This window comes from Sphingobium sp. CFD-1, assembly GCF_024611115.1.
Classification (GTDB): Bacteria; Pseudomonadota; Alphaproteobacteria; order Sphingomonadales; family Sphingomonadaceae; genus Sphingobium; species Sphingobium baderi_A.
This window is the reverse complement of sequence record NZ_CP084398.1, coordinates 1897335-2010279: the sequence shown is the minus strand read 5'-3', so window position 1 is coordinate 2010279 and position 112945 is coordinate 1897335. Positions and strand designations below refer to the sequence as shown.

111 protein-coding genes and 2 tRNA genes (2 of these 113 only partly in view) are annotated in these 112945 nt (G+C 63.3%); 60 read left to right on the top strand and 53 right to left on the bottom strand.

Going from position 1 to position 112945, the window contains the following annotated elements:
- The 4 genes in view from LDB26_RS10240 to LDB26_RS10225 are tightly spaced (each overlapping or abutting the next) and all read left to right on the top strand, a layout consistent with a single transcriptional unit that may run on beyond the window.
- Positions 1-962: the 3' portion of a hypothetical protein gene (locus LDB26_RS10240; RefSeq protein ID WP_257542064.1), read on the top strand. The gene continues 331 nt to the left of window position 1, outside the view; the window shows 962 of its 1293 coding nt (coding positions 332-1293); its start codon lies beyond the left edge, outside the window; its stop codon occupies positions 960-962.
- Positions 959-2104, top strand: a complete 1146-nt coding sequence (locus LDB26_RS10235) for a glycosyltransferase family 4 protein (RefSeq protein ID WP_257538312.1) — start codon at positions 959-961, stop codon at positions 2102-2104. Before LDB26_RS10240 ends, LDB26_RS10235 begins: the two co-directional genes overlap by 4 nt.
- Positions 2101-2853: an FkbM family methyltransferase gene (locus LDB26_RS10230; protein WP_062066210.1), complete on the top strand. Its 753-nt coding sequence runs from the start codon at positions 2101-2103 to the stop codon at positions 2851-2853. The genes LDB26_RS10235 and LDB26_RS10230 overlap by 4 nt, the downstream gene beginning before the upstream one ends.
- The gene (locus LDB26_RS10225) at positions 2853-4613 is read left to right on the top strand and encodes an MFS transporter (protein ID WP_257538310.1); all 1761 of its coding nucleotides are present in this window, start codon (positions 2853-2855) and stop codon (positions 4611-4613) included. Before LDB26_RS10230 ends, LDB26_RS10225 begins: the two co-directional genes overlap by 1 nt.
- An 18-nt stretch (positions 4614-4631) precedes the next feature.
- On the opposite strand, the gene LDB26_RS10220 is transcribed toward LDB26_RS10225, so the two are convergent.
- Complete coding sequence (locus tag LDB26_RS10220) at positions 4632-6329, bottom strand: amidohydrolase (RefSeq protein ID WP_257538308.1); 1698 nt, start codon at positions 6327-6329, stop codon at positions 4632-4634.
- Positions 6326-7195, bottom strand: a complete 870-nt coding sequence (locus tag LDB26_RS10215; RefSeq protein ID WP_062066204.1) for an NAD(P)-dependent oxidoreductase — start codon at positions 7193-7195, stop codon at positions 6326-6328. The genes LDB26_RS10220 and LDB26_RS10215 overlap by 4 nt, the downstream gene beginning before the upstream one ends.
- Before the next feature lie 96 nt (positions 7196-7291).
- On the opposite strand from LDB26_RS10215, the gene LDB26_RS10210 reads away from it, so the two are divergent.
- Both LDB26_RS10210 and LDB26_RS10205 read left to right on the top strand, forming a co-directional pair.
- The gene (locus LDB26_RS10210; RefSeq protein WP_062066202.1) at positions 7292-8539 is read left to right on the top strand and encodes a threonine ammonia-lyase; all 1248 of its coding nucleotides are present in this window, start codon (positions 7292-7294) and stop codon (positions 8537-8539) included.
- 113 nt (positions 8540-8652) lie between these two features.
- On the top strand, positions 8653-9471 hold the full coding sequence (locus LDB26_RS10205; protein ID WP_257538307.1) for an arginyltransferase: 819 nt from the start codon (positions 8653-8655) through the stop codon (positions 9469-9471).
- A 144-nt stretch (positions 9472-9615) separates the two neighbouring features.
- On the opposite strand, the gene mtgA is transcribed toward LDB26_RS10205, so the two are convergent.
- A complete protein-coding gene (gene mtgA / locus LDB26_RS10200; RefSeq protein ID WP_257538306.1) occupies positions 9616-10311 on the bottom strand; it encodes a monofunctional biosynthetic peptidoglycan transglycosylase in 696 nt (231 codons plus the stop codon).
- A gap of 32 nt (positions 10312-10343) precedes the next feature.
- The gene (locus LDB26_RS10195; RefSeq protein WP_257538305.1) at positions 10344-11636 is read right to left on the bottom strand and encodes an MFS transporter; all 1293 of its coding nucleotides are present in this window, start codon (positions 11634-11636) and stop codon (positions 10344-10346) included.
- Between the two features lie 84 nt (positions 11637-11720).
- Here LDB26_RS10195 and LDB26_RS10190 point away from each other — a divergent pair, with 84 nt between their 5' ends.
- On the top strand, positions 11721-12284 hold the full coding sequence (locus LDB26_RS10190; protein ID WP_062066192.1) for a TetR/AcrR family transcriptional regulator: 564 nt from the start codon (positions 11721-11723) through the stop codon (positions 12282-12284).
- Positions 12281-12781: a GNAT family N-acetyltransferase gene (locus LDB26_RS10185; RefSeq protein WP_257538304.1), complete on the top strand. Its 501-nt coding sequence runs from the start codon at positions 12281-12283 to the stop codon at positions 12779-12781. The genes LDB26_RS10190 and LDB26_RS10185 overlap by 4 nt, the downstream gene beginning before the upstream one ends.
- A gap of 82 nt (positions 12782-12863) precedes the next feature.
- On the opposite strand, the gene rpoH is transcribed toward LDB26_RS10185, so the two are convergent.
- Together rpoH and LDB26_RS10175 are read right to left on the bottom strand one after the other, a co-directional pair.
- The gene (gene rpoH, locus LDB26_RS10180) at positions 12864-13778 is read right to left on the bottom strand and encodes an RNA polymerase sigma factor RpoH (protein ID WP_062066187.1); all 915 of its coding nucleotides are present in this window, start codon (positions 13776-13778) and stop codon (positions 12864-12866) included.
- Between the two features lie 78 nt (positions 13779-13856).
- Entirely contained in the window at positions 13857-14807 is a 951-nt protein-coding gene (locus tag LDB26_RS10175) for an RluA family pseudouridine synthase (protein WP_257538303.1), read from the bottom strand.
- Positions 14808-14823: 16 nt separating this feature from the next.
- On the opposite strand from LDB26_RS10175, the gene LDB26_RS10170 reads away from it, so the two are divergent.
- Positions 14824-15225, top strand: coding sequence for a Mov34/MPN/PAD-1 family protein (locus LDB26_RS10170; RefSeq protein ID WP_062066181.1), 402 nt, complete (start codon positions 14824-14826; stop codon positions 15223-15225).
- 97 nt (positions 15226-15322) lie between these two features.
- Positions 15323-15970, top strand: a complete 648-nt coding sequence (locus tag LDB26_RS10165; RefSeq protein ID WP_062066178.1) for a histidine phosphotransferase family protein — start codon at positions 15323-15325, stop codon at positions 15968-15970.
- Positions 15971-16362: 392 nt separating this feature from the next.
- On the opposite strand, the gene glnA is transcribed toward LDB26_RS10165, so the two are convergent.
- The 3 genes from glnA to map all read right to left on the bottom strand — a co-directional run bounded on the left by glnA (position 16363) and on the right by map (position 19258).
- On the bottom strand, positions 16363-17775 hold the full coding sequence (gene glnA, locus LDB26_RS10160) for a type I glutamate--ammonia ligase (protein WP_062066175.1): 1413 nt from the start codon (positions 17773-17775) through the stop codon (positions 16363-16365).
- Between the two features lie 98 nt (positions 17776-17873).
- On the bottom strand, positions 17874-18212 hold the full coding sequence (locus tag LDB26_RS10155; RefSeq protein WP_062068871.1) for a P-II family nitrogen regulator: 339 nt from the start codon (positions 18210-18212) through the stop codon (positions 17874-17876).
- Between the two features lie 218 nt (positions 18213-18430).
- On the bottom strand, positions 18431-19258 hold the full coding sequence (gene map / locus LDB26_RS10150) for a type I methionyl aminopeptidase (protein ID WP_062066172.1): 828 nt from the start codon (positions 19256-19258) through the stop codon (positions 18431-18433).
- 96 nt (positions 19259-19354) lie between these two features.
- Between map and LDB26_RS10145 the strand changes: the two genes are divergently transcribed.
- Positions 19355-20116 carry a molybdopterin-binding protein gene (locus tag LDB26_RS10145; protein WP_062066170.1) on the top strand — a complete coding sequence of 254 codons (762 nt, stop codon included), beginning with the start codon at positions 19355-19357 and terminating at the stop codon, positions 20114-20116.
- A gap of 274 nt (positions 20117-20390) precedes the next feature.
- Positions 20391-21734, top strand: a complete 1344-nt coding sequence (locus LDB26_RS10140; protein ID WP_257538302.1) for a UDP-glucose/GDP-mannose dehydrogenase family protein — start codon at positions 20391-20393, stop codon at positions 21732-21734.
- Between the two features lie 3 nt (positions 21735-21737).
- Here LDB26_RS10140 and LDB26_RS10135 read toward each other — a convergent pair whose 3' ends face one another.
- The 18 genes from LDB26_RS10135 to LDB26_RS10050 form a co-directional block, all read right to left on the bottom strand.
- The gene (locus tag LDB26_RS10135) at positions 21738-22667 is read right to left on the bottom strand and encodes a glycosyltransferase family 2 protein (RefSeq protein WP_257538301.1); all 930 of its coding nucleotides are present in this window, start codon (positions 22665-22667) and stop codon (positions 21738-21740) included.
- The gene (locus tag LDB26_RS10130; protein WP_257538299.1) at positions 22664-23752 is read right to left on the bottom strand and encodes an acyltransferase; all 1089 of its coding nucleotides are present in this window, start codon (positions 23750-23752) and stop codon (positions 22664-22666) included. Before LDB26_RS10130 ends, LDB26_RS10135 begins: the two co-directional genes overlap by 4 nt.
- Positions 23749-24873 carry an endo-1,4-beta-xylanase gene (locus LDB26_RS10125; RefSeq protein WP_257538297.1) on the bottom strand — a complete coding sequence of 375 codons (1125 nt, stop codon included), beginning with the start codon at positions 24871-24873 and terminating at the stop codon, positions 23749-23751. The genes LDB26_RS10130 and LDB26_RS10125 overlap by 4 nt, the downstream gene beginning before the upstream one ends.
- Entirely contained in the window at positions 24870-25835 is a 966-nt protein-coding gene (locus LDB26_RS10120; RefSeq protein ID WP_257542061.1) for a glycosyltransferase family 2 protein, read from the bottom strand. Before LDB26_RS10120 ends, LDB26_RS10125 begins: the two co-directional genes overlap by 4 nt.
- Positions 25835-26773 (bottom strand): glycosyltransferase family 2 protein, encoded by a 939-nt coding sequence (locus LDB26_RS10115; RefSeq protein ID WP_257538295.1) that lies wholly within the window; start codon positions 26771-26773, stop codon positions 25835-25837. Before LDB26_RS10115 ends, LDB26_RS10120 begins: the two co-directional genes overlap by 1 nt.
- Positions 26770-27699: a glycosyltransferase family 2 protein gene (locus tag LDB26_RS10110; RefSeq protein ID WP_257538294.1), complete on the bottom strand. Its 930-nt coding sequence runs from the start codon at positions 27697-27699 to the stop codon at positions 26770-26772. Before LDB26_RS10110 ends, LDB26_RS10115 begins: the two co-directional genes overlap by 4 nt.
- Positions 27692-29065 (bottom strand): O-antigen ligase, encoded by a 1374-nt coding sequence (locus LDB26_RS10105; protein ID WP_062066149.1) that lies wholly within the window; start codon positions 29063-29065, stop codon positions 27692-27694. The genes LDB26_RS10110 and LDB26_RS10105 overlap by 8 nt, the downstream gene beginning before the upstream one ends.
- Positions 29066-29069: 4 nt before the next feature.
- Positions 29070-30362 (bottom strand): polysaccharide biosynthesis protein, encoded by a 1293-nt coding sequence (locus LDB26_RS10100; protein ID WP_257538293.1) that lies wholly within the window; start codon positions 30360-30362, stop codon positions 29070-29072.
- Positions 30355-31173: a WecB/TagA/CpsF family glycosyltransferase gene (locus LDB26_RS10095; protein WP_062066145.1), complete on the bottom strand. Its 819-nt coding sequence runs from the start codon at positions 31171-31173 to the stop codon at positions 30355-30357. The genes LDB26_RS10100 and LDB26_RS10095 overlap by 8 nt, the downstream gene beginning before the upstream one ends.
- Entirely contained in the window at positions 31170-32078 is a 909-nt protein-coding gene (locus LDB26_RS10090; RefSeq protein WP_062066143.1) for a hypothetical protein, read from the bottom strand. Before LDB26_RS10090 ends, LDB26_RS10095 begins: the two co-directional genes overlap by 4 nt.
- Entirely contained in the window at positions 32075-33433 is a 1359-nt protein-coding gene (locus LDB26_RS10085) for a GumC family protein (RefSeq protein ID WP_257538292.1), read from the bottom strand. The genes LDB26_RS10090 and LDB26_RS10085 overlap by 4 nt, the downstream gene beginning before the upstream one ends.
- Positions 33430-34872: an ATP-binding protein gene (locus LDB26_RS10080; RefSeq protein WP_257538291.1), complete on the bottom strand. Its 1443-nt coding sequence runs from the start codon at positions 34870-34872 to the stop codon at positions 33430-33432. The genes LDB26_RS10085 and LDB26_RS10080 overlap by 4 nt, the downstream gene beginning before the upstream one ends.
- Positions 34869-35687: a polysaccharide biosynthesis/export family protein gene (locus tag LDB26_RS10075; protein ID WP_257538290.1), complete on the bottom strand. Its 819-nt coding sequence runs from the start codon at positions 35685-35687 to the stop codon at positions 34869-34871. The genes LDB26_RS10080 and LDB26_RS10075 overlap by 4 nt, the downstream gene beginning before the upstream one ends.
- Positions 35688-35710: 23 nt before the next feature.
- Entirely contained in the window at positions 35711-36961 is a 1251-nt protein-coding gene (locus LDB26_RS10070) for a hypothetical protein (RefSeq protein ID WP_373886100.1), read from the bottom strand.
- Positions 36962-37136: 175 nt separating this feature from the next.
- Positions 37137-37340: a hypothetical protein gene (locus LDB26_RS10065; RefSeq protein ID WP_062066136.1), complete on the bottom strand. Its 204-nt coding sequence runs from the start codon at positions 37338-37340 to the stop codon at positions 37137-37139.
- Between the two features lie 121 nt (positions 37341-37461).
- Entirely contained in the window at positions 37462-38853 is a 1392-nt protein-coding gene (locus LDB26_RS10060; protein WP_257538289.1) for a sugar transferase, read from the bottom strand.
- 281 nt (positions 38854-39134) lie between these two features.
- On the bottom strand, positions 39135-39359 hold the full coding sequence (locus LDB26_RS10055) for a hypothetical protein (protein ID WP_062066131.1): 225 nt from the start codon (positions 39357-39359) through the stop codon (positions 39135-39137).
- A gap of 115 nt (positions 39360-39474) precedes the next feature.
- Complete coding sequence (locus tag LDB26_RS10050) at positions 39475-40344, bottom strand: LysR family transcriptional regulator (RefSeq protein WP_257538288.1); 870 nt, start codon at positions 40342-40344, stop codon at positions 39475-39477.
- Between the two features lie 109 nt (positions 40345-40453).
- Between LDB26_RS10050 and LDB26_RS10045 the strand changes: the two genes are divergently transcribed.
- The 4 genes from LDB26_RS10045 to LDB26_RS10030 are packed head-to-tail and all read left to right on the top strand — an operon-like array spanning position 40454 to position 45502.
- Positions 40454-41599, top strand: a complete 1146-nt coding sequence (locus LDB26_RS10045; RefSeq protein WP_062066127.1) for an isovaleryl-CoA dehydrogenase — start codon at positions 40454-40456, stop codon at positions 41597-41599.
- On the top strand, positions 41596-43197 hold the full coding sequence (locus LDB26_RS10040; RefSeq protein WP_257538287.1) for a carboxyl transferase domain-containing protein: 1602 nt from the start codon (positions 41596-41598) through the stop codon (positions 43195-43197). The genes LDB26_RS10045 and LDB26_RS10040 overlap by 4 nt, the downstream gene beginning before the upstream one ends.
- A gap of 5 nt (positions 43198-43202) precedes the next feature.
- A complete protein-coding gene (locus LDB26_RS10035; protein ID WP_257538286.1) occupies positions 43203-45050 on the top strand; it encodes an acetyl/propionyl/methylcrotonyl-CoA carboxylase subunit alpha in 1848 nt (615 codons plus the stop codon).
- Complete coding sequence (locus LDB26_RS10030) at positions 45050-45502, top strand: MaoC family dehydratase (protein WP_257538284.1); 453 nt, start codon at positions 45050-45052, stop codon at positions 45500-45502. The genes LDB26_RS10035 and LDB26_RS10030 overlap by 1 nt, the downstream gene beginning before the upstream one ends.
- A gap of 46 nt (positions 45503-45548) precedes the next feature.
- Here the strand turns inward: LDB26_RS10030 and LDB26_RS10025 are convergent, their stop codons facing one another.
- Complete coding sequence (locus LDB26_RS10025) at positions 45549-47699, bottom strand: TonB-dependent receptor (protein ID WP_257538282.1); 2151 nt, start codon at positions 47697-47699, stop codon at positions 45549-45551.
- A gap of 118 nt (positions 47700-47817) precedes the next feature.
- Here LDB26_RS10025 and LDB26_RS10020 point away from each other — a divergent pair, with 118 nt between their 5' ends.
- A complete protein-coding gene (locus LDB26_RS10020; protein WP_257538281.1) occupies positions 47818-48303 on the top strand; it encodes a hypothetical protein in 486 nt (161 codons plus the stop codon).
- Between the two features lie 110 nt (positions 48304-48413).
- On the top strand, positions 48414-49280 hold the full coding sequence (locus LDB26_RS10015) for a cytochrome-c peroxidase (protein ID WP_257538280.1): 867 nt from the start codon (positions 48414-48416) through the stop codon (positions 49278-49280).
- On the opposite strand, the gene LDB26_RS10010 is transcribed toward LDB26_RS10015, so the two are convergent.
- Positions 49275-49664, bottom strand: a complete 390-nt coding sequence (locus LDB26_RS10010; RefSeq protein ID WP_257538279.1) for a winged helix-turn-helix domain-containing protein — start codon at positions 49662-49664, stop codon at positions 49275-49277. The genes LDB26_RS10015 and LDB26_RS10010 overlap by 6 nt on opposite strands.
- A gap of 314 nt (positions 49665-49978) precedes the next feature.
- On the opposite strand from LDB26_RS10010, the gene LDB26_RS10005 reads away from it, so the two are divergent.
- The 3 genes from LDB26_RS10005 to LDB26_RS09995 are packed head-to-tail and all read left to right on the top strand — an operon-like array spanning position 49979 to position 51515.
- Positions 49979-50188, top strand: a complete 210-nt coding sequence (locus LDB26_RS10005) for a hypothetical protein (RefSeq protein ID WP_062066115.1) — start codon at positions 49979-49981, stop codon at positions 50186-50188.
- A gap of 29 nt (positions 50189-50217) precedes the next feature.
- Positions 50218-50973, top strand: coding sequence for a formate dehydrogenase accessory sulfurtransferase FdhD (fdhD, locus tag LDB26_RS10000; RefSeq protein ID WP_156415362.1), 756 nt, complete (start codon positions 50218-50220; stop codon positions 50971-50973).
- Positions 50970-51515 carry a molybdenum cofactor guanylyltransferase gene (locus LDB26_RS09995; protein ID WP_062066111.1) on the top strand — a complete coding sequence of 182 codons (546 nt, stop codon included), beginning with the start codon at positions 50970-50972 and terminating at the stop codon, positions 51513-51515. Before fdhD ends, LDB26_RS09995 begins: the two co-directional genes overlap by 4 nt.
- 193 nt (positions 51516-51708) lie before the next feature.
- Here the strand turns inward: LDB26_RS09995 and LDB26_RS09990 are convergent.
- From LDB26_RS09990 to LDB26_RS09980, 3 genes are all read right to left on the bottom strand, one after another.
- Positions 51709-51783: transfer RNA gene (locus LDB26_RS09990), tRNA-Glu, on the bottom strand.
- Between the two features lie 291 nt (positions 51784-52074).
- Positions 52075-52860, bottom strand: coding sequence for a SapC family protein (locus tag LDB26_RS09985; protein WP_062066020.1), 786 nt, complete (start codon positions 52858-52860; stop codon positions 52075-52077).
- A gap of 119 nt (positions 52861-52979) precedes the next feature.
- Positions 52980-54419 carry an FAD-binding oxidoreductase gene (locus LDB26_RS09980; RefSeq protein WP_257538278.1) on the bottom strand — a complete coding sequence of 480 codons (1440 nt, stop codon included), beginning with the start codon at positions 54417-54419 and terminating at the stop codon, positions 52980-52982.
- Positions 54420-54498: 79 nt separating this feature from the next.
- Here LDB26_RS09980 and LDB26_RS09975 point away from each other — a divergent pair, with 79 nt between their 5' ends.
- Positions 54499-54933: a hypothetical protein gene (locus LDB26_RS09975; RefSeq protein ID WP_062066014.1), complete on the top strand. Its 435-nt coding sequence runs from the start codon at positions 54499-54501 to the stop codon at positions 54931-54933.
- Between the two features lie 136 nt (positions 54934-55069).
- Positions 55070-56392, top strand: coding sequence for a DEAD/DEAH box helicase (locus tag LDB26_RS09970; protein ID WP_062066010.1), 1323 nt, complete (start codon positions 55070-55072; stop codon positions 56390-56392).
- A gap of 36 nt (positions 56393-56428) precedes the next feature.
- Here LDB26_RS09970 and radC read toward each other — a convergent pair whose 3' ends face one another.
- Positions 56429-57124, bottom strand: a complete 696-nt coding sequence (gene radC / locus LDB26_RS09965) for a DNA repair protein RadC (RefSeq protein ID WP_257538277.1) — start codon at positions 57122-57124, stop codon at positions 56429-56431.
- Positions 57125-57256: 132 nt separating this feature from the next.
- On the opposite strand from radC, the gene LDB26_RS09960 reads away from it, so the two are divergent.
- The 9 genes from LDB26_RS09960 to uvrC all read left to right on the top strand — a co-directional run bounded on the left by LDB26_RS09960 (position 57257) and on the right by uvrC (position 65900).
- Positions 57257-60478 carry a YdbH domain-containing protein gene (locus LDB26_RS09960; protein ID WP_257538276.1) on the top strand — a complete coding sequence of 1074 codons (3222 nt, stop codon included), beginning with the start codon at positions 57257-57259 and terminating at the stop codon, positions 60476-60478.
- Positions 60475-60663, top strand: coding sequence for a YnbE family lipoprotein (locus LDB26_RS09955; protein ID WP_062066004.1), 189 nt, complete (start codon positions 60475-60477; stop codon positions 60661-60663). The genes LDB26_RS09960 and LDB26_RS09955 overlap by 4 nt, the downstream gene beginning before the upstream one ends.
- A complete protein-coding gene (locus LDB26_RS09950) occupies positions 60660-61061 on the top strand; it encodes a YdbL family protein (RefSeq protein WP_062066001.1) in 402 nt (133 codons plus the stop codon). Before LDB26_RS09955 ends, LDB26_RS09950 begins: the two co-directional genes overlap by 4 nt.
- 171 nt (positions 61062-61232) lie before the next feature.
- Positions 61233-61556, top strand: coding sequence for an AtpZ/AtpI family protein (locus tag LDB26_RS09945; protein ID WP_062065998.1), 324 nt, complete (start codon positions 61233-61235; stop codon positions 61554-61556).
- A 47-nt stretch (positions 61557-61603) separates the two neighbouring features.
- A complete protein-coding gene (locus tag LDB26_RS09940) occupies positions 61604-62389 on the top strand; it encodes a F0F1 ATP synthase subunit A (protein WP_062065997.1) in 786 nt (261 codons plus the stop codon).
- A gap of 52 nt (positions 62390-62441) precedes the next feature.
- Positions 62442-62669 (top strand): F0F1 ATP synthase subunit C, encoded by a 228-nt coding sequence (locus tag LDB26_RS09935; protein WP_021240110.1) that lies wholly within the window; start codon positions 62442-62444, stop codon positions 62667-62669.
- 87 nt (positions 62670-62756) lie between these two features.
- Positions 62757-63251, top strand: coding sequence for an ATPase (locus LDB26_RS09930; RefSeq protein WP_062065994.1), 495 nt, complete (start codon positions 62757-62759; stop codon positions 63249-63251).
- Complete coding sequence (locus LDB26_RS09925) at positions 63244-63855, top strand: F0F1 ATP synthase subunit B (RefSeq protein WP_373886099.1); 612 nt, start codon at positions 63244-63246, stop codon at positions 63853-63855. Before LDB26_RS09930 ends, LDB26_RS09925 begins: the two co-directional genes overlap by 8 nt.
- 128 nt (positions 63856-63983) lie before the next feature.
- Positions 63984-65900, top strand: coding sequence for an excinuclease ABC subunit UvrC (gene uvrC, locus LDB26_RS09920; protein WP_257538275.1), 1917 nt, complete (start codon positions 63984-63986; stop codon positions 65898-65900).
- Positions 65901-65970: 70 nt separating this feature from the next.
- Here uvrC and LDB26_RS09915 read toward each other — a convergent pair whose 3' ends face one another.
- Positions 65971-66852, bottom strand: coding sequence for a LysR family transcriptional regulator (locus tag LDB26_RS09915; protein ID WP_257538274.1), 882 nt, complete (start codon positions 66850-66852; stop codon positions 65971-65973).
- Between the two features lie 110 nt (positions 66853-66962).
- On the opposite strand from LDB26_RS09915, the gene LDB26_RS09910 reads away from it, so the two are divergent.
- From LDB26_RS09910 to LDB26_RS09880, 7 genes are read left to right on the top strand one after another with little or no spacing between them, the layout of a single operon-like run.
- A complete protein-coding gene (locus LDB26_RS09910; RefSeq protein WP_257538273.1) occupies positions 66963-68477 on the top strand; it encodes an acetyl-CoA hydrolase/transferase family protein in 1515 nt (504 codons plus the stop codon).
- 9 nt (positions 68478-68486) lie between these two features.
- Positions 68487-69221 (top strand): DNA repair protein RecO, encoded by a 735-nt coding sequence (gene recO, locus LDB26_RS09905; RefSeq protein ID WP_062065983.1) that lies wholly within the window; start codon positions 68487-68489, stop codon positions 69219-69221.
- A gap of 52 nt (positions 69222-69273) precedes the next feature.
- Entirely contained in the window at positions 69274-70320 is a 1047-nt protein-coding gene (leuB, locus tag LDB26_RS09900) for a 3-isopropylmalate dehydrogenase (protein WP_257538272.1), read from the top strand.
- A 10-nt stretch (positions 70321-70330) separates the two neighbouring features.
- Positions 70331-71539, top strand: a complete 1209-nt coding sequence (locus LDB26_RS09895; protein WP_257538271.1) for a PLP-dependent aspartate aminotransferase family protein — start codon at positions 70331-70333, stop codon at positions 71537-71539.
- 33 nt (positions 71540-71572) lie between these two features.
- The gene (gene apaG, locus LDB26_RS09890; RefSeq protein WP_021246777.1) at positions 71573-71971 is read left to right on the top strand and encodes a Co2+/Mg2+ efflux protein ApaG; all 399 of its coding nucleotides are present in this window, start codon (positions 71573-71575) and stop codon (positions 71969-71971) included.
- On the top strand, positions 71968-72759 hold the full coding sequence (locus tag LDB26_RS09885) for a LysR family transcriptional regulator (RefSeq protein WP_257538270.1): 792 nt from the start codon (positions 71968-71970) through the stop codon (positions 72757-72759). Before apaG ends, LDB26_RS09885 begins: the two co-directional genes overlap by 4 nt.
- Before the next feature lie 6 nt (positions 72760-72765).
- Positions 72766-73179, top strand: a complete 414-nt coding sequence (locus LDB26_RS09880; protein WP_062065973.1) for an SgcJ/EcaC family oxidoreductase — start codon at positions 72766-72768, stop codon at positions 73177-73179.
- Between the two features lie 6 nt (positions 73180-73185).
- Here LDB26_RS09880 and LDB26_RS09875 read toward each other — a convergent pair whose 3' ends face one another.
- The 3 genes from LDB26_RS09875 to LDB26_RS09865 all read right to left on the bottom strand — a co-directional run bounded on the left by LDB26_RS09875 (position 73186) and on the right by LDB26_RS09865 (position 77410).
- Positions 73186-74463, bottom strand: coding sequence for a class A beta-lactamase-related serine hydrolase (locus LDB26_RS09875; protein ID WP_257538269.1), 1278 nt, complete (start codon positions 74461-74463; stop codon positions 73186-73188).
- Between the two features lie 56 nt (positions 74464-74519).
- Complete coding sequence (gene parE, locus LDB26_RS09870) at positions 74520-76493, bottom strand: DNA topoisomerase IV subunit B (protein ID WP_062065967.1); 1974 nt, start codon at positions 76491-76493, stop codon at positions 74520-74522.
- 233 nt (positions 76494-76726) lie between these two features.
- On the bottom strand, positions 76727-77410 hold the full coding sequence (locus tag LDB26_RS09865) for a GcrA family cell cycle regulator (RefSeq protein WP_257538268.1): 684 nt from the start codon (positions 77408-77410) through the stop codon (positions 76727-76729).
- A 115-nt stretch (positions 77411-77525) separates the two neighbouring features.
- Between LDB26_RS09865 and LDB26_RS09860 the strand changes: the two genes are divergently transcribed.
- The 5 genes from LDB26_RS09860 to LDB26_RS09840 all read left to right on the top strand — a co-directional run bounded on the left by LDB26_RS09860 (position 77526) and on the right by LDB26_RS09840 (position 84050).
- Positions 77526-78374, top strand: coding sequence for an ABC transporter permease (locus LDB26_RS09860; protein WP_257538267.1), 849 nt, complete (start codon positions 77526-77528; stop codon positions 78372-78374).
- Between the two features lie 54 nt (positions 78375-78428).
- Positions 78429-79541 (top strand): non-hydrolyzing UDP-N-acetylglucosamine 2-epimerase, encoded by a 1113-nt coding sequence (gene wecB / locus LDB26_RS09855; RefSeq protein ID WP_306812065.1) that lies wholly within the window; start codon positions 78429-78431, stop codon positions 79539-79541.
- 238 nt (positions 79542-79779) lie between these two features.
- Positions 79780-81075, top strand: coding sequence for a UDP-N-acetyl-D-mannosamine dehydrogenase (wecC, locus tag LDB26_RS09850; protein ID WP_062065958.1), 1296 nt, complete (start codon positions 79780-79782; stop codon positions 81073-81075).
- Positions 81076-81213: 138 nt separating this feature from the next.
- Positions 81214-81927 (top strand): polysaccharide biosynthesis/export family protein, encoded by a 714-nt coding sequence (locus tag LDB26_RS09845; RefSeq protein WP_373886098.1) that lies wholly within the window; start codon positions 81214-81216, stop codon positions 81925-81927.
- 14 nt (positions 81928-81941) lie between these two features.
- Entirely contained in the window at positions 81942-84050 is a 2109-nt protein-coding gene (locus LDB26_RS09840; RefSeq protein ID WP_257538265.1) for a polysaccharide biosynthesis tyrosine autokinase, read from the top strand.
- 220 nt (positions 84051-84270) lie between these two features.
- Here the strand turns inward: LDB26_RS09840 and purQ are convergent, their stop codons facing one another.
- Together purQ and purS are read right to left on the bottom strand one after the other, a co-directional pair.
- On the bottom strand, positions 84271-84945 hold the full coding sequence (gene purQ / locus LDB26_RS09835; RefSeq protein WP_062065952.1) for a phosphoribosylformylglycinamidine synthase subunit PurQ: 675 nt from the start codon (positions 84943-84945) through the stop codon (positions 84271-84273).
- Positions 84946-84948: 3 nt separating this feature from the next.
- On the bottom strand, positions 84949-85182 hold the full coding sequence (purS, locus tag LDB26_RS09830; protein ID WP_062065951.1) for a phosphoribosylformylglycinamidine synthase subunit PurS: 234 nt from the start codon (positions 85180-85182) through the stop codon (positions 84949-84951).
- Between the two features lie 141 nt (positions 85183-85323).
- On the opposite strand from purS, the gene LDB26_RS09825 reads away from it, so the two are divergent.
- Positions 85324-86076 carry a sulfite exporter TauE/SafE family protein gene (locus tag LDB26_RS09825; protein ID WP_257538264.1) on the top strand — a complete coding sequence of 251 codons (753 nt, stop codon included), beginning with the start codon at positions 85324-85326 and terminating at the stop codon, positions 86074-86076.
- Between the two features lie 23 nt (positions 86077-86099).
- On the opposite strand, the gene purC is transcribed toward LDB26_RS09825, so the two are convergent.
- The 5 genes from purC to otsB all read right to left on the bottom strand — a co-directional run bounded on the left by purC (position 86100) and on the right by otsB (position 91186).
- A complete protein-coding gene (purC, locus tag LDB26_RS09820) occupies positions 86100-86882 on the bottom strand; it encodes a phosphoribosylaminoimidazolesuccinocarboxamide synthase (protein ID WP_062065946.1) in 783 nt (260 codons plus the stop codon).
- Between the two features lie 133 nt (positions 86883-87015).
- Complete coding sequence (locus tag LDB26_RS09815) at positions 87016-87138, bottom strand: hypothetical protein (RefSeq protein ID WP_257541942.1); 123 nt, start codon at positions 87136-87138, stop codon at positions 87016-87018.
- The gene (gene otsA, locus LDB26_RS09810; protein WP_062065943.1) at positions 87139-88542 is read right to left on the bottom strand and encodes an alpha,alpha-trehalose-phosphate synthase (UDP-forming); all 1404 of its coding nucleotides are present in this window, start codon (positions 88540-88542) and stop codon (positions 87139-87141) included.
- Between the two features lie 10 nt (positions 88543-88552).
- Entirely contained in the window at positions 88553-90331 is a 1779-nt protein-coding gene (locus LDB26_RS09805) for a glycoside hydrolase family 15 protein (RefSeq protein WP_257542053.1), read from the bottom strand.
- Positions 90332-90430: 99 nt separating this feature from the next.
- On the bottom strand, positions 90431-91186 hold the full coding sequence (gene otsB / locus LDB26_RS09800) for a trehalose-phosphatase (protein ID WP_257542051.1): 756 nt from the start codon (positions 91184-91186) through the stop codon (positions 90431-90433).
- A gap of 140 nt (positions 91187-91326) precedes the next feature.
- Here otsB and parC point away from each other — a divergent pair, with 140 nt between their 5' ends.
- Together parC and LDB26_RS09790 are read left to right on the top strand one after the other, a co-directional pair.
- Positions 91327-93615 carry a DNA topoisomerase IV subunit A gene (parC, locus tag LDB26_RS09795; RefSeq protein WP_257541940.1) on the top strand — a complete coding sequence of 763 codons (2289 nt, stop codon included), beginning with the start codon at positions 91327-91329 and terminating at the stop codon, positions 93613-93615.
- Positions 93616-93672: 57 nt separating this feature from the next.
- Positions 93673-95418: a bifunctional diguanylate cyclase/phosphodiesterase gene (locus tag LDB26_RS09790; protein ID WP_062065937.1), complete on the top strand. Its 1746-nt coding sequence runs from the start codon at positions 93673-93675 to the stop codon at positions 95416-95418.
- Here LDB26_RS09790 and LDB26_RS09785 read toward each other — a convergent pair.
- Genes LDB26_RS09785 through LDB26_RS09770 form a run of 4 tightly spaced genes read right to left on the bottom strand, consistent with a single transcriptional unit; the run spans position 95382 to position 98301 of the window.
- Positions 95382-96593: a CCA tRNA nucleotidyltransferase gene (locus LDB26_RS09785; protein WP_257541938.1), complete on the bottom strand. Its 1212-nt coding sequence runs from the start codon at positions 96591-96593 to the stop codon at positions 95382-95384. The two genes, LDB26_RS09790 and LDB26_RS09785, sit on opposite strands and share 37 nt — an antisense overlap.
- Entirely contained in the window at positions 96574-97185 is a 612-nt protein-coding gene (locus tag LDB26_RS09780) for a CoA pyrophosphatase (protein ID WP_257541936.1), read from the bottom strand. The genes LDB26_RS09785 and LDB26_RS09780 overlap by 20 nt, the downstream gene beginning before the upstream one ends.
- On the bottom strand, positions 97182-97748 hold the full coding sequence (locus LDB26_RS09775; protein WP_257541934.1) for a DUF1285 domain-containing protein: 567 nt from the start codon (positions 97746-97748) through the stop codon (positions 97182-97184). The genes LDB26_RS09780 and LDB26_RS09775 overlap by 4 nt, the downstream gene beginning before the upstream one ends.
- Before the next feature lie 43 nt (positions 97749-97791).
- Positions 97792-98301 carry a GNAT family N-acetyltransferase gene (locus LDB26_RS09770; protein WP_373886198.1) on the bottom strand — a complete coding sequence of 170 codons (510 nt, stop codon included), beginning with the start codon at positions 98299-98301 and terminating at the stop codon, positions 97792-97794.
- Between the two features lie 139 nt (positions 98302-98440).
- Between LDB26_RS09770 and LDB26_RS09765 the strand changes: the two genes are divergently transcribed.
- Positions 98441-98824: a dihydroneopterin aldolase gene (locus tag LDB26_RS09765; protein WP_062065928.1), complete on the top strand. Its 384-nt coding sequence runs from the start codon at positions 98441-98443 to the stop codon at positions 98822-98824.
- Between the two features lie 8 nt (positions 98825-98832).
- Here LDB26_RS09765 and LDB26_RS09760 read toward each other — a convergent pair whose 3' ends face one another.
- Positions 98833-99777 (bottom strand): isopenicillin N synthase family oxygenase, encoded by a 945-nt coding sequence (locus LDB26_RS09760; RefSeq protein WP_257541932.1) that lies wholly within the window; start codon positions 99775-99777, stop codon positions 98833-98835.
- 70 nt (positions 99778-99847) lie between these two features.
- Between LDB26_RS09760 and LDB26_RS09755 the strand changes: the two genes are divergently transcribed.
- Together LDB26_RS09755 and LDB26_RS09750 are read left to right on the top strand one after the other, a co-directional pair.
- Positions 99848-100255, top strand: a complete 408-nt coding sequence (locus LDB26_RS09755; RefSeq protein ID WP_257541930.1) for an EVE domain-containing protein — start codon at positions 99848-99850, stop codon at positions 100253-100255.
- 150 nt (positions 100256-100405) lie between these two features.
- Positions 100406-100684 carry a hypothetical protein gene (locus tag LDB26_RS09750; RefSeq protein ID WP_062068841.1) on the top strand — a complete coding sequence of 93 codons (279 nt, stop codon included), beginning with the start codon at positions 100406-100408 and terminating at the stop codon, positions 100682-100684.
- An 82-nt stretch (positions 100685-100766) separates the two neighbouring features.
- Here LDB26_RS09750 and LDB26_RS09745 read toward each other — a convergent pair whose 3' ends face one another.
- Complete coding sequence (locus LDB26_RS09745; RefSeq protein ID WP_062065919.1) at positions 100767-101069, bottom strand: glycine zipper 2TM domain-containing protein; 303 nt, start codon at positions 101067-101069, stop codon at positions 100767-100769.
- Between the two features lie 426 nt (positions 101070-101495).
- On the opposite strand from LDB26_RS09745, the gene LDB26_RS09740 reads away from it, so the two are divergent.
- Positions 101496-101708, top strand: coding sequence for a hypothetical protein (locus tag LDB26_RS09740; RefSeq protein ID WP_156415288.1), 213 nt, complete (start codon positions 101496-101498; stop codon positions 101706-101708).
- Positions 101709-101910: 202 nt separating this feature from the next.
- On the opposite strand, the gene LDB26_RS09735 is transcribed toward LDB26_RS09740, so the two are convergent.
- Together LDB26_RS09735 and LDB26_RS09730 are read right to left on the bottom strand one after the other, a co-directional pair.
- Positions 101911-102567, bottom strand: coding sequence for an MOSC domain-containing protein (locus LDB26_RS09735; protein ID WP_257541928.1), 657 nt, complete (start codon positions 102565-102567; stop codon positions 101911-101913).
- Positions 102568-102625: 58 nt separating this feature from the next.
- A complete protein-coding gene (locus LDB26_RS09730) occupies positions 102626-102844 on the bottom strand; it encodes a DUF2945 domain-containing protein (protein ID WP_257541925.1) in 219 nt (72 codons plus the stop codon).
- A gap of 109 nt (positions 102845-102953) precedes the next feature.
- Here LDB26_RS09730 and LDB26_RS09725 point away from each other — a divergent pair, with 109 nt between their 5' ends.
- The 5 genes from LDB26_RS09725 to rnr all read left to right on the top strand — a co-directional run bounded on the left by LDB26_RS09725 (position 102954) and on the right by rnr (position 108833).
- Positions 102954-104132: a glycosyltransferase family 1 protein gene (locus LDB26_RS09725; RefSeq protein ID WP_062065911.1), complete on the top strand. Its 1179-nt coding sequence runs from the start codon at positions 102954-102956 to the stop codon at positions 104130-104132.
- Between the two features lie 28 nt (positions 104133-104160).
- Positions 104161-105471, top strand: coding sequence for a replication-associated recombination protein A (locus LDB26_RS09720; RefSeq protein WP_257541923.1), 1311 nt, complete (start codon positions 104161-104163; stop codon positions 105469-105471).
- Positions 105468-106325 carry a hypothetical protein gene (locus LDB26_RS09715; RefSeq protein ID WP_257541921.1) on the top strand — a complete coding sequence of 286 codons (858 nt, stop codon included), beginning with the start codon at positions 105468-105470 and terminating at the stop codon, positions 106323-106325. The genes LDB26_RS09720 and LDB26_RS09715 overlap by 4 nt, the downstream gene beginning before the upstream one ends.
- Positions 106326-106351: 26 nt before the next feature.
- Positions 106352-106426 (top strand) — tRNA-Thr (locus tag LDB26_RS09710).
- A gap of 79 nt (positions 106427-106505) precedes the next feature.
- Positions 106506-108833, top strand: a complete 2328-nt coding sequence (gene rnr / locus LDB26_RS09705) for a ribonuclease R (protein WP_257541919.1) — start codon at positions 106506-106508, stop codon at positions 108831-108833.
- 3 nt (positions 108834-108836) lie between these two features.
- On the opposite strand, the gene LDB26_RS09700 is transcribed toward rnr, so the two are convergent.
- Positions 108837-109292 (bottom strand): universal stress protein, encoded by a 456-nt coding sequence (locus LDB26_RS09700; protein ID WP_257541916.1) that lies wholly within the window; start codon positions 109290-109292, stop codon positions 108837-108839.
- A 190-nt stretch (positions 109293-109482) separates the two neighbouring features.
- Here LDB26_RS09700 and LDB26_RS09695 point away from each other — a divergent pair, with 190 nt between their 5' ends.
- The 4 genes in view from LDB26_RS09695 to LDB26_RS09680 are tightly spaced (at most 32 nt apart) and all read left to right on the top strand, a layout consistent with a single transcriptional unit that may run on beyond the window.
- The gene (locus LDB26_RS09695; RefSeq protein ID WP_257541914.1) at positions 109483-110790 is read left to right on the top strand and encodes a pyruvate dehydrogenase complex dihydrolipoamide acetyltransferase; all 1308 of its coding nucleotides are present in this window, start codon (positions 109483-109485) and stop codon (positions 110788-110790) included.
- Positions 110790-111191: an acyl-CoA thioesterase gene (locus tag LDB26_RS09690; protein ID WP_257541912.1), complete on the top strand. Its 402-nt coding sequence runs from the start codon at positions 110790-110792 to the stop codon at positions 111189-111191. The genes LDB26_RS09695 and LDB26_RS09690 overlap by 1 nt, the downstream gene beginning before the upstream one ends.
- Before the next feature lie 32 nt (positions 111192-111223).
- Complete coding sequence (gene lpdA / locus LDB26_RS09685; protein ID WP_257541910.1) at positions 111224-112639, top strand: dihydrolipoyl dehydrogenase; 1416 nt, start codon at positions 111224-111226, stop codon at positions 112637-112639.
- Positions 112617-112945: the 5' portion of a phosphatase PAP2 family protein gene (locus LDB26_RS09680; protein WP_257541908.1), read on the top strand. Its footprint extends 325 nt past the window's final position; the window shows 329 of its 654 coding nt (coding positions 1-329); it begins with the start codon at positions 112617-112619; its stop codon lies beyond the right edge, outside the window. Before lpdA ends, LDB26_RS09680 begins: the two co-directional genes overlap by 23 nt.

The window sequence follows — 112945 nt, the reverse complement described above, 5'->3', positions numbered from 1 at the left end:
CGGCGGGCGGGCTGAAGACGGCCATGCCGCTGCTCTTCCTCCTTTTCTTCCTGTCCGCCTGCCTCAACCTGCCGGCCTTGCTGGCCAAGCGGGCATTGGCGGCGGTGGATGGCAATTTCATCTGGGAAGCGCTCGATTGCCTGCGGCGGGTCATGACGATCGCGCTGCTGCTCGCGATTCTCGGCGGGCTGGACCCGCGGCTGTCGGTCGCGCTGCAACTGGGCGTCAGCATCGCCGTCATCGGCTATGCCATCGCCCTGGTCCACAATCGGTTGAAGATGCGGCGCGCGCACTGGTTCGCTTTCCGTGTCGGCGGCGGCCATGTGCGGCGGCATTATCTGCGCGACATCGGCGCGTCGGCGGCGTTCACCATGTCGGACATAATCGCCTATAACGCGCCCTATTTCACCATCGCCGCCGCCACCAGCGATGCGCGTCCGATGCTGTTGTTCGATTTCTTCTTCAAGATGTCGCGGGCGCTCTCCATGCTGGTGCGGGCTGCTGTGGAGGCGGCGCTTCCCCGCATCACCCGCGCTTTCCATGCCGGGGACGGCCCGCGCCTGCGACAGTTGATGGGGCGGGCGCTGGCGGTGGCCCTGTTCTTTGCGGTGGGGGCATCGGCCGCGCTTCTGCTGGTCGGCCGCTGGCTGTTCGACCGGCTGTTCGACGGTCGGGCGGCCATCGGCTTGACCGAACTGCTGCTGATCGACCTTGCCCTGCTGGCGCTCGCCGTCATTTGCGTGTCCGTCTATGTGCAGGCGGCGCTCGGGCGTTTCTCGCTTCTGTTGCGGCGGTCGTTGCCCTTTCTGGCGGGGTCGCTGCTGAGCGTGCCGCTGGCGCGCTCCTTGTGGCCGCAGTATTTCGATTCCGCCTTCCTGTTCCTTTATGCCGCGACGCTGGCGGTGGTGGCGTCGCTGCATGCCCTGTCGCTCCGCCGTCTCATGCGAGAGGTGCGTTCTTGAAGATCGCCATGGTCGATCCCTCGCTCTTTACAGGGCGCTATGATGACAGCCTCTGCGCGGCCATGGGCGCGGCGGGAGAGGACGTGGCGCTTCTGGGTCGCCCCGTGCGCCCGACGGACGCCTTCATTCCGCAGCATTACCGCTACGTTCCCCGCTTCTTCCGCCGCAGCGAAGCTGTGCGGGGCCGGCTGGGAGAAGGGCGCGTCTTTCGTCTTCTAAAAGCCGCCGAATATGGATGGACCAGCGCGCTCGGCAAGACCGAGGATCTGGCCCGCGCCGATGTGCTTCATTTTCAGTGGCTTCCACTCGCGCCCGCCGACAGGCTGCTGCTGCGCCGTCTGCGCCGCAGAGTGGCGCTCGTCCACACCGTCCATAATGTCGATGCCTATCATGCCGATGCAGGGTTTCAGGGACGGGGCTATCGCGCGCTGCTCGATCTGTTCGATGCGCTGATCGTCCATGGCGACACCACGCGGGAGGCGCTGGTCGCGCAAGGGGTTTCCGTCGACCGCATCCATGTGACGGCCCATCCACCCATGCGGCTCGCGCCGGCCATGCCCGACGATTTGGCAAGCGTTCCCGATCCCATGCGCCCGCGTGTGCTGTTCTTCGGCACGATCCGTCCTTATAAGGGCGTCGACCTGTTGATCGAAGCATGCCTTTCCCTGTGGCAGGGCGGACATGATTTTGAGCTGGTGCTGGCCGGAAAGCCCTTCATGGACATCGCCCCGCTGATGGAGGGCGTGCGCCGGGCGGGCTTTGGTGACAGGCTGATCTGCGACTTGGGCTTCCTGCGCGAACAGCGGCTGGACGCGCATATGGCGAAGGCGGACATCATCGTCTTTCCCTATCGCCATATCGATTCAAGCGGCGCGTTTCTGTCCGCGCTTCATCATGGCAAGGCGATGGTGACGTCCGATGCGGGCATGTTCGCCACGTTGCCGGAGGCCGTGGCGATCCGCTTTCCGGCGGGAAATGCGCCCGCCCTCGCACAAGCCCTCTTGCCGCTCCTGCAAAGCCCCGCCATCAGGCAGGCGAGGGGTGGGCAGGCGCACGCCTATGGAGAAGATATGGGCGACTGGAAGGACATGGCCTTGGCGACGATCGACATCTACCGCAAAGCCATGGCTGCCCGGACATGAGCCGCTACGCTCGCGAACTGTCCGACCGGTGGCGGGCGATGCGTCTCGCCATGGGTGGGCGCGTTCATCAATATCCCGAAATCCAGGCGCTACGGCGCTTTCTGAGCGCGTTCAACGTGGACTGCGTTTTCGATGTGGGCGCCAATCGCGGGCAATATGCGACCATGCTCCGCAAGGATGCGGCCTTTACCGGCACGATCCTGTCCTTCGAACCCAATCCCGATATTTTCGCGGAGCTTTCCCGCCATGCTGCTGCGGACAGGCGCTGGCATGTCTTCAACATGGCCCTGTCCGACTTCGATGGCACGGCCAGCTTCAACATCATGGCGGCCGACCAGTTCAGCTCGCTGAAAAAGCCCGCCGCCGGTCAGGACGCCATTTTCGCGGACCGCAACAAGGTCACGCGCACCGTCGATATGGCCTGTCGCCGCCTCGAAAGCCTGTTGCCGGAATTGCAGGCGGCGCATGGCTTTACATGCCCCTTCCTTAAGATGGATACGCAAGGCCACGACCTCGCCGTGTGCGAAGGGGCGGCATCGGCGCTGGGCGTCATGACGGGCGTTCAGACGGAATTGGGTGTGCGGCCTATTTATGAGGGCGGGACGGGCTATCGCGCCATGATCGACTGGCTGGCGGAACATGGCTTCGTCCCTTCGGCCTTTTTCGCCAATAATAAAGGGCATTTCCCCTTGCTGGTCGAGATGGACGGCATTTTCGTCAATCAGGCATTGCTGGCGGCGGCGGATTGATGGGGGGACGTGATCAAGGAACAGGCGGCCCTTCCCGGATAGGCGCGTTCACGCTGTTCCAGGTGGGCGGGCTGGGCCTTGCCTTCTGGCTGATCGCGACATTCCTGTGGCACATCACGTTCGGGCAGGGGGCCAGCCTGCCGGTGATCCTGTTCCTGGATCAGGATTTCCCCGCGTTGCTGATCGCTCTGTTGCTGCTCGCGCTGGCAATGCCTTTCGCGGAAGGGAAGGGGTTCGGACTGCCCGCTCCCCGGTCGCGCATCATCATTCCGCTGGTGGTGGTGTTCGGGCTGGTGGCGTGGGCCGGGCATTATCTGTTGTTTCAAAACTATGCCATCTCGCGCGATGAGGAGGTTGCCCGCTTTGCGGCCGCCTATATCCGCGAAGGATTGTTCGCCCGCCCCATCCCGGCCGAATGGGAAGGCTATCGCCGCGCCATCATGCCGGAATTCTTCTCGCCCTTCGGCGCTGCGGACTATTGGACGGCGGCCTATCTGCCGGTGAACAGCGCAATCCAGGCCTTGTTCTGGAAGCTGGGCGATCCCAATGTGGCCGGGCCGGCGCTGCTGGTCGCGGGACTGATCGCGCTGTGGCGGGTGGCGCTCCATCTCTTTCCCGACCGGCCCGATGCGGTATGGGTGACGATGCTGCTGGGGCTGTCTTCGACGCAGCTCTGGATCACGGCGATGACGCCCTATGCCATGACGGGGCATTTCGCGCTCAACATGGTCTGGCTGGCGCTGGTGCTGCGGGGCGGCTGGCTGTCCCATCTGGTTGCGGGTCTGGTCGCGCTTGTCGCGGCCGGGCTGCATCAGTGGCATTTCCCGCCGATCTTCATCGCGCCCTTCATCCTCTGGATGCTGCTGGGGCGCCGATGGGCGGTCGCGGCCTTCCATATTCTGATCCTGATCCTGATCGTCATCGTCTGGGCAACGCTGTGGCCCGGTTTCCTGACGCATGTGCTGGGGCCGCCTATGGACGTGCGCCCGGCGGCAGGCGTGGCTGACAAGGTCGGCAGCCTGTTCGAGCGGTTAGGCGACCGCTGGCAGCCGCTAGTCAACCTGACCCGCTTCATCGCGTGGAACAATATATTGATGGTGCCGCTGGCGGTGCTGGGCGTGGCGGCGATGCGCTGGCGCAGGGCATTGAAAGGGCAGGAAATCGCCTTGCCGCTTGCTCTGGGTTGTCTGGCGGGCTGTGGGCTGGCATTGGCCCAGGGCTATGGCTGGGGGTATCGCTATGCCCATGGCTTCATCGGCCCCTTCTGCCTTCTTGCGGGGCTGGGCTGGGCGCGTTTCCGTCCGGCGGGGATGATGCGGCCGATCTTCATTGCCTTGGCCATCACTCTGGTTACGGCTGGTTTTCTTGCTTGGCGGACCCATCTCTTCGTCGCGCCCTATGCCGCGAGCCATCGCATGATCGACGCGTCGAAGGCCGATGTCGTGCTGGTCGATCCGCGCGGAGGTCTGTTCGTCACGGATCTGGTGCGTGGGCGCAATGGCGTGCCGGGGCGGCCCATGGTCATGAACCTTAGCATGTTGACGTTGGATCAGGTCGACAAGCTCTGCGCCGACTATGTGGTGGAATTGTTCGACCGTGCGGAGTTCCGCCCGCTCGGCGTTCCGCTTGCGCGCTGGAAGCTGGGCCGGATGGATGCGCTGCGGGCGCATATGAAGGTGGTGGGTTGCGACAAGCCCGTGCAGCCGCCGCTTCCCGCGACGCTGGAGGATGCCTTCAAGGCGGCGGGCGACGTTCTTTGATGCCGCAGGGAAGGGGCGTCATTGCCCCTTCACATAGACCCGCTTGCCGCCGATCCAGGTTTCCAGCACCTGCGTTGCGCGAATATCGGCCGGGCGCGCCATGGAAATATCCCGGTCGATCAGCAGGAAGTCCGCCCGTTGTCCGGGGATCAGGCTGCCGAACCGCTTCTCCGCGAAACCGGCATAGGCCGCCTGCCGCGTGAAGCCGTCCAGCGCCGCTTCAAAGCTTACGCGCTGTTCCGGCATCCACCCGCCAGCCGGTTCGCCCTTCGCGTCCTCGCGGCTCATGGCGACGGCAATGCCGGGGAAAGGGTTGGGATTTTCGACCGGCACGTCCGATCCGAAGGCCAGCGGCACGCGATTGTCCAGCATCGCCTTCCACGCATAGGCGCCTTTCAGCCGCGCCTCGCCCAGCCGCGCTGTGGCCATGCGCCAGTCCGACGCTTCATGCATCGGTTGCATCGATGCGACGATCCCGAACTGCCCGAAGCGCGGCAAATCGCCGGGCGAAACGATCTGGGCGTGTTCGACGCGCCAGCGCCGGTCGCCCTTGTAGGTTTCCGCCAGTTCAGTGATCGCGTCCAGCACTTCGCTGTTAGCCGCATCGCCTATGGCATGGACGGCGATCTGGAAATTGTCCATCGACGCCCGGCTCATGATGTTGCGAAGCTGGGTCGAAGGGATCATCGCCAGTCCCCGCTGCCCCGGCGCATCGGCATAATCCGCTTTCAGCCATGCTCCTCGCGATCCCAAAGCGCCGTCCAGCACCAGCTTGACCCCGCCCATCCGCAGATGGTCGTCATAGAGCCACGGCGTCGGCTCCGGCCCGGCGATCAGCACCATATTGTCCAGCCCCATCGCATAGGACATGATCCGCACCCGCAGCGCCCCCCGGTCGGCGGAGCGGCGAAACGCCTGCCAATCCTCTATGCGCGTGCCCATGTCGGCGATGGCGGTGATGCCCGCCGCCAGCAGTGTCTGTTGCGCCTTTTCGAGCGCGATGTCGCGATCCTTGGGTGCGGGCGGCGGCACGACGCGGGCCATCAGGTCCATCGCCTTGTCCACCAGCACGCCCGAAGGCTTGCCCGCATCCATCTCAATCCGCCCACCTGGTGGAGCCTTGCTCGCGGCCGTGATTCCGGCGGCCTTCAGCGCCAGATTGTTGGCCCAGCCCGCATGGCCGTCCACCCGTTCCAGCCAGACCGGAATGTCGGAAACGGCGGCATCCAGTTCGGCAGCGGTCGGGAAACGCCCCAGACCCCATTGCTCCTGATTCCAGCCCGTACCGATGATCCATTTCCGCCCTGGGCTGGCCTGTGCATAGGCCCGGATCTTCGCCTGCGCCTCCGCCAGCGATCGCGTCTCCGAAAGATCGAGCGTGACGAGCGACAGGCCCAGTCCCATCACATGCCCATGCGCGTCGATCAGGCCGGGGATCAGTGTCTTGCCACCGCCATCCAGCTTGAAGTCCAGCCGCTTGGGCGCGGGCGTATCGTCGCCCTTGCGCTTCTTGCGCTTGGGCGGGGGCGGTTCCTGATAGCGGCCCTGGATCAGTTTTTCGACCTTGCCTTCATCGTCGATCAGCAGGGCGTTGAAGTGCACGACCCGCCCCTGCGCGTCGAGCGCGATGCCGTTCACATTGTCGATCACGCCCGAAGCCAGCGCAGGCATGGGCAGGGCGATCGCGGCCAATGCCGCCAGCAGTCCAGCCTTCATGCCCGCGTGATCCGCCGCACCAGTGCGCTGATGTCCTGCCGATGCCCGTCCATCGCCTGCACATCGGCATAGAATTGATCGACCAGTGCCGTCATCGGCAAAGTCGCGCCATTGGCCCGCGCTTCGTCCAGCGCCAGTTCCAGGTCTTTACGCATCCAGTCGACCGACAAGCCGAAATCGAAACTGTCCTGTGCCATCGTCTTCCATTGATTGTCCATTACCCAGCTTTGCGCCGCGCCGCCGGAAATGGCCTCATATATTTTCTCCACATCCAGATTGGCGGCCTGCGCGAAGCGCAACGCTTCGGCTACGCCTTGCAGCGTGCCCGCAAGACAGATCTGGTTGACCATCTTCGTCGTCTGTCCCGCGCCGGCCCCGCCGACATGGACGATCCGCGCGGCATAGGCCTGCATGACGATCTGCGCCGCCGCGACAGCGGGCTTCGCGCCGCCGCACATGATGGACAGCCTGCCGTTTTCCGCGCCGATCTGCCCGCCGGTCAGGGGCGCGTCGACGCAATGCAGCCCCAGACTCTGCCCTTCGACATAAAGCTGCCGGGCGATCCGCGCCGATACCGTTGTATGATCTATGAAAAGACTGCCCGCTTTCATGGCCCGGAAAACGCCATCGCGCCCCAGCGTGATCTGTGACAGGTCGTCGTCGGTTCCAACGCAACTGATGACGATTTCCGCATCCTCCGCCGCCTTTGACGGGCTGATGGCGACTTCCCCGCCATAGGCTTCCGTCCAGCTTTTCGCCTTGCCGATGGAGCGGTTGTAGACGGTCACCTGATGCCCCGCCTTGGCCAGATGCCCCGCAATCGGGCCGCCCATGACGCCCAGGCCGATAAACGCGATGTTAGCCATAAATCCCGTACTTTATGTGCGTGCCCCATAGCCATAGGGCCAGTTTGGGGACGGTGCCAGTTTCTTCCGTCCTAATTTTCGTATAGGGGGCAGGCCATGAACACTCTGACCAAGATCGAAGGCGCCCTGCCGCTGCCCGTTTCCGTCGACGACATCCTTGCGGCGCGCGTTCGCATTTCCGGTTCGATCGTTCAGACGCCCACGCTGATCAGCCAGACGCTGTCCGACATGCTGGGCTGCAAGGTGTTCCTGAAGTTCGAAAATCTCCAGTTCACCGCCGCTTATAAGGAGCGCGGGGCGCTAAACCGCCTGTTGCAACTGGATGATGAAGCGAAGCGCAAAGGGGTGATCGCCGCTTCGGCAGGCAACCATGCCCAGGGCCTTGCCTATCATGGCAAGCGGCTGGGCGTGCCTGTCACCATCGTCATGCCCACCACCACGCCGACGGTGAAGGTGACGCAGACGCAGGGCCATGGCGCGCGCGTCGTGCAGTTCGGCGAGAAGTTCGACGACGCCTATGCCCACGCCCGCAAGCTGGAAGCGGAAGAAGGGCTGACCTTCGTCCATCCCTTTGATGAGCCGGACATCATCGCCGGGCAGGGCACCATCGCGCTCGAAATGCTGGAGCAGGCGCCGGAGATCGATACGCTGGTCATCCCCATCGGCGGTGGCGGCCTGTTTTCCGGCATGGGCACGGCGGCCAAGGCGATGAAGCCCGACATCAGCCTGGTTGCGGTGCAAGCGGAACTTTATCCGTCCATGTATGACTATATCAAGGGCGAGAATCTCGTCTGCGATGGCGACACGCTGGCCGAGGGGATTGCCGTCAAGCATCCCGGTGAACTGACCCGCCGCTTTGTCGAGCGGCTGGCCGACGATGTGCTGCTGGTCAATGAGCGCTGTCTGGAGGAGGCGGTCAGCCTGCTGCTCCAGATCGAAAAGACGGTGGTCGAAGGGGCAGGGGCGGCGGGCCTTGCCGCGTTGCTTACCCATCGCGAGATGTTCGCGGGCCGCAATGTCGGGCTGGTGCTGACTGGTGGCAATATCGACACGCGCCTGCTCGCCAATGTGCTGCTGCGCGATCTGGCGCGCTCGGGACGGCTCGCGCGGTTGCGGATACGGTTGCAGGATCGTCCGGGCGCGCTCTTCCATGTCGCCCGCATCTTCGATCAGGAAGCGGTCAACATTCTCGAACTGTCGCACCAGCGCATCTTCACCAACCTGCCGGCCAAGGGTCTCAGCCTCGACGTCGAGTGCGAGACGCGGGACCGCACGCATCTCCAGCGCCTGATCGCCGCCCTGCGCGAAGCGGGATATGAGGTCGCCCCGATCGAGGTTGCCTGACTTGCGGCGGTCCATCGTGTTTTCATGGTAAATGATCTTTTCATGGATGGATTGGGGCGGCATAGTCCTTCCATGAATCGTTCGTCCAATAGCGGTCTGGGGGAGAGGGGAGCATGAGCGCGCCATTCCGTTTTCCGCGCTTTTTTGTGACCAATCCGTCGCCATGCCCTTATTTGCCGGGCAGGAGCGAGCGGAAGGTGTTCACGGAACTGTCGGGCGAAAACGCCTCGGAACTCAATGACGCGCTTGGGCGAATCGGTTTTCGCCGCAGCCAGAACGTCGCTTATCGCCCCAGCTGCGCCGATTGTTCGGCCTGCGTGTCGGTGCGCGTGGTGGCGGAGGAATTCCAGCCGAACGCGACCCAGCGCAAATTGCTGCGGAGGAATGAGGATCTGGTCGTCACCCCCTGCAAGCCATGGTCGACAGAGGAGCAGTTCGCCTTGCTGCGGCGCTATCTCTCCGCGCGCCATCCCGGCGGGGGCATGACCGAAATGGACGAGATGGACTTTGCCGACATGGTCGAGCAGACCCCCGTCGACAGTCATGTGATGGAATATCGCGAACCGGGTGAGGATGGCCGTCCGGGCAGGCTGGTGGGCGCGTGCCTGACCGACCGGCAAGGCGACGGCCTGTCGATGATCTACAGCTTCTTCGACACGGATATGGAACATCGCAAGGGGCTCGGCAACTTCATCATCATGGATCATATCCTGAGCGCGGCGCGCGCGGGCCTTCCCTATGTCTATCTGGGCTATTGGGTCGAAGGGTCGCAGCGGATGCAATATAAGATCCGCTATCGTCCTCTGGAAAAACTGACGCGGGCAGGCTGGACGCGCTTCGATCCGACAGAACAGAGCGACGCCATCCGCAGCGGCCTTCCCCGCGAACAGCCGCTCATTCCGATGGAACTGGCGCGGGTGTTCCGTAAATAGCGCAGGGCATCAGGCTCGCGGGACGACAAAGCTAAACCGGCTGGAGGTTACGATAGAGGCCATGAACGGTCGCTGGCGATCGCGTGGCCCAAACTCCGAATGGCCCAAAGGCGTCGAGGTTGCGGGCCATCGTCTCTTTCCTTCTCACCGCAGGCACCCATCCAGTCCATCCCGCTGAACTACGCCGATCCGCGCGGCGATGCTGTTGCCGTAGCGGCGGGTAAAGCCGCTCGGCGCGACGGCTGCCCGTTTCTTGGGGAGCGGCAGGATGGCGGCGATCCGCGCTGCTTCGGCTCGCGTCAGGCGGCTCGCGTCATGGTGAAAATAGCGCATCGCTCCCGCGTTGGCGCCATAGGTTCCGATCCCGGTCTCCGCGACGTTCAGGTAAACCTCCATGATCCGCCGCTTGCCCCATATCGCTTCGATCAGCACGGTGAACCACGCCTCGAACCCCTTGCGGACAAAGCCGCCGCCCTGGATCAGGAACACATTCTTCGCCGTCTGCTGGCTGATCGTCGATCCGCCCCTGATCCTTCCTCCGCTGGCATTGTGCCGCATGGCCTGGGCGATCGCGTCGACATCGAAGCCATGGTGCGAACAGAAACGGCTGTCCTCCGCCGCGATGGCGGCGCGCGCCATGTTCGGCGCCATCTCATCCAGGCTCATCCAGTCTTTGGTGAAGCCGTGGGGATCGAACAGCATCGTCCACGTCACGGGCGGTGGCACGAAACGATACAGGCCGACCATCAGGAGCGACAGAATCACGAAGCCGCCCACGATCTTGAACGGAATGGTGATCCAGCGGGAACGGCGGCGCGATGAAGGGGGCTTTTCGGTCATGACGATCTCGTAACGCGCCCTGCCACCCATGTTCAAGCGGCGGCGAGCGTTCTTTCGGGGCGTCCGCGATGGATGAGCAATATCATCGCCGCCGCAATCAGGCACAACAGGCCCGCTGCCACGAACGCAGGCATATAGCTTTGCCAGACCGTTCGTGACAGGCCTCCGCCAAGGGCTGCGCTGGCCGCGCCGAGCTGATGCCCGGCAAATATCCATCCAAAAACGATATTCGTCTTTTCCGGTCCAAAATGGCGGGCCGTCAGCTTTAAGGTCGGCGGCACGGTCGCCACCCAATCCAGCCCATAGAAGATCGCGAAGATCGACAGGCTGTAGAGCGAAAAGTCGCTGAACGGCAGATACAGCAGCGAAAGCCCTCGCAGGCCATAATAGCAGAACAGCAGCCATCGATTGTCGAACCGGTCGGACAGCCAGCCCGACGCCAATGTCCCGCCGAAATCGAACAGCCCCATCATCGCCAGCATGGACGCGGCGCCGACGGCGGCTAATCCATAATCCCCGCACATGGCGATGAAATGGGTCTGGACCAGCCCGTTGGTGCTGGCGCCGCAGACAAAGAAGGAGAAGAACAGAACCCAGAAAACGGGCGCCCCGGCCGCTTCGCGCAGAACCGCGATCGGCGTCACCAACAGCGCGCCCAATGTGGCGGGCTGCACCGGAGCGGGTTCTACGGCGCCCGCGCCATAGGGGGCAAGGCCAAGGTCGGAAGGCCGATCCTGCATGATGAGGAAAACGACCACGGCTGCGATCAGGATGGCGCCGCAGATCATCAGCAGCGCCATGCGCCAGCCATGGCTCTCCGTCAGCCCTGCCAGCAGCGGCAGGAAGGCAAGCTGGCCGGTCGCCGTGCTGGCGGAAAGCAGGCCCATCACCAGCCCGCGCCGTTCGGAAAACCAGCGCGTCGCGACCGTCGCGCCCAGAACCATGGCCGTCAGTCCCGTGCCAAGTCCGATCACCACGCCCCACAGCAGGAAGAGCTGCCATATCCGGTCCATGGCCAATGAAAGCAGCATTCCGCAGGCCACAATGCCCAGTGAAATCAGCATCATGCGACGGATACCGAAACGATTCATGAAGGCCGCCGCGAACGGTCCCATGCCCCCGAACAGCAGGAAGCGAATGGCCAGCGCGCCGGAAATATCAGCGGCGCTCCAGCCGAATTCCTTTTGCAGGGGAACGATGAATACGCCCGGCGCGCCCACGGCCCCGGCAACGACCAGCATGGTGAGGAAGGTCGCGCCCGCCACCGCCCAGCCATAATGCACATTGCGCGCGGAAAATCGCCGCGCGAGACGGGCGGAGAGCATGAAGTTTCCTCCGGGAAGTCACGGATTGCGGTTAAATGATATATGTCATATATATGATCAAGGGCCAATTGACGAAAGGCGGCCATGAAAGTCAGTCGGGAACAGGCCACGCGCAATCGTGAAAAGGTGGTGGACGCTGCTTCACGCCTGTTTCGCGCGCGTGGTGTAGACGGCGTCGCCATTGGCGAAGTCATGCGCGAATGTGGCCTGACCCATGGCGGCTTCTATAACCAGTTCGCGTCGAAGGATGGGCTGGCCGTTGAAGCCTGCGCCCGGTCCCTGATGCGAAGCGCCGAACGCTGGCGCGGCATAGTGGCTGAAACGAGCGAGGGAAATGCATTGCACGCCATTGCGGCCGACTATCTGAGCGGGCGGAACCGGGACGCGCCTGAAACAGGCTGCGCCCTCATCGCGCTTGGCCCTGACGCGGCCCGTAAGGGAGGCGATCTGGCCGACGCTTTTCGCCATGGTTTCGAAGCCTTGGCTGCCATTCTTGAGGAAGCTGATCAGGAAGGCGGCCAGGAAGCGGCTCTGGCGCGCATGTCTCAATGGGTCGGAGCCTTGTCGCTCGCGCGCGCTGTCGGCGACCCGGCCCTTTCCGACCAGCTATTGAGCGCGGCGCGCAAAGCGGCTGGGCTGGCGGCATGAGCGCGTCCCCCAACTGGAGGCCGATGAAGGCCGGTGACATTGCTGCCGTGACGGCTATTTCGGATCAGGTGCACGGCGCTTTCACGGAAGGCGCGGATGTCTATGCTGAAAGGCTGACGCTCTATCCCGCCGGATGTTTCGTGCTGGAACGGGACGGCCATGTCCGAGGCTATCTTATCACCCATCCATGGATGGCGGCCGATCCGCCTGTATTGAACAGGCTGCTGGGAGCCATGCCGGCAAAGGCGGATTGCTATTATCTGCACGACCTCGCGATCCTGCCCAATATGCAGGGGGGAGGCGCCGGATCGGCCGCGATGCGCCATGTCGTCGATGCGGCCCGTGAAGCAGGCCAAAACCGCATTCTGCTCATGGCCGTCAACGGCGCCGATAGCTTCTGGCAGCGGCAGGGCTTTGCGGACATGTCCGACCGGATTGCCCCCGCCAAGCGCGCGTCCTATGGCCCGGACAGCTTTTTCATGGGTCTTGAGATTTGAAACGCGGCCATGCCGCCGACCCGCAGCGCCAAAGAAAAAGCCCCAGAGAATTTCCGGGGCTTTCCTTCATCGTTCGACAGGATCAGGCCGCTGCGAACCGGGCCATCTTGCCGAGTCTGTCCCCGGCGATCCGCATCATCGCTTTTTGCAGCTTTTCGAAAGCCCGAACCTCGATCTGGCGCACACGCTCACGGCTTACGCCATAGACCTGCGACAGTTCCTCCAGCGTCTTGGGCTCTTCGGCCAGTCGCCGTTCGGCCAGGATATGTTTTTCCCGGTCGTTGAGGTCGTCCATCGCTTCCACGAGCATGTCGTGGCGCAACTCGCGCTCCTGTTCGTTGGCGACGCGTTCGTCCTGCAGCGGATCGGTGTCTGCCAGCCAATCCTGCCACTGGCCTTCGCCATCCTCGCGCATCGGTACGTTGAGCGACGTGTCGCCGCCCATCGCCATGCGCCGGTTCATGGAGACCACATCTTCTTCCGAAACGCCCAGATCGGTCGCGATCTTCTTGACGTCATCGGGATGCAGGTCGCCATCCTCGAACGCTTCGATATTGTTCTTCATCCGGCGCAGGTTGAAGAACAGCTTCTTCTGCGCGGCGGTGGTGCCCATCTTCACGAGGCTCCAGGACCGCAGGATGAATTCCTGGATCGAGGCGCGAATCCACCACATCGCATAGGTCGCCAGACGGAAACCGCGATCGGCTTCGAACTTCTTCACGCCCTGCATCAGGCCGATATTGCCCTCGGAGATCAGCTCGCTGACCGGCAGGCCATAGCCGCGATACCCCATCGCGATCTTCGCCACCAGGCGCAGATGCGACGTCACGAGCTGCGCCGCCGCTTCAGGATCCTGATGTTCCTGATACCGCTTGGCGAGCATATACTCCTGCTCCGGAGTCAAAAGCGGAAACTTGCGGATTTCCGACAGATAACGGTTCAGGCTGGCTTCACCGCCCAGCGCCGGCACCGTTGGGACATTGCTTTTGTCAGCCATGTCGCTTCACCTTTCCCTTTCATGCGCGGCGGGACCCAGAAGAGGCGTCACAGGCGCCGTCGCAAACTTTCCAAACCTCTATACGTGGAGCTGACTTAACAGTTCCTGCATATCGGCTGGCAAAACACTCTCAAAACGCAGGCTTTCGCCTGTTAAGGGGTGTATGAACCCCAGCGCCTTTGCGTGCAATGCCTGCCTTTTGAAACCCATCGTTTCCAGTATTGATTTGAAACCTTTCCTGTCTCTACCGTAAACCTGATCCCCGATCAAGGGGTGTCCGATATGGGCCATGTGAACGCGCACCTGATGGGTCCGCCCGGTTTCCAGCCGGCATTCCACCAGAGCCGCGCCCGCGAGCCGCTCCATCGTGCGGTAATGGGTGACGGCATGTTTGCCGCGCCCTTCCCGATGAACGGCCATCTTCTTTCGATCAGCGTCGGATCGGCCGATCCATGTATCCACCGTTCCTTTGCCCGGAGCCGGAACCCCATAGACGATGGCGGCATAAAGCCGGTCGATGCTATGATCCTTGAACTGGCGGGCGAGTCCCTCATGGGCCTTGTCCGTCTTGGCAACGACCAACAGGCCCGAAGTATCCTTGTCGATGCGATGAACGATGCCGGGCCGTGCAACACCTCCGATGCCTGACAATTGGCCCCGGCAATGGTGGAGCAGCGCATTGACCAGCGTGCCGTCCAGATTGCCCGCCGCCGGGTGGACGACGAGGCCGGCGGGCTTGTCCACGACGATCAGCTCGGCATCTTCATAGGCGATGCTGAGCGCAATGTCCTGCGCCACGGCTTCCGCCTCGACGGGCGGGGGCAGGGCGATGGTGAAGGACTGTCCGGCGGCCACCTTCATGGATGGGTTGGGCGACCGGCCATCGGTTATGACCTGGCCTTCCAGGATCAGCGCCTTCAGCCGCTCGCGCGAAAGATCGGGCAGCAGGTCGGCCAGAGCGCGGTCGAGCCGCAGCCCGGCCTGCGCCTCTCCGATCGTCGTTTCGATGATGGAAACCCCCGCGCCCATTGCTAAGGATGTAAGAATGAAAGTCTCCATTTCAAGGGAATGTCTGGAACAGATCCTGCACCTGGCCGCTGCCGGAAAGGATGAGATATGCGGCCTCCTGCTGGGCGCGGAAGGGCGGATCGAGGCGATCCGGCCCGGCGCCAATATCGCCGCCGACCCGTCCCGCCATTTTGAGCTGGACCCCGCAGCCCTCCTCGCCGCGCACAAAGCCGCACGGGCTGGCGGACCAAGGATCGTCGGCCATTATCACTCGCATCCGGGCGGGGTCGCGGTGCCTTCCGCTACCGACGCCGCCTGTGCGGCCCCCGATGGCAGCCTGTGGCTGATCGTGGCGGACGGCGTGGCACGGCTTTGGATCGCGGGGCCGGGCGAGGGGGGGAATGTGCATTTTGCCGAAGCGGCGCTCGATATCATGTGAGGGAAAGGGGGTGAGCCGGGCTTGCATCCTCCGGTTGGGCGGCGCATTAGCGTGATATTCCCCAGATGTTCAACCAATTGAGCGGCAGCCATCCTTCATGACCCATCCGACCGACAGCATCGAATTTGCCAGCCTGCTTTGTTCGCGCCTGTGCCATGACCTGCTCAGCCCGGTCGGCGCACTGAACAACGGGCTGGAACTGATGGCGGATGAAACGGACCCGGATATGCGCCAGCGCTGCCTGGACCTGTTGTCGGACAGTGCGAAGACGTCGGCGAACAAGCTCAAATTCTTCCGTCTGGCCTTCGGATCGGCGGGCGGTTTCGGCGATGCCGTGCCGACGCATGAAGCGCGCGTCGCGATTGAAGGGATGTTCGCCACGGCCGGCCGCGTCAAGGTCGGCTGGCTGGTCGAGGACGATATGCTGGGCAAGCTGCCGGTCAAGATCCTGCTCAACCTCGCGCTGATTGCGGGCGATGCGCTGGTGCGCGGCGGGCAGCTAGACATCGGGGCGGAGCAGCGGACCGGCGTGACGGAGATCGTCGTGCGGGCGGAGGGGCCCAAGCTGGTGCTGGACCCGGACCTGCGTTCGGCGCTGGCGGGCACCCTGCCGCCGGAAGGACTGGCATCGCGCACCGCCGCCGCCTGGATGGTGAGGGAACTGGTGACGAAGGCAGGCGGCGATGTCGCGCTGTCGCCACCGGGTGAGCCGGTGTTGCTGTTCGGCGTTTCCATTCCCGGCTGATTCGGCGTCCCGGCGGAGTGGAACATCCGGTCGACGGAACAGGGCCGAAGCGATCATGGTTATGCCGTGCTCATGTAGGACGACACGGGATGCGTGGTCTGTCCGCTGTCCCTCCCCGTTCATCCTGAATAGCCACTGAGCGCAGTCGAAGTGGCGTATCGAAGGACTGATGTCGCGCAAGACCGTTCGATACGGATATTCAACGGGCCTGTCTGAACCTGTCGAAGGGCTCAGTCTCTACTTAGGCGAACGGACGCTTATGTTTCGGCAAAGCCCGCAAAACGGCCGCTTCCCACAATCGCACATTTCGAAAGAAGCACCCCAAGCCACCCCTCCAACAAAAAACCCGGCCGCTTTCGCAGCCGGGTTTCCTGTTTGCTCTGTAACAGCGATCAGGCGCTGTAATACATATCGAATTCGACCGGCGAAGGCGCCATTTCCCAGCGATACACTTCCGGCCACTTCAGTTCGAGATAGGCGTCGATCTGGTCCTTGGTGAACACGTCGCCCTTCAGTAGGAAGTCGTAGTCGGCTGCCAGCGAGTCGAGCGCCTCGCGCAGCGAAGCGCAAACGGTCGGCACCTGGCTCAGCTCTTCGGGCGGCAGGTCATAGAGGTTCTTGTCCATCGCGGAACCCGGATGGATCTTGTTTTCGATGCCGTCGAGGCCCGCCATCAGCAGCGCGGCGTAGCAGAGATAAGGGTTCGCCATCGCGTCGGGGAAGCGGAATTCCACGCGCTTCGCCTTGGCGCCCGCGCCATAGGGAATACGGCAGGAAGCCGAACGGTTGCGCGCCGAATAGGCCAGCAGAACGGGCGCTTCAAAGCCCGGCACCAGGCGCTTGTAGCTGTTGGTGGTCGGGTTTGTGAAGGCGTTCAGCGCCTTGGCGTGCTTGATGACGCCGCCGATGAAGTAGAGGCACATGTCGGACAGACCGGCATAGCCCTCGCCCGCGAACAGCGGCTTGCCGCCGTCCCAGATCGACATGTGGGTGTGCATCCCCGAACCATTGTCCTGTGCGATCGGCTTGGGCATGAAGGTCGCGGTCTTACCATAGGCCTGGGCGACCATGTGGACCACATATTTGTAGATCTGCATCCGGTCGGCAGTCTGGACCAGCGTGCCGAAGGTCAGGCCCAGTTCGTGCTGCGCGGCGGCGACTTCATGGTGATGCTTGTCGCAGGGCAGGCCCATTTCAAGCATGGTGGTGACCATTTCGGCGCGGATGTCGGTGGCCGGATCGACCGGCGCGACGGGGAAATAACCGCCCTTGGCGCGCGGACGGTGGGCCAGGTTCCCGCCTTCATATTCGCGGCCGGTGTTGGTCGGCAGCTCGATATCGTCGATCTTGTAGAAGGACTCATTATAGTCCGAGTTGAAGCGGACATCGTCGAACATGAAGAATTCGGCTTCCGGACCCACATAGACCGTGTCGCCGAAACCGGCCGACTTGACGAAGGCTTCGGCGCGCTTCGCGGTCGAGCGGGGATCACGGGCATAAAGCTCGCCGGTGTCCGGCTCCACAATGTCGCAGAACAGGATCATCATCGGGGTCGCGCTGAACGGATCGACATAGACAGCGTCCAGGTCGGGCTTCAGGATCATGTCCGACTCGTTGATCGCCTTCCAGCCTTCGATCGACGAACCGTCGAACATCAGGCCTTCATTCAGTTCATCTTCGCCCAGCACGGTCGACACCATGGTCAGGTGCTGCCACTTGCCCTTGGGATCGGTGAAACGCAGATCGACCCATTCGATCTCCTTTTCCTCGATCATCTTGAGGATGTCTTTAGGCGTGTTGGCCATGTGAACTTGCCCTTCTTTCATGATTACCCCCCCGAAGGGGTCGGTTGATGCTTATGTCCGCCGGTCCCCTGAGCAGCCGGCGTGGACGTTTTTCAAAATCAGATGGCGTCGCTGTCGCGTTCGCCGGTGCGGATGCGGACCGCGCCCTCGATCGTGGAGATGAAGATCTTGCCGTCGCCGATCCGCCCGGTCTGCGCGGCTGCGGAGATTGCTTCCACCACGCGGTCGGCCAGCGTGTCGTCCACCACAACCTCCAGCTTCACCTTGGGGAGGAAGTCGACGACATATTCAGCGCCGCGATAAAGTTCGGTGTGGCCCTTCTGGCGGCCAAAGCCCTTCGCCTCGGTCACGGTGATGCCGGACACCCCCACTTCGTGCAGCGCTTCCTTCACTTCGTCCAGCTTGAACGGCTTGATGATCGCTTCGATCTTTTTCATCTCAAAAAAATCCCACAGCAGACGCATTCAGCAGAGGAAACGCCCCTCCGCCCACATTCAAGGTAACGATCATCATGCCCCCCTCGGGCAAGCGCCGCCCCTCTCGACAATCAATTCCCGTGCCAAATGGCGAATCGCCGGATATGCTTTCGGCGATGCAGCAATCTTTGTCCATATTGCCCGGATTCCGGGCAATCCTTTACCCAAATGCCTAATTTTTAGGCATAGGGTGGTGAGTCGAGTCCAGCGGGACTTTTCGTGAAGATTTCGCAGCCCGTCTCGGTGATGCCGATGCTATGTTCGAACTGGGCGGAAAGGGTGCGATCGCGCGTCACCGCGGTCCAGCCGTCATCCAGCATCTTCACGCCGGGCTTGCCGATGTTGATCATCGGTTCGATGGTGAAGAACATGCCGGGCCGCAGTTCGGGGCCAGTGCCGGGGCGGCCGATGTGCACGACCTCCGGGCTGTCGTGGAACACGCGGCCCAGTCCATGCCCGCAGAAATCGCGCACCACGCCATAGCGATGCTTTTCCGCGTGCCGCTGGATAGCATGGCCGATGTCGCCCAGATGATTGCCGGGTTTCGCCTGCTCGATGCCCAGCATCAGGCATTCATAGGTGATTTCGACCAGCCGCCGCGCCTTGATGGGCGCTTCTCCGGCAATATACATGCGGCTGGTGTCGCCGTGCCAACCGTCAACCAGCGGCGTCACGTCGATATTGAGGATGTCGCCGTCGCGCAGCTTCTGATCGCCGGGGATGCCGTGGCAGATCACATTGTTGAGCGAGATGCAGCAGCTATGCGTATAGCCGCGATAGCCCAGCGTCGCGGGCACGCCGCCGCCCTCCAGCGTCATCCGGCGGACGATGTCGTCCAGTTCCCCCGTAGTCACGCCGGGCACGACATGGGGCGCCAGCGCGTCGAGAATCTCCGCCGCCAGCCGTCCGGCCTTCCTCATGCCTTCGAAACCCGCCGCGTCATGGAGCTTGATCGCGGCAGAGCGGGAAATCGGCGCGTCCGCCGTCATGGTCATATATTCGGTCATGCCGCGATTATAGGGCGTTGCGCGGAATAATGCGAGGGGGGTGGGCGGCTATCGGGCTCTATGCAGCGCGCGCGACGCAGGCTATGGGCGTGTGTCATGGCCGATCCCCAACGCATCTGGACCGCAGCTCTGATCGTCATCGGCGACGAAATCCTCTCTGGCCGCACGCAGGACAGGAATGTCGCGCAGATCGCCACCTGGCTGAACGTGCAGGGAATCCGCCTCACGGAAGTGCGGATCATCGCGGATGACAGCGGCGCCATTGCGGAGGCGGTGAATATGCTGCGCGCCCGCAACGACTATCTGTTCACGACTGGCGGCATCGGGCCGACCCACGATGACATTACTGTCGACGCAATCGCGGGGGCGCTGGGCGTGGAAGTGGAAATCCATGCCCAGGCGCGGGCGATGCTGGAAAGCTATTATGAGACTCGCGGTGGGCTCACCGAAGCGCGGCTCCGCATGGCGCGGGTGCCGGCCGGGTCGTGCCTTATCGAAAACCGCATGTCGGGCGCGCCGGGCATCCGCCATGGCAATATCTTCATCATGGCGGGCGTGCCCTATATAACGGCCGGGATGTTGGAAAGCCTGACGGGCAAGTTGGAGGGTGGATTGCCACTGCTGTCCGCCACGGTGGGCTGCTGGGTCGCGGAAAGCGAAATCGCGGACCTGCTGGCCGAAGCCGAACGCGGCCATGAAGGGTGCCAGATCGGCAGTTACCCCTTCTTCCGCGATGGGCGCACGGGCGCCAACTTCGTGGTTCGATCGACCGATCAGGCCGTGCTGGACCGCTGCGTCGCGGACCTTGGCCTGGCGCTGGAAGCCGGCGGCTGGCCCGTCATCGCGGGCGGTATCTGATCCATAACATCGGTTAGGGCGATGAAATGCCGTCAGGGCGCGTCGATATGTGGCGCGGCAGCGGCGGGCTGCGTTGCGCGTAGGCATCGGCTGACGCTATGTTGCGTTGCATCAACGGCTGTTCCCATCTCATCGCGTGAGCGGGTCGGCGAGCGGACTGTCTCGAAAGAATAGGGTGAGGGGTTATCCCGATGCTTTTCAGGAGTGGCTTTGTGCGTCCTGTGAAAATGCGAATGGATAGGCCAGGAATAAACATGTTGAAGGAGAAACTGTCATGCGGATCGTGATGACCGGGTCTGGCTATGTGGGTTTGGTGTCGGGGGCATGTCTTGCGGATTTCGGTCACGAAATCATTTGCGTGGACAAGGACGAGCGCAAGATCGCGATGCTGCTTGAGGGCGGCGTCCCGATCTATGAGCCAGGGCTCAAGGAACTGATCGCGCGCAATGTCGATGCGGGCCGTCTGACCTTCACCACCGACCTGGCGGCTTCTGTCGCGCAGGCCGATGTGGTGTTCATCGCGGTAGGCACGCCCGCGCGTCGGGGCGATGGCCATGCGGACCTCACCTATGTCTATGACGCATCGCGGGAGATCGCGGCGTCGCTCAAGGGCTTTACCGTCATCGTCACCAAATCGACCGTTCCCGTGGGCACCGGCGACGAGGTGGAGCGCATCATCCGCGAAACCAATCCGCAGGCGGAGTTCGCCGTAGCCTCCAACCCGGAATTCCTGCGCGAGGGCGCGGCCATTCAGGACTTCAAGCGCCCCGACCGCATCGTCGTCGGCATCGAGCACGAACGCGCCCGCCCGGTGATGGAGGAAGTCTACCGCCCGCTCTACCTCAACCAGTCGCCGATGATATTCACCGGCCGCCGGACCAGCGAACTGATCAAATATGCCGCCAACGCCTTCCTGGCGATGAAGATCACCTACATCAACGAGATCGCCGAGCTGTGCGAGCAGGTGGGCGCGGACGTGCAGCAGGTGGCGCGCGGCATCGGCCTCGACAACCGGATCGGGGGCAAGTTCCTCCACGCCGGGCCGGGCTATGGCGGCTCCTGCTTCCCCAAGGACACGCTGGCGCTGGTCAAGACGGCGGAGGATGCGGGCGCGCCCGTCCGCCTCATCGAAACCACCGTCGCCATCAACGAAAGCCGCAAGCGGGCGATGGCGCGCAAGGTGATCGCGATATGCAACGGCTCTGTGCGGGGCAAGACGGTCGCGGTGCTGGGCCTGACCTTCAAGCCCAATACCGACGACATGCGCGATGCGCCCTCGCTTTCGATCATTCAGGCCTTGCAGGACGCGGGCGCGCAGATCCGCGCCTACGACCCCGAAGGCATGGAAGCGGCCAGCGCCATGATGAAGGATGTCGAGTTCGCGGCCAATCCCTATGTCGCGGCGGAAGGCGCCGCCGCCGTGGTGCTCGTGACGGAATGGGACGCCCTGCGCGCGCTCGATCTCAAGCGGCTGCGCGGCGTGATGGCGGGCGATGGTCTTATCGACCTGCGGAACATCTATCGCCCGGACGATGCGGAAGCGGCAGGCTTCGTCTATGCCAGCGTGGGCCGCGGCGCGCCACCGCTCGCCGAACCGCTGGTGGAAGCGGCGGAATAAGGCTCAGTCTGCGCCATAAAGTGTCTGGGAACCGCCCGCCAAGGCGTGCAGGCGGCCCCAGCACTTCACCCACTGGCCCACTATATCGACCCGCCGCGCGCCGGGCATCAGCATCCCCGCCAACCCCGCCGTCCGCAGCCCCAGCAACGCGAGCGACCGCGCGAACAGCGAAAGTCCGCCTGTCAGCCCCGGCCTTTGCTTGCGCCTTGCCAGCGTTTCCGTGCAGCCGATGCGCCACATCCGCCGCAGCACCCATGACAGGCGGGTGCGCTCAGCCGGCACCCATTCGCTGACCCGCGCATGCGGCGCCCAGCCGAACGTCCCGCCCGCCGCGCGCAACCGCATCAGAAAATCCAGATCTTCCCCCCCGCTACGGTTGAAGCGCATGTCGAACCAGGGCGGCGCGACCCGCTCCAGCGCCCTGCGCGTAAGAAGCAGGTTGTTACTCGCCCACAGCATGTCCGTGACGCCCTTGGGCCGTTCCTCCGCCCGGAAAACCAGCGTCTCGCTCACCCAGCGGGGCGGCGGCGCGCTGAACTGCGGATCGACCGGCCCGCCCACGACCTCCGCGCCCGTTTCCGCCTGACAGGCGATCAGCGCGTCGAGCCAGCCGGGCTGCGGCCATTCATCATCGTCGATCATCGCCAGCAGCCGCATCGCCGGATCCGCCATCGCCGTTTCCGTAATGGCGTTCCGTACCGCGCAAAGTCCCGGCTGCTCCACGATCAGGACATGCAGGGTCAGGGGATAGCCCGCCGCCTCCAGCGCCCGCGCCACCGCTGCGCCCTCTTGCCCGCGCGCATCATTCTCCGCGACCAGCACCACCACATCGCCCCGCCGCACCACATCGCCCATGCGCTCAAGCAGGTGGCGAAGCCGGTCCGGGCGGCGGAAGGTGGGGACAGCGATCCAGATCGGCGCGCTCGGGTTCACCAGGCGGCGGCTCCGATGGCCTTGGCGCGGGCGCGACGGCCGTCATAGAGCCATTTGATCGCCCGATGCCCGCGCACCTCGATCAGATGATAGCTCGCCCAGCAAAGCAGCCATGTCGCCGCGACGGTGCCGATCAGGAACAGCGCGTCCACGCCCGTCACGCCATGCCGCTGGGCCACCGTCAACGCCCGCGCCCCGATGTCGCGCACGAGCGGATGCCACAAATAAATGGAATAGCTGATAAGGCCGAGGTGAAAACTCAACCGATTGGCCAGCAGCGCCCGCGCCGCCGCGCCGTCATAATAGCAGCACAGCACCAACGCGGGCATCAGGCAGACCACCAGCAGGTCTTGCTTCCCCGGCAGCGACAACGCCACGGCAATCGCCGCGCAGACCAGCGCAAACGCTCCCGGCCTGTCGAACGCCGCCCGCGCCCAGCGCATCCGCGCGCAGCGATAGGCGATCACCCCCAGAGCAAAGCCGCCAAGGCAGCGCAGCAGCGTCAACACGCTGTCCGACGCCAGCACGTCCATGGGACCGCTCGCGCCCAGCCCGGAGCGCGACACCAGCCACAGCAGCGCCACCGCCGCCAGCCCCTGCACCCACACCCATCGCGAAAAGGCCACCGCCGCGATCAGCGGGTAGAGCAGATAGGCCGCAACCTCCGTGCTCACCGACCAGCTATTCCCGGCAATCGGCTCCGTCCCCCAACCCCAGCTTTGCACCATCAGCAGGTTGCTGAGGATATTGACGGGAGTAAGGGGAATGCTCTGGCTACCCGAAATGTTGATCAGGATGCGGGCGATGCACACCACAGTCACCACCAGATGCAGCGGCCACACCCGCGCCGCCCGGTTGACGAGGAAGTCGCCATAGGCGGGCAGGCTCCAATGCCGCCCTACCTTCTCATAATAGCCGACCGATATGACGAAGCCAGACAGGATGAAGAACAGGTCCACCGCCAGATAGGCGCGCGAAAAGAGCGGCATCGCAAAGCCCGCGAACGCCGCTTGCTGCGGAATATGATAAAGCAGCACCGCGACAGCCGCCAACCCGCGCAGGCCGGTCAGGGAAGCGACCCTCATGCGCTGCGCTCCCGCATCTGCGGCGCAGCCCTGAACGCATCGGCGATGGCGCTCCACAACGGCTTGCGCTCGCCCGCCGCGTCCAGAGGCAGGCCGCGCGACAATTGTCCGTCCGGCCACTTATAGTCGGGATAGTTGGAGAGCCAGGAATAGCGGTCCGAAAGCCCCCAGCATACCACGCCCCGCGTCGCCGGATTGTCCAGCGTCACGTCGAGGAAAGCCTTGGCAACCGCGGCCAGCTCCCGGTCGCGCTTGTCGGGATCGGGCGGCCCGCCCCGGTCGGCCAGGTCGAACTCGGTGACGGATATGTCGAGGCCATAGCCGGTGATCTTGTCGAGGAAATCGGCAAAGACCTTCTGGCTGAACCCTTCCTTATAGGGTTTGAGGTGCCCCTGTATGCCCACCGCGTCCACCGGCACGCCCCGCGCCATCAGCCGGTCGAGCAGTTTGAGGAAAGCCGTGCGCCGCCGTTCGCAGCGGGTCGAATCATGCTCCAGCCCGAAATCGGTCAGGAACAGCGACGCCTTGGGATCAACCTCCCGCGCCGTGTGGAATGCCGTGTCGATATAGCCTTCGCCCATGGTGCGAAGCCACATGCTGTCCGCCCGCATCCCGTCCGGCCGGCCGTCATTGGGCTCTATCGCTTCATTCACCACGTCCCATTCGGTGATCCAACCGGCATAGCGGCGCATCGCGGTGCGGATATAATCCGTCATCAACTTTTCGCGTGGCCCCGGTTTCGCCGCGTGCAGCGCAGGTTCCAGCCAGTCGGGATTGGCCGCATACCAGACCAGCGGATGCCCGCGCCCGGCAATGTCATGCTTGCGGGCAAAGGCCATGATCGCATCCGTGCCACTGAAATCATAGCGGCCCTGCTTGCGCTCGGTCGTGCCGCGCTTCAGCTCATATTCCTGCACCACGATGTCGCATTCGCGGGCGACGGCGGCGGTGAAGTCCGGGTCTTCGCGGAGTTGGCGGGATTTGACCGCGCAGCCGAAATAGCGCCCCGTCCGACGCGCCAGCGCGGCAAGGCCGGGGGAGGGCGGGATCGCTGCGCGCGCGGGGGCGGAAGGCAAGGCCCCCAGCGCCAGCGCGCCCATGACGAAATCCCGCCGTCTCATATCTTGGGCCTTCCCACGACCATGTGGGACAGGTCGATCCAGCGGTCCGTCAACCTGCGATAGACCGGATCGGGCAGCACGATCTGCATGAATACCGTGGCGGCGAGGCGCGGGCCGAAAGCGCCCCGGCACACCGCTTCCAGATAATAGCGCATCGCCCGCGCCCGGCTGGTCGGCCATATGCTTTTCGCGGCGTGCCAGCCCATATAGGCGGCAAAGGCGCGGGGCGAGATATGGGGACGCAGGTCACGCAGCCATGTCAGGCTGCCCACATTGCCGCGCACATGGGACAGGCGCTGGTCCGTCTTGCTGTCGGCCCAGATCGTGCCGGGCCGCTCCGTCATCACGAAACGCGCGCCCGCCAGCGACAGCCGCACCGCGAAATCGGTGTCGTCGCCAAAGCGCACATCCTCGCGATAGCGCACCTTTTCGGCGAGTGGGCGGCTCAGCGCCATGCTGCTCGTCTGGATGAAGCCCCGATCGCACATCAGATAGCCGTCGATCGTCTCTCCATCGGCGATGGCGCGCGGCGGCTTCAGGAAATTGCGCCCGCCGCCCCGGTCGGCCAGCACCTGACCATAGGCCACGACATTGTCGTCCTGCTGCACCAGCGGTAGCAGATCGGCCAGATGATAGGGCAGGAAGCGGTCGTCGCAGTCGAGAAAGGCGATATAGCGGCCCCGTGCCTCGTCTATCCCCCGGTTGCGCGCCGCCGCCGCGCCCTGATTGTCCTGCACGATGACGCGCAGGCGCGGATCGCTCACGGCGGCCAGCGCCGCCTGCGTATCGTCGGTCGATCCGTCCACTACGACGATGACCTCGATCATCATGACGGTCTGTTCCAGCGCCGACATGACCGCGCCGACAATCGCATCGGCCCGCTGATAGGTCGGGATCACGACCGAAAAGATCGGACGCGCGGCAGCTTCCTTCAATGCCGCGGGGGAATGCCATGTGCTCATCACGACTTGGCGCCATGGCTGAGCGGTTCGGCCTTGCCGAAGCGCAGGACGAAGCCGTTGACGAGCGACCGGTACAGCGGCTTGGGCAGGTAGGACCGCAATATCTGCCGCGCGATGATCTTCGGCGGCACGCCCCCCGCGACGAAGCCTACGATCAGGTCGCGGATCGCCATCACGGGGCGGATCGGGGCCATGTGATAGGCCAGCACCGTCGCGCGATAGCCGCGCCGCGCCCGCCCGGTCAGCATATGGCCGCACCGCTCCAGCCAGTCGAGCGACGTTTCATAGCCCTTCACATAGGATGTCCGCCCCGCCTCCGTGGCGTCGAGCCAGATGGTGAGCGGCTGCTCGATCATGTGGAACCGCGCGCCCGCGCCTTGCAACCGGACGCAAAAATCCAGGTCCTGTCCTTTCTTGAGCGCCGGGTCGAACAGCACGTCCTGCGCCAGCGGGGTGCACACCACCATGGTCGACGTCTGCATGAACTGGTTGGCGCAGAACAGATATTCGCCCACATCCTCATCCTCGCGGATGCCCCGGTCGGGCCTGATCCAATAGCGGTCGACGCCCCGGTCCACCTTCATCCGCGAATAGAGCACGGTGAGGCCATCGTCCCCGTCCAGCGCCTTCGCCATGATGGAAAGCTTGCCGGGCAGGAACAGGTCGTCGGAATCGAGAAACGCGATATAGCGGCCCTGTGCTGCCTTTATCCCGGCGTTGCGCGCCGCGCCGCCGCCTGCATTGTCCTGCCGGATGTAGCGGATGCGGGGATCGCCGATCGCTTCGATCACTGGCTGGGGATCGTCGCGCGATCCATCGTCGACTACGACGATCTCATAATCCGTCCAGTCCTGCGACAGCACCGAACGGATCGTTTCGCCGACTTGCGCGGCGCGATTGTAGAGGGGGATGACAACAGAGAAAAAGGGCGTGGTCATGCGCCGTGCACCTTCCGATATTCCTCATAATGGATGCCGGTGAGGCCCGCGATCTTGCCGGCGGCGCGATAAAGCTTGCCCAGCCGCTCGACCCGCTTGCCCCGGTCGAGCGTCGCGACCGCGCCCAGCCCGCCGACGATGAAACCCCCGACGATGCGCGGCGCTTCACTGGCGGCGGCGCGCAGGGGGCCATGCTGGGTCCGCAGCACGATCATGTCGGTCATGCCCACGCGATAGCCGCGCATCAGCAGCCATTTGGCGGTGACGCGGCTCGCCGGGATCAGCTCCGTGACGACCGCCTCCTCCGACCAGGCGAAGCGGTGGCCGGCGCGCTTCATCGCGGTGAAAAGCTGCTTGTCCGACCCGCCGGTCAGCGCCATCCGCTCATCGAACGGTCGTGGCCCCATGCCCCGGAGCGTCCGCGCGGCGATCAGCACATTGGCCGTGCTGTCGATCAGATCGACCGGCCCCGACGCGCCCCGGCTCTTGGGCTGGAGCAACGGATGGCGCGCCGCCCATTCATCGACCTCCCTGTCCATCTCGCGCAGCACCGCGCCGCCCACGACATCGGCCCGCCACTTCTCCGCCGCCTCGACCAGCGAGTCGATCCAGCGGGGGGAGGCCGCCTCGTCATCGTCCAGCATCGCGACATGGGTGACGCCCTCGCGCGCCAAAGCCACTTCGGTGAGCGCGTTGCGGACATGCGGGATGCCCCGCTGCCTGACGGGCATCCCCATGATCGGCCAGCGATAGCCGGCCTTCGCGATGCGGTCGAGCGCGACCAGCCCTTCCTGCCGCTCGGCATCATTGTCTCCGACCACGACCTCCACCTCATGCCGCGTGTCGAGCGCCGCGATGGACTCCAGCGTCCGCATCAGGCCCTGTGGCCGGTTGCAGGTGGCGATGCATATGATGACCTTAGCCATGGGCAGGCTCCTGCGATTGGGGGGATTGGAGGAAACGGCGGTTCCACACGCGCCGGGGCCGCGCCTTGTAGGTCGCGTGGGCGGTCGCGATTGCTGCAAGGAAGATCACCCAGACCTGCCTGTCCTTGTCGAAAAAGGATGTTTCGAGCAGGTTCTGATACAGCACGAACACCCAGATCGCGAAGGCGGGCACCATCAGCTTCTGGTTCTCCCGCGTCGTGCCGGTCAGGAACCACCAGGCGGGCAGCGCGACGAAGGACAGGATCAGCATGACAAGGCCCAGCGGCCCCGTCGTCACCCAGATTTCCAGATAGCCGTTATGCGAGTGCGCCGTGCGGAGCTGGAACACCTGATTGAGATAGTCGCGCGACGGCGAAAGGTCGCCGACCTGCCAGAAGCCGCCAAAGCCCGCCCCCAGGAACGGATGATCCTCCAGATAGGCGAGCGGCACATGCCAGATCGAAACGCGCCCGGTGAAGGATGTGGGATCGGCGAAGATTCGCTCCACCACCGGCTGATAGGCGACGTAGAGCCACAGCACTCCCACCATTCCGAGCGCCAGCATCAGCAGCAGGACCGCCCGCTTCTGCGTGGAATCGCTCAGCGCGCGATAAATGGCGCAGACCATCAGAATGGCGAAGGACAGGGCCAGCGACGTCTTGCTCTTGGTCCCCACCACAAAGACGAAGGCCATCAGGGACCACAGCGCATAAATCCACTTCTTCGTGTCGATCCACGCATTGACCGTCACCATGAAGCACAGCGCCATCACCGCGCCCGCGATATTCTTGTGGAAGAAGAAACCGCGCCACGCGCCGACCAGCGCCCGGTCATTCTCGCTGGGCGGGTGCACCGCCGCCGGAATGATCGGCAGCGACACCCAGCAGATGATGAGCGACAGGATCAGCGCCGACCGCAAGGATTGCATCAACCGCTCCGGCCCGATCATGGAAAGGGTGCAGAAGGTGATGTAGATCACGATGATCTGCTGCATCACGCGCTTGAACGACACGAACGGGTCGACGCCCCATGTGCATGTGACGCAGAACCAGGCCAGCATGATGACCACCGGCCAATAGCTGAACTTGTATCGCGGCGGATGCTTGCGGATGATCTGCACGCCCGCCAGCAGCAGGGCGAAACCGATGAACAGCGCCTGCTTGAACAGGTCGCCGCCGTCATTGTTCGCCGCCAGCTCGACCAGTTCTTCCTGCGTGCGCTCCGCGAAGGGGCGCTGGCCGATAAAGACCATCATCAGGAACACGAAATAGAATATCTGCGCCGTCAGGATGAGCCGTTTGGATTCCCGCGGTTGGGACGCCTTGACCTCCAGCGGGGCGCTGCGCTGCCATGCAAGCGATGCCATGGCTTTAGCCCTCCGCCCGTTGCTGGCGCCGCCAGTGATGGTCCAGCCGCCAGATGCCGAGCATCATGACGAGCTGGGACAGCACCACGCCCGCGATGGACAGGACCGGCGCGACCGTCAGCGTCAGCGCGGTAACGGCGACAAGGCCGACGACGCAGCTTCTCATGCTCTGCGCGGCGAGCGGACGGAACGCCTTGCGCGCCTGCGTCAGCACGCTCATCGGCGTCTGGAGGCACTGGACCAGCGACAGCAGCGCGCACAGCATCACGGCGGTGACGACAAGGCTATGGTCCAGCGTCGGCTTCAGGATCAGGCCCGGAAAGCCATAGAGCACGATCGCCGCCATCACGCAGGTCGCCAGCCATAGCATGACCAGCGCGCCCATGAAGATGCGTTCCGACTGGATCGCCGCCCGGCCGTCGCCTCTGGCTATGGCGCGGGTCATGCGGGGGCGCTCCAACTGGGTAAGGGCGGTGATGCATACATTGACCGGGCGGAAGAACAGCATCCCCACGGCAATCGGGGCGAAGGCCGCCGGTCCCGCCAGCAACGTCACCGCATAGCTATGCGCGTTGGACGTGGCTTCGGTCGACAGCACGCCCACCAGCGTCCATGCGGATTGTTCCTTCCAGACCGTGCGATATTGGCGCAGCGCGCGCGCAGGCTTCATCGCGACATGGCGGCGTAGATAGGCCGTGCCGAAACACAGCATCCCCACCAGGCCGGCGAGCAGGATGATCGCGCCGATCCCGGCCAGATCGGCGCCCGTGCGCGACGCGACCAGCAGGCCGATCAGGATCGTCGCGGCATAGGCGAAATCCGACCGCGCCGCCCGCATCGGCGCATGATGGGCATAGGCGTTGGACCGCCCGAACCAGCGCACCAGCGACAGCGTGCCCGCAATCCCGAACACCAATGCGGCGGCGGGGGACGCCATGACCCAGGCGACGATCGCGCAGGTCAGCCCCTGGCTCAGGCACAGCAGCAGGTTGACCGGAAAGAAGAAGTCATGCGCGCCTGCCGCGACTTCCTCCTCCTGATTGACGGCGATGGTATAGGGCGTGGACACCAGCGCGTTGGACAGGCTGTATCCGAACTGGATGATGACCAGCAGGAACGCCAGCACGCCGATGCCGCTGGTGCCCAGATGATGGATCGAGAAAAGCTGGACCAGCAAATGGCTGACCGACACTACGGCCGACGAAAGGCTGGCAAGGCCGAAGCGCCCGAAAATGCCGCCGATCTTCTGGATACGGCCTGCCGCCGGGGGGCTTTCCGCCGCCTGCGCTTCAGCCATGGCGATGCTTCCAGATCAGCCAGAGCGCATGGGGATTGGTGGTGAGGTAGCGCCATGCAAGCTGCCGTGGCCGTGTCGCCATGCGGTGCAGCCATTCCAGCCCCGCCTCCTGCATCCACATCGGCGCGCGCGGATAATCGCCCGTCACATAATTGAACAGCCCGCCGCAGGTGACGATCCACCCGGCTTTGATCCGGTCGCGGTTACGCACGCAAAATGCCTGCTCGCGTGGCTTGCCGGTGCCGACCCACAGCACATCGGGCGCGGCGGCGTTGATCGCGTCGATCACCGCATCCTCTTCGTCACGCGTCCAAAAGCCATTCCGGCGGCCTGCGACGTTCAGTCCCGGCGCGATCTCGGTGATCCGGCGCGCGCATTGGGCGTTCACCGTCTCTTCGCCGCCCAGCAGATAATAGCTGACGCCTGCCGCCGCCGCGTCCTTCAGGCTGTCCATGAACATGTCAGTCGTGCTGGAACGGTTTGCGATGACCGGCCCGCCCAGCCAGCGGGACGCCGCGACGATGATCTGCCCGTCCGCATGTATCAGGTCCGCCTGCGCCAGATCGGCGCGAAAGGCCGGATCGCTTGCGTTCATGGACAGTCCCTGTCCGTTGCAGTCGAATATCAGCGCGGCGCGTTCGTTCAGCGACCGGCGGAGCGGCGCGTCCTCCAGCATCTTGCGGATCAGCGCCTGAAGTGACAGCGTCGACACCGGCACGCCGCCCACACGGGCGATCGGCGCGCCGCCGCCATGCTCGCTGTTTCCGGGCCGCGCGGGTTGCGGGCGGGGGAGGGCCTGCTGCGCGCTCATGCAATCACGGTCCCGGCGATGGGCACCTTGTGGCGGTCCAGATCGTCGATGATGCGCCGCATGTCGGCAATGGCCGTGTCGCCGCGCCGTACCGCCAGCGTCACCGCGTCGAAGCCCGCGAGGATCGAACCGAAGGGCGTCTGATCGCCCCGCCGCTCGGCAAGGTAGAACAGCATCCCCATCTCGCCCAGACCCCAACCGTCCGCCGTTTCCGCCAGCGGCCCGCGCGTCAGCAGGCCCGCCGCGCTGCCCGAAGGCCGGCCCGCCGTCATCAGCCACAGCCTTTCGATCGCCGTTTGCGCGGCGGGCAGCAGCGTGGCGCTGCCCATCAGCTGCTCCGCCAGCCCCGCCTTGTTGGCGATGCGGAACAGCCGGTCGAGCGAGGGGTGGGCCATGTCCACATCGACCGCCATGGTCGGGCCGTCCATCTGCGCCATCACGACCGCCAGATTGGCCGCCAGGATCGCCGCTTCATCGCCCGTGTCGATCGACAGGATCGCCATGCGCGGCGCGCCCGCGTCGCTGCTGCCCGCCGTGGCGCGCATCTTGGCGCGGATCGCCCGCACCTTCGCCGCATAGGGATCGGCCGGGTCGAACGCCGTGACGACCAGCGGGTCGATCCGCTCGTCCCCCGTCAGCAGCAGCGGAAATCCGCCGCCCATCGCGCCCAGCAGTCCCGCCATGTCCGCGTCGAACAGGCCGAGATCGACGGCGGCTTCCGCAAAGCTCAGGTCCGACGCGCGGGCATGCGCGTCCACCCTTGCCGCTTCCGCTTCGGTCAGCAGGCCATGCTGCACCGCCAGCCGCGCCGGGTCCTGCGCGTCGCGGGCGCGGGGCTTGAGGGCGGCCGAAGCGCTGGGCGTCGTCAGGCCCGGATGAACATTTGCCGTGGAACGCAGTCTCATGCCGCCTCCTGCTGCTGCTTGTGGAACCAGTGCGTCCGCGCCGGAACGGAACGCAGTTCGGTGATGACATCGACGTCCGTCGCCCGCGCCACGCCCGAAGCGGAGCGCACGCGCGGCGTCACGATCTCGCCCAGGATCACGAAGGCGACCCCGCCGACCAGGCCCAGCGCGATGCCGCCCACCAGCCACAGCAGGATATTGGGCTTGGCCGGCAGCAGCGGCACGGTCGCTTCGTCCAGCAGGCTGGCGTTGGGCTGTGAGATCTGACTCTTCAGCTCCGCCTCGTTGAACCGCTGGCGCACCGTGTCATAGGTCTGCCGCGCCGCGTCCACGTCGCGCTGGAGCACCATCAGCTGGTCCTGCACGTCGGACATGCGGATCATGCGATCCTCCTGTTCGGACATGCTGGAGCGCAGCGTCCCTTCGCGCCGCCCGGCCGCCACGCTGTTGGCGTTGACCGCCGCCGACTGGCTGCCGCGCGCCGACGCCAGCTTGGACTGCAATTCCCGCAGCCGCGCATTCGCAGCCACCATGCTGGGGTGATTGGGGCCAAGCGTCTTGGCGAGTTCCGAAACCTGCCCGGCCTGCGTCGCGACCTGTTCCTGCAGGTTCTGGACGATCAGCGATCCTTCGATGTCGGACACCGACCCCGCGCCTGTCTTGGACCGGGCGGCGGCGGCTTCCGCCTGCGCCTGCGTCAGTTGATAGGACATGTTCTTGAGCTTCTCGGCCTCAAGGTCCATGCGGTTGATGCCGATGATGTCGTGCGCGCGCTGGAAATCGGACAGCCGCTTTTGCGCCAGTTCATAGCGGCGTCGCACATCGGCGGTCTGTTCGTTGAACCATTTCGCCGATCCGCGCGCGGGGGACGCGCGCAGTTCCACCTGCTCGCGCATATAGATCTTCGCGGCAAGGTTCGCGACCTTCGCCGCGACTTCGGGATCGGGGTCGAGGAACTGCAACTGCATCACATTGCTCTGCCGACCGGTGGTGATGATGAGGCCCGCGCGCACCCGCGCCGCCGCAGCCTGTATCCGCTGGGCGGCAGGCAACTCGGCGGGCAGCGCATCGACGAATCCGGCTTCCTTCGCGACGGCATTGACGACCTTCGCGCTGCGGATGATGTCGGTCTGCGTGCCCACGATGCTTTCGGTGTCGACCCGCACCTGATTATTGCCGTCCTCGGTCGGATCGGTCTGCGACAGGTCGAGCATCAGCGATGATGTGGCCATATATTGCCGGGGCTGCAAGAACGCGGCGATGGCGATCATCAGGAATAATATGCCGCCCACCAGAGCAGCCGAACGCCAGCGCGCCCTGAGCGCGCTCAGCAGGTCGATCGGATTGAGGATCATAGCCCGTCCACTCCTTTCAGCATGGCGCGCATTTCTTCGGTGCGGCTGGGCGCGGCCGCGCCGTTCCCGGGCCGCTTCGCCATCAGCAGCAGGAATTGCGGCGCCAGCGTGTCTTCGAACATCCACAATTCCCCGGCCGATGTCGGCACCAGCGCCGGGGCCAGCCGCGCCAGCGCATCGGCCGCTTCGCCATGCAGCCGGTCGGAAGGCCCGAACAGTTCCGCTCCAGCCTCCACCAGCCGCTCCTGCGAGATCGCATAGACTTGCGAAGCCACCACGCCCGCCAGCGCGATCATGCGGCGGTTATGCGGCGCGTCGCGCAGTGCGCGAGCCAGATGGGCGTGCGCCACCGCGCTCATTTCCGCCCAGTCCTCCAGCGCGACGGCCAGGCCCGCTTCCACATCGGCGGGGGTGATGCGGGTGCGCCCCGCCGCTTCGGGGATCAACGCCGCCTGCATCCCGAACAACCGCGCATGATAGGGCGACCCCATCGCCGCGTTCGCCAGCATGTCCAGCGCCTCAAGGTCCATGGTCAGGTTCGCCCGCTCCGAACAGCTCAGCAGCAGCCGGGCCAGGTCGGGGGTGGGGATGGGGCTGACCCGCTGCGGCGCGATATGCCGCCGCAGCGAAGGGTGCGCCGCGATCAGGCCGTCGATATCGCCCGCAATGCCGACCAGCACCAGTTGCACCGGCGAATGAAGGTCGGTCAGCAGCTTCATCAGCGCGGCCACATCCTGCCGCGCGGTTTCGGAATGCACCCGGTCATATTCGTCGATGATGAGGATGGAGCGTTGCCGCACATCCTCCACCAGCACGCTGGCGAGGCGCGGCACGTCGAACGGGCCGGACAGCAGCGCCTTCGCCTTTTCCTTGCCCGCCGCGCTCATCGGCAATTCAGGCAGGAAGGATCGGAACAGCGCCTCGAAATCCGTTTCCCCATTCGCCGACCCGTAAAGCGCGACGCAGCCCGCTTCGTCCGCCAGATCGCCGAATACGCGCGCGAGCGAGGTCTTGCCCGATCCCCGCGTGCCGAAGATGACGGCGTGCTTGCGCTGGACGACGATGGCTTCGACCAGCTTTTCCAGCTCCGCATTGCGCCCGGTCAGGCCGTGGCGGTCCGTCACCGGCATGGCCGTGTTGAAGGCGGCATAGATGGAATCCCGTCGCAGGCTGATCGGCTTGATGGGTTGCGCCATCGCGCCCATGGAAAGCGGGCGCGGCCCGTCCGCCTCCGGCCCGTCCCCGGAAGATCGGCCGAAGCCGGGCGGAGCCAGTTCCTCCAGCAGCAAGGGGGCGGCGGAGATTGGCGGGGACGCGGGGATGACCCGCTGGCCGCCTTTGTCCACCCCGGCCAGCTTGCGCGGCAAGGCTTTCAACCAGTCCAGCGCCCCGCCCTGGGAACGCTGCGGTTGCGTGAAATCATGGTCGATCGCCGTCAAAACAGCTTCTCCCTGATGATGAGGACGTCTTCGGGTTTCACCGGATCGTCGAGATTGGCCTCGACCTCCTTGCCGTCGCGCTTGACCTTGATGCGCTTGGTCGAACCGGCCAGCGTCGGCCCTCCGGCCAGCGCCAGCGCCTGCCGGAATGTCTGGCCCGGCGCGTAGGAGAAGGCGCCCGGCTGCTGCACCTGGCCATAGACATAGACCTTCTCGGCCGGCGGCACGAACAGGATGTCGCCCGGTTGCAGCGTGCGGCCCGCGCCCGCGCTCATGTCGGCCAGCGATATGCGGACCGGCCCGCTGCCGTCCGCCGGGGTCAGGATCACGGCGTTCGCGCCCGATGTGGTCGAACCGCCCGCCTTCGCCAGCATGGACGCGACCGAATAATTGCGGTCGAGCGGATAGTTACCCGCCTGCGGCACATTGCCCAGCACAGTGACGAAGCGGCTCACATATTGGCTGACCTCCACGCTTACCGATGGATTGGTGAGGAAACCGCCGCTGGCATAGGCCGATGCTATGGCCTGTCCCAGTTCCGATGTCGTCTTGCCCTGCGCCGCGACCGGGCCGATCAGGGCGAGTGTCAGCGACCCGTCCGCCTTGATCCGGCTGGTGGTGGACAGGTCGGGCTGGCCGAAGATCGAGATCTTCACCTCATCGTCCGCGCCCAGCCGGTATCCGGCATTGGCGGGCGAGGGGGAAGGGGCCACCGCCTGGGCAGGCGTGGCCGGTCCGGTCTGGGCCACCGCCACGGCGGGCGCCGCCGCCGTCAGCAGGATGGTAAGAGACCGGAGGAGTGTTCCTGTTTTCACAGCTGTCGCTCCCATGTTCATGGCTAGAATCGCAGAAGGGCGGATAACGTCACTTGCGTGCCGCTATAGTTTGACGAACTTGTGTCGGTGCGCCGCCTGTAATGCTGCGCGTCGAGCGCCAGATCGGCCCTGTCGGTCAGCTTGCGCTTGACCGTCGCGCCGAAACGGCGATTTTTGTCGGCGGTGATGTTGAACGGGCGCAACGCCGCATCCTGGCGGAACTTGCGTCTTTCCCAATCGGCATAAAGGCCGATGGAGGTCAGTTCGCTCAGCGCATAATAGCCTTCGACCCGATAGTTCGACCGGATCGCGAAGCCGCTGGCGATCAGGCTGTCGTTCACGATGTCGCGCTTGGTCGAAACCGCCAGTTTCAGGCGGGGAACGAAGGCGCTGGTCAGCTTCACGTCCCATCCCAGGCCATCATAATCGCCCACGACATCGGACCCGCCCTTCACGTCCAGCCAGGCGACCTGCGCGTCGATCTGGGTCAGCGGCGACACCGACCGCTGGAACCGCAGCGCATACGCGTCGATCCGGTTGGTGATGCCCAGATTGTCGCGGTCGCTGGACGTATGTTCATAAGTGGCCGTGATCGTGCCCAGGCTGGGCTTGTTATAGCCCACGCCTGCATAGAAGCTATCGCTGGTCTGGTCGGCATAATCGAACCGGTCGGCGTTGCGCGTCATGGCATGTTCATAGCCCGCGACCGGGAACAGGCCGGGCCGTTCGCATGACAGGTCCGCCCCCAGCGTCGTGAAGCGTTGCAGATTTTCCGTATTCTGGTTGATGTCGCCATAATCGGCGCGCTGCTGGCGGTAGGCGGCGCTGGGCGTCAGCACGCAGGTCGCGCCGAAACGGATATTCGCCCTTGCCTCGCCGTCCAGGCGCAGCTTGCTTCGCTCATTGTGCGACACGAACCAGTCGTAACCGGCTTTGGCGCGCACCAGCACGTCGTGGCGGCCGACGGGATGGGCATAGGTCAGCTGGACCGATGGCGTGACGATGATGTCGTCGGTCGGCTTTTCGACCCGGTCGTCGACCCTGAAGACATTGTCGTCATACAGCAGGTCGAGGCCGGTTTCGATCTGAAGTCCCAGCTTGTCCGGTTTCTCGCTATTGCCGTTGTCGTTTCCCTGGGCACGCGCCGACAGCGGTGCGCCCACCATCATGACGCTGCCCAGCGCCACCGCGATGGCGGCGCGCTGCCAGTTGGTTTCATTTATTGCGGGCGCACAGGGGCGCTCCTGCAAATGCAGGCGGTTGGTTATTTTCAAATGCTATGACCCTTATTGCATTGCAGCAACGAAGGTCATGCTAGTCCGATTTCAGAGGAAATATAGGGGCCGCAATGCGGCTGGTCGCAGCAAAGCAACGGCTCGCTTCATGGCCCGTGCAGCCCTGCTGCCGGGCGCTTACGCTGTTCATCTGGCAGCAAGGAAAAGGGCGTCGTCAGCCCCGGAACAGGAAATAGGAAATGGTGGCCAAAGCGCCCGCAAAGGCGATGATTCCCGCCCACCGCGACAACAGCTGGATCGACTCCTCCGCCCGCTCGGCAAACCCCGCCGCCCCGGCCCGACCCATCGGCCGATAATCAAACCGCGATCCCTTCTGTGACTCGCTCTTGATTTTGAACTGAACTGCTTCGTCAACCACGGCCTGATCCTCGCGCTCATCCTGGCGCAGCTTATCGGCTCTCTTGGTTCACAAATGGTTGATCCGGGCGGAAAGATCCCCTCGGCTCACCGCAAAATGGCGGGATGCTCCCGCCGCCCGCTCAATAAGCGTTGCGGTGGATCAGCACATTGGCCGTGCCGATCAGGATGGCGACGTCCCGCGTCAGGCTCCACCCGTGCAGATATTCGAGGTCCGCCTCCACCCGGTTCAAAATGTCGCGCCGCGTCTCCGTCGCGCCCCGGAAGCCGCGCACCTGCGCCAGTCCGGTGATACCGGGCTTCAGCGCATGGCGATGCCAATATTGCCGGTCGACCTGCCAGAAAAGCTGCTGCTCCGCCGTGGAGCCAAGCGCATGGGGGCGCGGCCCGACGAGGCTCATCTCGCCCAGCAGTACGTTGATGAGCTGCGGCAGCTCGTCGATGCTGGTGCTGCGGATAAAGCGTCCGACCCGCGTGATGCGGCCATCGTCCCGCCGCGTGGAAGCCGCGCCCGCCGCATCGCATTGCTCCACCTTCATGCTGCGGAACTTGAGGATATGGAACAGCCGGTTACCGCGTCCGATCCGTTCCTGCCGGAAAAACACCGGTCCCGGCGAATCCAGCTTGATGGCAATGGCGACTGCGATCAACAGCGGCATCAGCGCGATCAGCACAGGCACGGTTAGTGCGATGTCCAGAAGACGCTTCTTCGCACGGTTCGCCAGATTCAGCGGCCCCCGCGCCACCACCAGCGTCGCGACGCCGCGGCAGTTCTGCACGGCCAGCGGCGCCATGGGCGCGAGTTCGGGCACGACGATTTCGCCCAGGATATTCGCGCCCTTGAGCATTTGCGCCCAATCGGCCTTGCGGTCGGCGGGGCAGGATATCACGACCCTGTCGAAATCCCGCAACACCATGCCCAGCCGGTGGAGCATATAGGGGTCGTCCAGATCCGCTTTCAGGCCGATGGTTGGCGCATCCAAAATTACCATGCCGCTCACATCCTCGGGGATGAAGCCTTCGTCGATGATGAGCAATTGCGCGAAAAGGTCGTGGCCGAAATGCCGCCGGACGGTCCTGGTGATGAGCAGGCGTTGGGCCATCAACAAGCTACCGCTGCACAACAGCCCCGTCGCTATCCCCAGCCGTGAAAGGCCTCCCATGGCCTTCAACGAAAAGAGAACGAGGAGGAAGATCAGCAGCGTTCCTGCAAAAGCCATTGCTGCGCTGCGGCACGATGCTGTGCCATGTGTCAGGCAGTGCGGATTATATGCCTGACTATGAAAGGCAACGAAGCCATAGACGATCATTCCACCGCACAGCGGTTGCCATAGTTCGCCCGAGAATACAGGCATCGCGGCCGTGCCCATGCCGATTGCGAAACCAGCGCCCAGCGCGATCATGTCGGCGAGCAAGAGCAGCAGGCACAACCACAGCCTCGTGTTCTGACGGACAGCGGTAGCGGCAGGCTGACGATCGGGGACTCCCTCGATCGCCAGGTCGATCTTAGACATCAGCAACCCTTTTCTACGTCAAGCCACAGATCAATCCTCAACCGCATGGCATACGGCTGGTGGGCGTTCGGAACATCCTCGCCCAGCAATCTATGTCTTTTGACTTATGTTGCACGGCAACAGGACATAAATGCTCTGCCCTGGCAATCGGCTGTGGGACATGCGGACGCGGTTTTCCGACGATCCGTTGAAGGCGGAATGACCGCTTGTCGCGCGGGATTCCAAATGCTTGCGGGAGTCTGCGCGGCGTTACCGTTTGATTTCCGTGTCCTACGCGGCGATCAGCGCAGGAACAGCCAGCCAATCAGCCCAAGAGCCGCGATCAGGGCTATAGGCCCGGCCCAGCGCGAAAACAGGGATATATAACCGTCCAGGCTTTCCCAGGTGGAAAGCGGCCGCTCCAGATTCCCATCGCCAGTGGATACGACCCGGTCATGCTGTGGCAGAGGGCGAGCTGTCTTGGCATCCGGGCTTTCGTCAAAGGGGGGCGGGAAAAGTTCAACCATCTTTCATCCTGGCAACCCAATGATGCCTGAGGTTCCACAATAGCCTGTGTTGAAGAAAAGCGAAACCATGCCTGTCCTTGGTTGCTACGAAAGTTCGAAAAGGGGGCGGGATCGGCTATTTCCCGTTCAATGCGGCGTCGATTGCCTGCATGAAGGGGAGCGGGCTTGCCAGAAGATGCTCGGCGTCGGGAGAGGATGCCCAGCCGATCGTCCGTTCAAGCCCGAAGCCAGCCAATCTGGGGCGGAGAACGCCGTCCTGCCAGTAACTTTCGGGCATGACGGTGATGCCAAGCGACGCGGCCACCATCTGCATGACGCGCTCGTCATTGGTGGAACGAAGCGCGAAATGCGGCCTCACCCCGCGTTCGATAAAGTGTCGGCTGACTTCGGACAGTGCCTCGCAATGACGGCGGACGATCATGACTTCATGGGCGAGTTCCTCTGCGGCAATCTCATATTTGTGCGCCAACCTATGAGTCGCCGGGATCGCGAGCGCATAGCCTTCGGTAGCAATAGGCGTTTCGGCGAAGCGATCGCCGCCTCTCCCGACAAGAGACAGGACCAGATCAATTCTACCTTTTGCCAGATGCCCGTTCAGTTCCCGTTCGCTGCCAAAGAGCAATTCGAACCGCCAATGCCTTTGCGGTGGAACGGATGCGAGGGCGGAGGCGATTAATGTCCCCGGGATGCTGCTGAGGACGCCCAGACGCAATGGCGGGAGATCGGTCGTTTGCTCCATGGCTTGAAGCGCCAGGTTGAATTCCCGTTCGATGCGTCGCGCATGGGGCAGGAAGCGTGAGCCCGCGTCGGTCAATTCGACCCGCTGATTGGATCGGACGAACAGCGAAACGCCGAGTGTCCGTTCGATCTTGGCGATGCCGACGGACAAGGTCGGCTGCGATACATGGCAATGGGCGGCGGCGCGGGAAAAATTCCCCTGATCGACTACGGCCAGAAAATATCGAAGCAGATAGCGGTCGAGCAAGCAGCGTCTCCAACAGGACATCTATAGACAGGATTAATAGCATGGTTGCCGAAATTTCAATTTTTCGGGGAATGGCCAAGGCGCTAGGATGCCGGCAAGGAGAGACGCGATGACGGATTTCGACTTCGGCCTCAGTGAAACCGCGGACATGATCCGGGAGAGCGCCACGCGCTTTGCGGCAGATCGGATCGCTCCCCTCGCAGCGGAGATAGACGCCAAGGACTGGTTCCCACGCGCACTTTGGCCGGAAATGGGCGCTTTGGGCCTGCACGGTATCACCGTCGAGGAGGAATGGGGCGGCCTGGGCCTTGGCTATCTGGAGCATGTCGTCGCGCAGGAGGAAGTCGCGCGGGCCTCGGCCTCCATAGGGCTGTCCTATGGGGCGCATTCCAATCTTTGCGTCAATCAGCTGCGCCGCTGGGGCAATGCGGCGCAGAAGGCGGCATATCTGCCCCGGCTGATTTCGGGCGAGCATGTCGGCAGCCTCGCCATGTCGGAGGCGGGAGCGGGATCGGACGTCGTGTCCATGAAGCTGCGCGCGGAAAAGCGGGGGGACTGCTATGTGCTCAACGGCACGAAATTCTGGATCACCAACGCGGCGGAGGCCGACACGCTGATCGTCTACGCAAAGACGGGCGAAGGATCGCGCGGGATCACGGCCTTCATCATCGAAAAGGGCTTCAAGGGCTTCTCCATCGGTCAGAAGATCGACAAGATGGGGATGCGCGGCAGTCCGACCGGCGAGCTGGTCTTCGACGATTGCGAGGTGCCGGAAGAGAATGTCATGGGGCCGCTCGACGGCGGGGTCGGCGTGCTGATGTCGGGCCTCGATTACGAGCGCACAGTGCTGGCGGGGATACAGCTCGGCATCATGCAAGCCTGTCTGGACGTCGTGCTGCCCTATGTGCGGGAACGCAGGCAGTTCGGACAGCCCATCGGCGCGTTCCAGTTGATGCAGGCGAAGGTCGCCGACATGTATGTGGCGCTCAATAGCGCGCGGGCCTATGTCTACGCGGTCGCGAAAGCCTGTGACGCGGGCAGGACGACCCGCTTCGACGCGGCGGGGGCGATCCTGCTGGCGAGCGAGAATGCGATGAAGACCGCGCAGGAAGCGGTGCAGGCGCTGGGCGGCGCGGGCTATACGAAGGACTGGCCGGTCGAACGCTATATGCGCGACGCCAAATTGCTGGACATCGGCGCGGGGACGAATGAAATTCGCCGCATGTTGATCGGCCGGGAATTGATCGGGGCATGAGCGCGCCGGTTCTGGATGGGAAGCTGTCCCCGGACAGCGACGCCTTTCGCGCCAATGCGGCCATCAATCGCGCCCTGGCGGAGGAATTGCGGACTAAAGTGGGCGAGGCAGCGCGGGGCGGCTCCGCCAGGGCGCGGGAGAAGCATGAGGCGCGGGGCAAGCTGCTGCCGCGCGAGCGGGTGGAGCGGCTGCTGGACGCGGGATCGCCCTTTCTGGAGATCGGGCAGCTTGCGGCCTATGATCTGTATCAGGGCGAAGTGCCGGGCGCGGGCCTGATTACGGGCATCGGCCGGGTGTCGGGCCGTCAGGTGATGATCGTCTGCAACGATGCGACGGTGAAGGGCGGAACCTATTATCCGCTGACCGTCAAGAAGCATTTGCGGGCGCAGGAGATCGCGCTGGAAAACCGGCTGCCTTGCATCTATCTGGTCGACAGCGGCGGCGCGAACCTGCCCAATCAGGCGGACGTGTTCCCGGACAAGGAGCATTTCGGCCGCATCTTCTTCCATCAGGCGACCATGTCGGCGCAGGGCATTCCGCAGATCGCCTGCGTGATGGGGAGCTGCACGGCGGGCGGCGCCTATGTCCCGGCCATGTCGGACGAGACGGTGATCGTCCGCAATCAGGGGACGATCTTCCTGGCCGGTCCGCCGCTGGTGCGGGCGGCGACGGGCGAGGTCATCAGCGCGGAGGATCTGGGCGGCGGCGATCTGCATGGCCGCAAGTCCGGCGTGGTGGATCATGTCGCGGAAAATGACGATCATGCGCTCAGCATCGTGCGGGACATCGTTTCGACGCTCCAGCCGGATCGCGCAGCCGACATCCATGTTCGCGAGGCGCGGCCGCCGAAATTCGCGGCCGAAGATCTTTACGGCATCATCCCGGAGGATGTGCGCGCGCCCTATGACGTGCGCGAGGTGATCGCGCGGTTGGTGGACGGCAGCGAATTTCACGAGTTCAAGGCGCTCTACGGCTCCACGCTGGTCTGCGGCTTTGCCCATATCTGGGGGATGCCGGTGGCGATCCTCGCCAATAACGGCGTGCTGTTCAGCGAAAGCGCGCAGAAGGGCGCGCATTTCATCGAACTGGCCTGCCAGCGGCGTATTCCGCTGCTGTTCCTCCAGAACATCTCCGGCTTCATGGTCGGGGGGAAATATGAGGCGGAAGGGATCGCCAAGCACGGCGCGAAGCTGGTGACGGCGGTGGCGACGGCGCAGGTCCCCAAGATCACGGTGCTGATCGGCGGCAGTTTCGGCGCGGGCAATTACGGGATGTGCGGACGGGCTTATGGGCCGCGCTTCCTCTTCACCTGGCCCAACAGCCGCATTTCCGTGATGGGCGGGGAACAGGCCGCGTCGGTGCTGGCGGCGGTGCACCGCGACGCCGCCGCATGGAGGGCGGAGGAAGCCGAAGCCTTCAAGGCGCCGATCCGGCGGAAATATGAGGAGGAAGGCAATCCCTATCACGCCACGGCGCGATTGTGGGACGATGGCGTCATCGATCCGGCGCAGACCCGCGACGTGCTGGGGCTGGCCTTTGCGGCGACGTTGAACGCGCCGATCCCCGACCGTGCCCAATTCGGCCTCTTCAGGATGTGATGCCGATGATCCGTTCCCTCCTTATCGCCAATCGGGGCGAGATCGCCTGCCGCATCGTCCGCACCGCGCGGCGCCTGGGTATCCGCACTGTGGCGGTTTATTCGGACGCCGATGCCGGGGCGTTGCATGTGCGCGAAGCGGACGCGGCCGTGCATATCGGGCCGTCGCCTGTCCGTGAATCCTATCTGCTGGGCGACCGGATCATCGCCGCCGCGCGGGAGACGGGGGCGGAGGCGATCCATCCGGGCTATGGTTTCCTGTCGGAAAATGCGGACTTCGCGCAGGCGGTGATCGACGCCGGGCTGATCTGGGTCGGTCCCGATCCGGCGAGCATCACGGCCATGGGATTGAAGGACGCCGCCAAGTCCCTGATGAGCGAGGCGGGCGTGCCGGTGACGCCGGGCTATCTGGGGCAGGACCAGAGCGGGACGCGGCTGGCGGCGGAGGCGGACGCCATCGGCTATCCCGTGCTGATCAAAGCGGTCGCGGGCGGCGGCGGCAAAGGGATGCGGAAGGTCGATGGGCCTGGCGATTTCGCCGAGGCGCTGCAGTCGTGCCGGCGGGAAGCGGCTTCGTCCTTCGGCAACGATCAGGTGCTGCTGGAAAAATGGGTGACGAACCCGCGCCATATCGAGGTGCAGGTTTTCGGCGACCGGCACGGCAATGTCGTCCATCTGTTCGAGCGGGACTGCTCGCTCCAGCGGCGGCACCAGAAGGTGATCGAGGAAGCGCCCGCGCCGGGCATGGATGACGCCACCCGGGAGGCGATCTGCGATGCGGCGGTCCGGGCGGCCAGGGCGGTGGACTATGTCGGCGCGGGAACGATCGAGTTCATCGCGGACGGTTCGGAAGGGCTGCGGGCCGACCGCATCTGGTTCATGGAGATGAACACACGGCTTCAGGTCGAACACCCTGTCACCGAGGCGATTACGGGACAGGATCTGGTCGAATGGCAGTTGCGCGTGGCGTCGGGCGAGCCGTTGCCCCAGACGCAGGAGCAATTGTCGATCAACGGCTGGGCCATGGAAGCGCGGCTCTATGCGGAGGACCCGGCGAAGGGCTTCCTGCCGTCCATCGGATCGCTGGACGTTTTTGATCTGGGCGAAAAATGCCGGATCGATACGGGCGTCGAGCTTGGGGCGGAAATTTCCTCCTTTTACGATCCGATGATTGCCAAGGTCATCGCGCATGGCCCTGAACGGGAAAGCGCACGCAGGCGGCTGGCGGCGTGCCTCAGCGACAGCGTCATTTGGCCGCTGCGTACCAATGCTGGTTTTCTGGTGAAAGCGCTGGAGCATCCGGCCTTTGTGGAAGCGGACATCGATACAGGCCTCGTCGAGCGTGAAGGCGAGGCGTTAATGCCACCCGAGCGACCTTCCGGCGCGGCCTTGACGGATGCAGCGGCGGCACTGGCCTTTGGTGGAGAACTTGGTGGGTTCCGTTTAAATGCGCCTATGCGGAGCGACGCCCTTTTCCTGTTGAATGGCGAAGCTGTGGCCATCTCCTTCGACCCGCAGAGGGCTGGAGACAGGGAGGAGAGCGACGAGGTCGTGTTGATTGCGGAAGGAGGACAGACCTGGCGGTTGTCGCCATGGCGCATGAACGGGGTCGCAACAGGCGGCGCATCCGATGGGCTGGTGCTGTCGCCCATGCCGGGGCGGATTATCTCCGTCGCTGTCGGGCGAGGAGACAAGGTGGCCAGGGGACAAAGACTGCTAACGCTGGAAGCCATGAAGATGGAGCACGGCCTTGTCGCACCTTTTGACGGTATCGTGGCGGAGTTTAACGCGACGGAAGGCAGTCAGGTGAGCGAGGGAGCATTGCTCGCGCGGATCGACAAGGAGGAAGCGTGATGGCGGGCCGGTTCTTCGATCAATGGAAAATCGGGGATCGCGTCGCCCACGACATTCGCCGCACGGTAACGGAAACGGACAATCTCCTCTTTTCCACGATGACGCATAATCCGCAGCCGCTGCATCTGGATGCAGAGGCGGCCAAGGCGTCGGAATTCGGGCAGATTCTCGTCAATGGCACTTTCACCTTCGCCCTGATGGTCGGCTTGTCGGTGGGCGATACGACGCTGGGAACGTTGATAGCCAATCTGGGTTATGACAAGCTGGTGATGCCCAAGCCCGTTTTTATCGGCGACACTTTGCGCGCTGAAACGGAAGTGATAGCGCTCAAGCCGAGCAAATCCCGGCCTGGCGCCGGTATCGTCACCTTCGCCCACCGCCTGTTGAATCAGCGGGACGAAGTGGTCTGCGAATGCCACCGCATGGCGCTGATACAGGGAAGCGGGAGCTGAATTGGGTTCAGACGCGAGCGGTGCGGCCCGCGCCTGAACCGCCAGATTAATATTTCACGCGGATGCTGGCAAAAAGCGTGCGGCCCGGTTCGGGGAAGCCATCGGTCAGCGTGTAATAGTCATCGAACAGGTTGCGCCCGCCCACGCCAATGTCGACATTATCCGTCAGCGCATAGTCGATCCGCAGGCTTGCGTTTACATAAGCGCCGGTTCGATAATAGCGCACGGGATCGCTGGAGGGCGTGGCGGTGAAGAGCGTCCAGCGTTTCGACGCCAGATCGACGCTGGGCACGATATGCAACTGCTCCACCGGCGACCAGGCGAGCCAGGCGAAGCCCTTATGTGTCGGCACGCCCGTCAACTCGAAGGCGTCCTGTCCGGCATAATGCAGGCGCCGCTTGGTCAGCGTATAATTGAAGCCAGCGTCCAGCCCCGGCATCAGCGTCGCCGAAAGGGAAATTTCCCCCCCATAATAATGGCCTTTGCCGACATTTTGACTCTGGCTCATGTAGCGCTGGTCACAACCCGGGGTGGGAACGGTCGGCGGCGCGGTCGATGCGGTGCAGGGATAGGCCAGGATCGGCACGGACTGGATGATCGCATTGTCGATCCAGCTATAGAATAGCGCGCCTTCCAGCTTGACGGAGCCGTTCAGCCATGTGCCGCCGATTTCGGCATTATTGGCGCGTTCCGCCTTCAGGTCGGGGTTGGGAATGGCCTGATTGAAGCGCTGGCTGAACCGCTCGAAGATGGTCGGGAAACGTGCCCGCGACGACAGGCTGGCGTGCAGGGAGAGGGCTTCACTGGCCTGCCAGTCGAGTCGGCCTTGTAGGTTCCAAGTATCCGCATCCCGGCGTGGATAGTTGTAAAGTGTGGCAGGCGTGCCCGACGTGCCGAGCGGAGAACCATATTCTTCCGCCCGCTTGAGATCGCGCCAGTCGAAGCTTCCGCCCAGAGTGAAGGAGAGGGTGGGCGTTAGCTTCAGCTCATTTTCCAGCGCGGCGGAAAAGACATTTTCCGTCTGCGTCTGTTCCGGCTCCGTGCTGGGCACGCCGGTCATGGAGAAACTGGTCTGCGCTTCCACATGCTTGTCGTGGCGGTAATGGAAAGCGATCCGTAGCGTGTCGGCATCCGACGCCTGGAAGTCGAGCTGAGCGGAACCGCCCCAGGCGCGGTCACGATAGGGGCTGTCAAAGGCATAGGGACGGCTCTGCGTATCTTGATTGCGGTCGTTGAAGGATCGCAATATCGAAGCGAAGCTATTGTAATAGGCGCGTGTCTTCAGCGTAGCGCGGTCACCCAGCGCCGTGGTCGACAGGAAATAGACACTTTCGATATCCCATGATGGCCATGTCCAGAAGCGAGGCGTCGATACCGTGTCGCTGACGTGCAAGGGAGCTTCCTTCGCGCCTTCCTGCCGGGTGTAGCTGATCGCATATTCGTCGGTTTCGTTTGGCGTGAAACCGACCTTGGCATTCACCCGCCAATCCCGCGTGCGCGAAAAATCGCGTTCGCCGCCGTCCTCCAGCGTTGGGACGGTCGCACGGAAATCATTGGGCAAGTCCCAGTGGTCTGTGAAGCTGCGCGCATAGCTGGCCTGTGCATACCAGCGATCCTGCTTCGTTCCGATCATGGCGGAGGTGGAATAGCCTGCATAATCGCCGTCATTATCGAGATTGATCGTGCCGCGCACGTCGATGTCGAGTTCTTTGGTTGGCTTGCGCGTGACGAGGTTGATCGCACCGCCCATCGCTCCCGGTCCGTCTAGGACGGAGGCATAGCCCTTAGCTACCTGAACTTCCGCAATATCGGTTGTCAGGAAGCGCCCATAGTCCAGCCGGTTGTCGGCGGGCAGGTAAACGCGGATGCCGTCGATCGACAGCGGCACCTGAAACCGATCGAATCCGCGCACGAAGACGAGGCGTTCATTGCGCGTGCCGCCGCTATTGCCCGACGCCACGCCGGGCATGAGATTCACTGCATCATCCAGCGCGCCGCGGTTGAAGGTATAGATCGCGTCCGCGGACAATGTGTTGGCATCAATGCCCACGCCGTCCAGACGCTGCGCGGTCACTATGATCTGTCCCAGTGAAAAGCGGTCGGATTGCGCGACGGATGGCGTTCCGTCCGTCTGGGCCTGTGCCATCGGGATGAGAGAAATACCCGCCAACAGCGTGGCGGCAAGAATGATACGCATGGAACCCCCTTTTATGGTCTTTCGACTCACTATATTTCGTCATATATAGCTTTGTTTCGGGGAGGGAAGTTTCTTGGCAAATGCATTTTCTTTTCGGTGTGGGATGGCTCTTTGCGCCATGCTGATGCCTTGGCCCGCTTCTGCCGCGATGGAAGAACCGGTGGCCTGTTCGGCGCCTGCGGAACTGGCTCAGCCATTCCTCTCCTGGCGCGATCCGATCGCTTTGCAGGCCGCTTCCACCCGCAAGGGCACGGCCAAAGCCAATTTGAGCGCTGGGCAGGCGGCTGCCCTTACGCTGTTGCCGACACCTGAAGTCGCTTATGTTCTGCGACCCGAAAAGCCGGGTGGATCGGTCAGCTTTGGTGGTTTGGCGCGTTTCGTCGTGCCGACTGCTGCGGTCTGGCGCGTGGCACTTGGTTCGGGCGCGTGGGTGGATGTGGTCAAGGACGGAAAGGCGCAGCCGTCCGTCGCCCACGGACATGGCCCGCAGTGCAGCGGCATCCGCAAGATGGTGGACTATGAGTTGCAGCCGGGGAGCTATACGCTGCAAATCTCCGCCAATGGCGAAGATCGATTGACTGTTCTGGTGACGCCGCTCCAGTGAGAAGCTGGCTACTGGCGCTTTCCTTGCTGCTATTGACCGCAGGAGGAAGGGCATGGGATTGGGGATTGCCGGCCGACGTTCCTCCGCCAATCGTGCCAATCAACAGTGCCATGAGCATGGCGAAGGTCGAACTTGGCCGCCGTCTGTTTTACGATGCCGATCTTTCAGTGAACGGCACGCTATCCTGCGCGGGATGTCATGAGCAAAAGCGGGGCTTTGCGGACGGCAATACCATGCGGCCCGGTGTGCATGGCGATCCAGGGCGCCGGAATGTCCCCGGGCTCGCCAATGTCGCCTGGCGGAGGCGATTGACCGCTGCCGATCCATCGCTGACGACGCTTGAGGCCCAGATGCTGGTGCCGTTGCTCGGTGACAATCCGGTGGAACTGGGCATGCGCGGGAAAGAGGCCGAATTGTTCCGCCGTTTGGGCAATGATGCTTGTTATCGCCGCATGTTTGCTCGTGCTTTTCCCGAAGTGAAGGGGCATATAAGTCTTGACACCATATCCCATGCCATAGCCGCGTTTGAAAGGACGATGATCGCTCTGAACAGCCCGTTTGATCGCCATGGGCGGGGTGAGATTGGCGCGATCTCCACCGAAGCGCGCAGGGGTGCTGCTTTGTTTGCCGCGCGGGGATGTGTTGCCTGCCATGCGGGGCGGGACTTCATCGATGACGATTATCATCGTCTGGAAAAGAATATTGGCAAGGATCGCGGCCTGGTCGAGAAGACAGGAAGGCCGGAGGATGGAGATCGATTTCGGACGCCCTCCCTGCGAAATGTCGCCGTCACCGGTCCATGGTGGCATGACGGATCAGCACCGACATTGGAAGATGCGATCCGGCGCCATGCCATGGGATTGGCTCAAGATGAAATGGCGCCTTTGCGTGCGTTTCTGGAGAGCCTGACCGATCGGACCTTTCTGACCGATCCGCGGCTCGCGATGCCTGATCGTGCGTGCGGGCGTAAATTATGAGGCTGGTTGAGGATGGGAGGGTGATAAGGGCGCGTCCCTCAGCAAATTTTCAAGATGGCTGAAATGCCCGTCCGCTGTGGCCGAAATAGCGGCTTTTTCCATCGCGCGGTAATCGGTCAGTATCTGCCGACCAGTTGATGTCAGCCGAGCCCCGCGTTCCTTGCCGCCGCCTGCTACCGTCTCGACCAGTCGCTCGCGCCAGCAACGGTTCATCGCGTCAACCAGAAGCCATGTCCGACGGTAGCTCATGCCCATGGATCGACCCGCGGCAGAAATGGAACCCAATGCGTCAATGGCTTCCAACAGGTCGGCTTTCCCCGGACCCATGGCAATTTCATCGCCACAGAATATCTGAACCTTGAGCTTGAGAAAGTCGGCGCGCATATCCTCTTATAACCCTTTCCAAGCCTTCGTTAAGTCGTCGCGGTTCTGTCGATTAGATTGCCGCCTGCTTCTCTCATAATCCTTAAATCAGCCCTGCTGGCAGACTTATGCTACATTTCACCATCTCGGCATGCAGGCCAATGTCAGGGCCATTGATTATTCGGACTGTGCGGCTAATCGCTCGGAATGTAAGACGGCGGCGGTGCAGATGGCGCTTTTCATACGGTCTGTCGTACTGGCAGGAGAATTGTGCCGAGCATAACCGCTTCAGTTGCCGGATCGTGCCTTCGCAGGCCGCCGAATAGGAACGGGACATGGATGACGAAAATGCGGTATCCGCCGCCGACCGCTGGATATATAGCCCGCGCCATCTTGCAGCGATGAGGGAGGCGCAGGCGACCGCGATGACCGAAGATCGTATCCGAATCTTCCGGGGCCTGACGCCGCGCCAGTATATCGTAAAGCTCGCCACAGAGATGTCTCCGGCGGCCGTTGTCAACCCGATCGCTACGCGTCGCACATGACTCCGGGGCGGGGCGATGTCGCCAATCAGATGTTTCAGCGGCTGACCCCTCAAGGCGAGAGAGGCTGCGTTATGCGCGATTTGGCCGAAGAAGTGCCGGTGGCGCTGGAGTTCAACGGAGTCGGCTATGCGGTGCTGATGGCGACGCCGACCGATATTACCGATCTGCTGGTGGGTTTCGCGCTGTCGGAGCGGTTGATGGGAGCGGGCGATCCGGCGTTCGATGTGGATGTGCATGCGACGGAAGAAGGCATCATCGCGCGCGCGACATTGCCGCCCGAACGTACCGATGATCTGCTGGACCGGGTGCGTCATCGTGCGACAGATTCTTCCTGTGGTCTGTGCGGGGTCGAAAATATAGAGCAGGCGATGCGCCCACTGCCGCTGGTCATGGCGCGAAGCCGCGCTGATGACGCAGCCATTTTTCGTGCTTTGGAGGCGTTGCAGGTGCATCAGCCGCTCAATGCGCGGACAGGCGCGGTCCATGCTGCGGCATGGGTTGGACAGGATGGCACGATCCGACTGGTGCGGGAGGATGTCGGACGGCACAACGCCTTCGATAAGCTGATCGGCGCAATGCGAAGGGCAGGGGCGGATTGGGATGGCGGCTTTGCGTTGCTGTCGTCGCGCTGTTCCTATGAACTGGTGGAAAAGGCGGTGCTGAGCGATTGTCCGTTGCTGGTGACGATCTCCGCGCCCACAGCCTTGGCCCTGCATCGCGCGCGCGAGGCGGGGCTGGATCTGCGCGTGATTGCGCGGCCTGACGCGATGCTGGTCCCCACATGAAGGGCGGAGTTTTGGGCGTCGTGCTGGCAGGTGGGCTTTCGAGTCGGTTTGGGACGGACAAGGCAGAAGCGCTCTATCGCGGGCGTTCGCTGCTCGACTGGTCAATGGGCAATCTCGCGGACTTTGTGGACAGTGTGATGATTTCCGGGCGAATGCATCCTGTCTATGGCGGCGTGGAGGACAGGCCCCAGGCTGGTCTGGGGCCGCTGGGCGGGCTGGCTGGGGCGATGGCAGTTGCGCGGGAACGGGGATTTGCCCATGTCCTGTCCATGCCCTGCGATACGCCTGACATGCCGCGCGCTCTGCTGGTGGAACTATGTGCAAAGGAGCGGGCCGCTTACGCGACGGGTTGCCCGGTGATCGGGCTGTGGCCGAGCGTGCTGGCGGGTGAACTGGAGGAATATCTGCTGCGGACGGGTAACCGTTCTGTCCGGCACTGGGCTGAGAGCATCGGCGCCTGCCCGGTGGGAATTGGGCTGACTATAGCGAATGTCAATTATACAGGAGATCTGGAACGATTGACTAAGGCTAAGCCGCGATAGCCTGGTCGTCTTTCAGTGCGTATCGCCTGGAGAGCCAACGCGCCTCTCTCGCTGATCTGTGGTCAGGCTAAAATATTTGGCGAAGGCTATGAGCAGGATTGCCAGAACGGCTTAGGTCACTGAATTAAGGAAAAGTCCTATGATCAGGCGTTTGATCTCAGGTTATGGAAATGATGAATTACAGTGTGTTTACTGGTGACCCCTACGGGAATCGAACCCGTGTTTCAGCCGTGAGAGGGCCGCGTCCTGACCGCTAGACGAAGGGGCCGTGATCGCATGTTGGCGATCAGCAGGCGGTCGCAATTAGGGGCGCTCATCATCCCCGTCAAGCGAAACTGAGGCAATTCCGTCCCGCATATAAAAAACCACCCCATGCGATTCGCACGGGGTGGCCAGGTTCAGGGAGGAGACGCCTCCAAAGGGGGAGGCGCCCATACGGCGCACCCGAAAGGGGGGCAGGTGGCCGTATGCTCCGAAGATAGGGGACGTTGACTTTCCTTTCAAGAGGAATGCAACGTCCCTGTGTTCAATTATTTATGAGCTTACCGAGCCGCAGGTTTCACGCTTCCGCAGACTGGGGCGCAACGATGCCGGCGATCGGCCCCTTGCCCTGCTGAACCTGCGCTTCGAAGATCTCGCGCATCAGTTGCAGCGAGAAAAGATGAGCGTGGATCAGAGGAAGCATCCCACTTTGGTTGATCTTGCGAAGTTGATCCCCGCGCATGTCGCGCAGCTTTTCCTCATTCACCATGCGGAAGCCGCGATAGATAAAGGGCTGTTCGCTGCCGGGAACCTGAATGGCGACCTCACCATCCATGAGAAGGTCCATTTCCTGCAATTCACGAACGAACTGGCCGGTGCGCGCGGCGGCCTGTTCGAAATCTTCGCAGAATTTCAGCACGCCCTGGGTTAACTCCGTAGGCTTGCCGTCCTCGAATAGCGGTTGGCCTTCCTCGAACGCGCCCAGTACTTCGCTGGTGGGATCGAAGCAGAGCGAAAGTTCGTCGCTGTCCGGGCGCAGCTTGGCGAGCATCCAGGGATAGCGGCGGACATAGGCCGGAACATAGGCGGGCCCACGCAGCTTGCCTTCTTCGTCGAGGAAGATGTTGACCCCTTCGTTAAGGCCCATCAGCGCGAGCGGAACCGAATCATCGCCCGCCGAAAAGATGATGGGGAGGAAACGCTGGGCGGCGACGAATTCGTCGACGGTCAGTGGAACAGCATGCTGGCTTTTCAGGAATGGCGCAGTGTCGAGCGGACGATTACGATAATCGGCATGATCCGCGCTGCTGAGCGGAAGAAGGTCATTGTAGAAAATGGGAAGGCCGGTCGGTGCACTTGCCATGATATGCGTTCCATTCCTTCAAAGGCGGTGGTTTGAAAGGTGCCGCCGGGCTGCAAGATTGGCCGAAGGCAGTAGAGCCCTTGGCGTTGTGAGGCAATTGCTTTGTGGATGCTCGGCCTTCAGCTTTCATCAGGGCGCGGAATGAGCTTGCCGGGGTTCATAATGCCTTTCGGATCGAACGCCGCCTTGATGGCGCGCAACGCCGCGATCCGGGCGGGGGAGGCAAGGCGCCCGAGTTCGGCGCGCTTCATCTGGCCGATGCCATGTTCGGCCGAAATCGATCCGCCTGTGGCGACCACGGCATCATGGACGAAGGCGTTGATGGCCTGCCCCTGCATTGCGATCCATGCCGCGCCGTCCTTGGTCCCCTGGGGAGCGCGCACATGGAAATGCACATTACCGTCACCCAGATGGCCGAAGGAAGACGCCGTCGTACCGGGAAACTCGCGTTCTACGGCAGTCGCAGCCTCCACCATGAAGGCGGGCATATGCGAAACAGGAACGCTGATGTCATATTGCAGCGCGGGCCCTTGAGCCCTTTCCGCCTCGGAGATGGATTCGCGGATGCGCCAGAAAGCTTCCGCTTGCGCCTCGTTGGCGGCGATGGCGGCATCCACGGCGATGCCTTCCTCAAAGGCATCGGTCAACGCCCGTTCCAGCCGTTCCGCAGGGCCGGGCTCGCTTAGGTCTGCATGATCGACTTCGATCAGCACATGCCAGGGCGTTCGGGTGCCGATGGGGCAGCGCGTGCCGGGAATATGGGAGAGGACATGGCCAAGGCCATCGTCGGCGATGATCTCGAATCCTTCCACGCTTTCGCCCAGATGCCCTTCCACAAGGCGTAGAAGCGCGAGCGCATCGGCGGGGGACCGAACGCCGACCCAGCCCACGGCCCGTAAGGCAATCGCGGGAACCAGGCGGAGGGAAGCTGCGGTCACAATCCCCAGCGTCCCCTCCGCGCCGATCAGCAATTGCTTGATGTCATAGCCGCGATTGTCTTTTTTCAGGGCTTCGAGGCCATCGAAAATGCTGCCGTCGGGCAAGACTGCCTCGATGCCCTCCACAAGCGCGCGCATCGTTCCATGGCGTAGGACCTGCGTGCCGCCTGCATTCGTGGAAATGAGGCCACCAATCGTTGCCGAACCCTTGGCCCCCAGGCTGAGTGGAAAGCGACGACCGACCGCTTCGGCTGCTTCATGCAAGTTGGAAAGGATAACGCCTGCCTCGCAAATCACCAGATTATCGTCGGGCGACAGATTGCGGATGCGGTTCATGCGGCGCAGGGAAAGGATAAGGGCGCTGCCGTCCGCAGGCGGCGTGGCTCCGCCCACCATGGATGTATTACCGCCCTGCGGCACAAGCGGAACGCCTAATTCCGACGCCAGGGCAACAGCCGCGGCAACCTGTTGAGTGGAAGCGGGGGCAAGGATCGCTGCCGCCGCGCCATGATAACGGCCGCGCCAGTCGGTCAGCCAGGGAGCGATATCGTCCTTCTCTGTGACAACGCCTTTCAGTCCCAGTAAGGATGTGAAGCGATCAATGATGCTTTGTCCTGTCATGGAACTGTCCTATGCCCCGGAGTTCATTGATTGTTCAACCAGTGACCGATAGCATGGCTTTCCCAAAAAGGGGTTCGGCTTGTTTCATTCCATCCTGCTGTTGCTGCTCGCGCCGACCGAGGTGCCGACGCAATGGGCACAGTTAACCATCGAGCGCCGCGTTATCATCCGCGTGCCGATGGCGCGCAAAGGACGGGCGCCGGTACGAATCGCGCCTGAACTGAAGGATGCCTGGCGGGAGAAGAAGGGCCCTCGCTGTATCGCGCTTCGTTCTATACGATCCGCAAGCATCGTGGTTGCCAATGGGGTTGATCTGATCCTGGCGGATGATCATCGCTATCGCGCGCGGCTGGAACGAGGGTGCAATGCCACAGGTTTTTATTCCGGTTTCTATGTCGAGCCGGATGGGGATGGCTCCTTGTGTTCCGGTCGGGATGAATTGCAAGCGCGCAGTGGCCTCAGTTGCGGGATAGACAGCTTCAAGCGGCTGATCGCGCAGGACCCGGCTGATTGAGCAGACTGGTAGAGGCGAGGCTGCGAACGGCCCGTGCATAAGCGATTTTCTTGACAAGACGCCAATATTTACGCAAGGCGCGCGCGGTCTGTGCTGCATTGTCGCGGCACTGCATTTCCTGCATCGGACTTCTTGAATGACTTTTGCCGATCTCGGCCTTTCCGACGAATTGCTCAAGGCCGTTGCCGAGTCTGGTTACGACACGCCTACACCGATTCAGGCGCAAGCCATTCCGCCTGTCCTTATGATGAAGGACATTATCGGCATAGCCCAGACAGGCACCGGCAAGACAGCAAGCTTCGTGCTGCCGATGATCGACATTCTGGCACATGGCCGCGCCCGGGCGTTGATGCCGCGTAGCCTGATCCTGGAGCCGACGCGCGAACTGGCGGCGCAGGTGGCGGAGAATTTTGAGAAATACGGGAAGTATCACAAGCTCTCCATGGCGCTGCTGATCGGCGGCGTGCAGATGGGCGATCAGGTCAAGGCGCTGGAAAAGGGCGTCGACGTGCTGATTGCGACGCCGGGCCGCCTGATGGATTTGTTTCAGCGCGGCAAGATTCTGCTCAATGGCTGTTCGATGCTGGTCATCGATGAGGCTGACCGGATGCTCGATATGGGCTTTATTCCCGATATTGAGGAAATATGCACGAAGCTCCCGGCTCAGCGGCAGACGCTGCTCTTTTCCGCGACGATGCCCGCGCCGATCAAAAAGCTGGCCGATCGTTTCCTGTCCAATCCCAAGTCGATTGAGGTTGCGCGGCCTGCGACCGCCGGCACCAATATTACGCAGCGCTTGGTGAAGGTGGATTCGCGCAAGAAGCGAGATGTGTTGCGTAACATGCTGCTCGCGGAGGATGTCACGAGCGCGGTCATCTTCTGTAACCGCAAGACGACCGTGCGGGATCTCAACAAGAGCCTCCAGCGGCACGGCTTTCGTTCCGGCGAGATCCATGGCGACATCGACCAGTCGGCCCGCATCGCCGAACTGGAGCGATTCCGCACTGGAGACGTGAATATCTTGGTCGCTTCCGACGTCGCGGCCCGTGGGCTGGATATCAAAGGCGTCAGCCATGTCTTCAATTTCGACGCACCGTGGCATCCCGACGATTATGTGCATCGCATCGGTCGCACGGGACGCGCGGGGGCAAAGGGCGTCGCCTATACTTTCGTGACGTCCGAGGATGCGGAGGCGATCGACAATATCCAGAAGCTGATCGGCCAGAAGATCGAGACGATCGGAGCGCCTGTCGTTGAAGCCGAAAAGGAAGATCGGCGAGAGGAAAAGCCCCGAAAGAAGGATCGACCGGTCAGCGACAGGAAATCCGTTCAACGCGCAGAACCGAAGCCTGCACCTGCGCCTGCACGCCCGCGGCGGCATGAAGCGGTGGACGAAGGGCCAGACGAAGGATGGAACGGGCCTGTTCCACAGTTCCTGTCGGTGGGCTTCAATCTCTGATTTTCTGATGGAAAGGCTGTCGGTGGGCAGCCTTCCTTACAGCAATCCCTTGGCCCGCATGCTGCTGTGCCCATGTAATCCGATAATGATGTGGTCATGAACCGATATGTTGAGCCGCTTGCCGGCTTCGACGATCTGCCGCGTAACTTCTATATCTTGCCGGCTGGGTTCGGGCGATCCGCTGGGGTGATTGTGGACCAATATCAGGGCGGCTGAACCGAGATCGATGGCGCGACGGATCACTTCGCGGGTATAGATGGCGGCCTGATCGATGGAGCCATCGCCCATATGTTCGTCGCGGATCAGCATGTTACGGCTGTTCAGATGCAATACGCGCACGCGCTCCACGCCCAGATAGGCCATATCCGCCCTCAGATAGTCTAGCAGGGCCTGCCAACTGGCCAGAACGGGCCTTTCCGCTACTTCATTGCGAAGCATACGCAGCAGGGTCGCATGCACGATCTTGATGGCGGCGATGCTTGTGTCGCCCATGCCGGGCACGCGCGCGATGGCTTGCCAATCCGCCGCCATCAACCCACCTATTCCGTTAAATTCCCGCAGCAATGCTTTGGCTAGCGGCTTGGTGTCGCGGCGGGGGATCGCAAGGGCGAGCAGATATTCGATCAGTTCATGGTCGTGGAGTGCGTCGCCGCCGCTATTTGCCAATTTCTGACGCAGCCGGGCGCGATGTCCCGCGCCATCATGGCTGACCTTGCCTTCAATATCCGCCAACTTCGCCCCCATATATGCGCCGGGACGCTATGCGTTGCGGATTTTCCGGGCAAGGATATTTAGTTTGTCTGGGACGTTATGCAGGCGTCACGGATAGAAAGAGCTGTTCGAGAGCCGGGGTTGACCAGACGGATGGAAGAAGATGACGGCGAAATGAAGGTTCGCCGAGGCTGGTTGCGCTGGCTGGGCGTAGGCGTGGGATCGCTTGCGCTGGTGCTGGCCGCGCTGTGGACGCAACGCGCGCCGATTGCTGAGAATTTCATCAGCCGGGAACTGAATCGGCGCGGTGTTCAGGCGCGCTATGATCTGGTGCGTGTCGGCCTGCGTACCCAGCGGATCGAAAATATTGTATTGGGCGATCCGGTCGATCCCGATTTCACCGCGCAATGGCTGGAGGTCGACATCGCCTTTGCTGGTGTGACGCCGCAATTGGCGGCTGTGCGGGCCGGAGGCGTGAGGATGCGCGCAGCGCTGCACGGCGGCGCGCTCAATCTTGGTGAACTCGATAAATTCCGCGATCCCGCGTCTACCGAACCGTTCAGCCTGCCGGACATAATATTGTCCCTGACAGACGCGCGGGTCCGGTTCGACACCGATGCGGGGTCGGTGGGGATGCGGATCGACGGGAAAGGCAATCTCCAATCCGGTTTCCACGGCAAGCTTGCCGCTGTCATGCCTCGTGCGCGGTTATCCGATTGTGGCCTTGCTGGCGGTTCGGCATGGCTCGATATCAGCGTGAATGCGGGACGCCCACGTCTGTCGGGGCCGCTGCGGGGCGAGGCATTGGCGTGTCGGGGCGCGGCCACGGCCATGGCTCATCCGGTAGCCAATCTCGATGTTTCGCTTGGCAAGGCGCTGGATCGGTGGAGCGGGACGGCGCGGATCAATGGAGAAGCGCTTAAATCCAATGGAGTAGTGCTGGCTGCTCCGTCGGCCCGGATTACTTTCGATGGAACGGCCAAAAACACTGGCGGCCGCGCCAGTATCGCCGCGCGCGCCTTTTCCGCGGGTGCCGCGCAGGCCGAACGGGTGTCGCTCGACGGAGTGTGGAATGCAGGCGCGCGCGGGGCGGATTTTCAGGGCGAAGTTTCGGCGCGGAATATTCACGCCTCTGCGCGCGATCCCCTGGCCGCCATGCGCGAATCGACGGCCAGTTCGCCTGTGGGGCCTCTTGTCCGGCGTCTGGCCGATGCGTTGCAGCATGCCGGCAAGGACAATCTTCTCCACGCACGGACGGCGATCGTCCAGCGCGATAGCGGAGGTAGTCTGGTCCTGAACGACACCCATTTCGCCGCGCGGAGCGGCGCGCGCATCGATTTGTCCCAGGATGGGCGCTTCACGCTTGCTTGGCCAGGTGGGCAGGGGGCTGGCGTGGATTGGGCGTTGGACGGAGCGGTAACGACCGAGGGCGGCGGCTTGCCACGAGCGGCATTGCGGCTCGCAAAACGGTCCAGCGGCGGCTTTGGCGGACAATTATTTGTCGACCCTTATACGGCGGACGGCGCGACATTGGCATTGGAGCCGGTTCGGTTCGCGGCTGGACCGGAGGGACAGACGCGATTTTCGACGGTCGTGCGACTCGACGGACCTTTGCCGGATGGCGGGATAAAAGGTCTGTCTGCTCCTGTGGAAGGCATTTTGGCATCAAATGGCGCGCTTGCCATCAACGCCCGTTGCGTACCGCTGTCTCTGATAGAGGCGCGCTATGGAGGATTCGCGCTTGGCCGGACACGGCAAACGCTCTGCCCCCTGCCGGGCGGCCCCATGCTGTCCGTTGGTGCACATGGCGTTGGTGGTGGCATGTCGGTCCGTAATGTCGCGCTTGATGGGCGCAGCGGTGCCAGTCCCATGCATCTCAAAGCGGATGAAGCGCGGTTCGTGCTGGGTAAGACCGGCTTTCAACTCGCCAATGTCGCCTTTGCAGTGGGGCCGCAGGATGCACCGGTTCGGCTTGACGCGGTGAAGCTGGACGGACGCATGGATGGACGGGGTTTTGCCGGCGGGGTCGAGGATGCAGGGGGACGGATCGGCGCTGTTCCGCTCATTGTCGAAAATGGTCGTGGCGAATGGCGTTTCGCGGACGGAGCCCTGACTTTGAAAGCGGCCTTGTCCGTGCGGGATGCGGAGCAGCAGCCGCGGTTCAATTCCCTGGATGTGCCGGACTTCATCCTGACGCTGAAGGAGGGGCGTATTGCCGCGACAGGCGATTTGCGCGCGCCCCGCAATGGCGCCTTGGTCGCGCGGGCAGACATTGTCCATGATCTTAACAACGCAAAGGGCAGGGCGGTTCTTTCCGTTCCCGGCATAGTTTTCGATTCCCGGCTTCAACCTGACGATCTGACCGGTCTGGCGCTGGGGGTGGTTGCAAACGTGTCGGCCACAGTGACCGGCGAAGGGCATATTCGATGGAGTGATTCGGCTGTGACCAGCGACGGTCTGTTCCGTACGGACAATGCTGAACTCGCAGCCGCCTTTGGTCCCGTGCAGGGTTTGTCTGGGGAATTGCGGTTTACGGACCTTTTGGGACTGGTGAGCGCGCCGGGGCAGGAAGTGCGGATCAAGTCCGTCAATCCCGGTGTCGAAGTGCATGACGGCGTGGTGCGTTATCGGCTGGAACCCAACCAGCACGTTCATATCGAGGGAGGGGAATGGCCCTTCGCCGGTGGACGGCTGGTGCTGTTACCCACCACCATGGATTTCAGCGCGAATGTCGATCGCTATATGACCTTTCGTGTTTTGGGTCTGGATGCAGGCGCATTCATTCAGGCAATGGAACTGGAGAATGTATCGGCTACGGGGACTTTCGATGGAATCATGCCGCTTATCTTCAACGCGAACGGTGGGCGCGTGGTGGGAGGGGTGCTCGTCGCTCGGCAGGAAGGTATGCCGGAATTGATGATGCCGGAGGGCGTGTTGCCTACTATTCCCTGCGATCCCACACGCCAATCCGGCGTGCTGTCCTATGTGGGACCGGTTTCAAACGAGCAACTCGGGACAATGGGCAAGATGGCCTTCGACGCGCTCAAGAACCTGCAATATAAATGCCTGACCATATTGATGGATGGCGCGCTGGATGGCGAAATGGTGACGAACGTGGTTTTCAATGGCGTCAATCGCGGGAAATTGGGTGATGCTCCGAGCGGGATTGCCCGGAGTTTCATCGGCTTGCCTTTCATCTTCAACGTGCGGATTGCCGCGCCCTTCCGGGGATTGATGGGCACGGCCCAGTCGCTCGCCAATCCCAACAGCTTGATCCAGAACAGTATCGGCGAGGAAGTGCAGCAGAAGATGCGTGAAGGGGTTGCGGTTCAGCCTGCGTCAAGCGACACTGTGCCAGACAGGGAGCGTAAATGAGAAAAGCGACGATCATAACGGCGAGTATCGCCAGCCTGGCCTTGGGGGGCTGCATTCAGGTGAAGGCACCCGACAAGCCTATCGAGATCAATCTCAATGTGAAGATTCAGCAGGAAGTTGTGGTGAAACTGCAACGCGACGCGCAGGATCTCATTCAGAATAATCCGGAGTTGTTCCCGCAATGACACGCATGATTGCAATGATCGCCGCCGGGGCCGTAGTCGCATTGGCGACGGGCCTTGCCATGAATATGCCTGCCCGCGCGCAGTCCGGCGCTGTCGCCTCGGCGATCACGGCGGGAACGGTCGGCGAGCAGGCCGATGGTTATCTAGGCATCGCCGGTTCGGTGAGCGCCGATGTCCGGGCCGAGGTCGAATCGATCAATATCAAGCGCCGTGCGGCTTATACCGACTTAGCCGGGAAGCGTGGCGTCACGGTGCAGGATGTGGCGGCCGCTACCGGCTGCCAGACGCTCAGCAGCCGGGTGAAGCCGGGGCAGGCCTATCGCATCGGCGGTGGTGCGTGGCAAACCAAGGGTGCAGGTGCTATCGCGCTGCCGTCCTATTGCGCCACGGCAAATTGATTCCGCCCTATACCGCGCGATATTTCCTTGCGCGGCATGGGGAACGACATCTCCTTCCCATGCACGGTTGACTATCCCGAAACGCCTTTCTAAACGGGCCGCGCCTTGACGGGTGCAGTCGCACGCTTCATTGCCTCATTCATGAGTTCGGTCTGAACGAAGGGAGAGGCCATGGCTGCGGATACACCTGGGCAGGACCCGGCGGGGGAGGACGCGCGGATCACTTCGTTGGAGGAGCGGATCGCGCGGGCTGAACATGCCGAAAAGGTCAGACAGGGGACAGTTGAACAGCGGCCTGATGATGGGTCTCGGCTGGGCAATAGGGTTCTCGCAGAGCTGATTGGGGGTCTTGTCGGCGGCGCATTGATCGGTTGGGTTCTCGACTGGCTGTTCAATACGTCCCCATGGCTCCTGCTCGTGTTTCTCGGTCTTGGGATCGTGGTGGCGTTCAGGAATATCATCAGATTGACGACGACGAAGCGTTCCGATCAATAAAGGGACGCTTTTGTCTTAGTTTGAAGGCAAGGTACGCAGGGGTCAAAGTGGCAGAATCCGGCAAAATCGATCCGATGCACCAGTTTGCAATCGAACCGCTGTTCGGGACCGATCACCTGTCTATTGGCGGTTTCAACATCGCCTTCACCAACAGCGCGCTCTATATGGTGGCCGCTGCTGTGGTGCTGTGGATTTTCGTCATCGGCGGCATGAAGCGTGAACTGGTTCCCGGCCGCTGGCAGATGGCGGTCGAATATATGACCGGCTTCATCAAGAGCCTGTTGGTCGCCAATGTGGGCGAGGGCGGCAAGAAGTATATTCCCTATGTCTTCTCGCTGTTCATGTTCATCCTGCTGGCGAACCTGCTCGGCCTGCTGCCTCTGGGCCTGCTCGGCCTGCACCCCTTTACCTTCACCAGCCATTTCACCGCGACCGGCGTGCTGGCGATCCTCAGCTTCTCGATCGTCCTGATCGTCGGCTTCTGGAAGCATGGCCTGCACTTCTTCTCGCTGTTCGTGCCACACGGCACGCCGCTGCCGATGATCCCGGTCATCTTCCCGATTGAACTAGTTTCCTTCATGGTTCGCCCGTTCAGCCTGGGGCTGCGACTGTTCGTCGCGATGACGGCGGGTCACGTTCTGCTGAAGGTTCTGGCGGGGTTCGTAATCAACAGCTCGAACGCGGGGATCGGCTACGGCCTGACCGTTGGGTCGGCGAGCTTCGTGCTGATGATCGGCATCAGTGCGCTGGAAGTGCTGGTGGCGGTCATCCAAGCCTATGTGTTCGCGCTGTTGACCTCGGTCTACATCAACGACGCTGAGAATCTGCACTGATTTTTCGGAATTTGTTCAACGCTTAAAAGAGTTTAGAAAAGGAGTTTACAACATGGACGCAGAAGCCGCGAAGCTGCTCGGTGCTGGTTTGGCCGCTATCGGTGCGGGCCTTGCCTCGCTCGGTGTGGGCAATGTTTTCGCCTCGTTCCTCGAAGGCGCGCTACGCAATCCCGGCGCCGCTGACGGTCAGCAGGGCCGCCTGTTCATCGGTTTCGCTGCAGCCGAACTTTTGGGTCTGCTGGCGTTCGTTATCGCCATGATCCTGGTGTTCGTGGCCTGACAACCGCTTGGGATGCGGGCGGAGAGGCCAATGTAGCCATCTTCGCCCGCGCCTTGAATTGACCGCGCCTGATCGGACGGATTCGAAATGCCTCAAATCGCGCAAATCGCCGAAACCTATTCATCCCAGATATTCTGGCTGCTGTTGACGTTCGGCTTTGTCTTCTTCGTTATCGGCCTTGGCATGGTTCCAAAGGTGCAGGGCACGGCGGATGCGCGTGACGTGAAGATCTCCGGCGACCTGGACGCTGCAAAGGCCGCTTTTGCCCGTGCTGACGAAGCAGAGGCAGATTATCGCATCCGCGATGCTGAAAGCCGCGCTGCTGCTCAGGCCGTGCTGGCAAAGGCCAAAGCGGAAGCCGCCAGGGATTCCGAACGGAAGCTGGCCGCCGCCGATGCTGAAGTCGCAAATCTCATCAGCACCGCGGAGGCTCGCATCCAGGCTGCATCCCATGCAGCCATGGAACAGATTGAAACCGTTGCCGCCGACGCGGCGCGTGACATGGTGGCTCGCATTTCCGGCGTCGATGCGTCGGAAGATGCGGCCCGTAACGCAGTAAAGGCAGCACTGGCCCATGGCTGAGGCAGCAGTACAGCATAGCGAAACAACGCCTGATTTGGGTGACGCTATTCATTCTGAGGGAATGGAGCCGGTCGGCACCGTCGCACATGAAGGCGTCGCGCCTCATACCGATCCCAAGGCAGTCGGCATGGATGCGACGGCTTGGGTCAGTCTGGCGATGCTGGTCTTCATCGTGCTTCTTCTGGTGAAGAAGGTACCGAGCCTTATTGGCGGCGCTCTCGATGGCCGTATTGCACAAATCAAGGCGCAGCTTGAGGAAGCATCCAAACTCCGTGCGGAAGCGGAGGTGTTGAAGGCGGAATATGAAGCGAAGCTGGCCTCGGCGGCTGGTGAAGCCGAAGCCATGCGCAAATCTGCGGAACATGAGGCTGAAACGCTTCTGGAAGATGCGAAGGTCAGCGCCGCTGCGCTGGTCGTGCGTCGTCAGAAAATGGCAGAGGACAAGATCGGCGCGGCCGAACGCTCTGCCATTGCAGCTATTCGTTTCAAGGCAGTGAATGCCGCCACAAGTGCTGCGGTGACGCTCATTGCCCAAGGCCATGATGCGAAGGCCGATAAGACGCTGGTCGATGGTGCCATCAAGGATCTTGGCCCCGTAGCCTGATCGGGCATATTCGGGACGAAAGGAAAGGGCTGGCGCTGGTCGTGCCGGCCCTTTCCGTTTCATGGGTCTGCCTCGTTATCGTGGGATGACACCATTGCGATCTGTGCTGCTCTCGCTATCTCAGCACTATGTCGCATCCTCAATCTCCCGACCGTTTTCACGAAGACAAAGCGACCTTTACAGTCAAGGGCAGCCAGCCCGATATTGACGCCGGCGTGGAAGCGATCCGCAATACGTTAAAGACCTTGCCTGCAAGGCCCGGCGTTTATCGGATGCAGGATGCGAGGGGAGACGTGCTGTATGTCGGCAAGGCGCGAGGGTTAAAGAATCGCGTCGCCAATTATACGCAAGTTGATCGGCTGCCCCGGCGGCTGCAGCGTATGGTCGCGCAGACCCGGTCGATGACGATCGTCACGACCAACAGCGAAGCGGAGGCATTGCTGCTGGAAGCGCAACTCATCAAACGCTTCCGGCCGCCCTATAATGTGCTGCTGCGCGACGATAAGAGTTTTCCTTTCATCCTGTTGCGAGAGGACCATACCTTTCCGCGTGTGCAGAAGCATCGTGGCGCGCGGAAATATAAGGGGCGTTATTATGGGCCTTTCGCCAGTGCCGGGTCGGTGACGCGGACGATCAATGCCTTGCAAAAGCTCTTCTTGCTGCGGTCTTGCAGCGACAGTTTCTTCGCCAATCGATCGCGGCCATGTCTGCTATATCAAATCCGCCGTTGTTCCGCGCCCTGCGTCGGGCGGATCGATGAAACGGACTATGTTGAACTGGTGCGGGACGCGCAGGACTTTCTAGGCGGCAAATCGACGGCCGTGCAGCGTAAGCTGGGCGCGGCGATGCAGGTGGCGTCGGAAGCACTGGACTTCGAGCAGGCGGCCGTGCTGCGGGATCGGCTGAAGGCGTTGACCTTCATCCAGGGAAGTCAGGCGATCAACGCCGAAGGATTGGGCGATGCCGACATCTTCGCACTGGCGACGAAGGGCGGGGCGATGTGCATCCAGGCTTTTTTCATTCGCGGCGGACAGAATTGGGGACATCGCAGCTTCTTCCCCGTCCACACGGCTGAGGTGGCGGAGGATGAGGTGCTGGCGAGCTTCATGGCGCAGTTTTATGAGGAGGTGCCGCCGCCGAAATTGGTCCTTACGGATCGTGCTCCGGCGGAGTGTGAACTGATAGCGCAGGCGCTGTCGGAACGGATCGGCGCTAAGGTGCGGATCGAAGTGCCGCAGCGGGGATCGCGAACCCGCCTGATCGAGCAGGCGCAACGCAACGCGACAGAGGCGTTGGACCGACGGCTGGCGGAGACGACGACGCAGGCCAAGATATTGGACGAGATGGCTGACGCCTTTGGGTTGGACGGGGCGCCGGACCGGATCGAGATCTACGACAACAGCCATATTCAGGGCAGTCATGCATTGGGCGCGATGGTGGTTGCGGGGCCGGAAGGGTTCCGTAAAAATGCCTATCGCAAGTTCAACATCAAGAATCCCGATACGGCGCCCGGGGATGATTTTGCGATGATGCGGGAGGTGTTCGAGCGGCGCTTTGGCCGGGCGCAGCGGGAAGACCCGGATCGCGACGGCGGCGAATGGCCGGACCTTGTGCTGATCGACGGGGGCAAGGGGCAGTTGTCGGCGGCGCAGGCGATGCTGGAGGAAATGGGCATCGAGGATGTCTGCATGATCGGCATCGCCAAGGGGCCGCATCATGGCCGGGAAGGGCGGGAGGTGTTTCATCTGCCGGATGGGCGGGAGGTGACCTTTCCGCTCAACCATCCGGTGCTGTTCTATCTTCAGCGATTACGGGATGAGGCGCACCGCTTCGCGATCGGGGCGCACCGGCAGAAACGGAGCAAGGCGATTACCACCAGTTCGCTGGATGATGTGCCGGGGATCGGTCCGGCGCGGAAGAAGGCGTTGTTGATGCACTTTGGCACGGCGCGGGCGGTGAAGGATGCGGCGCTGGAGGATTTGCAGCGCGCGCCGGGGGTTTCGAAAGTGGTGGCGCGGCTGGTTTATGACTATTTCCATGAATGAGATGGAGAAGTGAACGCGTTTTGACGATGGCCTGTAGGACCATGGGATTCCTACAGGCGGCGGCCGATTTTCATGTCGCCGGGCCGGGAAAATGGGCTTTCAGAAAATCGAGCAGGACGCGGGCGCGCGGGGGCAGGCGCTTGTGCGCGGGATGCACGGCGAAAATGTCGAGCGGGGCGATGTGGCTGGCGGGTAGCACCGCGGTCAGGCGTCCGGCGGCGATGTCGCCGGCCACGCGGATGGCGGGGAGGAGAGCGATGCCAAGGCCGCTGAGGGTGGCGCGATGGACCGCTTCGCTGCCGTCGCTGCGGAAGGCGCCGCCCACGATCCGTTCGTGGCCGTCGATGGTCCAGCGCGCGGGCGTGTCGCCATAGGCATAGGCGATGCACTGATGCGCGGCGAGATCTTCGGCCGAGCGCGGCGCGCCGTGCCGGGCGAGATAAGCGGGATGGGCGACGAGCAGACGCGGCAGGCTGCCCAAAGGATGCGCGACCAGCAGGTCGCTGGCGATGGGACCGACGCGCAGGGCGAGATCAAGACGATCCTCCACCATGTCGCGCTGCCAGTCGGTCATGGCAAGGTCGATGCGGAGGGCGGGGTGACGCCGCATCAGTTCGCCCAGCCTTTCGACATAATGCAGGCCGAGCGCGGTGGTGACGCCGATCCGCACCATGCCGCGCGGCTGATCGCGCGCGGGGCCGAAATCCTCCTCCGCCCCTTCGAGCGCGTCGAGCATGGCGCGGGCGTGGGGCAGCAGGCGGTCGGCATCGGGCGTCGGGATCAGGCGGCGCGTGGTGCGATGGAAGAGGATGGCGCCGAAATGCGATTCCACCTGATCCAGGCGGCGCGCGATTGTGGTATGGCTGGCGTGCATTTCCTGCGCGACGCGGGAAAAGCTGGGCCGCTCGCAAAGACGGACGAATGTTCGGATGGAGAGCAGGAGGTCTGACATATGTGCATATTACGCACATATATTGTGCGATAAATCCCTATTGTCCGCGCCGGTGAAAAGGCGGACGGAAGGCGCAAGAAAAGCGGGTCAACATCAAGGAGAGGATGTTCATGTCGTCGGATCGCATCGCCCATGCCGGCCTCGCCGCCAAGCGGCGCAGCGCGGAGGAAGCCGCCGCCCTGATCGGCAACGGCATGACCGTGGGCATGAGCGGCTTTACCGGATCAGGCTATCCCAAGGCAGTGCCGCTGGCGCTGGCGGACCGGATCAATGCGGCGCATGAGGCGGGCGATCCTTTCCGGGTGAAGGTGTGGACGGGCGCGTCCACCGGGCCGGAACTGGACGGCGCGCTGGCCAAGGCGGACGGGATCGAGTTCCGCCTGCCCTATAATAGCGACCCCATTGCCCGCGAGCGGATCAACCGGGGCGAGATGCAATATTTCGACATGCATCTGAGCCAGGTGGCGCCGATGGCGTGGCAGGGATTCCTGGGCGATCTGGACATCGCCGTGGTCGAGGTGACGGGCATCACGGCGGACGGCGCGCTGATCCCTTCGGCGTCGGTCGGCAATAACAAGACATGGCTGGACCGGGCGAAAGGCGTCATATTGGAGGTCAATCGCTGGCAGAATCCCGCGTTGGAGGGGATGCACGACATTTATTACGGCACGGCGCTGCCGCCGCATCGCGTGCCGATCCCGCTGGTCCACGCCGACGACCGGATCGGGGAACCGCATTTCCGCTGCGATCCCGACAAGGTGCTGGCGGTGGTGGAAACGGATTCCCCGGACCGCAATGCCCCCTTCTCTCCGCCCGATGCGAAGGCCCATGCGATCGCCGGGCATTTGCTGGAATTTCTGGGGCATGAGGTGAAGATGGGGCGATTGCCCGCATCGCTGCTGCCGCTGCAATCGGGGGTCGGCAATATCGCCAATGCGGTGCTGACCGGCCTGATCGACGCGCCGTTCGAAAATATGGTCGCCTATACCGAAGTGATACAGGACGGGATGCTCGACCTGCTGGAAGCGGGCAAGTTGCGTATGGCGAGCGCGACGGCGTTTTCGCTCAGCCCCGAAGCGGCGGCGCGGTTGAATGGCGACATGGCCCGTTATCGCGGCAAGATGATCCTGCGCCCGCAGGAGATCAGCAATCATCCCGAACTGATCCGGCGGCTGGGCTGCATCGCGATGAATGGCCTGATCGAGGCGGACATTTACGGCAACGTCAATTCCACGCATCTGATGGGATCGCGCATCCAGAACGGCATTGGCGGATCAGGCGATTTTGCGCGCAATGCCTTCATTTCGGTGTTCATGACCCCATCAACGGCCAAGGGCGGCGCGATTTCGGCCGTCGTGCCGCATTGCAGCCATGTCGATCACATCAACCAGGATGTGCAGGTGATCGTAACGGAGCAGGGGCTGGCGGACCTGCGCGGCCTTGCCCCGCGCCAGCGGGCGGAACTTGTCATCGGGAAATGCGCGCATCCCGATTATCGCGACATGCTGAAGGACTATTTCGCGCGGGCGATGCAGGGTTCCTATGGCTTGCAGTCGCCGATGCTGCCGGGCGAGGCGCTGGCATGGCATCAACGCTATATGGATAGCGGAAGCATGAAGGCGTAAGGGAGGCTTATGCCCGCCCTTGTCACTTCCGCCATCGTTTGCGCCTTGCGTTCCCATGGGGAGCATGGGGCGATTGCGCGGTTGTTGACGCCCGATCACGGGTTGATGGCGGGCTATGTGCGAGGCGGGCGGTCGCGGGCGATCCGCCCGGTGCTGTTGCCCGGCAATGCCGTGAAGGCGGAGTTTCGGGCGCGGACGGAGGATCAGCTTGCAGGCTTGACGGTGGAGATGGCGCATAGCCGCGCGCCCTTGCTGGCGGAGCCGCTGGCGGCCGCCGCGATTGATTGGGCCTGCGCGCTGACGGCGGCGGCCCTGCCGGAGGGGACGCCCTATCCGGCGCTGTATCAGGCTCTGGACGGCGTGCTGGGCGCGGTGGAGGCGGCTCCGGCGGCGCGGGGATGGGCGGTGGCGCTGATCCGGTATGAATTGCTGATGCTGGCGGAACTGGGCTTTGGGCTGGACCTGACGCGCTGCGCTGCGACGGGCGGTGGCGAGGATCTGGCCTTTGTCAGCCCGCGGAGCGCCGCGGCGGTGAGCCGGGCGGCGGCCATGGGCTATGAGGACAGATTGCTGCCGCTGCCGCCATTCCTGATCGAAGGAGGCAGCGGGGAGTGGGCCGAGATATTGGACGGGCTGCGGCTGACCGGCTTTTTCCTGGAACGATCAGTGTTGACGGAGCGGCGCGCCGATGTGCTGGCCGCGCGGGAAAGGCTGGTCGACAGGCTCAAAAGGGCGGTTGCGTAACCGGCGGCGGCTTCATATGGCGGCGGCGACAAAAAGTTCAGGAGTTGTGCCCATGTTGATCGCCCTGTTCCCCGGAGACGGTATCGGTCCGGAAATCGTCGTGCAGGCAAAGCGCGTGCTGGATGCGCTGGCGATCGAGGGCATGACCTATGAGGAAGGGCTGGTCGGCGGGGCTGCGTACAAGGCCGCCGGGCATCCGCTGCCGCCGGAGACGCTGGAACTGGCGAAGCGGGCGGATGCGATCCTGTTCGGCGCGGTGGGCGATCCGAGCTGCGACTCGCTGGAGCGGCATTTGCGGCCGGAGCAGGCGATCCTTGGACTTCGCAAGGAATTGGGGCTGTTTTCCAACCTGCGTCCGGCGAAGGTCTTTCCTGAGCTGGCGGGTGAATCCGCGTTGAAACCCGAAGTGGCGGGCGCCATCGACCTGCTGATCGTGCGGGAGACGAATGGCGACGTCTATTTCGGGGAAAAGGGCTTTCGCAAGACGGCCGACGGGCTGCGCGAAGGCTATGACATCATGTCCTATAATGAGGCCGAGGTGCGCCGGATCGCCCATAGCGGGTTCCAGGCCGCGCGGGCGCGGCGGGGCAAGCTGTGCTCGGTGGACAAGGCCAATGTGCTGGAGACGAGCCAGCTCTGGCGCGACGTGGTGATCGAGGTTTCGGCGGACTATCCCGACGTGGCGCTGAGCCATATGTATGTCGACAATGCCGCGATGCAGATGGTGCGCGATCCGGGCCAGTTCGACGTGATCGTGACCGGCAATCTGTTTGGCGACATTCTTTCGGATCAGGCGAGCATGTGCGTGGGGTCCATCGGGATGCTGGCTTCCGCGACGCTGAATGGCAGCGGGCAGGGGCTGTATGAGCCGATCCACGGCTCCGCGCCGGACATTGCCGGGCAGGGCAAGGCCAATCCGTTGGCGACGGTCCTGTCCGCCGCGATGATGCTGCGCTATTCGCTGGGGCTGAATGCCGAGGCCGACCGGATCGAGGCGGCAGTGGCGAAGGCTCTGGCCGGCGGGGCGCGCAGCCCCGATCTGGGCGGAACGATGAGCACGGTGGAGATGGGCGACGCGGTTCTCGCGGCGCTGGCTTGAGGATAGAGCGATGAAGCGCAAGAGCGGGCAGGACCCGGACATCACGAAGAACTGGAAGCCCGCGACGCTGGCGGTGCGCGGCGGTAGCGCGCGCACGGAATATGGCGAAACGTCCGAAGCCTTGTTCCTGACGAGCGGCTATTGCTACGACCGGGCCGAGGATGCAGCGGCGCGCTTCGCGGGCGAGCAGCAGGGCATGACCTATTCGCGGCTCCAGAACCCGACCGTCGAAATGCTGGAAAAGCGCATCGCCCTGATCGAAGGGGCGGAGGCGTGCCGCGCCACCGCTTCGGGCATGGCGGCGATGACGGCGGCGCTGCTGTGCCAGCTTTCCGCAGGCGATCATGTGGTGGGCGGCAAGGCGCTGTTCGGATCGTGCCGCTGGCTGGTCGATACGCTGTTGCCCAGGTTCGGGATCGAGACGACCACAGTGGACGCCCGCGACAATGCGGCGTGGGAAAAGGCGATCCGGCCCAATACCAAGCTGTTCTTCTTCGAAACGCCCGCCAATCCGACGATGGACATCGCGGACCTGAAAGGCATTTGCGACATCGCGAAGGCGCATGGCATCGTGACGGTGGTGGATAACGCCTTCGCCACGCCCGCGCTGCAGCGGCCGATGGAGTTCGGCGCGGACGTGGTGGCCTATAGCGCGACCAAGATGATGGACGGGCAGGGCCGGGTGCTGGCGGGCGCGATCTGCGGCACGGAGGATTTCATCCTCAACACGTTGCTGCCCTTTCACCGCAACACCGGGCCGACGCTCTCCGCGTTCAATGCGTGGGTAGTGCTCAAGGGGCTGGAGACGCTGGACCTGCGTATCCGCAAGCAGAGCGAAAATGCGCTGAAGGTCGCGCGGTTCCTGGAGGAACGCCTGCCCAAGGTGCTGTATCCGGGGCTGGAGAGCCATCCCCAGCATGAACTGGCGATGCGGCAGATGGAGTTGGCGGGGCCGATCTTCTCACTTTATACCGGCGGGGGGCGCAAGGAAGCGCATGGCCTGCTCAACGCGCTGGAACTGGTCGACATCAGCAACAATATCGGCGATTCGCGATCGCTGATGACGCATCCGGCCTCTACCACCCATTATGGCATGGCCGAGGAGGCGCGGCTGGAAGTCGGCATTACCGAGGATATGCTGCGCCTGAATGTGGGTCTGGAAGACCCCGACGACGTGATCGCCGATCTCGATCAGGCCTTGCGCGCGATAGGGCGTTGACGCGGCGGGGGATTAGAGCGCATTCGTGAAACTGTGAACGCACTTTTCCCCTTTCATGCCACGACGCGCGACATCACGGTCCATGTGGCCGTGACCTTCCTGCCCGAACAGTCGGAGCCGGATCGGGGGCGCTGGTTCTGGGCCTATCATATCCGTATCGAAAATGGCGGGGATCAGCCGATCCAGCTCCTGACGCGGCATTGGGTCATCACGGATGGACGCGGCGGTCAGCATCGGGTCGATGGCGACGGCGTGGTGGGCGAGCAGCCCGTTGTGCAGCCGGGCCGTAGCTATGATTATGTGTCGGGCTGTCCGCTGGGCACGCCGACGGGCTCGATGAAGGGGCATTATCATATGATCGGAGCGGACGGCCACACGTTCGACGCGGCGATTCCCCATTTCGCGTTGATTGCGCCCGCGGTGGCCGAATGAAGCGCACGCATTTGCCGCTCAACGGCCTGCGCGTGCTGGATGCGGCGGCACGGCATCTGTCCTTCACCCGCGCGGCGGACGAACTGGCGGTGACGCCGGCGGCGGTCGGTCAGCAGATCCGCGCGCTGGAGGATATGCTGGGCGTCGTGCTGTTCCGCCGCACGCCCAAGGGGCTGGAGCTGACCCCGGAGACGGAGGCGGGGCTGGAGGCGCTGCGGGCCGGATTCCTGGAGTTCGAGGAGGCCGTGCGCGCCATTCAGGCGGGCCAGTCCAGTTCCTCGCTCACCATCGCAGCGCCACGCGACATCACGGCGAAATGGCTGCAAAAGCGGCTGGCGGCCTATGCGGCGAGCCAGCCCGACCTTAAATTCGCGCTGGTGGCGGCGGATGATGCGCTGGATTTCACCGAGGCCAATCTGGACCTTGCGCTGCGTCTGGCGGACGGGCCGGGCGAGCATGAAGGCATCAGGCTGGGCGAGGCGGTGTTCGTGACGGTGGAAGCCGCCGATGGCGGGCCGGCCGGCCGGATCGAATGGCCGGGCTGCCCCCATGGAGACAAGCCCGCGTCGATCCGGGTCGCCGATGGCGGCCTGGCGATCGAGGCGGCGGCGAACGGCTTCGGACGCGCTTTCGTGCCGCTGTTGCTGGCGGAGGCGGACCTTGCCGCCGGGCGCGTGCGACAGGTGGGCGAGCGTAATGTTTCGGCCCTGTCCTATTGGCTGATCGCGCCGCTGCCCCAATGGCGGCAGAAGAAGGTCAAGGCGCTGGTCGAGGCGCTGGTGGGGTAGGCCTTTATGAAGGAGCCCGCGGATATTCCGGCACGCTTTCAGATGGCGTGGAATGGGCACGACATGGATGCCTTTGGCCTGTTGTTCCATCCCGACGCGACCTTTGTGAACAGGTTCGGCACTTATTGGCGCGGCGTGGAGCAGATCGTCGCGGGCCACAGGCGGGTGCACGACAGCATCTATCGCGATTCGACGCTGGAAAATGATGCGCCGGATGTCGATCCGATCTCCGATGACGCGGCGATCCTGCACTTCTGGTCGCGGCTGAACGCTGGTCAGGCGCATCCGGCGGGGCCGCATCGGATCGACACCATGATCCTGGCGGTGGCGACGCGCAGAGCGGGCGAGTGGCGGATTCAGGCGCTTGAGAATGTGACGCTCGTCAATCCGATGACGGGGGAGACGATCCTGCGTGGCTGAAGGCCGTCAGCGGGACGTTTCAGCCAGCAAATTGAGCGCGCGCGTCATCAGGGCGACGAAGCGGGGTTCGTCCAGCCGGGCGGCGGGGTTGTTCCATGATCCGGTTACGGCATACCATGTCCCGTCCCGTGCCTGCGTCAGGAAATTCATCGCCATCACGCCGGGTTCGGAGCCGCCCTTATAACCGAGATAGCGCCAGCGGGCGGCGTCGGCGGGGGCTATGCCGGGATTTACGGCCATGATGGGGAGGGCGTCGCCGCCATGCTGGCGGAGCCAGTCGAGCAGGGCGACCTCATCCTTTGGGGAGGCGAACCATTCGAGGCTGTCTATATGGGCCGGTGTTTCCGCTACGGAGCCGATGTCCACCGCTTTGGCGTCGAGGCGGGCCGCGTTGTCGCGGAGCAGGGCGCGGCGCTCATCAGGGGCGCTGCCCGCATAGCTTTGGCGCAGGGTGGCATTGGCGGGCATTTTGAGCGCGAACGCCTCAGCCGTGGTGAGGAGGGGAAGGGCCGCGTTCGTTTTTGCATGGCCGGTGCGGGGAAGGATGGCGTCGATTTTATCCCGGCCGAGCGCGAGGAGCAGCGTGTCGGCGGCGCTGTTGTCGCTTTCCGCTATCATGGCCGTGGCAAGGCTGTGGAGCGTCATGGGGGCATTCGCCGGATAGGCGAGGAGGCGGCCGGAAAAGCTCTTGTGGGAAAGGGGGATCACATCGCTCCAGCGACGATCGCCTGCTTCGACGGCGCGGGCGAGTTCGGCGAGGATGTAGAGCTTGAAGGAGGAACCGGTCGCCATCTGCCGGTCCGGATCGCGGCTGGCGATCCATTGCGGGCCGCTGCCGGTCAGGCGGGCGATGGCGAAGGCGGTCTGACCGGGCAGGGCATCGATGTCGTTGATGATCTTGATCATGTTGTCGTCGGCCTGTCTCGCGCCGACGATCTGGAGGCCGATGACCCGGCCGGGCGGCTGCGGCGCAACGACCACGGTGAAGCCGACCGTGGCGCGTTCGTAGCGGATTTCCACCTGACCGGCGGTGGGGCCGTTCTGGCGGACGGAACCGAGCGACAGGGGCCTCCCATATTGGCGGCGCAGGTCGGCGGTGAGGGCGCGCCACTGCTCCACGGGGACGGCGGTGAGGAAGAGATCGGAGAAGAAATCCTTCTCCGCCCCGTCGCTGACGAGCAGCGTCATTAACTGATCCGCGCGGGCCTGATAGGCGGGGGCGACCTGCGCGCGGGCGGCGAGGGGGAGCAACGCCAACAGGAGCAGGATCGCAAACCGTTTCACGCCATATCCTCGTTTTGGGACGCTCGTTCAGGAGTGCGTCGGGTAACGGATTGATTTTATGCGTCGATCGCCTCTTCGTCCACCGCCGCCGCATTTTCCTGAATGAAGGCGAAGCGATGCGCCGGGTTGTTGCCCATCAGGCGGTCGACCAGATCGCGAACCTGCTGACGGTCCTCATAATCGTCGGGCAGGGTGATGCGGATGAGGCTGCGGGTTTTGGGGTCCATGGTGGTTTCGCGGAGCTGGCCGGGATTCATTTCACCCAGGCCCTTGAAGCGGCTGACTTCCACCTTCTTGCCCTTGAATTCCTTCGCCAGCAGTTCCTCGCGATGGGCGTCGTCCTTCGCGTAGAGGCTCTTGCCGCCCGCGACGATGCGGTAGAGCGGCGGCTGGGCAAGGTAGAGATGGCCGCGCCGCACCAGTTCCGTCATCTCCTGAAAGAAGAAGGTCATGAGCAGGGTCGCGATATGCGCGCCGTCCACGTCCGCGTCGGTCATGATGACGATGCGGTCGTAGCGGAGATTGTCGGGGTTGCAATCCTTGCGCGTGCCGCAGCCCAGCGCGAGGATCATGTCGGCGATTTCCTGATTGGCGAGGATCTTGGCGGTGTTGGCCGATGCGACGTTCAGGATCTTGCCGCGCAGGGGGAGGATGGCCTGCGTCTTGCGGTCGCGGGCCTGTTTGGCGGAGCCGCCCGCGCTGTCGCCTTCCACCAGGAAGATTTCGGTGCCTTCAGGATCATCGGTGGAACAATCGGTGAGCTTGCCGGGGAGGCGGAGTTTGCGGGCGGAGGTCGCGGTCTTGCGCTTGACCTCCTTCTCCTGCTTGCGCTTGAGGCGCTCGTCCATGCGGTCGAGGACATAGCCGAGCAGCGCCTTGCCGCGCTCCATATTGTCCGTCAGGAAATGGTCGAAATGGTCGCGCACGGCGTTTTCGACAAGGCGCGCGGCTTCGGGAGAGGTCAGGCGGTCCTTGGTCTGGCTCTGGAACTGAGGGTCGCGGACGAAGACGCTGAGCATGATTTCCGATGACGTCATGATATCGTCGGCGGTGATGTCCTTGCCCTTCTTCTGCCCCACAAGGTCGGCGAAGGCGCGGATACCCTTGACCAGCGCGGCGCGCAGGCCCGCTTCATGAGTGCCGCCGTCCGGCGTCGGGATGGTGTTGCAATACCAGCTATAGCTGCCGTCCGACCAGAGCGGCCAGGCAACCGCCCATTCGACGCGGCCCGCGGTTTCGGGGAAATCCTGATTGCCGGAAAAGAACTGGCTGGTGGCGCATTCGCGGTCGCCGACCTGTTCCTTCAGATGATCGGCAAGGCCGCCGGGGAACTGGAACACGGCTTCGGGCGGGGTGTCGTCGGTGATGAGGTCCGGCGCGCATTTCCAGCGGATTTCGACGCCCGCGAACAGGTAGGCCTTTGACCGGGCGAGGCGGTAGAGGCGGGCGGGCTTGAATTTCTGTTCGCCGAAGATTTCGCTGTCGGGGATGAAGGTGACGGAGGTGCCGCGCCGGTTGGGGGCCGCGCCGACCTTTTCGAGGCCGCTGGTGGGCAGGCCCTGCGAGAAGCTCTGGCGATAGAGTTGCTTGTTGAGCGCGACCTCGACCACGGTGACGATGGAGAGCGCGTTCACCACGCTGATGCCGACGCCGTGCAGGCCGCCGGACGTGGCATAGGCCTTGTCGGTGAACTTGCCGCCGGAATGAAGGGTGGTGAGGATCACCTCCAGCGCGGATTTGCCGGGGAATTTGGGATGCAGGTCGACCGGGATGCCGCGCCCGTTGTCGGTGATGGTGAGGCGGTTGCCCGGCTCCAGCGTCACCTCGATCCGGGTGGCGTGGCCTGCGACGGCTTCGTCCATGCTGTTGTCGAGCACTTCGGAGGCGAGGTGGTGAAGGGCGCGCTCATCCGTGCCGCCGATATACATGCCGGGCCGACGGCGGACCGGCTCCAGCCCTTCGAGGACTTCGATGGTGGAGGCGTCGTAACCGGAGGAAGATGCGGGCTGGTTCGCGAACAGATCGGACATGGGAGATAGCTATCGGGCACGGAGGTTTGGCGCAAGCGTCGTGGTATTTTTGGCCAGGGGTGGCATGCGTTCACACATGCGCGCCATGTCCTTCGACATGCCGCTTCGATAGGCTCGGCGGCTACTCAGGACGAACGGAGGATGGAAAGCGGCCAGTCTGCATATCCACCCACACCGGCCTCAAAGGAAAAGGGCCGGTTCCTGTTCGGAACCAGCCCTTCTGTTCGTGAAGCTCAGCGCACGCGCGGGCCGCCGAAGGGGAGCGGCGGGGGCGGGCGGCGAGTGCCGCGCGGCAGTTGCGCCTGATAGGCGCGGCCGCAATGATCAACGCAATAGGGGAAGCCGGGGTTCACCGCTTCACCGCAGAAATGGAAGTCCGGTTCGCCCGGATGGCCGAGCGGCCATTTGCAGATGCGTTCCGTGAGATCGAGCAGCGATGTCTTGTCCGCGATTTCCGGGCTGGGCTTGGCGGGGACGAGACGGCGCGGCGGCGCGGGTGGAATGGGTGCCTGCTGGTCGCCCGGCCCTTGACGCAGAAAGCCGCCGGGGCCGACCGAAATGATGCGCGGCTGAGGCGCGGCGGGTTGCGACGGCGTGGCCGCTGCTGCGCCGGAGGGCGCGGGCGCCGACGTTGCCGCAGCGCGCACGGGCGCGGGTTGCGGCGCGGGCGCGGCGGCGCGCGGCGCGGCTTCAGGCGCGGGAGCCGCAGCGGGTGCGGGTTTGCGCGGGGCAGCGGGCTTCTTCGGCGCTTCGTTCGCCTTCACCGGGGAAGGACGGGATTGCAGGCCCAGACGATGCGCCTTGCCGATCACCGCGTTGCGGCTGACGCCGCCCAGCTCTTCCGCGATCTGACTGGCGGTCAGGCCCTTTTCCCACATAGCCTTGAGCTGGTCGATGCGCTCGTCGGTCCAGGACAATGAAAAACTCCTCACATTCCAAGAATTGCACCCTATATGGGGCGCGAAGGCGCGGGTTCAAATCCGCGCACAACATCCTTGCGGGTTATCCGCCCAGCCGATAGTCGATCCAGCCATGAACGACCAGTCCAAAATTGCAGCCTCTGTCCCTGCCGCCGCGCCTTTCCACGAACCGGGCGTGATGGTCATCCGCAACGTGAACTGGGCGGGCACGCGCGCGCTCTACGCCAAGGAAGTGCGCCGCTTCATGAAGGTGCAGCTCCAGACGATCTGGGCGCCCGCGGTGACGACGCTGATGTTCCTCGTCATCTTCACCCTCGCGCTGGGCGGGGCGGGGCGGCAGGTGCTGGGCGTGCCCTTCGCCGATTTCATCGCGCCGGGCCTTATCATCATGGGCATGATGAACAATGCCTTCGCGAACAGCAGCTTTTCCCTGCTGGCGGGGAAGATGCAGGGAACGCTGGTCGATTATCTGATGCCGCCGCTGTCGAGTAGTGAATTGTTGCTGGCGCTGGTGGGGGCGGCGGTAACGCGCGCTTTTGCCGTGGGTCTGGCGTTGTGGTGCGCGATGGCGCTGTGGCCGGGCGTGCATGTAACCCCGGCGCACCCCTGGGCGATCCTGTGGTTCGGGCTGATGGGCGCGGGGCTGACGGCTTTCATCGGCGTGCTGACGTCGATCTGGGCCGACAAGTTCGACCATGCCGCCGCGATCACCAATTTCGTGATCGGGCCGATGACGCTGCTGTCCGGCACCTTCTATTCGATCGACCGACTGGCGCCGGTGTTTCGGGCGATCAGTCACGCCAATCCGTTTTTCTATGCCATTTCGGGCTTCCGCTATGGCTTCGTTGCCGCAACCGACGGCGATGTGGTGGTGGGCAGCATCGTGCTGCTGGCGCTCAACATCGGTCTTGGGCTGCTGTGCTACGCGCTGCTCAAAAAGGGATGGAAGCTCAAGGCGTAAACGCCATCGTTACCTTTGTCTGCAAAGGGAGATGAAGCAGACAAAGGGGTGATGATGAAGGTTGCGCTGGTTTTCGGGACTCGGCCCGAAGCGATCAAGCTGTTTCCGGTGATCCATGCGCTGAAGGCGCGGGCACATGTGGATATGCGCGTCATCGTGACGGCGCAGCATCGGGGATTGCTGGATCAGGTGCTGGAGATTGCCGGGGTTACGGCCGACGTCGATCTGGACGTGATGACGCCCAATCAGACGCTGGACGGGCTGACGGCGAAGCTGATCGTGGAACTGGGCGCGGCTTTCGATGCGGAAAAGCCGGATCGGGTGGTCGTGCATGGCGACACGCTGACCACTATGGTCGCCAGCCTTGCAGCCTATTATCGCAAGATTCCGGTGGCCCATGTGGAAGCGGGGCTGCGGAGCGGGGACATTCATCATCCCTGGCCGGAAGAAGTGAACCGGCGCGTGGTTGCCTGCATCGCAGACATGAATTTCGCGCCGACCGACGCGGCGGCCGATGCGCTGCGGAAAGAAAATCGCGATGCGAAGGGCATCCATGTCACCGGCAATACGGTGATCGACGCGCTGCTCGCTACGCGGGAGCGGGTGCTGGCACAGCCGTCTCTGGCGGCGGGGCTGGATGGGCTGGCGGCGCGCTTTGCAGGCAAGCGGATCGTCGCCGTCACCAGCCACAGGCGGGAAAATTTCGGCGGCGGGATGGAAGCGATTGCGCGGTCCATCGCCGATATTGCGGGGCGGCCCAATGTCGCGGTGATCTTTCCGGTGCATCCCAATCCCCATGTGCGCCCGGTCATGGATGCGGTGCTGGCGGATCTGCCCAATGTCGCGATGATCGAACCGCTGGATTATCCGCATTTCGTGCGATTGCTGGACATGTGCCATCTGGTGCTGACGGACAGCGGCGGGGTGCAGGAGGAAGCGCCTTCGCTGGGCAAGCCGGTGCTGGTGATGCGCGAGACGACCGAACGGCCCGAAGGCGTGGCGGCGGGCACGGCGAAGCTGGTGGGAACCGACCGGGAGGCCATCGTGCGGGAAGTGCTGACGCTGCTGGACGATGAGGCGGCCTATGGCGCGATGGCGCGGGCGCATAATCCCTTCGGTGACGGCAAGGCGGCGGAGCGGATCGCCAGCATCATCGCGGCGGCATGAAACTGCCCCCCGCCCGCAAGGGATGGGGCGAGGGACATATCCATCTTGCTGTCGGGCAGAAGGACGCGCCGTCAGTGACATATGTGCAGCCGCAACGCATCCCCCAAGGGGCTATTCGCCGGTTAATTATTTTTAATCAAAATCAATATCAGGTCCGCAGGCAAGCGGTCGTTACCGAAATCTTCAGCATTTCCCGGCAGAAACGAAAGCGAAATCACAGGCTTTTCAGGATCGTTTCATGCCCGTCGACACCAAGCAGAAGGTTTCCGTCATTGGTCTTGGCTATATCGGCCTGCCTACCGCCGCGTTGATCGCGCGTGGAGGCGCACAGGTCGTGGGCGTGGATGTCAGCGCGCATGTCGTGGAAACCGTCAATTCGGGCCGCGTGCATATTGAGGAGGTCGATCTCGACGGACTGGTGCAGGGCGTGGTGTCGCGGGGTCATCTGCGCGCCAGTCTTGCAGTGGAGGCGAGCGACGTATTCATCATCGCGGTGCCCACGCCCGTGGCCGAAGACCGCGCGCCCGACATTTCCCATGTGCTCCAAGCGGCGCGGACGGTCGCGCCGGTATTGAAGGCGGGGGACGTGGTGATCCTCGAATCCACCTCTCCGGTAGGAACGACAGAGGCGATGCGCGACCTGTTCGCGCAGCTTCGGCCTGATCTCAAAATGCCCGGCCCCGGCGTTGCGGGCGACATCGCCATCGCCTATTGCCCGGAGCGGGTGCTGCCGGGACGCATATTGGTCGAACTCATCGACAACGACCGCTGCATTGGCGGTATCACGCCGCGCTGCGCGCGCAAGGCGCTGGCCTTTTACCGCCAGTTCGTGCGGGGACAATGCATCACCACCACGGCGCGCGCGGCCGAAATGGTGAAGCTGGTCGAGAACAGCTTTCGCGATGTGAACATCGCCTTCGCCAATGAACTGTCGGTGATCGCCGAACGGATGGACATCGACGTGTGGGAGGTGATCCGCCTCGCCAACCGGCATCCGCGCGTCAACATCCTGCAACCCGGCCCCGGCGTGGGCGGCCATTGCATCGCGGTCGACCCCTGGTTCATCGTGCATGGCGACCCGGAAAATGCCCGGTTGATCCGAACCGCGCGCGAAGTGAATGATGGCAAGACCGACTATGTGGTCGCAAAGGCTTCCGACCTGATCGACGCATTTCCGGGCGAAACGGTCGCCTGCCTCGGCCTCGCCTTCAAGCCGAATATCGACGACTTCCGTGAAAGCCCGGCGGTCAAGGTCGCGGCGCGGCTGGCGCGGCGTTATGGGCGGCGGATCAGGCTGGTCGAACCCTATGCACAGGCGCTGCCCATGGAGTTTGCGGGCACCGGCGCGGAACTGATGGACCTCGATACGGCTCTGGAACAATGTGGCGTTTTCGTCATTCTTGTCGATCATGACATGTTCAAATCCGTCCCCGTGGACGAGCGCGCCGACAAGGCGGTTTACGATACGCGCGGCATCTGGCCGGACCAGCCGCGCCGGATTCCCGAGGCGGCCACAGGGCGCATCGCGATCTGACGGACGCGCCGCCGGCCATCGTCATGGATGCGCGTCCGGTCCGACCGGCGGTTGCCATGCGAGCAACGCGCCGCTAACCCCCAACCCCAGCCGTCCCTTTGCCGGGGCGGCGCTGGATAAAAAGGGGTGTCCGGGCGGATGCGGATGAAGCGGTCTTTCCACGGCAGGAGGCGAGTATGGGCCTGCGCCGCGCTTTGCGCGTTGGCGGCGGGCTGCTCCACGGTGGAGGATGCGCCGCGCGGCAAGGATGCCTATGCCGCCATTCCCGCGGCGCCCGCCGTCGGCATGGACTACCGGATCGCGCCCGACGATGTCCTTCGCATCAGCATCTATCACGAACCGGGCCTGTCGCTGGAAGATGCGCGGGTGACGGCGGCGGGCATGGTGCGGATGCCGCTGGTCGGCGACGTGTCCGTGGCCGGGCTTTCCGCGGGCGAGGCGTCGGATGTCATCGCCGGGCGGCTCGGGCAACGCTATCTGGTGTCGCCGCAGGTCACGGTGTTCGTGAAGCAGGCGACAGGGCGGCGGATTACCGTCGATGGCGAAGTGCGCGAACCGGGGCTGTTCCCCTTTGACGGGCGGCTGACGCTCAGCCAGGCGGTGGCGATGGCCAAGGGGCCGACCCGGCTCGCCAGTCTGGGCCAGATCGTCGTGGTGCGAAAGGAAGAGGGGCAGCGCAAGGCGGCGATGTTCAACCTCTCCGAAATCCGCAAGGGGGAAGCCGCCGACCCGGAAATCCTGCCGGGCGACATGGTGATCGTGGGCCTGTCCCGCGCCAAGGCGATATTGGGCGGCGCTTTGCTGGCCGCACCCGCTTTGGCGACGGGCTTCATCGCGCTGGACGGCAAATGAGGGAGATGCGCCGCATGATCGCCGAAGAGGACGCGATGCTCGCGCAGGAGGGGCGGCCCGCGCGCATGGTCGCGGCGGCGCGGCGAAGCTGGGCCATCGTCCGGCGGAATCGCGTGATCCTGTTCGTCACCATGGCGCTGTGCGTGCTGGCGGGCCTGATCTTCATCCTGATGGCGACGCCGGATTATCGCGCGACCGCATCGGTCGAGGTGGAAGATGTGCCAGCGGGCGCAGCGGGCGCAGGGGCAATGCAGCGGCCCAATGCGCCGGGCGACACCGAATCCCTGATGCAAACGCAACTGGAAGTGCTCCGCAGCCGCGCGCTGGCCGAAGAGGTGGCGCGCGAACTGGCTCTGGTCGGGGGACGGACCTTCTTCGACGGGATGGATCGCAAGCGCCCTGAACAGGGTGCGGGATCGCTCAGCCAGCGTCAGGTGGAGCAGGAAACCGTCCTCAATCTGCTGCGCGACAATCTGGATATAGACCTGCCCGGCAAGTCGCGGGTCATCCATATCAGCTTCACCAGCGCCAATCCGGTGCTGTCGGCGCGGGTGGCCAACAGCTACGCCGACAGCCTGATCCGCGCCGACCTGAAACGCGGATTCGAATCGGGCGTGCAGGCGCGGCGTTTCCTGCTCGGCGAACTGGACGGCGCGCGGCAGGACCTGGAACGGGCGGAGCGCGATCTGGCGGTTTATGCCGCGCGGGTGGGTGGCACGCCTGCGGCGGCCGATGGCGAGGGTGAGGGCGATGCCGCCGCGCCCACGCCGCAAGGGTCGGTCACGGCGCGGCTGGCGCAGCTCAACGCATTTCGCGCGCAGGCGGCGGCGGAGCGGATCGCGGCGGCGAAGAAATGGGAAAGCGCGCGCCTGTCCAGCGCCGAAACCCTGCCCGAAGTGTTGGGCAACGGCGCGATGCAACAGCTGATGGCCGAGCGCGCCGAAGCGCGGGCCGATCTGGTCCGGCAGCGGCAGTTCCGCAAGGACGATCATCCCGAAATGCGCGAAGCGCGGGCGCGGCTGGCGGCGCTGGACGACCAGGCGCAGGCGATGGCGAACACGATCCGCGCTTCGCTGAAGGAACAATATGACGTCGCGGTCCATGGCGAAAAGCAGATCGCGTCGGAGATCAAGGATCTGGAGCGGCAGGCGCAGGTGGAGCGTGGGCGCGACGTGCAGATCAGCATCATGGAGCGTTCGGTCGACACGTTCAGGCTGCTGCATGACAGCCTGTTGCAACGCTATCGCGACATGGCTTCGCAGGCCGGTTTCCAGGCGGGCCGGATTCAGCCGCTGGATCGCGCGGCGGTGCCTGCCCGTCCGTCGTCGCCCAATGTCGGCCGCACGATGCTGCTGGCTTCGCTGGGCGGGCTGTTGCTGGGACTGTTGCTGGTGGCGTTGCGCCATATGTTCGACGATGCCGTGACGTCAGGCGAGACGTTAAGCGAACGGGTCGGCCTGCCGATGCTGGGCGCTGTTCCGGTGACGGGCGACCGGGCGCAGCCGCAGGAGATTTTCAGCCCCATCGCTTCATCCTTGTTGCTGGCTTCGGTGGAAGGGCTGCCGCGCTCCATCCTTGTGACCAGCGCGCAGGAGGGGGAAGGCAAGTCGCTTACGCTCAACGCGCTGGCGCGGGCGCTGGCGGGGTTGGGGAAGAAGGTGCTGCTGGTCGATGCGGACATGCGCCGGCCGGTGCAGCATCGCCTGTTCGGGCTGGTTCCTGCTTTGGGCATCAGCGAGGTTATGACCGGGCAGGCGAGGGTGGAGGACGCCATCATGGAAACGGGCGTGGCGGGCCTGTCGATCCTGCCTTGCGCCGCCATTCCGCCCAATCCGGGCGAGTTGCTGGCGACTCCGGCTCTCGACGCGCTGATGAACCATGCGCGCGAGACGTTCGATACGGTGCTGATCGATGCGCCGCCGATCCTTGGGCTTGCCGATGCGCCGCTGCTTGGCGCGAAGGCGCAGGCGACGGTGCTGGTGGTCGAATGGGGCCGCAACCATCATGGCGGGCTGCGGGTCGCTGTCGAGCGCCTGCGCCGGGCGGGAGGGAGCATCATCGGCGGCATCCTGACCAAGCAGCAGGGCCGCGCCTATGATTATGACTATCATCGGGGCGGATAGTGGCTGCGTTCAGAATGGGTGATCGGGTGATTTGCGGACACTCAAATCCATTCGCCCTGAATAGCCACTGAGCGAAGTCGAAGTGGCGTATCGAAGGACTGATGTCGCGCAGAACCCTTCGATACGGGTCTTCGACAAGCTCAGCCCCTGCTCAGGGCGAACGAGTGTCGGGAATGGCCGAAACCGGCCGTTCGTCTGAATGACGTTCGACCGCTCCCTTTCAGGCGCGGGTCATCAGGCCTTCCACCAAGCCCTCGAACAGGCGGCGGCCGTCGGTCTTGCCGTGAGCGGCTTCAATGACGCGTTCGGGGTGGGGCATCATGCCCAGCACATTGCCGCCTTCGTTGAGGATGCCCGCGATGTTGCGGGCCGAGCCGTTGACGCTTTCCGCATAGCGCAGCGCCACGCGGCCTTCGCCTTCAAGGCGATCGAGCGTTGCGGCGTCCGCGAAATAATTGCCGTCATGATGAGCGACCGGATACGTCACCGTTTCGCCCGCATCATAGCGGCTGGTGAAGGCGCTCTGGGCGTTTTCGACGGTCAGCGCCACGTCGCGGCAGACGAAATGGCCGCCCGCATTGCGGAGCAGCGCGCCGGGGAGCAGGCCGCTTTCGGTCAACACCTGAAAGCCGTTGCAGATGCCCAGCACATAGGCGCCGCGGTCCGCCGCCTTCGCCACCGCCTGCATGACCGGCGAGCGCGCGGCCATCGCGCCGGAGCGCAGATAGTCGCCATAGGAAAAGCCGCCGGGCACGCCGATCAGGTCGATGTCGGCGGGCAATTCGGTGTCGCGGTGCCACACCATTGCGGGCTTCGCGCCCGTAGCTGCCTCGAACGCCACCGCCAGATCACGGTCGCAGTTGCTGCCGGGGAAGACGATGACGGCGCTTTTCATGGCTCAGGCCACCTTTTCGATGCGGTAGTTTTCGATCACCGTATTGGCGAGCAACTTGCGGCACATGGCGTCGATATCCTCATCGCTGGTGCCATCGGCCAGGTCCAGTTCGATCAGCTTGCCGGCGCGCACTTCATTGACGCCGGCAAAGCCGAGCCCTTCGAGCGCATGATGGATCGCCCTGCCCTGCGGATCGAGGACACCGCCCTTGAGGGTGACGAAGATGCGGGCTTTCATGAGACAGGAAACTCCGTGGATGGCTTTCGCGATCCCCCTAGGCGCGAGAGGCCGCGCAGGCAAGAGGATATGCCGTTCCCGCTGCGCGCGAAAGGGCGCGGGGGCTTTTCACCCGCCTGCCGACCTGCTTTAGGCGAGCGCATGGATTCCTCCCTGCTTTATTATGCCTGCGCCATCATCGCTGTCATCATTTCCGGACTCGCCAAGGGCGGGTTCGCGGGGATCGGATCGTTGGCGATGCCGATCATGGCGCTGGCGATTGATCCGGTGCGGGCCGCCGCGATCCTGCTGCCGATCCTGATATTGCAGGACGCGGTCAGCGTCTGGGCGTTCCGGCATAGCTGGGACCGGCATGTGCTGACCGTCATGCTGCCGGGCATGGCGATAGGCGTGTTGCTGGGCTATCTGTTCGCGGCGAAGGTGCCCGAAACCGCCGTTCTGGGCGTGTTGGGCGCGATTTCCGTTCTGTTCGGGCTGCAAAGGCTGTGGGTGGAGCGGGGCGGGGCCATCGTGCTGCCGTCCAACTCCCCCGCCTGGGTGGGGGTGCTTTTCGGCGTGGCGACGGGCTTCACCAGCCAGATCGCGCATGCGGGCGCGCCGCCCTTTCAGATGTGGGTGCTGCCCAAGCGTCTGCCGCGCGACGTGCTGGTGGGGACGACCGCCATTGCCTTTGCCGTGATGAACTGGATGAAGGTGCCCGCTTATGCTGCGCTGGGCGAGTTCACGCGAGCGAACCTGCTGGCGACGGCGATGCTGGCGCCGATTGCCATCGCGGCGACTTTCGCGGGCGTGGTGCTGGTGAAGAAGGTCGATCCGGCGCGTTTCTACACGCTGATCTATGTGCTGATGGTGCTGCTGGGCTTCAAGCTGATGGCGGACGCGATCCTTGCTTGAGGAAAGCGCGCCCGCCGGAATGATCAGTCCTTGCTGCGCTTCTTGCGGTGGGTGTCGAGGTCGAGAACGGTCGTGTCCGCGCCTTCGGGCAGCAGGCCCAGACGGCGGGCGACTTCCTGATAGGCTTCGACTTCGCCGCCCAGGTCGCGGCGGAAACGATCCTTGTCCAGCTTCTCGCCCGTGGCCATGTCCCACAGGCGGCAGCCGTCCGGGCTGATTTCATCGGCCAGAATGATCCGGCTGAAGTCGCCGTCCCACAGGCGGCCGAATTCCAGCTTGAAGTCGATCAGGCGGATGCCGATGGCGGCGAACAGGCCGCACATGAAATCGTTGATGCGGATCGCCATGTCCGCGATGTCGTGCATTTCTTCCTGCGTGGCCCAGCCGAAGCAGGCGATATGTTCTTCCGACACCAGCGGATCGCCGAGCGCGTCGTCCTTGTAGCAATATTCGATCAGGGTGCGGGGAAGCTGGGTGCCTTCCTCGATCCCCAGCTTCTTGCTGAGCGATCCGGCGGCGACGTTGCGGACCACGACTTCGATCGGCACGATTTCCACCTGCCGCACCAGCTGTTCGCGCATATTGAGGCGGCGGATGAAGTGCGTGGGCACGCCGATCTGGCCGAGCAGGGTGAAGATATGCTCGGAAATGCGGTTGTTGAGCACGCCCTTGCCGGTGATCGTGCCCTTTTTCTGCGCGTTGAAGGCGGTCGCGTCATCCTTGAAATATTGGATGATCGTGCCGGGCTCCGGCCCTTCGTAAAGGATCTTGGCCTTGCCTTCGTAGATCTGGCGGCGACGAGCCATGCGCGCTCCTGTCTTTCCTGAAAAAGAATCCGCCCCGGCAAACGCGAATCGAAGGGGATCAGCGGGTGCCGGGGCTGCTTGGGCCGCCCATAGACCAAAGCAGGCAGGGGTGCAATCGGCGTGCCGTCAGCCCCTACAGCACGTCGCCGAACATGAACCAGAGCAGCGCGATCCATGCGGCGAGGCCGATGACGCCAAGCAGGACGCCCGAACGCGCACGGAGCGCGGCGATCAGGCCGGTGGGTTCGTCCTCCATCTAGCTGGCGGGTTCCGCTTCGGATGTTTCGACATGGCCCTGCGCGTCCATCAGCAAGCCGGTGAAGGTTTCCCGCCACCAGCTTATGTCCTGCTTTTCCACGCTGTCCATCATCGCGCGCCAGCGTGCCTTTCGCTTTTCGAGCGACATGTCGAGCGCGCGGGTGATGGCGTCGGACATCTCCTCCGGGCTGTAGGGGTTGACGAGCAGCGCGCTTTTGAGTTGCAGCGCGGCACCGGCAAAGCGGGAGAGGATGAGGACGCCGGGATCGTCCGGATCCTGCGCGGCCACATATTCCTTGGCGACAAGGTTCATGCCATCGCGCAGCGGCGTCACCAGGCCGATCCGGGCGGCGCGGTAGATGCCCGCAAGCTGGTCGCGCGGATAACCCTGGTTCACATAGCGGATCGGGGTCCAGTCGACATCGCTATATTCCCCGTTGATCCGCCCTGCCAGCGCATCCAGCGTGGCGCGGATCTGTTGATAGCTTTCCACCTCCCCGCGTGAGGGCGGGGCAATCTGGGCCAGCACGACCTTGCGGTGATGTTCGGGATGATCCTTGAGGAAGCGGGCATAGCCGTTGAAGCGTTCCTCCAACCCCTTGCTATAGTCGAGCCGGTCGACGCCGACGATCAGGGCGCGATCTTGCAGGGAGGCGCGGACCTGCTTGTGCATCCGCTGCGCCGCTTCGCTGGCGGCGGCCTGCGCGAAGGCCTGCGCGTTGATGCCGATGGGACAGGCGACGGCCTGAATGGTGCGGTCGCCCAGCGTGACATAATCCCCCTTCACCGTGCCGCCCATTTCCTTTTCGACATAGTGGCGGAAGGATTCGAGCCATTCCTCGGTATGAAAGCCGATCACGTCATAGGCGAACAGGCTGCTTACCAGTTTGCTGTGATGGGGAAGGGAAACGAGCAGGCGCGTGGGTGGCCAGGGGATGTGGAGGAAGAAGCCCATCCGGTTCCGAAGGCCCCGGTCGCGGAACATCTGGCCCAGCGGGATGAGGTGATAATCCTGCACCCAGACGACATCCTCCGGCTCTATCAGCGGATTGGCGCAGTCGGCGAAGCGTTGATTGACGCGGTTATAACCCCCTTCGAAATCGCGCTCATATTCGGCGAGGTCGATGCGGAAGTGGAATAGCGGCCACAGCGTCCGGTTGGCGTATCCATTATAATATTCGTCGACATCCTGCTCTTCGAGGTCGATGGTCGCGGTCTTTACGCCGTCATATTCCGCAAAGCCGATCTGGCCGGAAAAATGGTCCGTCACCTCGCCCGACCATCCGAACCAGATGCCGCGGCTTTCCCGCAGGGCTTGCGACAAAGCGACGGCAAGCCCGCCCTGATTGCCCGACTTGCCAGGACGGCTCACCCGGTTGGATATGACGATCAAACGGCTCATTGCAGGCGTCTCATCGCATCACACTCCATGGTTTGCTCAGCAGCACGGCGCAGTTGATGATGCCGACCAATGAGTATGTTTGGGGATAATTGCCCCACAATTCCCCGGTCGCGGGGTCGATATCTTCGGACAGCAGCCCGGCGGCGGTGCGGCGGGACAGCATTTCTTCAAACAGCTCGCGGGCTTCCTCGACACGGCCGGCGTGGTGCAGCGCCTCGATCAGCCAGAAGGTGCAGACGTTGAAGGCGGTGACGGGCTCCCCGAAATCGTCGGGCGCGCTGTAGCGCAACATGTTGTTGCCGCGCCGCAGGTCCGCTTCCAGCGCGGCGAGCGTGCCGAGGAAATGGGGATCGTCCGCTTTCAGGAAACGCAGGTCGAGAAGCTGGAGCAGCGATGCGTCGCGCGCGTCATCTTCGAAATTGGCGGAGATGGCCTTGCTTTCCGGGCGCCATGCCGCTTCGAGGATACGCTCCTTCATGGCTTCGGCCCGGGTTCGCCAATGCACGGCGCGCAGCGGCAGGCCGAGCGCGTCGGCGGCATGGGCCAGCCGGTCGCAGGCCGCCCAGCACATGACCGCGCTGTAACTATGGACATGGCTGCGGGTGCGTAACTCCCACAAACCCGCGTCAGGCTGATCATAAACCTGCCAGGCACGTTCGCCCACCGCCTCCAGCGATTCGAAATCGGAATGACCCGCCATGCGGAGGAGGCGCTGGTCGATGAACCCCTGGACCGATGACAACACGATCTGGCCATAGGCATCATGCTGGATCTGTGCATAGGCGGCGTTGCCGACGCGGACCGGACCCATGCCCCGATAGCCGGGCAGGTTGGCGGCTTCCCATTCCGTCAGCGTGGCGTTGCCGCGCACGTCGTAGAGCGGCTGAATATGCCCGCCGCGCGCATTGTCCACGATGTTGCGGAGATAGACGAGATAGCTTTCCAACACGTCGAGCGCGCCCAGCCGATTGAGCGCCTCAACCGTATAATAGGCGTCCCTGATCCAGCAGTAGCGATAATCCCAGTTGCGGCCGGAATCGGCATGTTCAGGGATGCTGGTGGTCAGCGCCGCCACGATCGCGCCGGTTTCTTCATGCTGGCAGAGTTTCAATGTGATGGCGGAACGGATGACGGCTTCCTGCCATTCGGCGGGAATCGCGAGGCCGCGCACCCAGACCTGCCATTCATGCACCGTATCGTCGAGCATCCGTTCAAGGGCGGGACGCAGGGCATCGGAAAAGCTTTCATCCGGTCCCATGAAGAAATGCATGTCATGTTCGAGCCGGAACCAGCTTTCCTGGCTGATGAGGCCGATGGGCGCGTTGGTCGATATACGCATCGCCATATAGGACAGCACGACGCGGATATGGTTCGAGCCATAGCTGATCGGCACGGCTTCCGAATGCCAGCTTGTCGTCGGGCGCAGGCGCACGCGAATACGGGGCGATCCGGCCACAGGGCGCACCACGCGGGCGAAGGCGACGGGCCGATACATGCGCCCCTGATGCCGGTAGCGTGGGCAGAAATCATAGGTTTCGACGGCATTGCCCTGCGCGTCGCTTTGCCGCGTCACCAATATCGGGGTGTTGCGGACATAACGCTGTTCGACCTGGATGCAGCCTTCCAGCTCGATGGCCCAGAAGCCGCGCGCTTCCGGGCTATCCCATGGCTTGTTGTCCAGCAGGGCGGAAAAGACGGGATCGCCGTCCACGCGCGGAACGCAGGCCCAGACCATGCGGCCAGCCCGATCGATCAGGGCGGATGCCTGACAATTTCCGATAGGCCACAGGTCGAGCGTCCGCCCGTTTCCGCCCAGAAGAGTGTCGTTATGCTCGACGATCGGTCTGCCCCCTTATCCTGTTTCCTGCACGAAAAAGGGGTGGTCGGTTCAGGCCGACACCCCTTGGGCCAGATAATGCCTGACGGCCGCTACCTGTTCCAGGGAAAAGCCCGCCTGCGTTTCGCGCGGCGTTCCCACCAATATGCCATGGCCGCCCAGCGCGACGGCGGCGGCGAAGCCTTCCTCATCGGTCACATCGTCGCCGATGAAGAGGGGCTTGCCGCCCTGCATCGGGGCGCGGGACATGAGGACATGGACGGCGCTGCCCTTGTCCGCGCCGCCGGGGCGCAGTTCGAACAGCATTTTGCCGGGCTGAAGCTGAAGCCCGTGCCGTTCCGCCAGATCGGTCGCCAGATCGCCCGCTTGCGCCCCCCATTGCGGCGCGCCCCGGAAATGGAGACCGACGCTGATCGACTTGCGTTCGATCAGCAGGCCGGGCTTGTCGTCGGCAAAGGCGTGAAAGGCTGCTTCCGCCGCATCGACGGCGGCGGGGCGGGGCGGGGCATCCACCGGAGCGTCGGGCTGCGCGAACTCCAGGCCATGCGTTCCCGCGAGCAGGAATGCGGAAAAGCCGAGGTCGCGCAAGGTGGCGACCGATCGGCCGCTCACGATGGCAAGGCGGCCGTCGAGCCTGTCGCGCAGCTGGTCGAGCAGGTGGAGCAGATCCTTATCGACCACCACGCCATCGGGCGTATCCGCGATCGGCGCCAGTGTCCCGTCGAAATCGAGAAAGAGGGACGCGCCGTCCAGCAGAGCGGATGGAGGCGAAGGAAGCGGATGGGCGGAAAGAGCGGAATGAGGCACCCCCTGAACGTGACGCATTGGCCGGATTTCGCAACCCCTCATTTGCTGCAACTGCACAATTCATGCGTCGGGACGGGCATGTCGGGCGTCATGCGGAAAAGCGTTCCCCATCGCTTCCCGGCTTGCTATTCGGCTTCATAATGACTGACTTTCGCGATCCGTTCGACGCCATCAAGGACCATCCTTTCGACGATGCGCTGTCGCAGCGCTATCTGGTCTATGCCCTTTCCACGATCACGGCGCGGTCGCTGCCGGACCTGCGCGACGGGTTGAAGCCGGTGCATCGGCGGCTGCTCTGGGCGATGCGGCTGCTCAAGATGGAGCCGGGGGGCGCTTCGCCTGAGGTGCTGATGGCCAATCCGGCGCGCAACACGACCGGATACAAGAAATGCGCCCGCGTCGTGGGCGACGTCATCGGCAAATATCACCCGCATGGCGATACGTCGGTCTATGACGCCATGGTGCGGTTGGCCCAGGATTTCTCGCTGCGGACGCCGCTGGTCGACGGGCAGGGAAATTTCGGCAATATCGACGGCGATAATGCGGCGGCGATGCGCTATACCGAGGCGCGGCTGACGCAGGCGGCGGCCGACCTGATGGCGGGCCTGGACGAAGGCACGGTCGAGTTCCGCCCGACCTATAATGGCGAGGATGAGGAGCCCGAGGTCTTTCCCGGCCTGTTCCCCAACCTGCTCGCCAATGGCGCGAGCGGCATCGCGGTGGGCATGGCGACCAGCATCCCGCCGCATAATGTCGCGGAACTGATCGACGCCGCCACGCTGCTGATCGACAATCCGGAGGCCGATCATGCCGCCCTGATGGAGATCGTGAAGGGGCCGGACTTCCCGACCGGCGGCGTGCTGGTGGACAGCCCCTCCATCATATCAGAGGCCTATGCGACCGGGCGCGGCGCGTTCCGCACAAGGGCGCGCTGGCACAAGGAAGAGGGCGGGCGCGGCACATGGGTCGCCATCGTCACGCAAATCCCTTTCCAGGTGCAGAAATCCAAGCTGATCGAGCAGATCGCGGCGCTCATCAATGACAGGAAGCTGCCGATCCTGGCGGATGTGCGCGACGAGAGCGATACGGAAATCCGCATCGTCATCGAACCGCGCGCACGCACGGTGGACGCGGATGTGCTGATGGACAGCCTGTTCCGGCTGACCGACCTTGAAAACCGTTTCAGCCTGAACCTTAATGTGCTGGACGCCAGCCGGACGCCGCGCGTCATGGGCCTGCGCGAGGTGATGGTCGAATGGTTGCGGCACCAGATCGACGTGCTGGTGAAGCGCGCGCAGCACCGGCTGGACAAGATCGCGGCGCGGCTGGAACTGGTCGATGGCTATATCATCGCCTATCTCAACCTCGACCGGGTGATCGAGATCATCCGCACCGAGGATGAGCCCAAAGCGGTGATGATGGAGGAGTTCCAGCTTACCGACCGGCAGGCGGAAGCGATCCTCAACATGCGGCTGCGCTCCCTGCGGAAGCTGGAGGAGATGGAACTGCGGCGCGAGCATGGCGAATTGCTGAAAGAGCGCGAGGAGCTGACGAAGCTGGTCGAAAGCCCGGCGCGGCAGCGCACGCGCCTGAAAAAGGATCTGGCGGATCTGCGGAAACGCTATTCGCCCGACAGCGAGATCGGCAGGCGGCGCAGTCTGGTCGAGGAAGCGGCCCCCGCGCGCGAAATCCCGCTGGAGGCGATGATCGAACGCGAGCCGATCACGGTCATCCTGTCCGAACGCGGCTGGATCAGGGCGATGAGCGGGCATCGCGACCTGGCTTCGGCCGATACGCTGAAGTTCAAGGAAGGCGACGGTCCGATGATCGCCTTTCACGCCCACACGACCGATAAGCTGCTGCTGGCGACGGAGACGGGGCGCATCTACACGCTGGGCGCGGACAAGCTGCCGGGCGGGCGCGGTTTCGGCGATCCGGTGCGGATGATGGTCGACATGGACAATGAAGGCGGCATCGTCGCCCTGTTGCCTGCGCGGGCGGGCGGCGAATTGCTGCTGGCCGCGTCGGATGGACGCGGGTTTGTGGCGGTGATGGGCGACGTGATCGCGGAAACGCGCAAGGGCAAGCAGGTGGTGAACGTTCGCGCCGAAGCGAAGCTGGCGGTCGTCCATCCGATTCCGCCGGAAGCGGACAGCGTGGCGGTGATCGGCGAAAATCGCAAACTGCTGGTCTATTCGCTGACCGAAATGCCGCGCATGGCGCGTGGACAGGGCGTGCAGATGCAACGCTATCGCGATGGAGGGCTTTCCGACGCCATTGCATTCCGCTTCACCGATGGCCTCAGCTGGACCATGGGCGGCGATACCGGGCGCACCCGCACCGAAGCGGACATGACGCCATGGCGCGTGGCCAGAGGCGCAGCCGGGCGAATGCCGCCCACCGGTTTTCCCCGCGATAATCGATTTTGATCTGAAAAGCTAAACGCGTTTCCAGAAAATTTACCGTTTCGTTTTACGCCGGAAATCATGTCGGTTCGAAGCGGCCTTTCAGACAAGTCCGGAAACGCGCCTGTGCGCGCGCGCGATGCGTCGCAAGCTGAACAGATCATCGACACGGGGCAATGGCTGGCCGCCCTTGCCCACCATGCCGCCATTTTGACTCATGTGGACGGCGAATTGACCGTCGTTCGCACGAACAAGACCTTTGCCGAGGCATTTCCCCTCGCAACGCCACAAGACAGCCAGGGCAAGAAAGTGTCCGGCGAATGGGCCAAAAAGGTCATGCGCTTCATAACATCGAAACGCGATGTCGAGAGTTTCGAGTTGCGCCGGGACGGATCATTGGGTCCGGAATATTTCCTGTGCATGATCGGGAACCTGCCATGCGCGAGCGATGGCGCGCCGCAATATCTCTTTACGGCGGTGGATTGCACGCGCGAACGCAGCGTCGAGAAAAGCCTGCGCCGCGAACTGTTGTCCGACGGATTGACGGCGCTGCCGAACCGCGCGGGATTCGGCGAGGAAATCGACGATCGCATCTGTCATTCGACCTGGCCTGAAAACGCGCAGTTCGGGATCATCGCGATCGACCTTGCCCGGTTCAGCCGCGTCAATGAATCACTAGGCCCGATGGCAGGCGACGAATTGCTCATCACGGTCGCCAAGCGGTTCAAATCCTGCCTGCGGCAGGGCGATGTGCTGGCACGGATCGGCGGCAATGACTTTGCAATCTTTGCCAGACTTAACAATGGATTGTCTGATGCTCTTCAGATCGTTCAACGGATAAACGACGCACTCAGCGCCCCCATCCGCCTCAGCGGGTTGCAGATACGGGTGGATTGCGCGATCGGCTGCGCCATTTCCGCAGGGCTGGACGAAGACCCCGACGATGTCATCCGCAAGGCTCAGGCTGCGGTCAAGATCGCCAAGCGAAGCGGCAAGGTCGAAATCTACCGCAATGGCGTGCTCAAGGAAGCGCAGCGGCGCTTCACGCTGGAAAGCAAGTTGCGCGATGCGCTGGCGCAGGGCGGGCTCACGCTGGCGTTCCAGCCGCTCATTCATTTGCAAACGGGAGAGATCACCGGCTTTGAGGCCCTGGCGCGCTGGCATGACCCGGAACTGGGCCATGTTTCGCCGGTCGAGTTCATCGCGGTGGCCGAAGAAAGCGGGCTGATCGCGCCGCTGGGGCGCTGGGCGACCTACGAGGCAACCCAGACGCTGAGCCGCTGGGACGCCAAATTCGGCGGACCCTTGCCGGTCGGCGTGAACGTGAACCTCTCGCCGATCCATATGGCGCGCGATGACGTGGCGTCCATGTTCGAGGAGGCGCTGCGCTATTCGGGGGTGGAGGGCAAGCGGCTGACCGCCGAAATCACCGAGAGCGCAATCGTGGCGGACCCGGACAAGGCTCGCAAGCTCCTGTTTGCGCTCAAGGATTTGCAAATGCCGATCGCCATGGACGATTTCGGCACCGGCTATTCCAACCTGGCAAGCCTGCACAGCCTGCCGATCGACATATTGAAGATCGACCGCAGCTTCGTCTTTTCGATGCTGGAGGATCGCGACAAGGCGGTAATCGTGCGGACAATCCTGTCGCTGGCCGAATCGCTGGGCCTGCATGTGACGGCCGAGGGGATCGAAACGCAGGAACTGGCGCTGGAACTGCAACGCATGGGATGCTGGCAGGGGCAGGGCTATTATTTCGCCAGGCCGATGAACGAGGCCGATGCTTTCGATTATTGGCGCGCGCGCTGGAACTTCGAAACGGTCTGATCCGCGATCTCCGCGACGCGGGCGGCGTCGGGAAAGCCTTCCGCCACCCAGATTTCCTGCACTTCACCCAAAGCTTTCGCCACGTCCGGCCCCGGCGTGAGGCCACGCGCGATCAATGCGCCGCCGCCGATGGGCAAGCGGGGCGGCGTCCATGCGTCGAGCGTGGAAAGGCCGGACAATGGCGCGGAACAATCGAGGAGGATGCGATCCGTCGCGCCTTCCACCCCGATGCGCCAGGCAAGTGTGCGTGGGGGCAGGTCGCCCGGCATGGCCTCCAGCGCGGTGACGAGCCGCTTGCGCGCCTTGTTGGACAGCTTGAGCCGCGCGCCCGCGGCATTGGCCGTTGAGGCATTGGCGGGCAGCAATGCGGCCAGTCGGCGCAACGATGCGGGATCGATTGCCGAAGCCGCTTCCCGTTCAATGAGGGTTGCGAGCCGTTCCACCCCGGCCACGTCGATTTCCGGCAGGACAGGATGCAATATGCCGCCCTCCACCATCAGGCGCAGGGCATGGATGGGCGCATCCACCGCCAGCAGCTTCAATAACTCATCGGCTATGCGTTCGCGCGACAGGGCCATCAGGCTGTTGGCAGCCGCCTTGCATGCGGCATAGGCCTCCGCATCGGGCGTTTCCTGACCGAAGCGGGCCAGAAAACGAAAATAGCGCAGGATACGAAGATGGTCTTCCGCGATGCGCGCGGAGGCATCGCCGATGAAGCGCACCCGCCGCGCCTCCAGATCGGAGACACCGCCGAAAAAGTCGCTGATCTCGCCGGTCAGCGGATCAGCGTAAAGAGCGTTGATCGTGAAGTCGCGCCGGGCTGCATCCTCGCGCCAGTCGTCGGTATAGGCGATGGTGGCGCGGCGGCCGTCCGTGCTGACGTCATGGCGCAATGTCGTGATCTCGACCGGGCCGCCTGCCGTCACCGCCGTGACGGTGCCATGGTCGATGCCGGTCGGCACGCCTTTGATCCCCGCCGCTTTCAGCCGGTCCATGACCTCCTGCGGGGAAAGCGTCGTCGCAATGTCCAGATCGTTCACCGCCAGGCCGAGCAGGCTGTCGCGCACTGCCCCGCCGACGAAGCGGGCATGACCCCGATCCGCTTCGAGCGCGGCAAGCAGGCCGTGGAGGCCCTGTCGATGACGCCATGGCGCGTCAGGCAGCGATGCGGTCATAACCCAACCTGCGCGAAAGATTGGCAAGGATCGCGGCCGTGACGCCCCAGATGCGGCGATCTTGCCAGAATATTTCATAATAATGCCGCTCAACACCTTCAAAAATCATGGATTTATGAACGCGGTTTGTCGGGTCGAGGGCGAAGGCGAGCGGAAGTTCGAACCAGTCGTCCACCTCGCTTTGTTGCGGGACGAGCGGCAGGTCGGGGGGAATGACGCCCAGCACCGGCACGATGTCGAAGCCGGTGAAGGTGTGATAACGGTCGGAAATGCCGATGATCTGGACCCGGTCAGGCGGCAGGCCGATTTCCTCCCGCGCTTCCCGCAGGGCGCCGGCGATTTCGTCCGGATCGCTTTCGTCCACCCGGCCGCCGGGAAAAGCGACCTGCCCCGGATGCTTGCGGAGCGAGGATGATCGTTGCGTCAGGATGAGGCCCGGTTCCGGGCGCTCGGTGATCGCCACCAGCACGGCGGCGGGGGCCAGCACGATGTCGCCGTCGATGCGTGGGTCGTGCGTATCGGCGGGCAGTAGGGCGTTTCCTTCCCTATGCCCTTCGATCAGGGCTGCGCGCAGACGTTCGGCCAATGTCATGCCGCATCCTCCAGCGGGAAGAATGTGCCGTTGCTCCACAGGCCGATCTGCTCACCGCCTTCATCGAGGGCCATGTTCGCCAGTTCATAATAGACGCTGCGCGCGACCAGCGCCTCCATGCCGCCACGAACATGGAGATAGGGATGAGGGCCATTGTCGCCATTCCGCACGGTCAGGGCATTGTCCGGCCCGGCCGTCACCAGATCCCCGGTGTTGAGGCGGAAGGCGAGAGCGCGGTCCTGCCCTTCGCCTTCGCTTTTCAGTTCCACCGCGACGAAGGGCGCATCCTCCACTTCGATGGAAAGCTTTTCCACCGGCGTCACCAGGACATAAGAGCCGTCCGGCTCACGGCGCAGGATGGTGGAGAAAAGACGCACCATGGCTTCGCGGCCGATAGGCGATCCCTGATGAAACCAGGTGCCGTCGCGCGCGATCCGCATGTCGCTGTCGCCGCAATGGCCCGGATTCCATTGCTCGACCGGCGGCAGGCGCTTTGCGGCCAGCAGCCGGGCGATTTCGGTCAGTGACAGGCTGGCAAGATCGGGCGGCGGTTCCATCGGCATGGGGCCGAGATAGGGTGAGCCGCGCCCGAAGGCAAAAGGGAAATCAGCCCGCCACCGCAATTCGAGGGCTGAGCATCCCCTTGCCGCCAATCGTTCGCCCATCGACGGACAATGCGAGCAACCGCCGTGGCTCGAACGGGCCAGGCGCGTCCCATTCCCCGGTGCATTCCGCGGAAAAACCCCAGAAGCGGCCATAATATTCCGGGTCGCCGATCATCATCAGCGGTTCGGTCGCATGGGCGCGGGCAGCGGCCACCGCCGCGTCCATCATCGTCTGGCCATGACCGGTGCGCTGGATGGAAGGGGCGACCGCCACCGGCCCCACCATGATGAGCGGCGTTTGCGTGCCGTCTCCATGGGTGAGGGCCACCGGCCAGCTTTGCAGCGATCCGATCAGCGTGCCTTCTTCATCCACCATGCCGAAAGACAAGGCCGGGAGCCATGGCATCCCGTCCCGGATCAAATAGGCGGTGCGTCCGTGCCGGTCAGTGCCGAACGCCGCGTCCAGCAAGCGCTCGATCGCGTGTTCGGGGACAAGATTCAGGGGCACCAGTGATGACACGTCTTGCCGATCCGCCGTCAATGGCGCATGGACCGCGCCGGGAAGCGGCGGGCTTTAGCGCCTGCCGCGTAAATTGAAAGTGTAAACTGGTTCGTACCGGCAGGTCCGGTGCGGCCCGATATGGCGAGCTATGGATACCCCATTTGACGATTTTCTGACGCTGGAGGTCAATAATCTGCACGTCGACGTGCTGACCGGCATCTATTCGGAAGAGACGCACCTGCCTCAGCCGTTGCGGATTTCCATCCGTGCCCAGCTCAAGATCGCGGACCATTATGAGCCGGATACGCCGCTGAGCCGGTCGAAAAACTATATGGACCTTAAACATGCGGCGACCGCGGCTCTGCCCGAAGGCCAGCATTTCACGCTGATCGAAGCGGTGGCGGACCATATCGTCGACACCATCTTCCTTCAGGACGACAGGGTCAGCCATGTCCAGGTGAAGATCGTGAAGCTGGCGCTGAGCGAGCGGGGCGAGGAAATCGGCATCACGCTAGGCCGCGGTCGCAAATAGGCGAGAGCCTATTTTCCCATCAAGCCGATCTCCATCAGCCGTTCCGTCAGATAAGCGTTTGCACTGATCGGCGGATCGCGGCGAGGATTGTTCTCGCTGACGCATTGTGGCAGCGCGTCGATGATGAAATCAGGCCGCAGGTGCAGGAAGAAAGGCATGGAATAGCGCGGATAACCGCGCCGATCCGGCGGTGGATTGACCACGCGGTGGCTGGTCGAAGGCAGGACGTGATTGGTCAGCCTTTGCAGCATATCGCCCACATTGATGACCAGCGCGCCGGGTGGCGTCACCACAGGCAGCCAGTTCCCGTCGCGATCCTTCAACTCCAGCCCGCCTTCTTCCGCGCCGAGCAACAGGGTGATGAGGTTGATGTCCTCATGCGCGCCCGCGCGAATGCCGGGGGCTTGCGGGGAAACGGGGGGATAATGGAGCAAGCGCAGGATCGAATTGCCGTTTCGGATGGCGCCGTCGAACCAGCCTGCCTCCAATCCCAGATACAGGGCGATGGCCGATAGCAGTTCGGCGCCCACACGGTCGAACTCCGCGAAAAGCTGCGTGAATATGGGGCGGAAACCGGGCAGTTCGTCAGGCCAGATGTTGGGCGGCATGGTTCGTCCGAGCGGGTCGCCCGCCGGCAGGTCGCGCCCGACATGCCAGAATTCCTTAAGGTCGTTTTCGCGCGCATCCTTGGCGATTTCCCGCCCGAACGCGGTATAGCCGCGCTGCCCGCCATTGGCGCGCGCATCGTAACGGGACTTTGCCGCATCCGGCATCGCGAAGAACTGGCGGGTCAGCATCCAACCCCTCTCGATCAGCGCCGGGTCCATGCCATGATCGCCTATCATCGCAAAGCCGAACTGCTGGAAGGACGCGCCAAAAGCCATGGCAAAGGCGGGTTTGTCCATGGCCGTCATCGAGAGCAAAGGCATTTGATCCAGCACGGATTGAGTCACGCCATCACCTCGCTTGCCCGAATGTCATCCGGTCCTTGATCGTCCTTTGCCGCTCATGCAAGGAGGGGGCATGAATTATTGGCTGATGAAATCCGAACCCGATGTCTTTTCCTACGATGACCTGGTCGAAAAAGGGAAAGCGGAATGGGACGGCGTGCGTAACCATGCGGCAAAGCTGCACATGATGGCGATGAAGAAGGGGGATCTGGCCTTCTTCTATCACAGCAATATCGGCGTCGAAGCCGTCGGGGTGATGGAGATTGTGGAGGAGGCCGCGCCCGACAGCACGGACGAGACGGGGAAATGGGTCGCCGTCCATGTGGCCCCCAAGGAAAAGCTGGCCAAGCCGGTGACGCTCAAGGCCATGAAAGCCGATTCGGCGCTGTCCGACATGGTGATGTTGCGTCAATCGCGCCTGTCGGTGTCCCCGCTCAGCAAGGCGGAGTTCCAGCATATCCTTGCCATGTCAAAGGCTTGATCTGCCAACCGATATGATTGCGTGGCGCGCAATCGGTCCGGCATGATTTGCGATTGCCGCGCGGGTGCGCGTCGGTGACATTGATCCTTGAGAAAACAAGAAATTGATAGAGGTGTTTGATCGGCATTCACAAGGAGATAACCTATGCGAATGCTGTCCAAATCTGCTGTTGCCGCCGTTCTTGGCGTTCTTGCCACGTCCACAGTCGCCCATGCCGAAGATGCGCCCAAACAGCGTTTTACGCATGAAGGCTATACCTATGTATATGAAGTGAAGGACACCAAGACGGGCCAGGTCATCAACGGCCGCCGTTTTCCGGATGCCGTAGCCTTTAACCTGTCGGTCAGGAACGGCCGCGTTTCAGGCGTAACCGGGGGACAATCCGTGGCCTTCAAGGTGGCCGATGCGAAAGGCGCGACTTCGCAATAAGCCCCCCGCTGGCAATATAAAAAAAAGGGGCGGTTCCCGATGGGGAGCCGCCCTTTTCCTTATGCCTATGTGCGATTGGCTGTCAGCGGCAGCGACGCTTGCTGTCGATTTCCTTGCCGAGCAGCGCGCCGCCCGCGGCACCCAGAATCGTGCCGGTCGCGCGGTCACCATCGGTGTCGATGGCCCGTCCCACCAGTGCACCGCCTACACCGCCGACGATCAGGCCGGTGGTGCCGTTGGACTTGCGGCAATAGGTCCGGCCGTCGCGACCACGCCATTCCTTGTAACGGTGATGCTTGCGAGCCTGCGCGCCGTCCGTCGGAAAAGCCATGGAAACGGGCACGGCCAGCGACACTGCGGCCAGGGCTAGAATGGCTTTACGCATTATTATCTCCTCCGATAGCGTTTGTCGGTTCAACCCGGTAACTCATAACAAGGTTGCATGAACGTGCGGCAACGGTGGAAGGCGCTGTTATCCCTGCGGATAATTTTCCGACGAATGGGAAAGCGGCTGCGATGAACGGAAAAAAACATTCCGACACTTATCGCTATTTCCGATCACGGAATTCGGCCTTTATCCGGTGTGGATATGTCATTCAAGTAACTGTTATTACTTGTATAAACCGACTTATCCACATCTATCCACAGCTTTTGAATGGCGCGGCCCCCATGATCGTCAAAATTCGCTTTGTTCGACTCGTCAGCCATGAGAGCATTGCTTTGCCGAGACAGGAAGGAAAGGAGAAATCCCGACCAGCAAGGCCTGAGAAATCAGTAGTTTGCGAACTGTTTTGGTAGTTCGTTCTGAAACATGATCCGTAAGGATCGCGTGGAAGGCGGGCGGCTTTCTGGAAAGAAATGCCAAGTGCGCGCGAAAGTGAACGCCGGGCATGGCCATACAGGAAGTTCGGTGACGGAACAGGACGTCAGTCCAAAGCCCTCGCCAATAGCGATGTGGACGCCTTCAAAAAGCGAAAACATCGGTCACGCCGAGGTTGATGATCGCATTTCCGACAGGAAATGACATCATGCACCCCGACGGAAGTGGGGACCGGCAGCGATGCCGGCCCCCATTTTGTTTTGGGCGCGCAGAGCTTGTAGAGCGGCGTCCTGGGGTAACTATTAATGGCCATCCTCAACTCAGGGGAAATATGAGGTCTTATCGAACAAATTAAGGTCAGGCGTGGTGGAGGATATTCACTGTGACACCGCCATGCGGCCTGCGCTCAATCGCCCGCCAGTTTTCGGGCGCGTTCTCTCCATGTGCTGGCCAGCACCGGCATATTGGCTAGCATGCGGACGCCTTCAATATCCGTCCTGTGCCCTCCACCGATCAGCAGGCGGAACACGCGTTCGACTGGCCATTCGGGCAGGGGGCGATCAAGCAGGTCCATCGTCATGCCCGCCTCTGCCTTGCCCTGGCGAATGACGCGGAGATAGATGCCGCAACGCGCCGTTTTGACAATCGTCGTCATGACGTCGCGGGCGCCGAAGCGATGATCCAGTTTCCAACAGGGCTGACGGCCATGGCTCACTTCTACGATCGCGCTGCCCAGACTATATCGGTCGCCAAGGCGGATGTCGGCTTCCGTCATCCCATGCGCCGCGATATTTTCCCCGAACGCGCCAGGCGCGTCGAGCAACGGATGGCCGGGCTTGCGTTCCTTCCACCAGTCGTAATGATCCTGCGGATAAAGATGGATCGCCTTATCCAAACCGCCATGATGCACGCGGTCGGCGACGCTATCGCCATCCAGTCCTTCCCAGCCGATATGGACCGGTCCGGATAGGGGCTGCTTGGCGATCGCGCTGTGATCGTCTCCCCGGAAAGGGCGGGGCGATCCCACCAGCAGCGCGCTGATCGTCATGCCGGAATTGTTCATGTCTCCCCATGGCACGGGAAAAAGCCGACGGGGAGGGCCAGTGGAGAAAAAGAGGCAATCAACTGGCGCTGAGTTCCGACCACAGCTTCAGCACTTCGCTGCCCGTATCCGTGATGACGAGGCAGGCGGGGTTATGCCGGGAACCGTTGCGGCGAACCTGCATGCCTTCGATCCGGTATTCGACCTGATGGTCGAAACAGGCTGCGATCCGCCCGCGGCCCACGCCCTGACCCCAGTTCCATCTGACGCGCATTCCCTTGCGAAGGCGATCGGGCATGGCGGGGTCTCCGTTCCTGTTACGGGGCGTTGGTCCCCGCGATAGCAAAATGTCCAAAGCGGGCGCGGGTTCCCTTGGGTTTTGGCGCGGGCTGGGTTAAGGGGCCGGGATGGATGCAACCGGGCTGCGCGTGGCGCTTTTCAGCGGCAATTACAATTATGTGCGAGACGGCGCGAATCAGGCGCTCAATCGTTTTGTCGGCTATCTGCTGCGGCAGGGCGCGGCGGTACGCGTCTATTCCCCGACCATAGATCCACCCGCCTTCGAACCGACCGGCGATCTGGTGAGCGCGCCTTCCATTCCGGTGCCGGGGCGCACGGAATATCGGATTCCCTATCGCATGTCTGGCGCGGTGCGGCGCGATCTGCGGGCCTTCGCCCCCAATCTGGTCCATGTGTCCAGCCCCGATCCCCTGGGGCACCGCGCGGTGAGCTGGGCGCGAAACAACGGGCTGCCCGCCGTGGCGTCCGTCCATACGCGTTTCGAAACCTATCCGCGCTATTATGGGCTGGCCTTTCTGGAGCCGGTGATCGAATCGATGCTGCGGCGCTTCTATCGCCGTTGCGACGCCATCGTGGCGCCGTCCGAATCGATGGCGCAACTGCTGCGCGAACAGCGGATGAGCTATGATGTGGGCATCTGGACCCGTGGCATCGACCGCGAAATTTTCCACCCAGGCCGCCGCGATACCGAATGGCGGCGGTCCGTCGGGATCGGGGACGATGTACCGGTCATCGGCTTTATCGGTCGGCTGGTGATGGAAAAGGGGCTGGATGTCTTTTCCGACAGCATTGATCAGCTGGTTGCGCGGCAGGTGCGTCACAAGGTGTTGGTGGTCGGCGAAGGGCCAGCGCGCGAATGGTTTCAGAACCGGTTGCCAGACGCCGTATTTACGGGGTTTCAGAAGGGCGCCGATCTGGGACGCGCGGTGGCGAGCATGGACATGCTGTTCAATCCTTCTGTCACGGAAACCTTCGGCAATGTGACGCTGGAGGCGATGGCGTGTGGCCTGCCGACCGTGGCGGCCCGCGCGACCGGCAGCGAGAGCCTGGTGACGGACGGAGTGACCGGGCGGCTGATTCGTCCCGGCGCGATTGGCGCTTTTGCCGATGCGCTGCAGACCTATTGCTCCGATGCGGCAGTGCGAGGACAGGCGGGGCAGGCCGCCATGGCGGAGGCGGAACGCTATGGCTGGGATCAGGTCAATCAGGCGCTGGTCGATACCTATGTGCGCGTCATCCGCCAGCGCGCCCAAGGTGCGATGATGAAGGCCAGCCCGGTTCCCTGAACGGCAAAGCCTCCCTATATCGGGAGCGATGGCAGATCTTTTCGCACAGGATGATGTTTCCGTGGAGATGGTGGGCGGCCCGCTGGCCGACCGGCTGCGTCCGCGCTCCCTGACCGATGTAGTGGGTCAGGACCATCTGACCGGCCCGGACGGGGCGATCGGGCGGATGGTCGCGGCGGGACGGTTATCCTCCATCATCTTTTGGGGGCCGCCGGGAACGGGCAAGACCACCATTTCGCGGCTGCTGGCCGATGCGGTCGGCATGCGGTTCGAGCCGATTTCGGCTGTCTTCTCCGGCGTGGCCGATCTTAAGAAGGTTTTTGCCGCCGCCAAGGAACATGCGCGAATGGGACAGCGCACGCTGCTCTTCGTGGATGAAATCCACCGCTTCAACCGAGCGCAACAGGACAGCTTTCTTCCCTTTGTCGAGGACGGCACCGTCACGCTGGTCGGCGCGACAACCGAAAATCCGAGCTTTGAACTGAACGCCGCGCTTCTGTCCCGCGCACAGGTGCTGATCCTGCGGCGGCTGGACACGGCGGCGCTGGAGCTGCTGCTGGACCGGGCCGAAGCGTTGATGGAGCGCCCTTTGCCGCTGGACGCCGCTGCGCGGGAGGCGTTGATCGCGAGCGCGGACGGGGATGGGCGCTTCCTGCTCAATCAGGTGGAGACGCTCTATTCCATAGATTTGCCAGATGCGCTCGATCCGGCGGGATTATCGGCGCTGCTTCATCGGCGCGTCGCCGTCTATGACAAGGATCGGGAGGGGCATTACAACCTTATCTCCGCGCTGCATAAATCCTTGCGCGGATCCGATCCGCAGGCCGCGCTTTACTATCTCGCCCGGATGCTGACGGCGGGGGAGGAGCCGCTCTATGTGCTGCGGCGGCTGGTGCGCTTTGCGAGCGAGGACATCGGCCTGGCCGATCCGCAGGCGCTGGTGCAGTGCCTTGCGGCGAAAGATGCCTATGAGTTTCTGGGCAGCCCCGAAGGCGAACTGGCCATCGTGCAGGCTTGTCTTTATTGCTCCACCGCGCCCAAATCCAATGCGGCCTATATGGCGATGAAGTCCGCGTGGAAATCGGCGCGGGACACCGGATCGCTGATGCCGCCGCAAAATATCCTGAACGCGCCGACCAAGCTGATGAAGCAGATCGGCTATGGCAAGGGATATGAATATGATCATGAGGCGCAGGAGGGTTTTTCAGGCGCGAACTATTGGCCCGAAGAAATGGAACCGCAGACCTTCTATGCACCGACGGATCGCGGTTTCGAGGCGCGGGTGGCGGAGCGCATCGCCTATTGGGACAAGCTGCGGCAGGAGCGGGGAGAGGCGTGACGGCCCGTTTCGAGCGGTTCGTCGCGATCGACTGGTCCGGGGCGAAGGGCGCGCGGCATAAGGGGATCGCGGTCGCGGCCTGCGAGGTGGGCGATGATGCTCCCGCTCTCGTGATGGCGCCGGATGGCATCTGGTCGCGCACGGAGGTGGCCGATTGGCTGATCTGTGCCGCCAAGGAAAAGCTGACGCTTTTCGGCTTCGATTTCAGCTTTGCGCCGCCCTTCATGGCACGGGGCGGCTATCTGCCGGGCGATGCGGTGCCGGAAACGGGGCCGGATTTCTGGGCCTATGTCGAGCGCATCTGTGATGACGCTGACCTGGGCGCGGCCAGCCTGCTGGAAAGCGCGCATCGCCGCCATTTCTATTTCGGCAAGGCGGATGGGGTGAAGGCCGACTTCATGCACAACCGCGTCTGCGAAGCGCATTATAATGCGGGGGGCGGGGGAAAACCCTCCACCGTTTACGACGCCATCGGCGCGGCGCAGGTGGCGAAGGCCAGCTTCGCGGGGATGCGATTGCTGCATCGGGTCCGCCCCCATGTGCCCGTGTGGCCTTTCGATTCCCTGCCGACGCAGGGCTCGCTGGTGGTGGAAATCTATACCAGCATCGCCGCCCGCGCCGCTGGACGGCCCAAGGGGCGGACGAAGATGCGCGGCCTTGCGGCGCTGAACGATGCGTTGTCGATGCTGGACTGCGCGCCCTATGGCAAAGCGGTGCCTGACGATCATTCCACGGACGCGCTGCTCACGGCTGCATGGATGCGCGGCGCGGCGGGCAGAAAGGAGCTTTGGACGCCGCCGACGCTCGATATGCAAATCGCCGCGACTGAGGGCTGGACGTTCGGCGTCATCTGATAGTATGGGCGTCCCCGGACAGCGAGGCCGGATTAGCACAGCGGTAGTGCAGCGGTTTTGTAAACCGAAGGTCGGGGGTTCGATCCCCTCATCCGGCACCATCTTCAAATAGCCTGGCGCTGTCCGTCTTTATTCCCCGTCGCACTGGCGCGGGGGCCGGGCGCTCCCTATAGCAGGGCCATGGCATCTACCGAAAAGCAGAAGAAATCGACCACACCTCGCGCCAAGGTGCGGCCTGCCGGTTTTCCAACCCGCGATCAGGTGATGGAGTTCATCACATCCTCCGACCAGCCCGCGGGCAAGCGTGAAATTGCCAAAGCGTTCGGCCTCAAGGGGCAGGAGAAGATCGCGCTCAAGGCACTGCTGAAGGACATGGCGGACGAAGGGCTGATCGACATCGGTCCCGCGCGCGCCTTTCACAAGATGGGCGGCGTGCCCAAGGTGACGGTGTTGCGGATCGTCGATGTGGACGACACCACGCTGATCGCCACGCCCGAACGCTGGGAAGCGGAAGGCCAGCCCGCGCCCCGCCTGCGCGTGGTCGAGCGGGGCAAGCGCGGCGCTTTGACCATCGGCGACCGGATATTGGCGCGGACGGAGGAAGCCGGGCGCGGCTGGGTCGCCCACCCGATGAAGAAGCTCGCCAAGGCCAGCGAGGAATTGCTGGGCGTGGTGGAGGAAGGGCCGAAAGAACAAAATGGCGTCGGCAAGCTGTGGCTGCGCCCCGTCGACAAGCGCATCCGCCGGGATACGCCCATTTCCGACGCGGGCACGGCCAAGCCCGGCGATCTGGTGCTGGCCGAGCCGGTCGGACGCCCGCCGCGCATCACCGCGCGTGTCACGGACATATTGGGCGATCCCTTCGCGCCGCGCAGCTTCAGCCTGATCGCGATTCACAAGCACGGCATTCCCCATGTCTTTTCCGAGCAGGTGGAGAAGGAGGCCGTCACGGCATCCGGATTGCCTTTGCATGAGGATAAGCGCGAGGATTTGCGGCATTTACCCATCGTCGCCATCGACCCGGTGGATGCGCGCGATCATGACGACGCCGTCTGGGCCGCGCCGGACGACGATCCCGCCAATCCCGGAGGCTATCGCGCTATCGTCGCCATTGCCGACGTCAGCTATTATGTCCGTCCCGGCAGCGCGCTGGACCGGGAGGCGCGCAAGCGTGGGAACAGCGTCTATTTTCCTGACCTGGTCGTGCCGATGCTGCCACACCAGCTTTCATCCGACATGTGTTCCCTTCGCGCCGGTGAGGACCGGGCGGCCATGGCCTGTCACCTCATCGTCAACGCGGCGGGCAAGGTGACGTCATGGCGCTTTTCCCGTTCTGTGATCCGGGTGGCGGCAGTGCTGGCTTATGAGGACGCGCAGGCGGCCATTGACGGCGCGAAGGATCATGCGCTGCTGGAACCGGCGTTGAGGCCATTGTGGGCCTGCTGGGCGCTGCTTCGCAGAGCGCGGGAGAAGCGCGATCCGCTGGCGCTGGACCTGCCCGAACGGCGCGTGGTGCTGGACGAATGGGGCAAAATCGTGAGCGTTGCCGTGCGCGAAAGGCTCGACGCGCATATGCTGATCGAGGATTATATGATCGCCGCCAATGTTGCCGCCGCCAAAGCGCTGGAGGCGAAGAAGGCGCCGGTCATGTATCGCGACCATGAACCGCCCAGCCGCGACAAGCTGGTGGCGCTCAAGGATTATCTCGCGACCTTCGACATCGACTTCGCACTGGGGCAGGTCATCAAGCCGTCGACCTTCAATCGCCTGATCGAACGCGTCGGCGAGGCGGAGGAAAAACCGCAGATCATGGAACAGATCCTCCGCAGCCAGACACAGGCCTATTACAGCCCGCAGAATATGGGGCATTTCGGGCTGGCGCTGGGCAGCTACGCGCATTTCACCTCGCCCATCCGGCGCTATGCCGACCTGCTGGTACATCGGGCATTGGTGGGAGCCTATGGGCTGGAACTGCCCGCGCCCAAGGGTGGGGCACTGCCTGACCGGACCGCGCTCAGCGGCGAGGATTATGAGAATATGGGCCGCGTGGGCGAGATGATCAGCCAGCATGAACGCCGCGCGATGGAGGCGGAGCGGGAAACCGTCGACCGCTATGTCGCGGCCTTCCTTGCGGCGCATGTCGGCGATCTGGTCGACGCGCGGATCACCGGCGTTCAGAATTTCGGCTTCTTCGCCACGGTCGAAGGGCTGGGCGGCGACGGGCTGGTGCCGGTATCGACGCTGGGCGACGAACGCTTCTATTATGATGAAGCCGCCCGCGCCTTGCAGGGCGTGGAGAGTGGCGATCGCTACACGGTGGGCCAGCGGCTGCAACTGCGGCTGGCGGAGGCGGACCCGATCAACGGCGCGCTACGCTTCGAACTGCCCGATGCGCTGCCGCAGCGGCCGAGCTTCAGGAAGGATCGCGCGCGGCCGGGGATCAAGCGTGGCCGTCCCGCCAATATCCGTCATATCGGCAGCACGCGGGGCAAGCACAAGAAACGGTGAGGATCAACTCAGGCGGTCGATCGCCTCGACATCCAAACCGCCGGGGATGATCATGATGGGGCAGGGCAATTTGCCCGCATCCGCGCCCGCGAAATGGGAAACGAGCTTTCCGGGCGGGCCGCTGGCCGCCGCGCCCAGCACGAGAGCGGCGACATCATCCATTTCGTCCAATGTGTTGCGAACCACCGCCACCGGATCGCCCTGCTTGACGGTGATGCTGGGGCGGATGCCGGATTCGTTGGTCAGCGTGCCCGCCGCGCTCATCACCAGCGCTTCGGCGCGTTGATGCGCCTCATCCTCCATCGTCGCCTGCACGCCGCTCCATTGCACGAATTCGGCGGGCGGAATGAGCGCCAGGATACGCACCGCGCCATTGGTCTTGGCCGCGCGCCGGGCAGCGAAACGCAGCGCGGTTTCCGCTTCGGGCGATTCGTCCACGACAACCAGATATGTCCGCACTTCGCATGCCCCCCGCATATGTCCGACGGCCCAAATATCCGTCTTTGTCGGTTCCATGAACCAACTGGGTGAAATGTGATGCATAATCGGGCCCAGCGCAAGGCGCGCCCTTGACCGCTTCCCTCAAAGCGCCGAAACGGGCCTGAAAAGGCTTTCTGCCAACGGATATGCGATAAGAAAAGGCCCACCGATGAGCAAGACGATCCAGATGCCTGCCCTGTCACCGACCATGGAGGAAGGAACGCTGGCCAAGTGGCTGGTAAAGGAGGGGGACTCCGTTTCGTCGGGCGACCTTCTGGCGGAGATCGAGACGGACAAGGCTACGATGGAGTTCGAGGCCGTCGATGAGGGCATCATCGCGAAGATCACTGTCGCGGAAGGCAGCGAAGGCGTGAAGGTCGGCACCGTCATCGCCATTTTGGCCGAAGAGGGCGAAGATGTGGCGGAAGCCGCGAAGGGCGGCGGCAAGGCGGAGGCGGCTCCAGCGGCTAGCGCCGAAGCCGCGCCGGCACCCAAGGCAGAGACCGCAAAAGCGGATGCCGCGCCGACGGAAGCCGTCGCGCCGAAGGCCGGTCCCGCTCTGGCGAAACAGGATGGCGACCGGATCAAGGCCAGCCCGCTTGCCCGTCGTCTGGCGCAGGAAAAGGGTCTCGATCTGGCCAGTGTCTCGGGTTCCGGCCCCAACGGCCGCATCGTGAAGGCCGATCTGGAAAGCGTGAAGCCCGGCGCGGTTGTGCCTGCCGCTGGTGTAGTTCCCGCCGCTGCGCCGTCGCCGGTGGGTGCGTCTGCTGCCGTACAGGATTTCGGCATCCCGCATGAGGTCGTCAAGCTGTCGAGCATGCGAAAGACGATCGCGCGCCGCCTTACCGAATCCAAACAGCAGGTGCCCCACATCTACCTGACCGTCGACATTCAGCTCGACAGGCTGCTTAAGCTGCGGGCGGACCTGAATGACGGACTGTCGGGGCGAGGCGTGAAGCTTTCGGTCAACGACCTGCTCATCAAGGCGTTGGGCGTCGCGCTGATCCAGGTGCCCGAATGCAATGTCCAGTTTGCGGGCGACCAGATGTTGAAGTTCCAGCGCGCCGATATTTCCGTTGCCGTGTCGATCCCGGGCGGCCTCATCACGCCGATCATCACCGAAGCGGACAGCCGGGGCGTCGCCGCCATCTCCACCGCGATGAAGGATCTGGCCGGGCGCGCCAAGGAAGGGAAGCTCAAGCCGGAGGAATATCAGGGCGGCACCGCATCCCTATCCAATATGGGCATGTTCGGCATCAAGCAGTTCGAAGCTGTCATCAATCCGCCCCAGGGCATGATCATGGCCATCGGTGCAGGCGAAAAGCGGCCCTATGTCATCGACGACAGCCTTCAGATTGCGACCGTCATGTCCGCGACCGGCAGCTTCGATCATCGGGCCATTGACGGCGCAGATGGCGCGCGGCTGATGCAGGTGTTCAAGCAACTGGTTGAAAATCCGTTGGGAATGCTTGCCTGATGACGCAGGCCGAGGAACAGCCGCCTGCCGGCAGTCCCGCCGTCCGCGTTATCGCCATGCCCGCCGACACCAATCCCTATGGAGATATTTTCGGTGGCTGGCTGATGAGCCTGATGGACTCCGCGGCGGGATCGGTCGCCGCCCGCCATTCGAAGGGGCGCGCCGTGACCATCGCCGTGGAGGGCATGACTTTCCTGCGGCCCGTGGTCGTCGGTGACGAGGTGTCGGTCTATGCCACGCTTATGAGCGTTGGTCGAACGTCGATGCACATCGCGGTCGAGGCATGGCGACGCACGCGGCATGACGACCGTTCCTATCGAGTGACCCAGGCAACCTTCACCTTCGTCGCGATTGGCGAGGACCGCCAGCCGCGCACGGTGGCGCCGCTAGCGATTGCATGATGATTCTATCCTTCAAGAAACGAGTGTGACACATGGCTGAGAATTACGATGTCATCGTTCTGGGTTCCGGCCCCGGCGGCTATGTCGCCGCGATCCACTGTGCTCAATTGGGCCTGAAGACGGCGATCGTCGAGCGCGAAAATCTGGGCGGCATCTGCCTTAACTGGGGCTGCATCCCGACCAAGGCGCTGCTGCGTTCCGCCGAAATCTTCCATTATATGCAACATGCCAAGGATTACGGGTTAGCGGCCGAGAAAATCAGCGCCGATATCGAAGCGGTGGTCAAGCGTTCGCGTGGCGTTGCCAAGCAGCTCAATCAGGGCGTCACGCACCTGATGAAGAAGAACAAGATCGCCGTGCACATGGGCGACGGCAAGCTGACCGGCAAAGGAAAGCTGTCCGTTACGAAGGATGGCAAGGCCGAGGAGCTTAACGCGAAGCACATCATCGTCGCCACCGGCGCGCGCGCGCGCGACTTGCCGCAGCTTAAGGCGGACGGCAAGCGGGTGTGGACCTATCGCCATGCCATGACGCCCCCAGAAATGCCGGGCAAGCTGCTGGTCATCGGTTCGGGCGCGATCGGCATCGAGTTTGCGAGCTTCTACAATGACATGGGCGCGGACGTGACCGTGGTCGAGATGATGGACCGGATCGTGCCGGTGGAGGACGCGGACGTGTCCGCCTTCCTCGAAAAGGCGCTGACCAAGCAGGGCATGAAGATCCTGACCGGCGCGAAGATCGAGAAGATCGCGACCGGCGATAAGAGCGTGACAGCGACGATCAAGGACAAGGCGGGCAAGGAAGTCGCTGGCGAATACAGCCATGTGATCGTCGCCATCGGCATCGTCCCCAATGTCGAGGATCTGGGTCTGGAAGATGTCGGCGTGGAGCCGGATCAGCGTTCCCACATCAAGACCGACGATTTTGGCCGCACCAATGTCGACGGCATCTGGGCCATTGGCGATGTCACCGCGCCGCCATGGCTGGCGCATAAGGCAAGCCATGAAGGCGTGATCGTTGCCGAAGCGATCGCGCAGGCGCTGGGTAACAAGGATGTGCATCCGCACGCCATGGATGTCCGCAACATTCCCGGTTGCACCTATTGCCATCCGCAGATCGCCTCCGTCGGGCTTACCGAAGCCAAGGCGAAGGAAGCGGGCTATGAAGTCAAGGTCGGAAACTTCCCCTTCATCGGCAATGGCAAGGCGATTGCGCTGGGCGAAGCGGAAGGGTTCGTGAAAACCGTGTTTGATGCCAGGACCGGCGAACTGCTGGGCGCACACATGATCGGCGCGGAAGTGACCGAGATGATTCAGGGCTATACAATCGGCAAGACGATGGAGACGACCGAAGCGGAACTGATGGAAACGGTGTTCCCGCACCCGACCATTTCCGAAGCCATGCATGAAAGCGTGCTGGCGGCCTATGGACGTGCGCTCCATATCTGACGGGCGATCATGGAAAAGAGGCGCGGGGGCTTTGGCCTTCGCGCTTCTTTGTATCGTCATCGTCGCGCTGGTCCATCGGCAAGGTGCGCTCGATGGGCTGAATGAGGGGCTGATGATGGGAGCCGGCCGTTTGCGTGACAGCGGAGGCGGGCAACATTTCACCACTATCATGCAATTCGCTTCGACGGTGGGAGGCACAGGCGGACGGTTGTTACTCCTGGGGGGCGCGCTTGCCCTGCTGCTCTGGTCCGGGCGACGGCGCGCGGCGGTGTGGCTCGCGGCCACGATGGCGGGAGGAACGCTGCT

Excerpts from the sequence above, each read along its gene's own strand:
- LDB26_RS09825 (WP_257538264.1), top strand. The coding sequence starts at position 85,324 with ATGGATTCCTCCCTGCTTTATTATGCCTGCGCCATCATCGCTGTCATC.
- LDB26_RS09945 (WP_062065998.1), top strand. The coding sequence starts at position 61,233 with ATGGCTGCGGATACACCTGGGCAGGACCCGGCGGGGGAGGACGCGCGG.
- LDB26_RS09955 (WP_062066004.1), top strand. The coding sequence starts at position 60,475 with ATGAGAAAAGCGACGATCATAACGGCGAGTATCGCCAGCCTGGCCTTG.
- parC (WP_257541940.1), top strand. The coding sequence starts at position 91,327 with ATGACTGACTTTCGCGATCCGTTCGACGCCATCAAGGACCATCCTTTC.
- rpoH (WP_062066187.1), bottom strand. The coding sequence starts at position 13,778 with ATGGCTGACAAAAGCAATGTCCCAACGGTGCCGGCGCTGGGCGGTGAA.
- LDB26_RS10205 (WP_257538307.1), top strand. The coding sequence starts at position 8,653 with ATGAGCGCGCCATTCCGTTTTCCGCGCTTTTTTGTGACCAATCCGTCG.
- LDB26_RS09735 (WP_257541928.1), bottom strand. The coding sequence starts at position 102,567 with ATGAACAATTCCGGCATGACGATCAGCGCGCTGCTGGTGGGATCGCCC.
- LDB26_RS09915 (WP_257538274.1), bottom strand. The coding sequence starts at position 66,852 with ATGTCAGACCTCCTGCTCTCCATCCGAACATTCGTCCGTCTTTGCGAG.
- LDB26_RS09785 (WP_257541938.1), bottom strand. The coding sequence starts at position 96,593 with ATGACCGCATCGCTGCCTGACGCGCCATGGCGTCATCGACAGGGCCTC.
- LDB26_RS09765 (WP_062065928.1), top strand. The coding sequence starts at position 98,441 with ATGGATACCCCATTTGACGATTTTCTGACGCTGGAGGTCAATAATCTG.
- LDB26_RS10210 (WP_062066202.1), top strand. The coding sequence starts at position 7,292 with ATGAACACTCTGACCAAGATCGAAGGCGCCCTGCCGCTGCCCGTTTCC.
- LDB26_RS09780 (WP_257541936.1), bottom strand. The coding sequence starts at position 97,185 with ATGACATTGGCCGAACGTCTGCGCGCAGCCCTGATCGAAGGGCATAGG.
- uvrC (WP_257538275.1), top strand. The coding sequence starts at position 63,984 with ATGTCGCATCCTCAATCTCCCGACCGTTTTCACGAAGACAAAGCGACC.
- LDB26_RS10195 (WP_257538305.1), bottom strand. The coding sequence starts at position 11,636 with ATGCTCTCCGCCCGTCTCGCGCGGCGATTTTCCGCGCGCAATGTGCAT.
- LDB26_RS10020 (WP_257538281.1), top strand. The coding sequence starts at position 47,818 with ATGCTGATGCCTTGGCCCGCTTCTGCCGCGATGGAAGAACCGGTGGCC.
- LDB26_RS10185 (WP_257538304.1), top strand. The coding sequence starts at position 12,281 with ATGAGCGCGTCCCCCAACTGGAGGCCGATGAAGGCCGGTGACATTGCT.
- LDB26_RS09980 (WP_257538278.1), bottom strand. The coding sequence starts at position 54,419 with ATGACAGGACAAAGCATCATTGATCGCTTCACATCCTTACTGGGACTG.
- mtgA (WP_257538306.1), bottom strand. The coding sequence starts at position 10,311 with ATGACCGAAAAGCCCCCTTCATCGCGCCGCCGTTCCCGCTGGATCACC.
- LDB26_RS09740 (WP_156415288.1), top strand. The coding sequence starts at position 101,496 with ATGATCCGTAAGGATCGCGTGGAAGGCGGGCGGCTTTCTGGAAAGAAA.
- LDB26_RS10100 (WP_257538293.1), bottom strand. The coding sequence starts at position 30,362 with ATGGCTGAAGCGCAGGCGGCGGAAAGCCCCCCGGCGGCAGGCCGTATC.
- LDB26_RS10190 (WP_062066192.1), top strand. The coding sequence starts at position 11,721 with ATGAAAGTCAGTCGGGAACAGGCCACGCGCAATCGTGAAAAGGTGGTG.
- LDB26_RS10060 (WP_257538289.1), bottom strand. The coding sequence starts at position 38,853 with ATGTCTAAGATCGACCTGGCGATCGAGGGAGTCCCCGATCGTCAGCCT.
- LDB26_RS10030 (WP_257538284.1), top strand. The coding sequence starts at position 45,050 with ATGGCGGGCCGGTTCTTCGATCAATGGAAAATCGGGGATCGCGTCGCC.
- LDB26_RS09750 (WP_062068841.1), top strand. The coding sequence starts at position 100,406 with ATGCTGTCCAAATCTGCTGTTGCCGCCGTTCTTGGCGTTCTTGCCACG.
- LDB26_RS10015 (WP_257538280.1), top strand. The coding sequence starts at position 48,414 with ATGAGCATGGCGAAGGTCGAACTTGGCCGCCGTCTGTTTTACGATGCC.
- LDB26_RS10170 (WP_062066181.1), top strand. The coding sequence starts at position 14,824 with ATGAAAGTCTCCATTTCAAGGGAATGTCTGGAACAGATCCTGCACCTG.
- LDB26_RS10005 (WP_062066115.1), top strand. The coding sequence starts at position 49,979 with ATGGATGACGAAAATGCGGTATCCGCCGCCGACCGCTGGATATATAGC.
- LDB26_RS10215 (WP_062066204.1), bottom strand. The coding sequence starts at position 7,195 with ATGGCTAACATCGCGTTTATCGGCCTGGGCGTCATGGGCGGCCCGATT.
- LDB26_RS10025 (WP_257538282.1), bottom strand. The coding sequence starts at position 47,699 with ATGCGTATCATTCTTGCCGCCACGCTGTTGGCGGGTATTTCTCTCATC.
- LDB26_RS09985 (WP_062066020.1), bottom strand. The coding sequence starts at position 52,860 with ATGGCAAGTGCACCGACCGGCCTTCCCATTTTCTACAATGACCTTCTT.
- LDB26_RS10140 (WP_257538302.1), top strand. The coding sequence starts at position 20,391 with ATGCGGATCGTGATGACCGGGTCTGGCTATGTGGGTTTGGTGTCGGGG.
- purC (WP_062065946.1), bottom strand. The coding sequence starts at position 86,882 with ATGGCTCGTCGCCGCCAGATCTACGAAGGCAAGGCCAAGATCCTTTAC.
- LDB26_RS09910 (WP_257538273.1), top strand. The coding sequence starts at position 66,963 with ATGTCGTCGGATCGCATCGCCCATGCCGGCCTCGCCGCCAAGCGGCGC.
- LDB26_RS09720 (WP_257541923.1), top strand. The coding sequence starts at position 104,161 with ATGGCAGATCTTTTCGCACAGGATGATGTTTCCGTGGAGATGGTGGGC.
- LDB26_RS10040 (WP_257538287.1), top strand. The coding sequence starts at position 41,596 with ATGAGCGCGCCGGTTCTGGATGGGAAGCTGTCCCCGGACAGCGACGCC.
- LDB26_RS09895 (WP_257538271.1), top strand. The coding sequence starts at position 70,331 with ATGAAGCGCAAGAGCGGGCAGGACCCGGACATCACGAAGAACTGGAAG.
- LDB26_RS10110 (WP_257538294.1), bottom strand. The coding sequence starts at position 27,699 with ATGGCTAAGGTCATCATATGCATCGCCACCTGCAACCGGCCACAGGGC.
- LDB26_RS10055 (WP_062066131.1), bottom strand. The coding sequence starts at position 39,359 with ATGGTTGAACTTTTCCCGCCCCCCTTTGACGAAAGCCCGGATGCCAAG.
- LDB26_RS10125 (WP_257538297.1), bottom strand. The coding sequence starts at position 24,873 with ATGAGACGGCGGGATTTCGTCATGGGCGCGCTGGCGCTGGGGGCCTTG.
- LDB26_RS09930 (WP_062065994.1), top strand. The coding sequence starts at position 62,757 with ATGCCTCAAATCGCGCAAATCGCCGAAACCTATTCATCCCAGATATTC.
- lpdA (WP_257541910.1), top strand. The coding sequence starts at position 111,224 with ATGGCTGAGAATTACGATGTCATCGTTCTGGGTTCCGGCCCCGGCGGC.
- parE (WP_062065967.1), bottom strand. The coding sequence starts at position 76,493 with ATGTCCGATCTGTTCGCGAACCAGCCCGCATCTTCCTCCGGTTACGAC.
- fdhD (WP_156415362.1), top strand. The coding sequence starts at position 50,218 with ATGTTTCAGCGGCTGACCCCTCAAGGCGAGAGAGGCTGCGTTATGCGC.
- LDB26_RS10120 (WP_257542061.1), bottom strand. The coding sequence starts at position 25,835 with ATGAGCACATGGCATTCCCCCGCGGCATTGAAGGAAGCTGCCGCGCGT.
- LDB26_RS10225 (WP_257538310.1), top strand. The coding sequence starts at position 2,853 with ATGGGGGGACGTGATCAAGGAACAGGCGGCCCTTCCCGGATAGGCGCG.
- LDB26_RS09995 (WP_062066111.1), top strand. The coding sequence starts at position 50,970 with ATGAAGGGCGGAGTTTTGGGCGTCGTGCTGGCAGGTGGGCTTTCGAGT.
- LDB26_RS10105 (WP_062066149.1), bottom strand. The coding sequence starts at position 29,065 with ATGGCATCGCTTGCATGGCAGCGCAGCGCCCCGCTGGAGGTCAAGGCG.
- LDB26_RS10045 (WP_062066127.1), top strand. The coding sequence starts at position 40,454 with ATGACGGATTTCGACTTCGGCCTCAGTGAAACCGCGGACATGATCCGG.
- purQ (WP_062065952.1), bottom strand. The coding sequence starts at position 84,945 with ATGAAAAGCGCCGTCATCGTCTTCCCCGGCAGCAACTGCGACCGTGAT.
- LDB26_RS10130 (WP_257538299.1), bottom strand. The coding sequence starts at position 23,752 with ATGAGGGTCGCTTCCCTGACCGGCCTGCGCGGGTTGGCGGCTGTCGCG.
- LDB26_RS09935 (WP_021240110.1), top strand. The coding sequence starts at position 62,442 with ATGGACGCAGAAGCCGCGAAGCTGCTCGGTGCTGGTTTGGCCGCTATC.
- LDB26_RS10090 (WP_062066143.1), bottom strand. The coding sequence starts at position 32,078 with ATGAGACTGCGTTCCACGGCAAATGTTCATCCGGGCCTGACGACGCCC.
- LDB26_RS09745 (WP_062065919.1), bottom strand. The coding sequence starts at position 101,069 with ATGCGTAAAGCCATTCTAGCCCTGGCCGCAGTGTCGCTGGCCGTGCCC.
- LDB26_RS09725 (WP_062065911.1), top strand. The coding sequence starts at position 102,954 with ATGGATGCAACCGGGCTGCGCGTGGCGCTTTTCAGCGGCAATTACAAT.
- wecB (WP_306812065.1), top strand. The coding sequence starts at position 78,429 with ATGAAGGTTGCGCTGGTTTTCGGGACTCGGCCCGAAGCGATCAAGCTG.
- LDB26_RS10035 (WP_257538286.1), top strand. The coding sequence starts at position 43,203 with ATGATCCGTTCCCTCCTTATCGCCAATCGGGGCGAGATCGCCTGCCGC.
- LDB26_RS10165 (WP_062066178.1), top strand. The coding sequence starts at position 15,323 with ATGACCCATCCGACCGACAGCATCGAATTTGCCAGCCTGCTTTGTTCG.
- LDB26_RS09880 (WP_062065973.1), top strand. The coding sequence starts at position 72,766 with ATGAAGGAGCCCGCGGATATTCCGGCACGCTTTCAGATGGCGTGGAAT.
- LDB26_RS10220 (WP_257538308.1), bottom strand. The coding sequence starts at position 6,329 with ATGAAGGCTGGACTGCTGGCGGCATTGGCCGCGATCGCCCTGCCCATG.
- purS (WP_062065951.1), bottom strand. The coding sequence starts at position 85,182 with ATGAAAGCCCGCATCTTCGTCACCCTCAAGGGCGGTGTCCTCGATCCG.
- LDB26_RS10155 (WP_062068871.1), bottom strand. The coding sequence starts at position 18,212 with ATGAAAAAGATCGAAGCGATCATCAAGCCGTTCAAGCTGGACGAAGTG.
- LDB26_RS10175 (WP_257538303.1), bottom strand. The coding sequence starts at position 14,807 with ATGGGCGCGGGGGTTTCCATCATCGAAACGACGATCGGAGAGGCGCAG.
- LDB26_RS09695 (WP_257541914.1), top strand. The coding sequence starts at position 109,483 with ATGAGCAAGACGATCCAGATGCCTGCCCTGTCACCGACCATGGAGGAA.
- LDB26_RS09690 (WP_257541912.1), top strand. The coding sequence starts at position 110,790 with ATGACGCAGGCCGAGGAACAGCCGCCTGCCGGCAGTCCCGCCGTCCGC.
- wecC (WP_062065958.1), top strand. The coding sequence starts at position 79,780 with ATGCCCGTCGACACCAAGCAGAAGGTTTCCGTCATTGGTCTTGGCTAT.
- LDB26_RS09730 (WP_257541925.1), bottom strand. The coding sequence starts at position 102,844 with ATGCCCGATCGCCTTCGCAAGGGAATGCGCGTCAGATGGAACTGGGGT.
- LDB26_RS10230 (WP_062066210.1), top strand. The coding sequence starts at position 2,101 with ATGAGCCGCTACGCTCGCGAACTGTCCGACCGGTGGCGGGCGATGCGT.
- LDB26_RS09840 (WP_257538265.1), top strand. The coding sequence starts at position 81,942 with ATGATCGCCGAAGAGGACGCGATGCTCGCGCAGGAGGGGCGGCCCGCG.
- recO (WP_062065983.1), top strand. The coding sequence starts at position 68,487 with ATGCCCGCCCTTGTCACTTCCGCCATCGTTTGCGCCTTGCGTTCCCAT.
- LDB26_RS10145 (WP_062066170.1), top strand. The coding sequence starts at position 19,355 with ATGGCCGATCCCCAACGCATCTGGACCGCAGCTCTGATCGTCATCGGC.
- LDB26_RS09925 (WP_373886099.1), top strand. The coding sequence starts at position 63,244 with ATGGCTGAGGCAGCAGTACAGCATAGCGAAACAACGCCTGATTTGGGT.
- rnr (WP_257541919.1), top strand. The coding sequence starts at position 106,506 with ATGGCATCTACCGAAAAGCAGAAGAAATCGACCACACCTCGCGCCAAG.
- LDB26_RS09885 (WP_257538270.1), top strand. The coding sequence starts at position 71,968 with ATGAAGCGCACGCATTTGCCGCTCAACGGCCTGCGCGTGCTGGATGCG.
- LDB26_RS09775 (WP_257541934.1), bottom strand. The coding sequence starts at position 97,748 with ATGCCGATGGAACCGCCGCCCGATCTTGCCAGCCTGTCACTGACCGAA.
- LDB26_RS09815 (WP_257541942.1), bottom strand. The coding sequence starts at position 87,138 with ATGGAGGACGAACCCACCGGCCTGATCGCCGCGCTCCGTGCGCGTTCG.
- map (WP_062066172.1), bottom strand. The coding sequence starts at position 19,258 with ATGACCGAATATATGACCATGACGGCGGACGCGCCGATTTCCCGCTCT.
- LDB26_RS10095 (WP_062066145.1), bottom strand. The coding sequence starts at position 31,173 with ATGAGCGCGCAGCAGGCCCTCCCCCGCCCGCAACCCGCGCGGCCCGGA.
- LDB26_RS09960 (WP_257538276.1), top strand. The coding sequence starts at position 57,257 with ATGGAAGAAGATGACGGCGAAATGAAGGTTCGCCGAGGCTGGTTGCGC.
- otsA (WP_062065943.1), bottom strand. The coding sequence starts at position 88,542 with ATGAGCCGTTTGATCGTCATATCCAACCGGGTGAGCCGTCCTGGCAAG.
- LDB26_RS10085 (WP_257538292.1), bottom strand. The coding sequence starts at position 33,433 with ATGATCCTCAATCCGATCGACCTGCTGAGCGCGCTCAGGGCGCGCTGG.
- LDB26_RS09845 (WP_373886098.1), top strand. The coding sequence starts at position 81,214 with ATGCGGATGAAGCGGTCTTTCCACGGCAGGAGGCGAGTATGGGCCTGC.
- LDB26_RS10115 (WP_257538295.1), bottom strand. The coding sequence starts at position 26,773 with ATGACCACGCCCTTTTTCTCTGTTGTCATCCCCCTCTACAATCGCGCC.
- LDB26_RS09790 (WP_062065937.1), top strand. The coding sequence starts at position 93,673 with ATGTCGGTTCGAAGCGGCCTTTCAGACAAGTCCGGAAACGCGCCTGTG.
- LDB26_RS09860 (WP_257538267.1), top strand. The coding sequence starts at position 77,526 with ATGAACGACCAGTCCAAAATTGCAGCCTCTGTCCCTGCCGCCGCGCCT.
- LDB26_RS09755 (WP_257541930.1), top strand. The coding sequence starts at position 99,848 with ATGAATTATTGGCTGATGAAATCCGAACCCGATGTCTTTTCCTACGAT.
- LDB26_RS09970 (WP_062066010.1), top strand. The coding sequence starts at position 55,070 with ATGACTTTTGCCGATCTCGGCCTTTCCGACGAATTGCTCAAGGCCGTT.
- glnA (WP_062066175.1), bottom strand. The coding sequence starts at position 17,775 with ATGGCCAACACGCCTAAAGACATCCTCAAGATGATCGAGGAAAAGGAG.
- LDB26_RS09950 (WP_062066001.1), top strand. The coding sequence starts at position 60,660 with ATGACACGCATGATTGCAATGATCGCCGCCGGGGCCGTAGTCGCATTG.
- LDB26_RS10010 (WP_257538279.1), bottom strand. The coding sequence starts at position 49,664 with ATGCGCGCCGACTTTCTCAAGCTCAAGGTTCAGATATTCTGTGGCGAT.
- leuB (WP_257538272.1), top strand. The coding sequence starts at position 69,274 with ATGTTGATCGCCCTGTTCCCCGGAGACGGTATCGGTCCGGAAATCGTC.